This is a genomic window from Mesorhizobium sp. P2_F8, assembly GCF_056403655.1.
This window is the reverse complement of record NZ_JBFUFB010000002.1, coordinates 676,444-759,581: the sequence shown is the minus strand read 5'-3', so window position 1 is coordinate 759,581 and position 83,138 is coordinate 676,444. Positions and strand designations below refer to the sequence as shown.

74 protein-coding genes and 1 pseudogene (1 of these 75 running past the window's edge) are annotated in these 83,138 nt (G+C 62.4%); 45 read left to right on the top strand and 30 right to left on the bottom strand.

Features of this window, described 5'->3' with window-relative positions; genetic code table 11:
* The 4 genes from AC1DZP_RS07230 to AC1DZP_RS07215 all read left to right on the top strand — a co-directional run.
* The coding region (locus tag AC1DZP_RS07230; RefSeq protein WP_477301138.1) for a beta strand repeat-containing protein at positions 1–3,497 on the top strand (3,497 nt) is incomplete at its 5' end.
* Positions 3,498–3,712: 215 nt separating this feature from the next.
* Positions 3,713–6,019, top strand: coding sequence for a peptidase domain-containing ABC transporter (locus tag AC1DZP_RS07225; RefSeq protein ID WP_477301136.1), 2,307 nt, complete (start codon positions 3,713–3,715; stop codon positions 6,017–6,019).
* 21 nt (positions 6,020–6,040) lie between these two features.
* A complete protein-coding gene (locus tag AC1DZP_RS07220; RefSeq protein WP_477301134.1) occupies positions 6,041–7,453 on the top strand; it encodes an HlyD family type I secretion periplasmic adaptor subunit in 1,413 nt (470 codons plus the stop codon).
* 47 nt (positions 7,454–7,500) lie between these two features.
* Complete coding sequence (locus AC1DZP_RS07215) at positions 7,501–9,240, top strand: tetratricopeptide repeat protein (protein WP_477301132.1); 1,740 nt, start codon at positions 7,501–7,503, stop codon at positions 9,238–9,240.
* A 40-nt stretch (positions 9,241–9,280) separates the two neighbouring features.
* Here AC1DZP_RS07215 and AC1DZP_RS07210 read toward each other — a convergent pair whose 3' ends face one another.
* Positions 9,281–10,150 (bottom strand): LysR family transcriptional regulator, encoded by an 870-nt coding sequence (locus tag AC1DZP_RS07210; RefSeq protein ID WP_477301130.1) that lies wholly within the window; start codon positions 10,148–10,150, stop codon positions 9,281–9,283.
* A gap of 234 nt (positions 10,151–10,384) precedes the next feature.
* Here AC1DZP_RS07210 and AC1DZP_RS07205 point away from each other — a divergent pair, with 234 nt between their 5' ends.
* Positions 10,385–10,540 carry a YjiS-like domain-containing protein gene (locus AC1DZP_RS07205; RefSeq protein WP_143748634.1) on the top strand — a complete coding sequence of 52 codons (156 nt, stop codon included), beginning with the start codon at positions 10,385–10,387 and terminating at the stop codon, positions 10,538–10,540.
* 92 nt (positions 10,541–10,632) lie between these two features.
* Here AC1DZP_RS07205 and AC1DZP_RS07200 read toward each other — a convergent pair whose 3' ends face one another.
* Positions 10,633–11,661 carry an aldo/keto reductase gene (locus tag AC1DZP_RS07200; RefSeq protein ID WP_477301128.1) on the bottom strand — a complete coding sequence of 343 codons (1,029 nt, stop codon included), beginning with the start codon at positions 11,659–11,661 and terminating at the stop codon, positions 10,633–10,635.
* A gap of 184 nt (positions 11,662–11,845) precedes the next feature.
* Between AC1DZP_RS07200 and AC1DZP_RS07195 the strand changes: the two genes are divergently transcribed.
* The 4 genes from AC1DZP_RS07195 to kdgD all read left to right on the top strand — a co-directional run bounded on the left by AC1DZP_RS07195 (position 11,846) and on the right by kdgD (position 15,975).
* The gene (locus AC1DZP_RS07195; protein ID WP_477301126.1) at positions 11,846–12,937 is read left to right on the top strand and encodes a substrate-binding domain-containing protein; all 1,092 of its coding nucleotides are present in this window, start codon (positions 11,846–11,848) and stop codon (positions 12,935–12,937) included.
* 131 nt (positions 12,938–13,068) lie between these two features.
* Positions 13,069–14,142, top strand: a complete 1,074-nt coding sequence (locus AC1DZP_RS07190) for an ABC transporter permease (protein WP_477301124.1) — start codon at positions 13,069–13,071, stop codon at positions 14,140–14,142.
* Positions 14,139–14,966 carry an ATP-binding cassette domain-containing protein gene (locus AC1DZP_RS07185; protein WP_477301122.1) on the top strand — a complete coding sequence of 276 codons (828 nt, stop codon included), beginning with the start codon at positions 14,139–14,141 and terminating at the stop codon, positions 14,964–14,966. Before AC1DZP_RS07190 ends, AC1DZP_RS07185 begins: the two co-directional genes overlap by 4 nt.
* A gap of 76 nt (positions 14,967–15,042) precedes the next feature.
* Positions 15,043–15,975 (top strand): 5-dehydro-4-deoxyglucarate dehydratase, encoded by a 933-nt coding sequence (kdgD, locus tag AC1DZP_RS07180; RefSeq protein ID WP_477301120.1) that lies wholly within the window; start codon positions 15,043–15,045, stop codon positions 15,973–15,975.
* Positions 15,976–16,008: 33 nt separating this feature from the next.
* Here kdgD and AC1DZP_RS07175 read toward each other — a convergent pair whose 3' ends face one another.
* A complete protein-coding gene (locus AC1DZP_RS07175; RefSeq protein ID WP_095080558.1) occupies positions 16,009–16,740 on the bottom strand; it encodes a FadR/GntR family transcriptional regulator in 732 nt (243 codons plus the stop codon).
* A 158-nt stretch (positions 16,741–16,898) separates the two neighbouring features.
* Here AC1DZP_RS07175 and AC1DZP_RS07170 point away from each other — a divergent pair, with 158 nt between their 5' ends.
* Entirely contained in the window at positions 16,899–17,729 is an 831-nt protein-coding gene (locus AC1DZP_RS07170; protein WP_477301118.1) for an NAD-dependent epimerase/dehydratase family protein, read from the top strand.
* On the opposite strand, the gene AC1DZP_RS07165 is transcribed toward AC1DZP_RS07170, so the two are convergent.
* Complete coding sequence (locus tag AC1DZP_RS07165) at positions 17,681–19,330, bottom strand: GMC family oxidoreductase (protein ID WP_477301116.1); 1,650 nt, start codon at positions 19,328–19,330, stop codon at positions 17,681–17,683. The genes AC1DZP_RS07170 and AC1DZP_RS07165 overlap by 49 nt on opposite strands.
* Before the next feature lie 211 nt (positions 19,331–19,541).
* On the opposite strand from AC1DZP_RS07165, the gene AC1DZP_RS07160 reads away from it, so the two are divergent.
* From AC1DZP_RS07160 to AC1DZP_RS07145, 4 genes are all read left to right on the top strand, one after another.
* A complete protein-coding gene (locus AC1DZP_RS07160) occupies positions 19,542–20,624 on the top strand; it encodes a sugar ABC transporter substrate-binding protein (protein ID WP_095080563.1) in 1,083 nt (360 codons plus the stop codon).
* 154 nt (positions 20,625–20,778) lie between these two features.
* Positions 20,779–21,762, top strand: coding sequence for an ABC transporter permease (locus AC1DZP_RS07155; RefSeq protein WP_477301114.1), 984 nt, complete (start codon positions 20,779–20,781; stop codon positions 21,760–21,762).
* A 5-nt stretch (positions 21,763–21,767) separates the two neighbouring features.
* A complete protein-coding gene (locus AC1DZP_RS07150) occupies positions 21,768–23,270 on the top strand; it encodes a sugar ABC transporter ATP-binding protein (protein WP_477301182.1) in 1,503 nt (500 codons plus the stop codon).
* A gap of 153 nt (positions 23,271–23,423) precedes the next feature.
* A complete protein-coding gene (locus AC1DZP_RS07145) occupies positions 23,424–24,392 on the top strand; it encodes an ABC transporter permease (protein ID WP_477301112.1) in 969 nt (322 codons plus the stop codon).
* An 83-nt stretch (positions 24,393–24,475) separates the two neighbouring features.
* Here AC1DZP_RS07145 and gloA read toward each other — a convergent pair whose 3' ends face one another.
* Entirely contained in the window at positions 24,476–24,889 is a 414-nt protein-coding gene (gloA, locus tag AC1DZP_RS07140; protein WP_095080570.1) for a lactoylglutathione lyase, read from the bottom strand.
* 161 nt (positions 24,890–25,050) lie between these two features.
* Here gloA and AC1DZP_RS07135 point away from each other — a divergent pair, with 161 nt between their 5' ends.
* The 4 genes from AC1DZP_RS07135 (at position 25,051) to AC1DZP_RS07120 (ending at position 28,821) form a co-directional block, all read left to right on the top strand.
* Positions 25,051–26,490, top strand: coding sequence for an FAD-binding oxidoreductase (locus AC1DZP_RS07135; protein ID WP_477301110.1), 1,440 nt, complete (start codon positions 25,051–25,053; stop codon positions 26,488–26,490).
* A 7-nt stretch (positions 26,491–26,497) separates the two neighbouring features.
* Complete coding sequence (locus AC1DZP_RS07130) at positions 26,498–27,283, top strand: FadR/GntR family transcriptional regulator (RefSeq protein ID WP_477301108.1); 786 nt, start codon at positions 26,498–26,500, stop codon at positions 27,281–27,283.
* 315 nt (positions 27,284–27,598) lie between these two features.
* The gene (locus AC1DZP_RS07125) at positions 27,599–27,817 is read left to right on the top strand and encodes a hypothetical protein (protein WP_457151242.1); all 219 of its coding nucleotides are present in this window, start codon (positions 27,599–27,601) and stop codon (positions 27,815–27,817) included.
* A gap of 290 nt (positions 27,818–28,107) precedes the next feature.
* Positions 28,108–28,821, top strand: coding sequence for an SOS response-associated peptidase (locus AC1DZP_RS07120; RefSeq protein WP_477301105.1), 714 nt, complete (start codon positions 28,108–28,110; stop codon positions 28,819–28,821).
* Between the two features lie 268 nt (positions 28,822–29,089).
* Here AC1DZP_RS07120 and AC1DZP_RS07115 read toward each other — a convergent pair whose 3' ends face one another.
* Both AC1DZP_RS07115 and AC1DZP_RS07110 read right to left on the bottom strand, forming a co-directional pair.
* Positions 29,090–29,908: an alpha/beta fold hydrolase gene (locus tag AC1DZP_RS07115; RefSeq protein WP_271576301.1), complete on the bottom strand. Its 819-nt coding sequence runs from the start codon at positions 29,906–29,908 to the stop codon at positions 29,090–29,092.
* 113 nt (positions 29,909–30,021) lie between these two features.
* Entirely contained in the window at positions 30,022–30,552 is a 531-nt protein-coding gene (locus AC1DZP_RS07110; RefSeq protein ID WP_477301103.1) for a TetR/AcrR family transcriptional regulator, read from the bottom strand.
* A 226-nt stretch (positions 30,553–30,778) separates the two neighbouring features.
* On the opposite strand from AC1DZP_RS07110, the pseudogene AC1DZP_RS07105 reads away from it, so the two are divergent.
* A pseudogene (locus AC1DZP_RS07105) lies at positions 30,779–31,024 on the top strand (transposase); the annotation flags it as partial.
* Entirely contained in the window at positions 31,014–31,178 is a 165-nt protein-coding gene (locus AC1DZP_RS07100; RefSeq protein WP_477301101.1) for a transposase, read from the top strand. The pseudogene AC1DZP_RS07105 and the gene AC1DZP_RS07100, both read left to right, overlap by 11 nt.
* Before the next feature lies 1 nt (position 31,179).
* Here AC1DZP_RS07100 and AC1DZP_RS07095 read toward each other — a convergent pair whose 3' ends face one another.
* The gene (locus tag AC1DZP_RS07095; RefSeq protein WP_184871738.1) at positions 31,180–31,494 is read right to left on the bottom strand and encodes a hypothetical protein; all 315 of its coding nucleotides are present in this window, start codon (positions 31,492–31,494) and stop codon (positions 31,180–31,182) included.
* Positions 31,495–31,594: 100 nt separating this feature from the next.
* Between AC1DZP_RS07095 and AC1DZP_RS07090 the strand changes: the two genes are divergently transcribed.
* From AC1DZP_RS07090 to AC1DZP_RS07080, 3 genes are all read left to right on the top strand, one after another.
* Positions 31,595–31,774 (top strand): hypothetical protein, encoded by a 180-nt coding sequence (locus AC1DZP_RS07090; RefSeq protein ID WP_477225763.1) that lies wholly within the window; start codon positions 31,595–31,597, stop codon positions 31,772–31,774.
* Positions 31,775–31,788: 14 nt separating this feature from the next.
* Positions 31,789–31,998, top strand: a complete 210-nt coding sequence (locus AC1DZP_RS07085; RefSeq protein WP_457152745.1) for a hypothetical protein — start codon at positions 31,789–31,791, stop codon at positions 31,996–31,998.
* A gap of 223 nt (positions 31,999–32,221) precedes the next feature.
* Positions 32,222–33,103, top strand: a complete 882-nt coding sequence (locus AC1DZP_RS07080) for an AraC family transcriptional regulator (protein WP_477301180.1) — start codon at positions 32,222–32,224, stop codon at positions 33,101–33,103.
* Between the two features lie 15 nt (positions 33,104–33,118).
* Here the strand turns inward: AC1DZP_RS07080 and AC1DZP_RS07075 are convergent, their stop codons facing one another.
* Positions 33,119–34,024: an NAD(P)-dependent oxidoreductase gene (locus tag AC1DZP_RS07075; RefSeq protein ID WP_477301099.1), complete on the bottom strand. Its 906-nt coding sequence runs from the start codon at positions 34,022–34,024 to the stop codon at positions 33,119–33,121.
* 127 nt (positions 34,025–34,151) lie between these two features.
* On the opposite strand from AC1DZP_RS07075, the gene AC1DZP_RS07070 reads away from it, so the two are divergent.
* Complete coding sequence (locus tag AC1DZP_RS07070) at positions 34,152–34,892, top strand: FadR/GntR family transcriptional regulator (protein WP_477301097.1); 741 nt, start codon at positions 34,152–34,154, stop codon at positions 34,890–34,892.
* 11 nt (positions 34,893–34,903) lie between these two features.
* Here AC1DZP_RS07070 and AC1DZP_RS07065 read toward each other — a convergent pair whose 3' ends face one another.
* The 5 genes from AC1DZP_RS07065 to AC1DZP_RS07045 form a co-directional block, all read right to left on the bottom strand.
* A complete protein-coding gene (locus tag AC1DZP_RS07065; protein ID WP_477301095.1) occupies positions 34,904–35,626 on the bottom strand; it encodes an ABC transporter ATP-binding protein in 723 nt (240 codons plus the stop codon).
* Entirely contained in the window at positions 35,623–36,345 is a 723-nt protein-coding gene (locus AC1DZP_RS07060; RefSeq protein WP_477301093.1) for an ABC transporter ATP-binding protein, read from the bottom strand. The genes AC1DZP_RS07065 and AC1DZP_RS07060 overlap by 4 nt, the downstream gene beginning before the upstream one ends.
* Positions 36,342–37,373, bottom strand: a complete 1,032-nt coding sequence (locus AC1DZP_RS07055) for a branched-chain amino acid ABC transporter permease (protein WP_477301091.1) — start codon at positions 37,371–37,373, stop codon at positions 36,342–36,344. The genes AC1DZP_RS07060 and AC1DZP_RS07055 overlap by 4 nt, the downstream gene beginning before the upstream one ends.
* The gene (locus tag AC1DZP_RS07050) at positions 37,370–38,242 is read right to left on the bottom strand and encodes a branched-chain amino acid ABC transporter permease (RefSeq protein ID WP_477301089.1); all 873 of its coding nucleotides are present in this window, start codon (positions 38,240–38,242) and stop codon (positions 37,370–37,372) included. The genes AC1DZP_RS07055 and AC1DZP_RS07050 overlap by 4 nt, the downstream gene beginning before the upstream one ends.
* Positions 38,243–38,377: 135 nt before the next feature.
* Complete coding sequence (locus tag AC1DZP_RS07045) at positions 38,378–39,592, bottom strand: ABC transporter substrate-binding protein (protein ID WP_477225770.1); 1,215 nt, start codon at positions 39,590–39,592, stop codon at positions 38,378–38,380.
* Positions 39,593–39,755: 163 nt separating this feature from the next.
* On the opposite strand from AC1DZP_RS07045, the gene AC1DZP_RS07040 reads away from it, so the two are divergent.
* Positions 39,756–40,742, top strand: coding sequence for an aldo/keto reductase (locus AC1DZP_RS07040; protein WP_477301087.1), 987 nt, complete (start codon positions 39,756–39,758; stop codon positions 40,740–40,742).
* A gap of 110 nt (positions 40,743–40,852) precedes the next feature.
* Here the strand turns inward: AC1DZP_RS07040 and AC1DZP_RS07035 are convergent, their stop codons facing one another.
* A complete protein-coding gene (locus tag AC1DZP_RS07035) occupies positions 40,853–41,623 on the bottom strand; it encodes an alpha/beta fold hydrolase (RefSeq protein ID WP_477301178.1) in 771 nt (256 codons plus the stop codon).
* Positions 41,624–41,926: 303 nt separating this feature from the next.
* On the opposite strand from AC1DZP_RS07035, the gene AC1DZP_RS07030 reads away from it, so the two are divergent.
* Positions 41,927–42,424, top strand: coding sequence for a hypothetical protein (locus tag AC1DZP_RS07030; protein ID WP_477225772.1), 498 nt, complete (start codon positions 41,927–41,929; stop codon positions 42,422–42,424).
* A 715-nt stretch (positions 42,425–43,139) separates the two neighbouring features.
* On the opposite strand, the gene AC1DZP_RS07025 is transcribed toward AC1DZP_RS07030, so the two are convergent.
* From AC1DZP_RS07025 to AC1DZP_RS07010, 4 genes are all read right to left on the bottom strand, one after another.
* Positions 43,140–43,859 (bottom strand): Crp/Fnr family transcriptional regulator, encoded by a 720-nt coding sequence (locus AC1DZP_RS07025; protein WP_095080601.1) that lies wholly within the window; start codon positions 43,857–43,859, stop codon positions 43,140–43,142.
* Between the two features lie 183 nt (positions 43,860–44,042).
* Positions 44,043–44,324: a hypothetical protein gene (locus AC1DZP_RS07020; protein WP_143748636.1), complete on the bottom strand. Its 282-nt coding sequence runs from the start codon at positions 44,322–44,324 to the stop codon at positions 44,043–44,045.
* A 321-nt stretch (positions 44,325–44,645) separates the two neighbouring features.
* Positions 44,646–46,952 carry an AGE family epimerase/isomerase gene (locus AC1DZP_RS07015; protein ID WP_477301085.1) on the bottom strand — a complete coding sequence of 769 codons (2,307 nt, stop codon included), beginning with the start codon at positions 46,950–46,952 and terminating at the stop codon, positions 44,646–44,648.
* A 27-nt stretch (positions 46,953–46,979) separates the two neighbouring features.
* Positions 46,980–48,500: a phosphomannomutase/phosphoglucomutase gene (locus tag AC1DZP_RS07010; protein WP_477301083.1), complete on the bottom strand. Its 1,521-nt coding sequence runs from the start codon at positions 48,498–48,500 to the stop codon at positions 46,980–46,982.
* Between the two features lie 217 nt (positions 48,501–48,717).
* Here AC1DZP_RS07010 and AC1DZP_RS07005 point away from each other — a divergent pair, with 217 nt between their 5' ends.
* The 3 genes from AC1DZP_RS07005 to AC1DZP_RS06995 all read left to right on the top strand — a co-directional run bounded on the left by AC1DZP_RS07005 (position 48,718) and on the right by AC1DZP_RS06995 (position 52,059).
* A complete protein-coding gene (locus AC1DZP_RS07005; RefSeq protein WP_457154860.1) occupies positions 48,718–49,053 on the top strand; it encodes a hypothetical protein in 336 nt (111 codons plus the stop codon).
* A 206-nt stretch (positions 49,054–49,259) separates the two neighbouring features.
* Positions 49,260–51,143, top strand: coding sequence for a GumC family protein (locus AC1DZP_RS07000; RefSeq protein WP_477301081.1), 1,884 nt, complete (start codon positions 49,260–49,262; stop codon positions 51,141–51,143).
* Positions 51,144–51,264: 121 nt separating this feature from the next.
* Positions 51,265–52,059 carry a sugar transferase gene (locus AC1DZP_RS06995; protein WP_477301079.1) on the top strand — a complete coding sequence of 265 codons (795 nt, stop codon included), beginning with the start codon at positions 51,265–51,267 and terminating at the stop codon, positions 52,057–52,059.
* A gap of 12 nt (positions 52,060–52,071) precedes the next feature.
* On the opposite strand, the gene AC1DZP_RS06990 is transcribed toward AC1DZP_RS06995, so the two are convergent.
* The 3 genes from AC1DZP_RS06990 to AC1DZP_RS06980 all read right to left on the bottom strand — a co-directional run bounded on the left by AC1DZP_RS06990 (position 52,072) and on the right by AC1DZP_RS06980 (position 54,754).
* Positions 52,072–52,308: a hypothetical protein gene (locus tag AC1DZP_RS06990; RefSeq protein ID WP_477225777.1), complete on the bottom strand. Its 237-nt coding sequence runs from the start codon at positions 52,306–52,308 to the stop codon at positions 52,072–52,074.
* 248 nt (positions 52,309–52,556) lie between these two features.
* A complete protein-coding gene (locus AC1DZP_RS06985; protein ID WP_095080625.1) occupies positions 52,557–53,867 on the bottom strand; it encodes a polysaccharide biosynthesis/export family protein in 1,311 nt (436 codons plus the stop codon).
* A 14-nt stretch (positions 53,868–53,881) separates the two neighbouring features.
* The gene (locus AC1DZP_RS06980) at positions 53,882–54,754 is read right to left on the bottom strand and encodes a glycosyltransferase family 2 protein (RefSeq protein ID WP_477226412.1); all 873 of its coding nucleotides are present in this window, start codon (positions 54,752–54,754) and stop codon (positions 53,882–53,884) included.
* Between the two features lie 245 nt (positions 54,755–54,999).
* On the opposite strand from AC1DZP_RS06980, the gene AC1DZP_RS06975 reads away from it, so the two are divergent.
* Positions 55,000–56,232 (top strand): glycosyltransferase, encoded by a 1,233-nt coding sequence (locus AC1DZP_RS06975; protein ID WP_477301077.1) that lies wholly within the window; start codon positions 55,000–55,002, stop codon positions 56,230–56,232.
* Here the strand turns inward: AC1DZP_RS06975 and AC1DZP_RS06970 are convergent.
* Positions 56,225–57,415, bottom strand: coding sequence for a glycosyltransferase family 4 protein (locus AC1DZP_RS06970; protein ID WP_477301075.1), 1,191 nt, complete (start codon positions 57,413–57,415; stop codon positions 56,225–56,227). The two genes, AC1DZP_RS06975 and AC1DZP_RS06970, sit on opposite strands and share 8 nt — an antisense overlap.
* A gap of 136 nt (positions 57,416–57,551) precedes the next feature.
* Between AC1DZP_RS06970 and AC1DZP_RS06965 the strand changes: the two genes are divergently transcribed.
* From AC1DZP_RS06965 to AC1DZP_RS06945, 5 genes are all read left to right on the top strand, one after another.
* Entirely contained in the window at positions 57,552–58,829 is a 1,278-nt protein-coding gene (locus AC1DZP_RS06965; protein ID WP_477301073.1) for a glycosyltransferase family 4 protein, read from the top strand.
* A gap of 39 nt (positions 58,830–58,868) precedes the next feature.
* A complete protein-coding gene (locus AC1DZP_RS06960) occupies positions 58,869–60,026 on the top strand; it encodes a glycosyltransferase (RefSeq protein ID WP_477301071.1) in 1,158 nt (385 codons plus the stop codon).
* 302 nt (positions 60,027–60,328) lie between these two features.
* Complete coding sequence (locus tag AC1DZP_RS06955; protein WP_477301069.1) at positions 60,329–61,645, top strand: polysaccharide pyruvyl transferase family protein; 1,317 nt, start codon at positions 60,329–60,331, stop codon at positions 61,643–61,645.
* 125 nt (positions 61,646–61,770) lie between these two features.
* On the top strand, positions 61,771–62,748 hold the full coding sequence (locus AC1DZP_RS06950; protein WP_477301067.1) for a glycosyltransferase family 2 protein: 978 nt from the start codon (positions 61,771–61,773) through the stop codon (positions 62,746–62,748).
* Between the two features lie 80 nt (positions 62,749–62,828).
* A complete protein-coding gene (locus tag AC1DZP_RS06945; protein WP_095080638.1) occupies positions 62,829–63,764 on the top strand; it encodes a glycosyltransferase family 8 protein in 936 nt (311 codons plus the stop codon).
* 60 nt (positions 63,765–63,824) lie between these two features.
* Here AC1DZP_RS06945 and AC1DZP_RS06940 read toward each other — a convergent pair whose 3' ends face one another.
* Positions 63,825–65,282 (bottom strand): oligosaccharide flippase family protein, encoded by a 1,458-nt coding sequence (locus AC1DZP_RS06940; protein ID WP_477301065.1) that lies wholly within the window; start codon positions 65,280–65,282, stop codon positions 63,825–63,827.
* A 328-nt stretch (positions 65,283–65,610) separates the two neighbouring features.
* On the opposite strand from AC1DZP_RS06940, the gene AC1DZP_RS06935 reads away from it, so the two are divergent.
* From AC1DZP_RS06935 to AC1DZP_RS06915, 5 genes are all read left to right on the top strand, one after another.
* Positions 65,611–66,678 (top strand): acyltransferase family protein, encoded by a 1,068-nt coding sequence (locus tag AC1DZP_RS06935; RefSeq protein ID WP_477225786.1) that lies wholly within the window; start codon positions 65,611–65,613, stop codon positions 66,676–66,678.
* Between the two features lie 159 nt (positions 66,679–66,837).
* Positions 66,838–68,271, top strand: a complete 1,434-nt coding sequence (locus AC1DZP_RS06930) for a DUF4214 domain-containing protein (protein WP_477301063.1) — start codon at positions 66,838–66,840, stop codon at positions 68,269–68,271.
* Between the two features lie 116 nt (positions 68,272–68,387).
* The gene (locus AC1DZP_RS06925) at positions 68,388–69,623 is read left to right on the top strand and encodes a glycoside hydrolase family 140 protein (RefSeq protein WP_457154229.1); all 1,236 of its coding nucleotides are present in this window, start codon (positions 68,388–68,390) and stop codon (positions 69,621–69,623) included.
* A 282-nt stretch (positions 69,624–69,905) separates the two neighbouring features.
* Entirely contained in the window at positions 69,906–70,967 is a 1,062-nt protein-coding gene (locus AC1DZP_RS06920; RefSeq protein WP_477301060.1) for an NAD-dependent epimerase/dehydratase family protein, read from the top strand.
* Positions 70,968–70,972: 5 nt separating this feature from the next.
* Positions 70,973–72,292 (top strand): DUF4910 domain-containing protein, encoded by a 1,320-nt coding sequence (locus AC1DZP_RS06915; protein ID WP_477301058.1) that lies wholly within the window; start codon positions 70,973–70,975, stop codon positions 72,290–72,292.
* On the opposite strand, the gene rfbC is transcribed toward AC1DZP_RS06915, so the two are convergent.
* A complete protein-coding gene (rfbC, locus tag AC1DZP_RS06910) occupies positions 72,287–72,838 on the bottom strand; it encodes a dTDP-4-dehydrorhamnose 3,5-epimerase (protein ID WP_477301056.1) in 552 nt (183 codons plus the stop codon). The two genes, AC1DZP_RS06915 and rfbC, sit on opposite strands and share 6 nt — an antisense overlap.
* 353 nt (positions 72,839–73,191) lie before the next feature.
* On the opposite strand from rfbC, the gene AC1DZP_RS06905 reads away from it, so the two are divergent.
* The 4 genes from AC1DZP_RS06905 (at position 73,192) to AC1DZP_RS06890 (ending at position 76,434) form a co-directional block, all read left to right on the top strand.
* Positions 73,192–74,487 carry a methyltransferase domain-containing protein gene (locus AC1DZP_RS06905; RefSeq protein ID WP_477301054.1) on the top strand — a complete coding sequence of 432 codons (1,296 nt, stop codon included), beginning with the start codon at positions 73,192–73,194 and terminating at the stop codon, positions 74,485–74,487.
* Positions 74,484–75,299 carry a sugar phosphate nucleotidyltransferase gene (locus AC1DZP_RS06900; protein WP_477301052.1) on the top strand — a complete coding sequence of 272 codons (816 nt, stop codon included), beginning with the start codon at positions 74,484–74,486 and terminating at the stop codon, positions 75,297–75,299. Before AC1DZP_RS06905 ends, AC1DZP_RS06900 begins: the two co-directional genes overlap by 4 nt.
* Entirely contained in the window at positions 75,296–75,949 is a 654-nt protein-coding gene (locus tag AC1DZP_RS06895; RefSeq protein WP_095080666.1) for a PIG-L deacetylase family protein, read from the top strand. Before AC1DZP_RS06900 ends, AC1DZP_RS06895 begins: the two co-directional genes overlap by 4 nt.
* A 146-nt stretch (positions 75,950–76,095) precedes the next feature.
* Positions 76,096–76,434 (top strand): hypothetical protein, encoded by a 339-nt coding sequence (locus tag AC1DZP_RS06890; RefSeq protein WP_477301049.1) that lies wholly within the window; start codon positions 76,096–76,098, stop codon positions 76,432–76,434.
* Positions 76,435–76,654: 220 nt separating this feature from the next.
* Here the strand turns inward: AC1DZP_RS06890 and AC1DZP_RS06885 are convergent, their stop codons facing one another.
* The 3 genes from AC1DZP_RS06885 to AC1DZP_RS06875 form a co-directional block, all read right to left on the bottom strand.
* Positions 76,655–78,076: a glutamate-1-semialdehyde 2,1-aminomutase gene (locus tag AC1DZP_RS06885; protein ID WP_477301047.1), complete on the bottom strand. Its 1,422-nt coding sequence runs from the start codon at positions 78,074–78,076 to the stop codon at positions 76,655–76,657.
* Positions 78,077–78,458: 382 nt separating this feature from the next.
* Positions 78,459–79,217 (bottom strand): LuxR C-terminal-related transcriptional regulator, encoded by a 759-nt coding sequence (locus AC1DZP_RS06880; RefSeq protein WP_477225795.1) that lies wholly within the window; start codon positions 79,215–79,217, stop codon positions 78,459–78,461.
* A gap of 453 nt (positions 79,218–79,670) precedes the next feature.
* The gene (locus AC1DZP_RS06875; protein ID WP_095080680.1) at positions 79,671–79,895 is read right to left on the bottom strand and encodes a hypothetical protein; all 225 of its coding nucleotides are present in this window, start codon (positions 79,893–79,895) and stop codon (positions 79,671–79,673) included.
* A gap of 550 nt (positions 79,896–80,445) precedes the next feature.
* On the opposite strand from AC1DZP_RS06875, the gene AC1DZP_RS06870 reads away from it, so the two are divergent.
* Complete coding sequence (locus AC1DZP_RS06870) at positions 80,446–81,873, top strand: hypothetical protein (protein ID WP_477225796.1); 1,428 nt, start codon at positions 80,446–80,448, stop codon at positions 81,871–81,873.
* Positions 81,874–81,975: 102 nt separating this feature from the next.
* Here AC1DZP_RS06870 and AC1DZP_RS06865 read toward each other — a convergent pair whose 3' ends face one another.
* Both AC1DZP_RS06865 and AC1DZP_RS06860 read right to left on the bottom strand, forming a co-directional pair.
* A complete protein-coding gene (locus AC1DZP_RS06865; RefSeq protein ID WP_167458684.1) occupies positions 81,976–82,149 on the bottom strand; it encodes a hypothetical protein in 174 nt (57 codons plus the stop codon).
* A 32-nt stretch (positions 82,150–82,181) separates the two neighbouring features.
* On the bottom strand, positions 82,182–83,138 hold the 3' portion of the coding sequence (locus AC1DZP_RS06860) for a WD40 repeat domain-containing protein (protein WP_477225797.1). Its footprint extends 168 nt past the window's final position; 957 of the gene's 1,125 nt are visible here — the last part of the coding sequence; its start codon lies beyond the right edge, outside the window — the gene reads right to left on this strand; its stop codon occupies positions 82,182–82,184.

The window sequence follows — 83,138 nt, the reverse complement described above, 5'->3', positions numbered from 1 at the left end:
GAGCAACTGGCTCGACTGGCGCCACTGGCGATACCGGAGCCACAGGTTCGACTGGAGCAACCGGCTCGACAGGCGCCACTGGCGATACTGGAGCCACAGGTTCGACTGGAGCAACCGGCGCCACAGGTGCGACCGGCGATACCGGGGCTACTGGCTCGACCGGTGCAACCGGCGATACCGGGGCGACTGGTTCGACCGGTGCAACCGGAGCCACAGGCTCGACCGGAGCGACTGGAGCCACTGGCTCTACAGGCGCCACGGGTTCAACCGGCGCGACGGGAGCAACGGGTGATACCGGAGCCACTGGAGCCACCGGCGCGACGGGAGATCCAGGCGCTACGGGTTCGACTGGTGCGACCGGCCCTACCGGCGCTGCGGGCTCGACCGGTGCAACTGGCTCTACAGGCGCCACGGGTGCAACGGGTCATACTGGCGCTACGGGTTCGACGGGCGCGACCGGCCATACCGGCGCGACGGGCTCGACTGGAGCAACGGGTCATACCGGTGCGACCGGCGCCACGGGTTCGACGGGCGCCACCGGCCATACCGGCGCGACGGGCTCGACTGGAGCAACGGGTCATACCGGTGCGACCGGCGCCACGGGTTCGACGGGCGCCACCGGCCATACCGGCGCGACGGGTTCGACTGGTGCGACTGGTCATACCGGCTCTACCGGCTCAACCGGCTCGACTGGAGCAACGGGTCATACCGGTTCGACGGGCGCCACGGGTTCGACGGGCGCGACCGGCGCAACTGGCTCGACCGGAGCCACCGGCTCGACTGGTGCGACTGGCTCGACTGGCTCGACCGGAGCAACTGGTGCGACTGGCTCGACAGGTGCAACTGGCGATACCGGCTCGACTGGCGCCACCGGTTCGACCGGAGCGACTGGCTCGACCGGCTCGACTGGAGCAACCGGCTCGACAGGTGCAACTGGTGATACCGGCTCGACCGGAGCGACGGGCTCGACTGGTGCGACTGGCTCGACCGGTTCGACCGGAGCCACCGGCTCGACTGGTGCGACTGGCTCGACTGGTTCGACCGGCGCAACTGGCTCGACGGGTGCGACTGGCGACACTGGTGCAACGGGTTCGACCGGCTCGACTGGCGACACCGGTTCGACCGGAGCGACGGGCTCAACCGGCTCGACTGGAGCAACCGGCTCGACCGGAGCGACAGGCTCGACGGGTGCCACGGGCGATACCGGAGCGACCGGTTCGACCGGCGATACGGGTGCCACGGGTTCGACCGGGGCAACTGGAGCCACAGGTGCTACGGGTGCCACAGGCGCAACTGGCGATACCGGAGCAACCGGCTCGACTGGAGCGACTGGCTCTACAGGCGCCACGGGTTCAACCGGCGATACCGGCGCAACGGGAGCTACAGGTGCGACCGGCGATACCGGCGCCACAGGTGCGACTGGCGCAACCGGCGATACCGGAGCTACTGGCTCGACCGGTGCAACCGGAGCCACAGGTGCTACGGGTTCCACCGGCGCAACTGGTGATACCGGAGCAACCGGCTCGACTGGAGCTACTGGCTCCACAGGCGCCACGGGTTCGACTGGTGCCACAGGTGCGACTGGCGATACCGGAGCGACGGGCTCGACTGGAGCAACTGGCTCTACCGGTGCCACGGGTTCGACTGGCGCAACAGGTTCGACCGGGGCAACTGGAGCCACAGGTGCTACGGGTTCGACCGGAGCAACCGGCTCGACCGGAGCAACGGGTTCGACGGGCGCGACCGGCCATACCGGCTCGACAGGCTCTACCGGTGCGACTGGCTCTACCGGGGCAACCGGAGCAACGGGTCATACTGGTTCGACCGGCGTCACGGGTGCGACTGGTGCGACTGGTCATACCGGCTCGACAGGCTCTACCGGGGCAACCGGAGCAACGGGTCATACTGGTTCGACCGGCGCCACTGGTGCGACCGGCCATACCGGCTCGACAGGCTCTACCGGCGCGACGGGCTCTACCGGGGCAACCGGAGCAACGGGTCATACTGGTTCCACTGGCGCCACCGGTTCGACTGGTGCGACTGGGCATACCGGCTCTACCGGGGCAACCGGAGCAACGGGTCATACTGGTTCGACCGGCGCCACTGGTTCGACTGGTGCGACTGGTCATACCGGCTCTACCGGAGCAACCGGCTCTACTGGTGCAACCGGCTCGACCGGAGCAACGGGTTCGACGGGCGCGACCGGCCATACCGGCTCGACAGGCTCGACCGGTGCGACTGGCGCTACCGGGGCAACCGGAGCAACGGGTCATACTGGTTCGACCGGCGCCACTGGTTCGACTGGTGCGACTGGTCATACTGGCTCTACCGGAGCAACCGGCTCTACCGGAGCAACGGGTTCGACGGGTGCGACCGGCCATACCGGCTCGACAGGCTCTACCGGTGCGACTGGCTCTACCGGGGCAACCGGAGCAACGGGTCATACTGGTACCACTGGTGCGACTGGTCATACCGGCTCGACCGGAGCCACGGGTTCGACGGGTGCGACTGGTCATACCGGCTCTACCGGGGCAACGGGTCATACTGGTTCGACCGGCGCCACGGGTTCGACTGGTGCGACTGGTCATACCGGTGCAACCGGCTCGACTGGAGCAACGGGTTCGACGGGTGCGACCGGCCATACCGGCTCGACAGGCTCTACCGGTGCGACTGGCTCTACCGGGGCAACCGGTGCAACCGGCTCGACTGGAGCAACGGGTTCGACTGGTGCGACTGGTCATACCGGCTCGACCGGAGCAACCGGCTCGACCGGCGCCACTGGTTCGACGGGCGCGACCGGCCATACAGGCTCGACAGGATCGACCGGTGCGACTGGCTCTACCGGGGCAACCGGCTCGACCGGGGCAACCGGCGCAACTGGAGCAACGGGAGATCCAGGCGCCACGGGTTCGACGGGTGCGACCGGCCATACAGGGGCAACCGGCTCGACCGGAGCGGCGGGCTCGACCGGTTCCACAGGTGCGCCTGGTCCGACTGGTGCGACCGGTTGGGGCGGTGATCATGACAAGTACGACCAGCATGGTCACCATGGCCATCATGGCAACAACGGCAACGGCAACAACGGCAATGGCAACGGCCACGGCCACGACAACGACCACAAGAACAGCAGCAATTCAGGGAAGGGACACAAGCATGACCACGATGGCAAGCCGGGTAACGGTCACGCCGGCAAGGTCACGTTCGAGTCGCTCGGGCTCAAGGACGCTGCGAAATTCCTGCAGTCGGGCTCGACACATGGCAACAGTGATCACGGCAGCCATGCGTCGTTCCGCAACCTGATCGGCCTGGCGTCCACATCTGTGACGACAGACCTGCTCAATGTCCTCAAGACGATTAGCGGATTTGGCCAGAACCAGAACAAGCCGTCGGGGGCGAGCACGGATCTCAGCTCGGACCAGACAAAGCATGGCGCCGGCTTCGCCAGCAACGACCACACCGCCAAGACCCTGAAGGACCTCTTGAAGCCGCACGAGTGAGCAAGAACCTTGAAGAGAGACGACCGACAGAAAAACGTGCGCGCGGATCTCGCGGGAGAGCGGATTCGCGCGTTCATCATCTCAAGACAAGGAGTGGCATGAGAGTCGCGCGGCCGATCAGTTCGGAGTACAGTGGGGCATTGCGGGAAACCGAGGCTGAAACGCCTCGGCCCGGGCATTGTTGAACCTCGCCCTGCGTACCGGATGAGAAGTCCATGGTGAACGTCCCTGTGAATGCCGAAAACCAGCCGGTCCCGATCCGTGCCGGCACCGAAGCCGAAGTCGCGACGGGCAGGGCGGACGGCGAAAACGCGGCCAGGAGTCCCGGCGGACCCGCCGAGTTCGACCGGATCCAGCCGCGCCTCAAGGCGATGCTGCGGGTCGCGCGCTATCATGGCGTCGAACTCGACCCCAACGAGTTCAGGGCGGCGGTCCCAAGCCCGGTCCCGAACGCGGCTGACCTCTCGCAATGGGCCCAGAACGGCGGCATGTGGTCGCGCGCGCTTCGCATCCGCTGGTCGCATCTCCTGCGCTTCGAGCACACGGGGCCGGTCGTCCTGCTGTTCAATGACGGTGGCGCGGGTCTGCTCACCGGGGCCAGCCCGGAGCGAAAGGTCGTCTTCCTCAAGAGCGCGGGCGCGCCAGACGATGACGAAGCCATCGCCATCGACGAGTTGCGCCTGTCGCAGGTGTGGACGGGTGAGGCGGTGTTGTTGCGTCCGGCGCGATCCTACATCGCTGCCGATGCGCCTTTCACACTGCGCTGGTTGATCGACCTGGTACGGTTAGAAAGCCGTTCCATGCGTGACATCGGTATAGCCTCGTTCACGCTCAGCATCCTTACCGTTCTGCCGCCGCTCATCGTCATGACGCTGGTCAACAAGGTGCTGCAGTTCAACAGCGTTTCGACCCTCGTGCTGCTGTCGGCCATAATCGCCGTCCTGTTCGTTTACGAGACGCTCCTCGGCCACGCCCGAAGGCTGATCATCAACGTTGTCGGCGCCCGGCTGGACACCAAACTGAACTTGCATGTCTTCAGCAGGCTCCTGCGTCTGCCACTTGACTATTTCGAGCGTCATCCGGCCGGCCAGACGATGTACCACCTCGCGCAGATCTATCGCATCCGCGAGTTCCTGACCGGAAAACTCCTCAGCACGTTCCTCGATCTCATCACGCTCTGCGTGCTGATCCCGGTGATGTTCTACATCAACGCCACGCTCGGCTGGATCGTGCTTGCCTGCGCGGGCGTGATCATGCTGATCATCTTCGCCTTTCTCGCGCCACTGCGCCGCAGCTACCAGCAGGTGGTTGAAGCGGAGACCTGGAAGTCGGCGGCGCTCGGCGAAACCGTCGTCGGCATCAAGACGGTGAAGGCGCTCGGTCTGGAGCCGCAACGCAAGGCGCTTTGGGATGAGCGGGTGGCGGACGCGGGCAGGGCCCGCCTTGCCTTCGGGCAGCTTGCCAACTGGCCGCAGACGCTTGTCACGCCAATCGAGCGTGTGATGGTCCTCGGAACCATGTTGATCGGCGCTTATCTCGCGATGAGCGACACCTCTGGCTACATGATCGGCAGCCTGTTCGCATTCATGATGATCGCCCAACGCGTCGCGCAGCCTCTCGTCGGCCTTGCTCGACTGGTCGAGGACTTCGAGGAGGTAGGGGCGGCAATCGGCGAAGCAGGATCCGTCCTCAACCGACCCCTGGAAAGCAGTTCGAATTCCACCGGCCTAAGGCCGAAGCTCGTTGGCGAGATCAGTTTCCGTGACCTGACCTTCTCCTACCTCGGCACCAAGACGCCGGCGCTCGACCGGGTCAGCTTCGACATTCCGGCAGGGACGATGTTCGGCATCGTCGGGCGCAGCGGTTCGGGAAAATCGACGGTTGCGCGGCTGCTGCAGGGGATCAATCGCGATTACAGCGGTTTTCTCAAGCTGGATGGCGTCGACCTCAAGGAAATCAACCTGCGTCACCTTCGCCAGGGGCTCGGTGTGGTCCTCCAGGACAATTTCCTTTTCCGTGGGTCGATTCGCGACAACATCATCGCCGGGCGCCCCGGCCTGACCCTCTCTGATGCCATGCGAGCCGCCCATCTTGCTGGCGCCGAAKAGTTCATCGAACGCATGCCGAACGGCTATGACACCTATATCGAGGAAGGGTCGCCCAACCTGTCGGGCGGTCAAAAGCAGCGGCTGGCGATCGCGCGCGCGCTCATCCACAATCCGACCGTCCTGATCCTCGACGAGGCGACCAGCGCGCTTGACCCGGAGAGCGAGGCGGTGGTCAGCGCCAATCTCATGCGCATCGCCAGGGGCCGCACGATGATTATTGTCTCGCACCGGCTTGCCTCACTGACCGAGTGCGACCAGATCATGGTTATGGATCAAGGCAAGGTCCTCGATGTCGCGCCGCACGCGACCCTGCTCGAACGATGCGCGCTCTACCGCCAGCTTTGGTTGCAGCAGAACCGACATCTCGACAGCCGTCACGGTCGTTTGGCCGCCGTGCCGCCGCGACTTGTTTGAGCATCGGCTTCGGGGCGCCCCATGAGCAGCATCAGCATCACCCAATCCAGCCTTCCCGCCCGCCGGCGCCGGACAGAACCGAGCGATCCGACGATGCCCGCCATCCTGGAATTCCAGTGGCCGTCGACGGCTATCGCCAATGCGCCTGTTCCGCGAATGGCGCGCAGCATCGTCTACATCATCTTGAGCATGGTCATCGCCCTGATAACACTTGCAGGGATCATACCGGTCGATCAGGTCGTCACCACCAGAGGGCTCGTGGTCTCGCAATCGCCAAACATCGTGGTGCAGCCGCTCGAGACGGCGATCGTGCGCTCGATCGAGGTGCGCGAAGGACAGCGCGTGCGAGCCGGTCAAACGCTTGCGCGCCTCGATGCAACCTTCGCCTCAGCTGACCTCACCGCGCTGGCGACACAGGTTTCGACGCTTGAGGCCGAAGTGGCGCGGTTGAAAGCGGAGGCCGACGGCAAGCCCTTCAACTATGACGGCCTGGACCCGAGTTGGACCTTGCAGGCGTCGATCTATGATCGCCGCAAAGCCGTCTACGACGCCAAGCTGGCGAGTTTCGACCGGCAGAGCGATGAACTCAGTTCCGTGATCTCGCGTTCCCAGTCCGATGCTGACGGCTACCGCCAGCGGCTGTCCGTCGCGGCCTCGATCGAACAGATGCGCAAGCAACTGGAAGAAAGACAGGTGGGGAGCCGCCTCAACACGCTTCTGGCCGAGGACAACTCGGCGGAAATGTCCCGGGCGCTCGGCAACGCCTTGCAGACATCGGAAGCCGCCAAGCGACAGCAGGCGACGGTGTCCGCCGACCGCGATGGCTACATCCAGAGCTGGCGCGCGGAAGTCTCGCAGGGCCTGTCTGAGGCGGGATCGCGCATGTCCGACGCCCGCGAGCTTCTCAACAAGGCGAAACTGCGCAAGCAGCTRGTCGAGCTGAAGAGCGAGGCGGATGCCATCGTCCAGTCGGTAGCCAAGGTCTCCGTCGGCTCGATCCTGCAGTCCGGCGACCGATTGATCACGCTGGTGCCGGACGACGCGGTGCTGGAGATCGAGACGAACATTGTCGGTCGCACCAGTGGGTTCGTCCACGTCGGCGATCCCGTGGCCATCAAGTTCGACACCTTTCCTTATTCGCAATATGGCCTGGCACATGGCACTGTGCGCGCGGTCAGCCCGGATTCCTTCTCGGCTCGCGAACAAGCGCGCGACCCGAACAGCTCGTTGGCCATGCTGCCATCGGACACTGACCTGTTCTATCGCACGCAGATTTCCATCGACCAGGTCGCCCTCCATGGCGTGCCCGCCAGTTTCACGATCAGCCCCGGCATGCCGGTGACCGCCGACGTCAAGGTCGGCCGTCGCACCGTGCTCAAGTACATTCTCGGCGCCGTGCTCCCCGTAGGCCAGGAAGCGATGCGGGAGCCATAGGCTTGGGTGCCGAGCCGCGACAAACGGAGGTATGAGTTCTCGCATCGATGGCAATCCTTGACCGGCTGACTGCCCTTGCCCCGCCGGCGCTGGTGTTGCGCCGGGCGATAAAGCTTTCTGACAGCGGCAAGCCTTCAGAAGCCTTTCCGCTGATGGCAATTGCCGCACGCGCCGGCATCACCGAGGCCGAATACCGGGTCGCTCGTTGCTATCTCGAAGGTTCGGGTGTGCCACCGAGCCGGTCGGAAGGCGCGCGCTGGCTGCGGCGGGCGGCCGATCACGGCAGCCCCGATGCGCAGTCGCTTCTCGCCGCGCTCTACGTGGCTGGACTGGCGACACAGGAGCCCGACGGCAATCGCATCGGATCGGAAAGCCTGTTCGAACGGGATTCCTCGCGGCAGCCGGAATTCGCGCCAGCGCTCGGTCTCGCGAAAAAAGCAGCCGAAGCCGGCTCCGCGACCGGGCAGGCAATCCTCGGCTATATCCTCAGCAGAGGCCCCGAAGCGATGCGCGATCTCGATGCGGCGCATGGCTGGTATGAGAAGTCCGCGGCCGCAGGCTGCCCCGAGGGATGCCTGGGCCTTGCTCTTTCGCTCGCCCGGCGCAGGCAACCTGGGCAGGCGGACAAGATTGCCGCCGAGGTTCGACGCGCTGCCGACGCCGGCCTGCCCACCGCAATCTACCTCCTTGGGGTGCTGACCGAGCATGGGCGCGGCGTGCCGGTCGATCGAGCGGCAGCGGCGCGACTGTATCAGCTCGCTGCCGAGAAAGGCCTTCCCTCGGCCCAGTTCCGGTTGGGATTGGGGCTCATCGATGGTGGCCTTGCGGATCAGGATATCGCGGCCGGCGAGGCGTGGCTGCGGCGCGCCGCATTGGCGGGAAATATCGAGGCTGCCTACCGTCTCGGCGATCGCTATGTGAAGAGTTCGCAGCCGGACTATGCGGAGGCCGCGACGTGGTATCGACGGGCGGCCGATGCAGGCCATCAGGCCGCCGCCCGCGCCTTGGCATCGCTCTATCTCTCGGGAAACGGTGTCGCCCAGGACGTCGAGGAGGGAGCCCGCTGGCTGCGCACGTCCGCAAATGCGGGAAATCAGGAAGCGCAGGTCGACTTTGCCAATCTGGTCCTCGAAGGCGCAGGCGAGCCTGACGACCGCGACCGCGCCAGCATTGCCGGATGGTTCGAGGCGACCGCCTCGTCGGGCGATCTGGTTGCAGCCTTCAACCTCGGGCTCTGCTTTGCCCAGGGCGTCGGCGTGCGAAAGGACGAGGAGCAGGCAGCGCAATGGGTGAGACGCGCGGCCGAAGGCGTGGCCGAGGCGCAATATGCGTATGCGCGCATGCTTCAGGATGGGCGCGGCGTGGCGGCCGACCAGAAACAGGCCCGTCTCTGGTTTGAGCGGGCGGCCAATGGCGGCATGGTCGACGCGCAGGTGGCGCTTGCCGAAATGCTCCTCAATGGGCGCGGCGGCGCATCCTTGCCCGTGGCTGCGGCGCAGTTGTTCAAGCGGGCAGCCGCAGCCGACCACGTCGGGGCGATGTTTGCGATCGGCGCCCTGTACGGGAGCGGCCAGGGTCTGTCACTCGACCCGGCGGCAGCGCAGAAATGGTTCACGGCCGCCGCCGAGCGGGGACATGGCCAGGCCCAACTCATGCTCGGGCGCTATCTTTCCAATGGCCTTGCCGGGGACCAGGACCCGGCGGCCGGTCGCCTGTGGTTCGAGCGAGCGGCTGCACAAGGTGTTCAGGAAGCCGTCGACGAACTCGCCGAGTTCGCCTCGAGTTGAGGATGGTGCGGCGGTCGCCGCACGTTGCCGAACGACGCGCTTACCGGATCGGCGTCTCGCCGCGAAACAGCGGCTGGTGCGCGCGCATCAACCTGGCGATCCGGTCGGCGACTTTTCGCACCGGCGGGGCGTGACGTTCCTCGTGATGGGTGACGATCCACTGGTCGGTTTCGAGTTCGGGGATAGGCTGGGCGACGCGAACCAGCCGCGGATCGCTGTCACCGACGAAGCACGGGAAGACCGAAAGGCCGGCGCCGGCGGCCACCAGTTCGCGCACCGAATGGGTGTTGTTGCCGCGCACCGCGATGCGGTCGCCATGATGGGCTTGCAGCCAGCGCGCCGAAGCAATGTTTGCCCCTTCGCCGGTGACGCCGACGAACAGCCCGGCGGCGATGCCGTTGATCAGGTGGCGTCCGGAATAGATGGCGTGGGCGACCTTGCCGCTTAGACGGCTGGCCAGCCACTGTTCGGTCGGGCGCTCGCTTCGGATGCCGATGTCGGCGGCACGGCGTCCGATATCGACCCTGTCGGTGGTGGTGACGAGTTCCACCCTGATGCCGTCATCGACCGTCCAGATCTCGCCGATATGGGCGGAAACGAAGGCCGAGGTCCACGGTCCGGCTGAGACGCGGACAATACGGTCGGGCAGGCTTCCCTCGCGCCAGCGGGTCAGCGACTGCATTGCCGCCTCGACGTCCTCGGCGCGCCGCAGCAGTTCTTCGCCGACCGGGGTCAGCCGGTAGCCGGTCTGCTGACGCACGAACAGCGGTTCGCCGATCTGCTTCTCAAGCGCGGTGACGCGTCGTCCGAGGGTGGCCGCGCTGAGCCGCGTGGTTCTTGTCGCCGCGCTCAGGCCACCCAGCCGCGCAACGTCGAGAAACAACCTTAGATCGTCCCAGCCGATATCCATTTTGCAGAAATGAAAAACTCCTTGCGACCCTGGCTGTAGCGCGAAGCGGGCATCATACGCAAGCATGCAGGCCTTGGAGGCGTTGGACAATCCTGCCGGCGGGACCGTGCCCAAGCACCTCGGCTGGCCAGCAAGCCAGTGCAACCCCTTCGATCGCGCATGCGCTTGGCACGGATGCTTTGCGCTTTCGACCAACCATGCGCACTGGCCATCCGTGCGCCAGAGGAGACAATCATGTTGGATGAACTTCGACGCCGTTTCGCCCGCTGGCGGGCCTATCGCCAGACGCTTGCGCGCTTGAGGCATGTGTCGGACAGCACGCTGGCGGATGCCGGCATTTCCCGCCAGGAGATCCGCAAGCGCGCCCGCCAAGCCAGCCAGCGTCTTTAAGATCGTGGAGGCGGGCATTCGTCGAGACCGTCTGGTGCGGTTCCGCCGTTTCAAGCAGACGCAGAACCGCTCTATTGGCTACCGAGCGGCGCTCAAGGTACCGGTGCGCCGGCTTCGATCAGCCGGGCCTGCTTGAGATCGGCCCACAAAGCCGGCGGAATATCCTCGCGCAGATAGGCCAGGTTCTGTTTCAGCTCGTCGGCTGATCGCGCGCCCGGAATGACGCTTGATACGAGGGGATGGCCGAGCGGGAACTGAAGCGCGGCCGCCGGCAGCGACACCTTGTGACTGATGCAGATAGCCTCGATGCGGCGGACGCGCTCGAGCACCGGCTCAGGCGCCGACCTGGTGTTGAAGGTTGCGCCCTTGACGGCGCCGGTGGCCAGGATGCCGGAATTGTAGGGCCCGCCGATGATGATCCTGGTGCCGCGTTGCTCGCACAGCGGCAGCAAGGTCGCCAGCGGCTCCTGCTCGAGCAAGGTGTAGCGGCCGGCGAGCAGGAAATAGTCGAACGCACCCGCCACGACGAAGTCGGACAGCATCTGCCATTGGTTGATGCCGACGCCGACGGCCTTGATGACGCCTTGCGAACGCAATTCGTCGAGCGCCGGATAGGCGCCGTCCATCGCTTCCCTGAAACGGCTTCTGGCATAGGGATCCTCGCCGGGGCCGAAATGAATGGCTTCGTCCGGATCATGGATCGAGACCATGTCGACATAGTCGGTGTCGAGGCGCTTCAGCGTTCCTTCGAGCGAACGCATCACGGCGTCGCGCGAATAGTCGAACTCGGCGCGGAATGAGCCGGGCTGGTCCCACAGCGCCGGCTGAAGGTCCTCGGGCGGGATCGGCACAAGGTCGTAGCCGATCTTCGACGAGATGACGATGTCCGCGCGGGGTAAGGATCTGACCGCCAGCCCAAGCCGGGTCTCGCTCACGCCAAAGCCATAGACGGGTGCTGTGTCGAAATAGCGAATGCCATTGTCATAGGCCGCGTGCACGGTCTGGACCGCGGCGTCGGTGTCGACGGCGCGATACATATTGCCCAGCCCGGTGCCGCCGAGTCCGATCGTCGTCACCTTCAGGCCGTTCTTCGCGACAGCCCTGAATTCGATTTCAGCCATTTTCTCTTCCTGTGATCGCTGCTGTTCTTCGTGCCGGCCAAGCGGCTTCCCGCACCGCGCTCGGGCCGCGAAAGGCCGGTCGTGAATCCGGTGTCGAAAAAGCATTGACACAAAAGTTGTCATATAACAATGTAACCAGACGACAAATGTGGGCAAGCCCGCAAAACGAAGAGGGAGGAACCAAGTGGACGACGAAGCGAAAAATCAGATGGAGACGGTCAATGCCGCCATCAGCCGACGCAGTGCCTTTGCGCTGGCCGGCAAACTCGGCCTCGGTGCCGCCGGCCTGGCCAGCGGATTGGCGGGTGGCGGACTTGCCGGCGGTGTCAGCGCCGCCAAGGCAGCGGATTCATCGGCTGGCCTGCCGAGGAAGCCCTACAAGTTCCACTTCGTCTGCCATGTGACGCTCGACCAGTTCTTCACCCCGACCGTCTATGGCATCCAGGACGCCTGCGCGGCCTTTGGCTGCAGCTACCAATGGACGGGTTCGCAGAAGAACGTCGTCTCCGAGATGGTCAGCGCCATGCAGACCGCGATCGCGCAGAAATCGGACGGCATTGCCGTCTGCCTGGTCGATCCGACTGCCTTCGATGCCGCCACCGACATGGCCGCGCAGGCCGGCATTCCGGTCGTCGCCTTCAACGCCGACGTGCCGGTCGGCAGCCCCAACAAGCGACTGTCCTATGTCGGCCAGCCGCTCTACCAGTCCGGATACAACTCGGCGCTGAAGTGGCTGAAGCTGATCCCCAAGGGCGGCCACGTCATGCTGTCGATCGGCGTGCCCGGCTCGCTCAACACACAGCCGCGCCTCGACGGCTACATCCAGGCGATCAAGGACAGCGGCAGCGGCGTCACTTACGATGTCGTCAACACCGGGCCCGATCCGGCAACCGAAATCTCGCGCGTCGAGAGCTACTATCTCAGCCACAAGGACGTGAAGGGCATGTTCGGCACCGGTGGTTCCGACACCTATGCCTGCGGTTTCATCTCCAACAAGTATGGCCTGGTGAAAGCCGGCGGCGCCGTGGCCGGCTTCGACCTCTTCCCGCAGACGCTGGACTTCATCAAATCCGGCGACGTCAACTTCACCACCGACCAGCAGGCCTATCTGCAGGGCTTCCTGCCGGTCCAGCAGATGTATCTCTACAAGCTGTCGGGCGGTCTCGTCGGTCCGGCCAACAGCGACACCAGCCAGGCCTATGTGACCAAGGACAATGTCGACGCCTACGTCGGCAAGTCCCGCTTCGAGGGGCGCAGCGACGTCGAGCCGACCTGACGCAGTTCAGCCAAGCGAAAACTCCTGCCCTCGCCACGTCATTGTCCGATGACGTGGCGAGGGCGCCGCTGACTGCCGCCGGCTTGCCCGTCGCCGATCCCCGCCCAGAATTCGAAACCAGGAAGACAAGAGTGCCGCCAATCGCAATCGCAAAAGCCGGGAAGGGCGCCGTTGGCGTCAAGGTTCCGCAGACGACGACGGAGAGGCTGCTCATCCTGCTTTCCCGTTATCGCGAGGCCAGCATCGCCGTCGTCGCCATCGTTCTGGTGGTCTATTTCCAGGTCGGCAGCGATGGCGGGTTCCTGTCGCCGCAATTCATGAGTGTCGTGCTGCGCGACACCGGCCGGCTCGGCCTGATCGCGGCTGCCGAAGTCATGCTGATGATCACTGGCGAGATCGACCTTTCGCTGAGCGCCATCTTCTCGATCGCGCCCTATGTCATGGCGCTGATGTCGGTCACCTGGGGCGTGCCGCTGGCCGTCGGCGCCGTTGTCGGCGTCTTGATCGGCTTGCTGGTCGGCGCCATCAACGGCATCATCACGGTGCGTTTCCGCGTGCCGTCGCTGATCACCACGGTCGGCATGCTGTTCTTCCTGCAGGGCATCGTCGTCTCGATCTACAACAGCCAGCCGATCGTGGCGCCGGTCGAGCAGCCCTTCAACGCGATCTTCGGGCAGAGCCTCTACCAGCCGTCGGATGCGCTCCTTTCCTGGCATGGCGTGACGGCCTTCACGCCCTTCCTGTGGGCGGTGCTGATCGTGCTGGCGCTGGCACTGGCGCTCAACCGCACCACCTTCGGTCTGCACACGATTGCCACCGGCAGCAACATCATCGGCGCGCGCGAAATCGGTGTGCGGACCGATCGCATGAAGATCTACAATTTCATGATCGCCGGCGGCTGCGCGGCCTTCGCCGGCATCATCAACACCGCCCAGTTTACCTCGGCCGACCCGCAGGCCGGCAGCCCGTTCCTCACCTTGCAGGCGATCGCCGCGGCGGTCATCGGCGGCACCTCGCTGCTGGGTGGTTCCGGCACCGTCATCGGCGCGCTGATCGGCGCGTTCGTGGTCGCTTCGCTCAACAACGGCCTGGTGATGATCGGTGCCCAGGCCACCGTTTCCGACATCTATCTGGGCGCGGCCATCATCGCGGCGATGATCCTGAGCATCCAGGTCGACCGGCTGCGCACACGGAGACGCCTATGAACATGCAGACAATTCCGCCGCTCGCACCCGACGCGCCCGTCGTCCTGGAAATGTCCAACATCTCCAAGAGTTTCGGCGCCGTGACGGCACTTGTCGACGTCTCGATCAAGCTGCGCCGGGGCGAGGTCCTGGCCCTGGTCGGCGACAATGGCGCGGGCAAGTCGACGCTGATCAAGATCCTGTCAGGCTTCCACCAGCCGGATACCGGCACGATCGTCTCGCAAGGCAAGGAAGTGCGTTTCGCCTCGCCGCGCGACGCGCGCGCCCAGGGCATCGAAACCGTCTACCAGGACCTGGCGCTGATCGGCGACCTCAGCGTCTTCCACAACATGTTCCTCGGTCGCGAATACCATAAGCGCATCCTGGGGCTGAACCTGCTCGACAACAGGAAGATGCGCGAACAGGCGCAGATCTACCTGGATACGCTGGGCATCTCGATCCCCAGCGTCAACAGCACCGTCGACCTCCTGTCGGGTGGACAGCGCCAGTGCATCGCCGTTGCCCGCTCGATCTATTCGTCGCCCAGGATCCTGGTGCTGGACGAGCCGCTGGCGGCACTCGGCGTGCGCGAGAGCGCGCATGTCCTGGGCCTGATCCAGAACCTGCGCCGGCAGCGTCAGGTCTCGGTGATCCTGATCGTCCACAACTACAACCAGATCTTCGAAGTCTGCGACCGCATCAACTTCCTGCATTCGGGCGAAGTCGCGCTGGACGCCTCCACGGCCGACACCAGCGAGGAGGAATTGATCCGCATAGTCAAGTCGGGCCTCGGCCGCAAGGCGATCGACGCCGCCGCGGCCGAAGTCCGGCCCGGCATCGTATGAACCCACCCAACGCCACGGCTGCCAAAATCCCTGCCGTCCAAGCCGATTTGCCGGCCCCACACACGGAGTACTCGTTTTGACGTTCTCACCGACCGAGCTGACCAAATCCCTTGGCCGCGGGCTGCTGTCCTTTCCGCTGACCTTTTTCGACGATGCCGGCGCCTTCAACGAAGCGGGCTATCGCGCCCATGTCGCGCAGCAGGGCGCTGCCGGAGCGAGCGGGCTTTTCGCCGCCGGCGGCACGGGGGAGTTCTTCTCGCTGACGCTCGAGGAATACAAGCGTGTCGTGCGGGCGGCATCGGATGAGGTTCCCGACCACCTGCCGCTGCTGGCGGGCGTCGGCTACGGCACGCATATGGCGGTCGAGTTTGCCAAGGCAGCCGAGGCCAACGGCGCCGACGGCCTGCTGGTGCTGCCGCCCTATCTGGTCAAGTCCGAGCAGGAAGGCCTACGCCGGCATCTGACCGCCATCTGCCGCTCGGTCGGTATCGGCGTGATCGCCTACAACAGGGACAATGCGGTGCTGACGCCCGAGACCCTCGACCGGTTGGCGCAGGATTGCCCGAACCTGATCGGGCTCAAGGACGGCGTTGGCGATATCGAGCTTCTCACCGCCTTGCGCTACCGGATGGACGACCGCCTGATCTTCATCGGCGGCATGCCGACGGCCGAAGTCCATGCCAGTGCGGCCGCGGCAATAGGCATGACGACCTATTCGTCGGCGATCTATAATTTCGCTCCCGAGATGGCGCTGCGTTTCTTCAACGCCTTGCGCGCCGGCCGCATGGCCGAGGTCGGCGAGCTCATCCGCAGCTTCTTCCTGCCCTATCTCGCCATCCGCAACCGGCGCGCCGGCTATGCCGTCTCGATCGTCAAAGCCGGCGCGCGCATTGCCGGGATCGACTGTGGACCGGTCCGGTCGCCGCTGCTTGACCTCACAGTGGATGAAGAACGGCAGCTCGGGGCGCTCATGCAGTCCTGCCGCATGCCGGTTGGAGAGCTGGCGTGAGATCAGGGAATGAAGGTCAGGCGCGACGCCGTGCTACGAGCTGACCGAACCGTCGACCATGCGGCGATAGCGCTCGCGGCCCGCCTCCAGATGCTCGCGCAAGGTGAAGCGGGCGGCTTCGACATTGTGCCGCTCGATGGCTTGGTAGATGCGTCGATGCTCCGTCTGGACCTGCTCGAGATAAAGCCGCCGCTGCTCCGGCGTCTCAGTCCGCGGGCGGATCGACTGGCGCGGAATGATGACGGGTCCCAGAAAATGCATGAAGCGCTCGAAATAGGGATTGCCGGTGGCCGAGGCGATCGCCCGGTGGAAAGCAAAATCCGGCTCGATGGCGCTGTCGCCGGCCGCGATCGAAGCGTCGATGGCGACAAGGCAATCGCGCATGCGGGCAAGGTCGTCGTCGCTGCGCTTCTCCGCGGCGATGCCGGCGGCTTCGAGTTCCACGGCGAGCCGCAGCTGCAACACGTTCTGGACTTCCGTCAGCGAACGAAGCTCGTCGGAGACGATGCGAAATGTGGTGTTGGCCTCGTGGTCGGCGACGAACACGCCCGAACCTTGGCGGCTGACGACCAGCCCTTCCGAGCGCAGCGAGGCCATCGCCTCGCGTATCACAGTGCGGCTCACTCCGAATTGCGCGATCAGTTCCTGCTCGGTCGGCAGTTTCTCGCCACTGGTCAGATGACCGGCGCGTATTTCGCGCGCGAACCAGTCGGCCACCTGCGCCGTGCGGCTGATCTGAGGGGGAAGGCCAAAGGAACGTTTCATCGTCACCAAGCAATAAACGAACCGCTGTTCTTGGCAACCAATTATTTATATGGTGATATGATGACATTGCTGGGGCGCTTCAAGCGCCCAACAGCCGTTCGCCTTGCCGGGCCGGCACGAACATCTCTCCCGATTTCCCTATCATGAAAGGACAGGGATTGGCTCTCTCCGACAAACCGGTGCTGCTGACCGGGGCATCCGGCACGATTGGACGCCTGCTTTCGGTCAGGTTGGCAGAACTGGGCTGGACCTTGCGGCTGACCGATGTCGCGCCCTTGCCAATCCCGCTGCCGAAAAACGCAAGTTTCGATCGCGTCGATCTCGAGGACCAGCAGGCGGTGAACGATCTTGCCCAAGGCTGCGGGCTGATCCTGCATTTCGGCGGCATATCCACCGAACAAGCCTTCGAGACGGTGCTCGGCCCCAATCTGCGCGGCAGCTACCACATCTACGAGGCGGCGCGCAGCCAGAAGGCACGCGTGGTGTTCCCGTCCTCCGTGCACGCGGTCGGCCTCTATGAGCGGACCGAGATTCTCGACCAGGACTGCCTGTTGCGCCCGGACGGCTATTACGGTCTGTCGAAGGCCTATGGCGAAATGCTGGCGCGGCTCTACTGGGACAAGCATGCGGTCGAAAGCGTGCTGATCCGCATCGGCTCGGTGCTGCCGGAAGTTCCCGACGAACGGATCCTGTCGACCTGGATATCCCACCGCGATTTTATCAGCCTGATCGAGCGCTGCGCCGAGGCTGAGCATGTCGGCTGCTCGGTGATCTGGGGACAGTCCAACAACAGCCGCGGTTTCTGGCGGCATGATGCCAGGCAAAAGATCGGCTGGACGCCGCTGGACAGTTCCGACAGCCAGGCCGAGCGCGTGCGTGGCAAGGTGACGGACAATCCGGTCGTGGAACGATACCAGGGCGGCAAGTTCATCGTTGTCGACTACAGCCGCGCCGACTTCCCGCCGCGCTCGATGTTCCCGGAGGAGTGAGCTCCTTGCGCCGGCAACCGGCACCGCCCGGCGATCATGTCGGCGGCCTTTTCGGCGATCATGATCACCGCGGCGTTGGTGTTTGACGACACGATGCTTGGCATCACCGAGCTGTCGCAGACGCGCAGGCCCTGAAGCCCGCGCACGCGAAGCTCGGGATCGACGACGCTTTGCGCATCGCCGCCCATCCGGCAGGAGCCGACCGGATGGTAGGCGCTGCGGCCGTGTTCGCGGGCGAAGGCTTCCAGCGCCGCGCGTCCCTTCGTTGCCGCACCGGGAAGGTGCTCCCGGCTGATGTATTTGGCGAAGGCAGGCTGGGACAGGATCTCGCGGCTGATCTCGATGCCGTCGACGGCGCGCTCCAGGTCGTAGCGTTCGGCAAAAGGGTTGGGATCGATGATTGGCGGATCGCGCGGATCCGCTGATCTGAGCGTGACGCTGCCGCGCGAGCGGGGGCGGACGTGGTAGGAATTCAGCGTGCAGCCATTGCCGCCGGGAACCGAGCCGATGCCTTCCTCGACGCCGGCGCCAGGCAGGAAATGGAACTGGATGTCAGGCGTCTTCTCCGCACGGTCGCCCCACCAGAAGCCGCCGGCTTCGACGATGTTGGACGCCACCGGGCCCTTGCCGAACAGCGCGTATTCTAGGCCGGCGACCGCCTGCCAGCGCTTCTTCTTGTAGCGGTCGATACCATGCGGTCCGTTGAGTTCGGCGACGGCGTCGACATCCATGTGATCATGCAGGTTCTGGCCGACCCCGGCGAGGTCGTGGATCACCTCGATGCCATGCGCCCCGAGATGCTCGGCCGGGCCGATGCCGGACAACATCAGAAGTTTGGGCGAGCCGATGGCGCCGGCGGTGACGATCACCTCGCGCCCGGCGCGCAACAGCTCGGTTCTGCCGTTGACGACGATCTCGACGCCGATGGCGCGGCCGTTCTCGACAACGATCCGGCCGACCGTGGCGTCGGTGCGCAAGGTCAGGTTCCTGCGGCCAAGCGCCGGCCTGAGATAGGCGACTGCCGTGCTGCTGCGTTTCCCCTGACGCGTCGTCGTCTGGTAGAAGCCGGTGCCTTCCTGCTGCCCGGCATTGAAATCGGCCCTGAAGGGAAGGCCGGCCTGCTGCGCCGCCCTGACGAAGACCCGGGTCAGCGGATGCGGCGCGCCGCTGGAGACGCCGAGCGGGCCGTCGGTGCCGTGCTGCGGACCGGCGAAGGTGTCGTTGCCCTCGGAGCGCCGGAAGTAGGGCAGCACGTCGGCATAGCTCCAGCCGGCGCAGCCATCGTCGACTGCCCATCCGTCGTAATCCTGCGGGCAACCGCGGGTGAACACCTGGGCGTTGATCGAAGAGCCGCCGCCGAGCACGCGCGCCTGCGGATAGACCATGGTGCGGCCGTCGATCGCCTTGCCGGGCGCCGTGTCATAGCCCCAGATCAGCGGTCCGGCCGTCATCTTGAAGAAGCCGACCGGCAGATGGATGTAGCGATCGGTGTCCGGCGGGCCGGCCTCTAGCAGGACGACGGACAGGTCGGGATCCTCGCTCAGCCTGGCAGCCAGAATGCAACCGGCCGAGCCGCCGCCGACGATGATGTAATCCGGCATTCTCGCTCCCTCATGTGGGCACAATCGGCGCCCCCTCGTGTGCGCGACGATCTCAAGTCCCTTGTGCCGCGTCAAGAGAAAGGGTATGGTTGCCGTGTTGAAGGGTTGTCGTACAAGTGAGGAGCTTGGCAACCCGTCGATCGGAGGCCCGGCCGCGCTCCCCGCGCATGCCGCCGGGCGGGAAACAGAATTCAATCGGGAGGTTCGATACATGAAGGACAGGACAGGTTTAACGCTTTCGGGCGCGGTCAGCCGCCGGACGCTGATGATGGGCGCCACCGCCGGAATGGCGGCACTCGCCATGCCAAAAGTTTTGCGCGCGCAGGAAAAACCGACTTTGGTGACGTCGATCCGCTCGTTGTCCAATCCCTACCACGCGGTGTGGAAGACCGGCGCCGAGGCCTACGCCAAATGGGCCGGTCTCGAACACGTCACGCTGGTTTCGGAAGGCAACAGCGAGAAAGGCATCGCCGACATCAAGGCGATGCTGGCCAAGACCGGCGGCAACATGGTGCTCAATTCCGATCCCAACGACACGCCCGATGCCCGCCCGATCGTCGAGGCCTGCGCCAAGGCCGGCGCCTATGTCGTGACGCAATGGAACAAGCCGGCGGATTTGCATCCCAAGGACTTCAACCCGAACTATGTTTCCCACATCGAGTTCGACGGCATCGCAAGCGGCAAGACCATCGCCGAGATCCTGTTCAAGACCATCGGCGGCAAGGGCGGCATCGTCGCCCTCGGCGGCCTGATCTCGACCACGGCGGCGATCGAGCGCAAGAAGGGTCTCGACGCCGCGCTCGCCGCCAATCCCGACATCAAGCTGCTCGACTTCCAGGTCGCCAACTGGAAATCGACCGAGGCCTTCGACCTCATGGGCAATCTGCTCACCCGCTTCGGCGACGACATCAAGGGCATCTGGGCCGCCAATGACGACATGGGCTCCGGCGCACTCGAGGCGCTGCGCGCCGAAAACCTTGCCGGCAAGGTGCCGATCGTCGGTGTCGACGGCATCAAGACGGCGGTCGACGCGGTGCGCACCGGCGAGTTCGCCTGCACCGTCACCTCGGATCCGTTCTGGCAGGGCGGCATGGGGCTGGCCATCGGCTACAACGCCAAGATCGGCAAGTTCGACCCGGTCAAGGAACCGCCGGAACACCGCGAATTCTACGGCAAGGCGGTGCTGATCTCGCACGACAATGTCGAGGAATATTACAAGACCAATGTCGACGCCAAGCCGGAGATCGACTGGAACGATCTTTGGGGTCGGGTGACCGGAGCCATCCGGACCTGACCACCGGGGCGGGCTGCTGCTCCCTGGCGGCCCGCTCCCCTTTAAAGTCGTCGTGCATCGCACCGGCGACGGTCATCAGCAGACGGGAAGCGGTTTCTTGACAATCCATACAGAACCCCTGAAGTCCGTTTCGGACATCGAGCGGACGACGCTTATGACATTTCTCCCCGGCCGCATCGCCACCATGTTCGGTGGCAGGCGCTGGCGCAGCCTGGCGCCGCTGGCGGTGCTGGTCGTGCTCTGCCTGCTGATCGCCGTCGCCAATCCCAATTTCATCGAGCTGCGCAACCTGGTGCGCCTCGCCAACTCGGCCGCCGTGCCGCTGACGCTGGCGATGGGACTGACCTTCATCATCCTGATGGGCAGCATCGACCTCTCGGTCGAGGGCACGCTGTCGGTGTCGGCGATGGTGGTGGTGCTGCTCGCCGCCAATGACAGCAATGGCAACGACTATGGCTGGTGGGCGGTGCTGGCCGCGATCGTCGCCGGCACCGCCATGGGTTTCGTCAGCGGTCTCGTCCAGACCATGCTGCGCATCCCGTCCTTCATGGCGACGCTCGGCATGTGGTTCATCGGCCTTGGCCTGTCGGTCTATATGCTCGGCGGCTCGGCGATCCGTCTCAACGATGCCTCGATCCGCGAGCTGGCATTGGCCCGTTTCCTCGGCCTGCCGCTGGCGGTGTGGGTCGCGACCGGGGCGTTCCTGCTCGCCGCCGTCATCCAGTATCACACCAAGCTCGGACGCCACATCCTGGCCATCGGCGGTGACGAGGACGTCGCCAAGCTCTCCGGCGTCAACGTGGTGCGCGTGCGCATCACCGCCTTCGCGCTGGCCGGTTTCTTCTTCGGCATCGCCGGAGTGCTTGCCGCGGCACAGCTCGGCCAGTCGCATGCCGTCATCGGCGACGGCCGGCTGTTTGCCGCGGTCACCGCCGTCGTCGTCGGCGGCACGGCGCTGACCGGCGGCGAAGGCGGCGTCGTCAACACGCTGATCGGCGTGCTGATCGTCACTGTGCTTGCCAACGGCATGATCCTGCTCGGCATTTCGCCCTACATCCAGCAGACGGTGCAGGGCCTGATGATCATCGCCGCGGTGGCGCTCTCGCTCGACCGCGTCCGCCTCAGGATAGTCAAGTGACCGCCATGCTGAGCGCTTCCGGCATCATCAAGAATTTCCCTGGCGTCCAGGCTCTGCGCGACGTTTCGATCGAGGTCCGGCCGAACGAGGTGGTCGGGCTGATCGGCGAGAACGGCGCCGGCAAGTCGACGTTGATGCGGGTGCTGGCCGGCAGCTACCGGCCGGATGGCGGCAGCCTCACCCTCGACGGCGACCAGCTGCGCATGCGCAGCCCGCGCGACGCGGCACGGCATGGCATCGGCATGGTGTTCCAGGAACAGTCGCTGGTGCTCAATCTGACGGTCGCCGAAAACATCTATCTCGGCGAGGAAGATCGCTTCACCCGCTTCGGCATCGTCAACTGGCGCGCCATGAACGCGGCGGCGCGCCGGCAACTGGCCAAGATCGGCATCGACATCGACGTCACGGCGCGCACCTCCGAGCTGACCTTCGCCGCGCGCCAGATGGTCGAGCTGGCCAAGGCGCTGACGCTCGAGGAAGTGGTCGAGCGGCAGCTGCTCATCCTGCTCGACGAGCCGACCTCGGTGCTCAACGCCGCCGACATCGAGGTGCTGTTCGCGCGCGTACGCTCGCTCAAATCCCGCGCCAGCTTCGTCTTCGTCTCGCACCGTCTCGACGAGGTGCTTGCGATCTCCGACCGCGTCTACACGATGAAGGACGGTGCCGTCGTCGCCGAGCATCGCGCCGCCGATGTCACCGCGCCGGAACTGCACGAGATCATGGTCGGGCGCGGGCTGCAGGCGGAATATTACCGCGAGGCCCGCCAGCAGGCGCCGCGCGAGACGGTCATGGTCGAGGCAAAGGGTTTGGGCGCAAACGGCGCCTATCACGGCGTCGATCTCAAGATCAGGGYCGGCGAGATCGTCGGCATTGCCGGCGTCGTCGGCTCCGGCCGCGAGGAGGTGACGCGCACCATAGGCGGCTTCCTCCAGCACGATGCCGGTGAAATGAAAATCGCTGGCGACGCGGTGCGTTTCGCTTCACCCGAGCCCGCGGTGCGCAGGGGTATCGGCTATGTGCCGCGCGAGCGCAGGCTCGAAGGGCTGGTGATGTTCCTGTCGATCGCGGAGAACATTTCGCTGGCCGACCTGTCGAGCGTCATGCGCCATGGTGCGATCGACTATGGCAAGGAGCGCCGGCTCGCCGCCGACTGGATCAAGCGGCTGCGCATCAAGGCGCCCGGGCCCGACGCCGCCTGCCGCAAGCTCAGCGGCGGCAACCAGCAGAAGGTGGTGCTGGCGCGCTGGATGACGGCGGGCTCGCGCATCCTCGTGCTCGACCATCCGACCCGCGGCCTCGATGTCGGCGCCAAGGAGGAGGTCTACGAACTGGTCCGCGACCTCTCCGCGCAAGGCGTGGCGATCCTTTTGATTTCCGACACGCTTGAGGAGACCATCGGCCTGTCGCACCAGGTGCTGGTGATGCGCGACGGCGAGATCACCGCGCGTTTCGACGCCAGCCCGGGCAACAAGCCGAACCAGGTGGAACTGTTGCGGGCGATGGTATGAGAGACCGTTTGGAAACTCTGCTCCCGCGGCCATCTGAAGGCGTTTTCTGCGCTTCCGGTGCTCACGGACCAACGTCCGCTGCGCTCCGGTTCTCGAAACCACCATCATATGACTCGCCAGAGCGACTTTCGAAACGGTCTTGGGAGCCCTGCGATGAATGACGCTTTCTCGCTTCGGCGCATCTTCGAAGGCAAGTGGACGCAAGGCGCCATTCCGCTGGTCCTGCTTGTCGCCCTGCTTCTGATCATCGAGATCGCCGCGCCCGGCTTTCTCACCGGCGAGACCGTGGCGCTTTTGTTCGCCAACACCGCCGTGCTGTTCATCCTGGCGACCGGCGTCACCTTCGCCATCCTGCTTGGCGGCATCGACCTGTCGATCCAGGCGGTCGCCTCGCTGGCCAGCGTCATCCTGGCGCAGCTGCTGCCTTCGCTCGGCCTTGCCGCCTTTCCGGTGGCGATCCTGTCCGGGTTCGCCTTCGGCACCTTGAGCGGCATCGTCCATGTCAAGCTGCGCGTCCCCTCCTTCGTGGCGACGCTCGCCACCGGCGGCGTGGTCACCGGCATCGCGTTGTGGGTGTCCGACGGCCGCGCCATCACCATCGAGGAAGGCGGCCGCGAAAACACCGCCTGGATCAACGCCACCGTCGCCGGCCTGCCGGTGGTGGTGCTGATTTCGGCGGTCATCGGCATCGCCAGCTTCCTGGCGCTGCGCTACACGCGCTTTGGCCGCCAGGCGATCGCCGTCGGCGCCGGCGAGCCGGCCKCCTGGGCGGCGGGCATCAATGTCGACCGCACCAAGATCATCGCCTTCGCCGCCTCCGGCATGCTGGCCGCCGTCGCCGGCGTGGTCTTGGCGGCGCGACTGTCGAGCGGCTCGCCGGTCCTCGCCAACCAGCTGCTGCTGCCGGCCATTGCCGCCGTCATCGTCGGTGGGACCGCCATCACCGGCGGGCTGGGCGGCGTCGCCCGCACGGCGGTCGGTGCGCTGATCATCTCGATCGTGCGCATCGGCATGACCTTCGTCGGCGTCAACATCTTCCTGGAAAACATGGTGTTCGGCGCGGTGCTCATCGCTGCCGTCGCCATCACCATCGACCGCAGCAAGATCGCGGTCATCAAGTGACAGATCCATCCGCACCGCCTCCCAAGCAAGCGCGGACCGGACGGGGTCGCATCAAAGGCGCGATGCGGCCCCGCCTGCTCAGGTCATTGCATGGTGTCGAGACCGATCAGCTCGATCTTGTAGCCGTCCGGATCCTCGACGAAAGCGATATGGGTGGTGCCGTGCTGCATCGGCCCGGGCTTGCGCGGAATCTTGGCGCCGCGCTTTTCCAGTTCGGCGCAGACGGCGTAGATGTCGTTGACGCCGAGCGCCAGGTGGCCGAAGCCGGTGCCGATCTCGTAGGGCTCCTCGCGGCCCCAGTTCAGCGTCAGCTCGACGACGGCTTCCTTGTCCTCCGGCCCATAGCCGACAAAGGCGTTGGTGAACTTGCCGCCGGGATAGTCCTCCCGGCGCAGCAGGGTCATGCCGAGGACCTCGGTGTAGAAGGCGATCGACTTGTCGAGGTCGAGCACCCTGATCATGGTGTGCATATAGCGAAAGCCCGGGGCGTCGCTCATTGGGAAAGTCCTCCGTGTCGGGTGATTGGCTGGTCTGACCGTCCGCATCAAACAGCTGGCGGGAGCATGGCCTCGCTTGATGTTCTAAATCAGGGTTGTATGATAACACGACAAGCAAGGTGGTTGTCTAGTCGTTTTCCCAGAGGGTCCAGAGCCAGGTCATGAATGTCGTGCCGCCCATTTCCGCATCGCTGCTATCGGCCCTGGCCGGCGTGCTGCCGGATGGCGGCTTGCTGACCAGCGACGAAGACCTGGCGCGCTACAGCCGCGACTGGTCGGGCGATCATTTCGGCCGCCCGCTGGCGGTCGCTCGTCCGGCCTCGGTCGAGGAGATGTCGGCGCTGATGCGGAACTGCCATGCGGAGCGCATTCCGGTCGTACCGCAAGGCGGCCTGACCGGCCTCGTTGGTGCGGCGGTGGCCGCCGATGGCGGCGAGATCGTCATCTCGCTGGAGCGCATGAACCGGATCCGCTCGATCAGCCCGATCGACTTCGCCATGGTGGTCGAGGCCGGCTGCATCCTCGAGGATGCCAAGCGCGCCGCCGCAGAGTGCGACTGCCTGCTGCCGATCACCTTCGGGGCGCAGGGAAGCTGCCGCATCGGCGGCAACGTCGCCACCAATGCGGGCGGCTTCAACGTGCTGCGCTATGGCATGACGCGTGACCTGGTGCTCGGCCTCGAAGTGGTGCTGGCCGACGGCCGGATCTGGAACGGGCTGAAGGTGCTGCGCAAGGACAATCGCGGCTATGACCTCAAGCAGATCTTCGTCGGCTCGGAAGGCACGCTCGGCATCGTCACCGCAGCCGCGCTGAAACTCTTTCCCAAGCCGACGCAGATCGAGACGGCGCTGGTCGGCCTGCGCTCGGTCGAGGACGCCATGGCGCTCTATGCGCGGGCGCGGCGCGACTGCAGCGATCTGCTCACCGCCTTCGAACTGATCCTGCGCCAGGGCATCGAGATCACCATGCGCGAGGGCGCGGATTTTGCCGATCCGCTGGCAAAGGCCTACCCTGCCTATGTGCTGATCGAGGTTTCCTCCGGCGGGCTGATCGACCTGTCCGCCATGCTCATGGGGTTTCTCGGCGGCGTCGCCGATATCGTCGAGGACGGCATCGTCGCATCGACCCGGGCGCAGGCCGAGCGGCTGTGGCTCTATCGCGAGATCATGGTCGAGCGGCAGGGCAGGGGCGGCCGCTATCTGCGCACCGACGTCTCGGTGCCGATCTCCAAACTCGCCGATTTCGTCACCGACGCGCTCTTCGAATTGCAGCGCGCCCGACCCGACGCGCTCGCCGTCACCTACGGCCATGTCGGCGACGGCAACATCCATTTGAACGTCGTGCCGCCGGAAGGCATGGATCCGCAAGCGGTGGAGCAACTGTTCGAGGAGGCGGAAGCCGAGATCTTTGCCGTCGTCGACCGCTATGGCGGCTCGATCAGCGCCGAGCACGGCATCGGCCGGGTCAAGCAGAAGGCGTTCCTCGATCGCATCGATCCGGTGACACTTGATCTGGCGGCAGGCATCAAGCAAGCCTTCGATCCGCGCCATATCCTGAGCAATGGCCGCATTCTGGCAAGCAAGGCCAATCATGGTCTATAGGTGAGCGATGACGCTGAAGCTCGACAAGGTCAATCGCGGTCCGCACCTCTCAACCCTGGTTGCGAGTTCCATCTCGCGCGAGATCGCGCAGGGGCGGCTGAAGCCCGGCGACCAGCTGCCGACCGAGCAGGCGCTGGCGACCACCTTCGGCGTCAGCCGCAACGTCGTGCGCGAGGCGATCGCCCGCCTGCGCTCGGAAGGCCGCATCTGGTCGCAGCAGGGGCGCGGCGCCTTCGTGGTGGAGAGCACCAACCCGACGGTGCTGACCATCGACTACGAGGCGCTGCAGCGCGCCGACTCCTTCCGCAACCTGTTCGAGCTGCGCGGCATCCTCGAGGTGCAGGCGGCAGCCCTTGCTGCAAGGCGGCGCACCGAAGCCGATCTCACCGCGATGGGCGATGCGCTGGCCGGCATGCGCGCGGCCCCCTATGGCAGCGTCGCCTGGCTGCGCAGCGACCTCGAATTCCACCGCACCGTCGCCGAGGCGACGCGCAACGCCTATATGGGTCAGTTCCTGGTCTTTGTGTCCGAGCGGGTTCGCGAGAGCATCCTTGCCGCCGGCAACCAGCAGAAATCGGACGACATGGCGCGCATCACGCTCGGCGAGCACGAGCGCATCCTGGCCGCCATCCGCGCCGGCGACGCCGAGGCGGCGCAGACGGCGATGCGCGACCATCTGGCGGGCGCGGCTCTGCGGGTGGGGTTGCATGATGGGGGTGAGGTTGCCGAGGCACCAGCTCCGGTGCGGCACTCAAGGTTGAGGAAGGCTATCCGCGGGCAAGCAGCGGGATGAGGTCGCCCTCCTGCACCTTGGAGAGCTATGGCGGCTCTATCGGATTGTTCCACGTCTAGCCATTTAACGAAAACATGGTGTGCGACATCTGCGGGATCGAAGCGGCGTTTGCTGCTTCGACGCGGCGGGCTCACGTGCTTCGGAGCTTTGCCTTGCCTCGCGACTGATGATGTCGGTGACCTGACTGGATGCGATGACATTGACGGGATGACAGATCAGGAGCAACTTGGGCGCACCGACCGAGCCCCGGGCGGGCCCGGCCACCGCGTGTGCGGTGAAAACCTTGAGCAGCACGGAGACTGACGGGAGGAAGAAATGATCCGGGTCAAGGACGTTTGCGATCGAGCACAATCGCTATGGCTGCGGGTGGTGCGATCGACCCACCCTGTCGACGATGTCGAGAACGAGGAGCTGTATCGGCTGATCGACGGCAAAAACAAGGATAACACCGGCACCAACTTCGAGGCGTCCCGCTTCGACATCGAGACCCGTCTATCGCGATGGGAGAGCTACAAGCCGCCGAACCGTAACTGAAAACTATTCCGGTTCGGAGTACTTTGGACAGCCAGCCACCGCGCTGGGCTTTTCCATTTCAGTGAACAATGCGATCGGCTATCTCGGCTCGAAGCCGGGTTACGAGCGCGAGTGGCCCGACCGCGACCCGGCGAGCACTGCGAGGGCGCAGCAAGATGCTGATGGCGAAAGCGGTCAGTTGGCTTTCGGCGCGAACCTTGCCGTCCACTCTTCCATCGACATTTGCTGCCGGTCGCTGGGTTCGAATTTTTCGACTGGTCGGCAGAGTGCTCTCACGGCAGAGTGCGGCCATGTGCAACCTCTACAACATCACCACGTCGCAAGAAGCTGTCCGCCAATGGACCCGGACCTTGCGGGACATCTTGGGCAACCTTGAGCCGTCCATCGACATCTATCCCAACCAACCCGGTCCGGTGGTGCGCAACGCACTGGACGGGCAGCGCGAGCTTGCCAACCTGCTGTGGGGCATGCCGACACCCGCCGAGCGGATGAAGGGCAAGGCCGACTACGGCACCACCAACATACGCAATCCACAGTATGGCCATTGGCAACAGTACGTCGGTGTCGAGAACCGCTGCGTGGTGCCGGTGACGAGCTTTGCGGAGCCGAGCCCGACGCCCGGCGACAAGGACCCCGAGACGGGCATCCAGCGGAACTATTGGTTCGCGCTCAATGAGGACCGCCCGCTGTTCTTCTTCGCGGGCCTATGGACGCCATGGCAGGGGGTGCGCAAGGTCAAGGACGGTCCCGGCGACTTCGAGCTTTACGGTTTCATGACGACCGCGCCGAACGCCCTCATCAAGCCCATCCACGAAAAGGCCATGCCGGTGATCCTGAGGACGCAGGAGGAAACCGAAACCTGGCTTACTGCGCCTTGGTCGGAAGCGAGGCGGCTGCAGCGCACGGCGCCGAATGATGCCCTGGTGATTGTCGAGAAGCCGGCCACGCAGATCAAGTTTCCGCAGCAGGCACCGCAGGCTCCGGCTCAGGGCTCACTGTTCTAGGCGGTGTGGACAAATTCCGCATACCACGGTAGCCCCCCAAGCGCCCCCTGGGGCCGGCAGGGAGCGAGGCGCGAGGCCGACGACGGAGTGGACCTCAAGGCCGAGCAACGCTGCCAAGGCCGCCGCTTCGATCGGGACCTTGGCCGATGAATTTTCGAGGAGGGTTTGAGCTTCTTGTTCGTTCCTTCGTCACTACGGCGAAACCCGAACCCTCCTCAATATACACCCCTAAATGTCTACCATAGGCGATAATGGATGAGAGATGTCGTCAAGACCTGATGAACGAGAGCAGGTCGGGGTTGAGGACATCCGCATGCGTGGTGAGCATGCCATGGGGATAGCCGGGATAAGTCTTCAGCGACCCGTTCTTAAGCAGGTCGACCGCACGCGGCACGGAACTTGCGAACGGGACGACTTGATCAGCCTCGCCATGCATCACCAGCACCGGCACGGTGATCTTCTTGAGGTCTTCGGTATAATCTTCGAGCCAAGAGTCGACAGTCGCGTAATGAGCGAGGGCACCGCCGGCCATGCCTTGGCGCCACCAGTTCGCAATGATCGCCTCCGAAGGCTTCGCCCCATCCAGGTTGTAGCCGTAGAACGGATTCTCAGGGACGAAACGGTAGAACTCCGACCGGTTGCCCAGCACGCCTGCCCGGATCGCTTCGAACCACTCCGGCGGTTGACCGGACGGGTTGTCCTCGCTCCGGTACATGTTCGGCGTCAATGAAGCGACCAGCGCCGCCTTCGCGACGCGTTCCTGGTGGCGAGCGACATAGCGCGCCACCTCACCGCCACCTGTGGAGTGGCCGATGTGGATCGCGTCGCGCAGGTTGAGGTGTTCAGTCAGGGCCGCGAGGTCGGCAACCCAGTGGTCCATGTCGTTGCCAGTGCTGGGCTGGTCGGACCGGCCGTGGCCGCGCCGGTCGTGGGCGATCACCCGATAGCCGTGGCGAAGGAAGAAGGTCATCTGGGCGTCCCAGTCGTCCGCTGTCAGCGGCCAGCCGTGGCTGAAAACGATCGGCTGGCCTGAGCCCCAGTCCTTGTAGAAGATGTTTACGCCGTCTGTAGTAGTGATCGTGGGCATTGTTCAGCTCCTTTAGATTAGCCGCGGATGAGAGTCATCGCTCGCTGGCGCGGCGTTCCAGCGATGATCCGGTAAACTAAGACGACCAGTCGTCTATTAATTGGTCAAAATGTTTAACTCAGCAGAGAGGGCAAAACAAAGCGCTCGAAGCTGTCGAAGGGCGCCCGGCTACGTTCGACCTTGGCCCGCATGACCGCCCCTTCGAACGTGTCAATCAGCGCGACGGCAAGCTGCCCTGGATCCTTTCCGGCCGATAATTCCCCTTTCTCCTGCGCTTCCCGCAAGCATGAGGCGAGCGCGGCCGACCACTCGCGATAGATCGCCGCAAGCTTGATCCGCACATCCTCGCTCGTCGGCGTGACCTCCAGTGCCATGTTCCCGATCAGGCAGCCGACCGCGTAACGGCGGCGCTCGTGAAACTCGGCAAGCCCGACGAAATAGCGCGCGATGCGCGACAAGGGCGGCGTCTGGCGTTGATTCAAAATGGCCCCATACTCAGCGACAACCGCCTCCCAATATTCGGTCAATACGGCGACGGCGAAGGCTTCCTTGCTGTCGAAGTAATTATAGAACGAACCCTTGGGCACGCCGGCTGCCGCGGTGATCTCCTGGACGCCCGTGGCGTTGAAGCCACGGGTGCTCACAAGGTCTCCCCCTTTTTCCAGGAGGCGCGATCGCGTTTCAGGATTGGCTGGTCTAGGCATGGGTTAATATATGACCGGTCGTCTTATTATCGTCAAGCAGTTTTTTGGTGTGGGCATCGGTTCGTCCGGTTGAACTGCGTTTCCAGCAGCTGAAACTACCGGATAGACGAGGCATGCCGTTGACGCCGTCCAACGCGCTCTTGGCCGCTCGCGGGGCGGGTTCACCATTAAGCTTCACTGCCTGGCCGACGCCCTCGGACGACCGTTCGCTTTCATCCTAACCGGCAGCGAAGCGGCAGACTGCAAGGCGTATGATGCATTAATCGGCTTGCCCGAGCGCACGCCCGACGCCCTGCTCGCAGACAAGGGATACGATGCCGACGCCATTCGTGCCGACCTTGCCGATCGGAAGATCGAGGCCGTCATTCCAGGTCGCTCAAATCGTCGCGTAAAAATCGAGCATGACCGCGCTCTACAAGCAGCGCAATCGCATCGAACGCATGTTCGGTCAGCTGAAGGTCAACCGCGCCATCGCCACCCGCTACGACCAACTGGCCAGCAGTTTCCTCGGAATGGTCCATCTCGCCACCGCCAGATACTGGCTCAAATTTGTCCACGCCGCCTAGGCTAGCTGTCATCCCGCCAGATCACGCGGCGCACCATGCGGATTTCGACAAGCCGCCTCACGCGTATCTTCATGCCCTCCAATGCGCTTGGCAACAGGATGTCCACGTCGAGCTCGCGGCGTTTGCACCGCTCGCAACGCATGTGCCGGGCCACGTCCCAAAACGGAATGTCCCCGACGAGCTTGGCGAGGTCCCCCGGCAGGTAGTGGCGGGTGATGTTGCAGTTGATGCAGCGGACGCGGATCAGCTGCCCGACCTCATGCGCTCGGCACAAGGTCTGCACAAGGCGGCGCGGTCGTCTGCTCTGTTCCGGCATGGCCAAAAATAGGAACCTATTCCTCGCCGAGTCAATTCGCTCTTGACATTTTCGTTCCCTTTTTGTTCACTGCGGCCATGCAGCGTTTGGAGGAATTGCCGTGGATCGCATTGTCACACTCAACAGCCGTCAGGAGGCCGCCCTCCAGGCCCATGCCGAGGACTTCATCGCAGTCTACAAGGGCGACGTGATGAAGGCGCTCAAGGAAATGATCGTGCTCAACGGGCACCTTCAAGAGCGGCTCGACGCGCTCTCGGCCCCGCGCAGAGCAAGCCGCTAGGGGAGGGACCGCAAATGGCCACGATGCACCTGGACGCTGAATCCAAAGCCGAGTTGCACGCCGAAGCGGAGAAGCTCATAGCCCGCTACGAAAGCCCGCTTGAAACCGTGAAGGCGCTGATGGCCTACAACTGCGAGCTTGAGACCCAAATCCTCGCTCTCGCCCATAGGTATCCGGGGCTGGTGGCGATCAGCTACGACCCTACGCCACCCATAGTCGTGTGATTGCCATGACCTGCCTGGCAGGGTGAATGCCGCTCATTTGAATTGGGACGAGTCCGAAGCCGGCGATCGCAGCGCTCTTCCGCTTGGCGCCGTTCAACTGCAGAGCGGGTTTGCCTGTAAGCCGTTGCCGGCAGGCGCGTGTTGGTCCATGCCAAATCGCAAGATCGGTCGAGCGCGCCATGTCCCGGAGGGCGTAGCTGGTGTCGCCACGGAGGACGAGACGGTGAAGGCGGCACTTGAAAACTACCATGCCCGGATGCAGCGGGTGCTGGACCACATAGACCGGCATCTCGACGACGATCTGGGTCTGGAAGCACTGAGCGGCGTCGCGGCGTTCTCGAAATACCATTTCCACCGGCAGTTCATGTCCACCTTCGGCTTGTCCGTGCATCGCTATGTTCAGCTTGCCCGCATGAAGCGGGCTTCGTACCGGCTCGCCTACACGGATGCCCAAAGCGTCACGGACATAGCGATGGATGCCGGTTACGACGCACCGGATGCCTTCGCCCGCGCCTTTCGGCAAAGGTTCGGGCAATCGCCGTCGTCGTTCCGGAGGTCTCCCGAATGGGAGCCGTGGCTTGCGGCCTTCGGGCCTCTCGACAACGCCAGGAGCAAGCTCATGCAGAAGACTTTTACCACCGACGACGTGACGATCCGCGATGTGGCCCCGACGCCGGTGGCGATCATGGAGCATCGGGGCGACCCGGCGATGCTCGGCGCCACCATCCAGCGGTTCATCGCCTGGCGCAAGGCCGCCGGCCTGCACCCCAGGACAAGTCCGACCTTCAATGTCTGGCGTTCCGAGCGGCGTCCTGCGTCGCTTGCCGATTATAGCGTGGACCTTTGTGTCGGGACCGGCCAACCGATCGAGGCGAACGACGAACACATGAAGGCGGGCGTGATCCCCGGCGGACGCTGCGCGGTGCTGCGTGTCGTCGGCAACACCCACAACCTGGAGCCTGCCGCGCTCTACCTCTATCGCGACTGGCTGCCGGCCAGCGGCGAGGAAGCACGCGACTTCCCGATCTATTGCCAGCGGCTGAGCTTCGTCCCGGAAGTGCCGGAGCATGAGGCGGTCGCGGAACTGTTCCTGCCGCTGAAATAGCACCGGTGGGCTCCCTCACGTCGCCGGCGTCTCGACCAGCGAGACACCGTTCAGGCCGGCGATGATATCCGACAGCGCCGGCACGAACTTCTCGCCATGGCCGGTCGCGACGGCGGTGGCAAAGCCGTTGCGCACCGCCGCACCGATCGGGTTGGCGACATTGGCGGCCTGAGCGAAAGAGGCGAGGTAGGTCATGTCCTTGAGCGCATTGACGATGGCGAAACGCTGGGCGTTCTCGTTGCGGGTCAGCACGAAATCGAAGAACGCCTGGTAGAAGCCGCAATCCATGCGGCTGCCGGAGATCACGCTGTTGAAGACCTGCGGCGTCAGCCCGGCCTTGGCGCCGAGCGTCAGCGCCTCCGAATAGATCGCCGAATAGCCCATCGAGACGAAATTGTTGAGCAGCTTCATCGTGTGGCCGCTGCCGGTCGGCCCGGTGTGGACGACGCGCGCCGCAAACGCCTCGAGCACCGGCCGTGCGCGGGCAACGGCGTCGGCTGGGCCGCCGACCATGACGTCGAGCTTGCCCTCGGTCGCTTCCTTGGGCGTGCGCGCCAGCGGCGCATCGATCAGCGTCATGCCAAGTGCCGCGAGGTCAGCGGCAAGCGCTGTCGTCGAGGACGGGTTGGAGGTCGAGCAGTCGATGACCAGCAGCGGCTTGCCTGCCGCGGCCAGTCCATCCTGTCCCTTGACCAGCATTTCCACCTCGCGCGAACCGGTGACGCACAGGATGACGACATCGCAGGCGGTGGCGAGCGCGCGCGGGCTTGCCGCTTCGGTGGCGCCGGCTGCGATCAGCCGGTCGGCGGCGGTGCGGCTGCGATGCACGCACACCGCCAGCGGCCAACCCTTGCGCAGCAGATTGTCGGCCATGCCGGCGCCCATGCTGCCCAGACCAATGAAGCCTATGCGTTCTTTCATGCAATCCTCCAAATGGCCCACGTTGGCGGGCCGCATTTCGTCACCTTGCGGCGGGCACCTGTCGATGCAATCCTTTGAAGAAGAATCGGCCGTTGCCGAAGAATCGGACCGGGGGCCGTATCCTCCGATGGCAGAGCCCATGCTTTTCGATGCCATACCGCAAGCGCCCAATCTGCGGACCGGGCTGGTCAACACGCTGATCGCGCAAATCGAATCCGGCGATCTGGCGCCGGGCCAGCGCCTGCCGACCGAGCAGGAGATCGTCGCCGCCACCGGCGTCAGCCGCACCGTCGTGCGCGAGGCGCTCGCTGCACTGCGCGCCCGTGGCCTGATCACCACGCGCCAGGGCCTCGGCGCCTTCGTCGCCAAGGATCCGCTGCCGAGGACCTTTTCCATCCTGCCGGACGATCTTGAATCGATCGACGAGGTGCTGCGCGTGCTCGAACTGCGCATGGGCATCGAGGTCGAGGCGACCGGGCTTGCCGCCGAGCGGCGAAGCGATGCGGCGCTCGAGCAGATGGGTTCGCGGCTGGACGCGCTGGAGGCGGTGGTGCGTGCCGGCGGGTCGGGCTCGGAAGAGGATTTCGGCTTTCATCGCGCCATTCTCGCGGCGACGCAGAACGCCAATTTCACCCGGCTGTTCGACACCTTCGGCAGCGCCATGATCCCACGCCAATGGATACGGCTCGACCGGATGACCCTGCCCGAGCGGGAGAAATACCTGGCACGCATGCAGCGCGAGCACCGCGCCATTCTCGTCGCAATTGAGGCCAGGGATGCCAACGCGGCACGGCGCGCCATGCGCAGCCATCTGACCAAGAGCTATGCCCGCTTCGAGGAGTTGCGCGACAGGGCAAGCCACGACTGAGCGCTTGCCGCTCATCCCGCCACGCCGCCGAGATAGAGTTCGCGCATCAGCGACATGTCGCGCAATTCGGCAATCGGCCCGGAGACGACGATGCGGCCGTTCTGCATGAGATAGCCGCGCGACGCGACGGAGAGCGCCAGGCCGGCATTCTGCTCGACCAGCAGCACCGAAGCGCCGAAGCGCTCGCCGATGCCGAGGATGATCGCCTTGATCTCCTTGACCAGCAGCGGCGACAGGCCGAGCGACGGCTCGTCGAGCAACAGCACGCGCGGCCGCGTCATCAGCCCGCGCGCGATGGCCAGCATCTGCTGCTGGCCGCCGCTCAGCGAGCCGCCCTTGTCGCGCCGCTTGGTGGCAAGGATCGGGAAGAAGGCCAGCATGGTTGCGAAATCGGCCTCCACGGCGGCGTCGTCGCGGCGCGAATAGGCGCCGAGGCGCAAATTCTCCTCGACGCTCATCTCGACGAAGATCTTGCGCCCCTCCGGCACCAGCACGACGCCGCGCCTGGCCATGACATCGGCGGCAAGCCCGGTCACGTCGGTGCCGTCGAAGGAGATGCTGCCGGCGCGCGGCCGGATCAGCCCGGCGATGGCCTTGAGCAGCGTCGACTTGCCGGCGCCGTTTGGGCCGAGGATGGTGACGATCTCGCCCGCCCCGAGCGTCAGCGAGACGCCGCGGTTGACGATCGTCGGCCCGTAGCCGGTGACGACATCGGAAACGGCGAGCAGGTTCACAGATCGCCTCCCAGATAGACTTCCAGCACCTTGGGATCGGCAAGCACCGCCTCGGTCGGCCCATCGGCGATCTTGGAGCCGAAGTCGAGCACGGCGAGGCGCCGGCACAGCATCTGCATCAGCTTCATGTCGTGGTCGATGACGCAGACGGATATGCCGTGGCCGGGAAGCTGGCGGACGAGTCCAACCAAGGCAGTGGTCTCGCGGTCGTTGAGCCCGGCGGCGGGTTCGTCGAGCAGGAGCAGCGACGGCCGCGTGGCGAGCGCCAGCGCAAGGCCAAGCAGGCGCAGGGAGCCGAACGGCAGCACGCCGGCCTTCTCATTGGCAACCGCGCTCAGCCCGACGAAATCGAGCAGCGCCTGCGGCGTCGGCCAAGGGTTGGCGGTGCCGCCGGTCCCCACATGCTCGCCGGCGATGCGGACATTCTCCAGCACGCCAAGGCCGGCAAAGGCCATCGCCTGCTGGAAGGTGTAGCCGATACCGGCCCGCGATATCGCATGTGGCTTGAGACCGGTGATGTCCTGCCCGCGAAACAGCACGGTGCCGCCGCTCGGCCGGTGCACGCCGGTGACGACATTGAACAGCGTGGTCTTGCCCGAACCGTTCGGACCGACGACACCAAGGATTTCACCCTCTTCGATGGCGAGGTCGACGCCTGCCAGGGCGGTGACGCCGCCGAACTGCTTGCTCAGGCCGCTGATCGCCAGGATCGGGCTCATCGCCGCGCCTCCGCCGCGTTGCGCTGTTCCGTCTCCTGTTTCGGCTTGCCTGACAACGCTGCACGAAGCGCGCGCACGATGCCGCCGATCAGGCCGTCGGGCAAAAGCATGATCACCGCGATCAGGCAGACGCCGTAGACGATGCGCGACTGGACCGGGTCGAGGTTGAGCACTTCGGGGAGGAAGGCGACCAGGATGCCGCCGGCGAGCGGTCCCTCGATCAGGCGGGCGCCGCCGATCATGACCATCAGCGCCAGGTAGATGCTGGGGAAGGAGGAGAACTGCGACGGCGAGATGTGGCCGAGGAAATAGGCGAGCAGCACGCCGGAGATGCCGGCAAAGACGCCGCTGACGACGAAGGCGCCGATCTTGTGCCGGCCGACATTGATGCCGAGCGAGGCGGCAAGCTTCTCGTTCTCCCGGATGGCCCGCAGCGTGCGGCCATAGGACGAGTTGATGATCGCCCAGCTCGCAACCRCCGCGGCCGTCACGAAGGCCACCACCATCAGGTAATAGCGCGTCAAGTCGCTCATATCGGCGCCGAACAGTGTGACCGGGCCGGCGAGGTCAAGTCCTGTCGCCGCACCCGTATAGTCGCCGCCATTGGTGAGCACGATGGCCAGCAACTGCCCGAAGGCAAAGGTCATGATGACGAAGTGATGGCCGCCGACGCGCAGCGACGGAATGCCGACGATCATCGCGAACGCAGCACTTGCCAGGGCCGCCGCCGGCAGTGCTGCCCAAAACCCGACGCCAAAGTCCCGCGCCAGGATCGCCGCCGCATAGGCGCCGACGCCGACCAGCGCCGCGTGCCCCATCGACAGGATGCCGGTCTGGCCGAACAGAACCGACAGGCCGTAGAGTGCGATCACATTGATGCCGGCCGAGATCGCCAGCGACAGGAAGCGGTTGCTAGCCGAGAACAACGGCACCAGCGCGATCAATGCCAGGATGACCAGCACCGGCAGCAGCGATCGCAACGCCTTGAGGCCGGAACCGGCGCGATCCTGGTGGAGGCCTGCCGTCATGACGCCATCCGGGGTCCGCTGGTGCCGCCGAACAGGCCGTGCGGGCGAACGATCAGCACCAGGATCATCAGGGCGAAGGAATAGGCATCGGTCCATTGCGAAAAGCCGTAGCCGGCGCTGAAGCCTTCGACGATGCCGAGGATGAGCCCGGCGGCGACGGCGCCATAGATGTTGCCGAGCCCGCCGATCAGCGCCACGGCAAAGCCCTTCATCACCATGGTGCCACCGGTGAACGGCGTGATCGGAAACAGCGCGATCAGCAGCGCCCCGCCGAGCCCGGCCAATGCACTGCCGAGCACGAACACGCCGGTGATGTAGCGGCGCACCGGAATGCCCATCAGGGCCGCCGTATCGCGGTCCTCGACGCTCGCCCGCAAGGCGCGGCCGTAGCGGCTGGCGGTGATCATGCGGAAGCTGAGCGCCACCACGGCAATGGTGATCGCGATGACCATGACCCGCACCGAGGCGATGCGCACGCCGCCGACCTCCCAAACCGTGGTCAGCGGGCGCGGAATGCTCTTCTGGTTGGGGTTCCAGAACAGCACGACGACATGCTGCATGACGACGATGAGGCCGAGCGAAACGATGAAGCCATTGGTCGGCCGCTCCAGCGTGAAGCGGAAAAGCCCGCGCTCGAGGATGTAGCCCATCAGCCCGACCGCCAGGATCGCCAGCACCACCGCCAGCGGGAAGCCGAGGCCGGCGCTGACCGCAAGCCAGGTGACGATGCCGCCGATCATCAGGAATTCGCCATGGGCGAAGTTGATGATGCCGGTCAGGCCGAAGATCAGGGTGACGCCAATCGCGATCAGCGTGATGACGCTGGCGATCGAAAGCCCGTTGAGGATCTGCTGGATGAAAATGTCCACGGCTCGCTTCCGCTGTTTGACGTGGTGGTGGGCGCTGTTGCCGTGGAGGCCAGCGATCCGGACCTGCCTATGTTCCGAGAAGGATGAGTTGGCGGCGCGCGTGACGTCGCCAACTCAAGGGTGCGGTTCGCCAGATCAGCTCTTCGGCGCTTCAGCCGGCGGCTGTTGCATCGAGCAGGAGATGGCGCCGCCGGGTGCTGCGGCGCAGACCTCGGTGGCATGGGTGACCTGGTGGGTTGGATTGAAGGTCAAGTCATCCGAGACCACGCCTTGATGGTGAAGGGTCAGCAACGCCTCGACCGTCTTGTCCGGATCGAAGCTGCCGGCCTTCTCCCAGGCTTCGGCGAGGAAGTGGACATAGTCGTGGTAGAGCAGCGACACCGACGAGGTCACGCCGTGCGGCGCGCCGGCGGCGAAGTAGGCGTCGAAATAGGCCTTGGCTTTCGGATTGGACGACTCGCCCCAGCACACCGGAACGCAGCTCATCGCCACCGGCACGTCGGCCGAAAGCTGCTTTTCCTTCCAGATGCCGGGGTCGACGCCGAACAGGAAGTAGCTCTTGGCGGCTCCCAGTTCGAGCGCCTGCGGCAGCGCCGTCAGCGTTGAATCGCCATTGTACCAGAAATGGATGATATCCGGATTGAGGCTCTTGGCGCGAGTCAGGAACGGCGAGAAGTCGGTCGTGTCAGGCGGATAGAAGATGATGTCGGGGACGTCCTGCCCCTCGGCCTTCAGCGCCTTGAAATAGTAGGACGACAGGAACTGGCCGGTGGCGTCGTTGCCGACGATCATGACCGATTTCTTCGGCTTATAGCCAAGCAGCGGCTCGAGCAGCGTGAGCACGCCGCGCGCGGTCGATCCGGACCGCTGGAATTCCTGCGGCTCGGACTGGAAGAGATAATGATCCTCGCCGCCCGGCTTGACCGAGTCCGGTGTCAGGATTTTCGCCAGCGTCGAATTGCCGGCGAAATGGATGATCTTGGCCGGCTGCGTGATCTTGGCCATGGCCAGCGTGAAGTCATGCGTTTCCGATCCGAAGATCGCCTGCACCTTGACGTCGCGCACCAGTTCCTGGGTGGCGGCGATTGCGGTCGCGATATCCGTGCGGTCGTCGCGTTTGACCATTTCCAGCTTGTAGTTCTTGCCGCCGACATTGATGCCGCCCGCGTCGTTGATCTGTTTCACGGCCAGTCCGACGCCTGCCGGCAAGGTATGGCCGGCGGAAACGAACGAGCCCGACTCCGCCGCGACGACGCCGATCTTGACGATGTTGTCCTCGGCCAATGCCGGATGAGCAAGCACGCCAAGGCACAAGGCCGCCGACGCGCCCATTTTCAGAACGGTTTTCAACTTGAGATCCTCCCGACTCCAAAATCATTGCAGTCTTACCGGGTTGTCATACAACCCTGTTATCTGGTAAATCTAACGAACGGGGATGTCAATCGCGTTGCCATGCGATAAAAGGCGGCCCGCAGATCAGCAATCACCACCAAGCCGCAGTTAGGAACAGGACATGCAGTCACGGAAATTCGGCCGTACCGGCCGCGACGTCAGCGAGATCGGCTTTGGCTCATGGGCGATCGGCGCCGCCTGGGGCGAGGTCAATGACGACGATGCGGTGGCCGCCCTGCATGCCGCCCTCGACGCCGGCGTCACCTTCATCGACACCGCCGACGTCTATGGCGACGGCCGTTCCGAAAAACTCATTGCCAGGGTGATGAAGGAGCGCGGCGGCGAGCGGCCGTTCATCGCCACCAAGGCCGGAAAGCGCCTGCCGCAGCAAACTGTCGAGGGGTTCAGCCAGAAGAACCTGACCGACTGGATCGACCGCAGCCTGAGATATCTCGAGGCCGACACGCTCGATCTGGTGCAACTGCATTGCCCGCTGACCGACCTCTACTACCACCCGGAAGTTTTCGAGCGGCTCGACCGGCTCGTCGAGCAAGGCAAGATCCGCAACTATGGCGTCAGCGTCGAGCGCGTCGAGGAGGCGTTGAAGGCGATGCAGTATCCCGGCGTCGTCAGCGTCCAGATCATCTTCAACGCATTCCGCCAGCGGCCGGCGGAACTGTTCTTCGACCTGGCGAAAAAGAACGATGTGGCGATCATTGCCCGCGTCCCGCTGGCCAGCGGTTTGCTGTCGGGCAAGTTCAAGGCCGATACCAAATTCGAGGACAGCGACCACCGCAAATTCAACCGCCATGGCGAGGCCTTCGACGTCGGCGAGACCTTCTCGGGCGTGCCCTATGAGGTCGGGCTGGCGGCGGTCGAGCGCATCCGGCCGCTGGTTTCCGGCGACACGACGATGGCAAAATTCGCCCTGCGCTGGATCCTGATGTTCGACGCGGTCACGGTGGTCATCCCGGGCGCCCGCAATCCGGCGCAGGCGATATCCAATGCCGAAGCGGCGGACCTTCCCCCGCTGTCGGATGAACTCATGGGCAAGATCCGGGATATCTACGACCAGGACATCAAGCCCCATGTGCACCAGCGCTGGTGATCGAAGGCCCGCAAGCCCTCGTCAGTTCACGGCGCGGCGAACCTGATGGCTGGGGCAAGCGTGTTTGCCCTCCATCAGTTTCCCTGGCCCAGCCTACTTCACTAGCTGAGCTATCCGGCGGCTTGCGAGATGAGCTGGGCGATCTCGTGCGGGTGAGAGATCAGCGACAAATGGCTTGCCTTCACCTCGATGGTCTTTGCGTTCATGCGCTTTGCCATGAAGCGCTCGAGATCCGGGTTGATCGTGCGATCCTCGGTCGAAACCGCATACCAGCTTGGCTTCGAGCGCCATGCCGCTTGCGTCGTCTTTCCGGTGAAAAGCTTGTCCGAGATCGGCCCCTGGACGGCATAGAGGATGCGCGCCTTCTCGTGAGCAATGTCGCCGGCGAAATCCCGCAGGAAGGCCTCCTCGCTGAGCTTGCCATAGCCTTCGGACCAGACAAGGCCGGCGGAGGCAGGCGGYGCCGCAAAGGTCTTGGCGAGCGCCGTGTAGTCTTCGCCCGCGTCCGGAGCGCGCGCCGCGACATAGACGAGCGAGGAAACCTTGGGATCCACGCCCGCCTCGGTGATGATCATGCCGGCAAAGGAATGTGCGACAAGTATCGTCGGTCCATCCTGGAGCGCGATCGCTCGCCGCGTTGCATCGACGCCCGCCTCCAGCGTGGTCAGCGGGTGCTGGACGACGGTTGCCCTGAAGCCGGCCTGCTGCAGGATGCCAACCACTTCCGACCAGCACGAGCCATCCGCATAAGCGCCATGGACCAGCACGACATTGCGGGCCTTGGGGCCTGTCTGCGCTTGCGTCTTGTGGGAGCCGGCCAACAAGCCCGTCGCCACCCCGGCGACAAGTGCGGTGGAGAAAGTACGCCGATTTATCATGATCGTGAATTCCTTGGGCGGTTGGCAGATGGGGATCTGGTTTGTGCCGAGACTTCGGCCGAGACGAGTCGAAAGCGCTTTGTGCGGCGCTCACGTCCAATCTTCGCAGCCCACTGCGCCTTCATTACAGACGTCACCGCTTCGTGATCGCCTGCCACGGGCTGCCTCCTTCAGGAATGCATTGTCCCCGCGACTATCCACAGGTTCGCCCGGCTATTTCGATGCGTGGGGCGGTGGCGTAGAATGACATACAATTCGGCGGGTCTGTAGCCCGCCGATGGCTTGGGAACGAGGCGGAGAGCTTGAATGCGGAACACGATGCTGGGCTTCACGGCACTTATCCTGGCCGCGTGCCAATCGGCTCCTGAAGCGCCGCAATCGGCCGCTCCCGAACCTGCGGCCATTGCTCCCCTATCTACCTTGGATCCGGCCGCTGCTGCTCCTGGTTCGGCCACAATGGATCAATCTACAACGATCACCCCACCAGCGAAGGGCGTTCCCGCAAAGTACGCCGCGTTCTCCGGCATGTGGGCTGGACGGTTGGAAGGGACGTCCGAAGCCAAAGTCGCTGTGCAGACGATTTCTCCTAGAGGCGATGTGACGGCCACGGTTGCGTGGGGGAATCTGGGCGACAACAGTCCCGGAGAGGCAGCCGGCGCTGGAAGAATTGCGGGGAACACATTGAAGCTCAAGCGCCTCCCGAATGGCGCGGACGTCAGTCTTGTGATGCTGCCCGAAGGAACCTTGGCCGGAACCGTTGCGCTTGCCGGCCAGACCTACACCGGCCCGTTCATCAAGCAATGATCACTGAACCATCCAACCGGCCGCATTGATTGCGCATCGCCTTCCGGTTCCTCGCGGACTGTTCAAGCGCTCCGATGGCCACCGTGAAGGGCGCAACAGACGCCATCGTCGTGTCACATGCCTTCTTCCCGCGGCTTGATGAGAGCGGCCCGGCATCCCTTCTGTTGGGATGAGCTAGGACACCGGGCCTAACCGACAGGATGCCTGTGAGGAACAATGCCGCCGGCTGGATAATTTATGCGCCTCCGCTAATGTAAAGTGAAGCCATCCGAACGAGGGAACGCAACGGTCCGGTGATAACCGGCAAACCCGGTGACGACCTGCATCGTGAGCGTGTTCGAGAAGCCTCGCTGGCCTACCGTTTTGACGACGAAGGACAAGGCGAAGGCTTTTTATCTCGCCAGGGAGATCGGAGACGAGATGCGGACCGAAGAGATCACGCCAAGAAGCGAAAACTGAAAATGGCCGGCACCTGTTGGGCGGGGGGCCTGGTTGGGGTAAAGGCGCCGGCCAGGCGGAACAGGTCCGCCACCCGAACAATCTAACAGACGGACCGCTGGCGCCTATGGTGTTATCGCGGAAGCAGGGCCGGACACCGGTGGACCCCTCAATGGGGTGCCGGCGACGCACATGGCGGCTTGGTGCCCGCTATCCCTGACACTTGATTTCTCGACGGGAGACTTCGAGGGACCAGGCGTCGTATTACCGATACGACCTAGCTTTCGATATATTCGTGCTCGAATCCAGCAAACTTCGTCAGGCCCGGTTGATCGAGTACGCGCACCTGGCCTTGGCGGAATTCGAGAAACTTGCGCTCGCGCAATTCCCGCAGCATTCGATTGACATGAATTGGAGTGAGGCCGAGAGCGTCCGCGAGATCGTACTGGGTGAGAGGGCATTCAAAGCTGTTCTGGGTAACAGAGCCGGTCCGTTCCAGACGCGCCTTCAGTTCGAGGAAGAGATGCGCTGTCCGCGCCAAGGCGCTGCGTCGTCCTACATTGGTGAGATGTTGAGCGATAACCGCTCCGTTGTGCACGAGGGTTTCGAGAACAAGGGAGAAGAGATGGGGCGATTGCATGGCAGCAAGGGTAAATGTCTTGGTCGAAGCCACCAGCACCGTAAGTTCAGTTTGAGCCACGAACGTTTCAAGAGCGCTGCCCGAGTACGATTGAGGCAGGACGATATCGCCTCTCAGTGCAAAATCCAGGATCTGTCGCTGCCCGCCGGCGAGTTCATGGGATCTACAGCCCCAGCCCGACTCGACTATGAACATGCGATCGCTGTCCTCGCCCTGATTGACGATGACCGTCTCCGCCAGATAGCGCTTCGGCGTGAATCCCAACGTCTTGATAAGCGCCGCATCGTCGTCGTTAAGTCCGACATACGATGGACGATTTTCATTCCCGCGCGAAAAAGGATGTGAAGCGTACGTCATCTATAGCCCCGCCCAATGCCCCAAAGTACCTCCCTCTGATGGAATGTACATCAAATTTGATGTGATGAGTATCCGTTGATGGCAAACTATCGATCGGTGTAGCGACGGCGCTTTTCGATGAAAATGCGCAGGTTCCACCGGCTCGCCATCGGCACGCTTCGAAATTGGCACGTGGCGGCAGGACTAGGTTTTGTTTCTCTTGAAACTTTCCCGCATGGAGTCGACGATTTCGCTGGCAATGAGGCAGCTGCGATTGTCGACCTGATCGGCGGCATTTCGTAACGTCGTCGACGCGTCCTTCAGCAATCCCCTGATCTCGGCCGCTGACAACAGCTCGGATGCTTCGAGTTCCAGCAGCACGGATTCACTCACGTGCAGCGCGGCAAGCGCCACCGCTCTCGGCCTGGTAGCAAGCAGTTTTAGGAGGTCACCGCTGGCCCTGGCACGCGCTTTTTTTTTTGCCATAGTTGCGTCTCAACCGTTCGGACATGAAGGTTCATAGGCTCAAAATTACAACGCCTCGACGAGTTTGCCGCAACTCCAAGATCGGAAGAGGTCGCCCAATGCCTCTCTTTGAGGCATCCTGTAAGCATACTATCCCGGTTTGCAGCCACGACACAGAGGCACGGGATACCGAATTAGCCGTAGTTACCACCTCCCTACCACCTCTGGGCTACCGTGGTTACAAGCCGACGCAGGAGAAAGCATAGCTGCTCGTAGCCTCTTTGGATTGGCGTCGCTCAGGTTCGCCGTATACGACGAACATCGTACCCCAGGATCGGCGCATTAGCGGCGGCTGAGGACCTGCTTCAGACCTGGCTTGCCCACGTCCAAAGCTGGACGCGGGAAAGGCTCGACCTGTCCACCGGTCTTGTCCAGATACTGCATCAACGCCGTCACCAGATGGTAGAAGATGCTTGCCGGGACTTCCGTCGCCACGGACCTTCCGCGCTCGTCGATCCTGTCGACCCACAAGCCAAGCGGTGCGGGATCGATATGCCATCTGAACAGGCGCGCGACGCGAGCTTCGATCTCGGGTTTCAGATCAGGCCCGCCAATGCCGTCCAGGGCGGCGGCTGCCTTGACGGCTTCGCATTGCGGCCAGCTGCGGGAGAACCGGTCGAGAGGCATTCCCTGCCGCGATACGGCTGCGTAAGCCAGACCTGTGGCTCGGTTCAATCCACTGGCGACCGCCGATGAATAGAGCTTCCTGGCGTAGGCGACCAGGTCTTTTTGCCCGCTCGCCCGCGCGAACTCGACAAGGAGCGAGGCCCATTCGAAATGATGCCCTGGTTCGGTCCATTGTCCTTTGTCTCCCGGCAAGGGCAGCCAATCGACGTCGAAATATTCCCCAAGCGTCCAGCTTTCCTGGTCGAAGAAATGGCACCGGAAGAGATCGATGACGCGTGCCGCCCGTCGCAGATAGGCACGGTCGCCGGTGACGCCGTACCAGGCAAGAAAGGATTCCAGCATGTGCATGTGCGGGTTCGAAGACCGAGCCCCGTTGGAGCCGGGGCTCTCGAGGAACCCGGTCAGGCTTTCGTCCTCGAGATGGGTGTCGACGAAATGAAATGTCTGTTGTGCAAGCCTCAGGGCGTCCTGATGGCCGCATCGATGAGCATGAGCCAGCGCCAGGAGCACGCAGGAATGATCGTAGGCGTCCTCGGTCGGGTCAGCGACGCTGCCGTTGGCATTGAGCGTGCGCACCCAGCCGCCACGGTCGGTGCGGCCGTATTTTGCGATGAAGTCGATACCGTGGTCGATGAGTTTGTCGGCCGGTCCAGTCCAGCCGCGTTCCTTGGCCACCGCGAAAGCATAGATCTGGCGAGCCATCGTCCGCATGCGCTTGGGTTTGCCCAATGGCCTTGCATCGAAGCCGAGAGCCTCGTGGAAGCCGCCATATACATCGTCGACACCGGCAGTGGACCACAATGGCAGGGTTTCTTCGAAGAGCCAGTGTTCGACACGCTTGCGCCATGAGCCGCTGATGATGACCCGGTCTTCCGATGCGGTGAATTTCGTTTCGAGGCGTCCGCTCTTCTCCAGCTGTTCGACGACCTTCTTCACGTGCTGGCTGTGGCTGACGGGGGCGACGAACACCGCGTCCGGCGTCGCAACTATCGCTACATCCTTCATTCCGACTACGGTCAGCAGCCTGCCCTGGCTTCTGAGGTAGGAGTTGCCACAATCCATGGCGACGATGTCACCCATGACGACGTTGCCGTCGCCGTCGGTTGGGCTGGCTTCCAGCAGCGATTGCCAAGATCCAAGGTCGTTCCAGCGGAAGGAAGCCGTGACCATCGCGATGTCGCCCGCATGCTCCATGATCGCGTAGTCGATCGATGTCGAGGGGACAGCGAGGTAGAAGCCCTGTGGCAGGTACAGACCCGAGACCTCGGTCCGCGCTGTCTTGTAGGCCCGTTCCGCAGTCTCCCAGATGTCCGGCTGGAAATCGAGAAAGGCCTTGCGCATGGTGTCGGCACGGAAAAGGAAGATGCCGGCGTTCCAGTAGAATCGTCCCGAAGCCAGGTATTGGCGGGCCGTCTCGGCGTCTGGCTTTTCGACAAAGCGTGAAACCAAGGCTACTCGGTCACCATTTGCCGTGGCCTCGATGTAGCCATATCCGGTTTCGGGATGCGTCGGCTTGATGCCGAACACGATGATACTTCCTGCATCGGCGGCAGGCACGCCCGCCTCGACGGTTTCCCAGAATTGCGCTTCGGTCGATATCTGATGGTCGGACGGGACCACGAGCACAAGCGCGTCGGCGCCATGTTCGGAGATCGTCTGCAGGGTGGCTATGGCGACCGCGGCGGCGGTATTGCGGCCGACCGGCTCGAAGATCGGTCTGCCGCCGTTAAGGCCGAGCGGAGCAATGTCCGAGATGACGCGGTCGGCATGCCGTTCGGACGCTATCAGGTAGATCGGCGTCTGACCGTCCGGCCGCGCCTTGAGGCGTCGAACAGTCTTCGCAAGCATGGAGCCGTCGCCCGAAAGGTCGTGGAATTGCTTGGGATTGTCTTCGCGCGAAAGCGGCCACAGCCGTGAGCCGACGCCCCCGCTCATGACGAAACTTACGATCCGGTCCGGCATGGTCCAATTCCTCTCAGCCAATACCCATCAGAATGTCTGGTTGTAGGCTCCGACCTCTGGATTGCGGCGCAGCACGGCATCGAGAGCCTCGAACATCTCGCGGCGTCGTTCCGACGAGACGGGGCTTTCCACCACGACGACAATCTCCGGTTTGTTCGACGAAGCCCTGACCAGACCCCATGTGCCGTCCTGGGCAACCACGCGCACCCCATTCACGGTGACGAGATTGGCCAGCGGCTGGCCGGCGAACTCGATCCCGTCCCCCTTCATTTTCGTGAATTCCCCGACAACTTTCGCGACCACGCCGTATTTCACCTCGTCCGGACAGTGGGGCGACATGGTCGGGGTGCCGAAGGTCAGCGGCAGATCGCGGTAAAGGTCGGCGAGTGTCTTACCCGGGTTGCGGTCGAGCATCTCGCAGACGGCGATCGCGGTCAGGAGCCCGTCGTCGTAGCCGCGTCCAATCGGCGGGTTGAAGAAGAAATGCCCCGACTTCTCGAAACCAGCGATGGCATGGAGTTCGGCAACGCGCCTCTTAATGTAGGAGTGCCCGGTCTTCCAGTAATCCGTCCTTGCACCGTTCTGCAGGAGGACGGGATCTGTCATAAAAAGGCCCGTCGACTTGACGTCCACGACGAAGGCGGATTTCGGGTGCAGGCCGGAGATGTCTCGCGCCAGCATGACGCCGACCTTGTCCGCGAAAATCTCGTTGCCTTCGTTGTCGACCACGCCGCAGCGGTCGCCGTCGCCGTCGAAGCCGAGCCCGACATCGGCACCTGTCTCCAGAACCTTGTCCCGGATCGCGTGCAGCATCTGCATGTCTTCGGGATTGGGGTTGTAATGCGGAAAGGTGTGGTCGAGCTCAACGTCCAGCGGGATGACTTCGCAGCCGATGCCTTCCAGCACCTGCGGTGCAAAAGCGCCGGCGGTTCCGTTGCCGCAGGCCGCCACCACCTTCAGCTTTCGGCCGAGGTTCCTTCCGGCAGTCAGGTCTTCGATGTATCTCTCGCGAAATCCGGACACGAATTCATAGCTTCCCCCGCCTATGAGATCGAAATCGCCGTCCAGCACGAGCGCTTTCAAAGCGGTCATCTCGTCGGGCCCGAATGTCAGAGGCCTTTGCGCTCCCATCTTCACGCCGGTCCAGCCGTTCTCGTTGTGGGAGGCCGTCACCATGGCCACCGACGGAGCGTCGAGCGCGAACTGGGCGAAATAAGCGGTGGGAGAAAGTGCCAGGCCGATGTCCTTGACGCGCGCGCCGGCCGCCATCAGGCCGGAGACCAGCGCCATCTTGATCGCCATGGAATAGCTGCGGAAATCATGGCCAGTGACGATGTCCGGGCCAACGCCCATTCGGCGGATCAGGGTGCCGAGCCCCATGCCGATCGCCTGCACGCCCATCAGATTGAGTTCGGGTTCTTTGTCCGAACCTGGCTGCCCGAACCACCAGCGCGCGTCGTATTCCCGGAAGCCAGTGGCTTTGACCAGGGCGCTGGTTTCGAAGGCGAATGTGTTTGGCCTGGCTTGGCCGACTATGGTCACGGTCACGGTTTCCGCTCAGCAGTTACAGGCGAATAGTCCTAGCACGCTGCCGGACGCAGCCCCCTTCATGAATTCGAGTAGCCCTAACGCGCTGGTTTGCACCCCCTCATCCAATAGGAGCATGACCGCCGATGGCCGAAAGGATGTCTCGTCCAGGCAATGGGGTCTTGTATTCTATAAGGTGCGTCCTGCTCGGGCGCCGACGAGAAAGGTGGGCTGCAAGATGCCGCTGACCGCATTCAAGTACCCGTTCCGCGAGGATGTCGACGAAAGGCGGTTCGGTCGCCTGGCTCGGCTTCTCGAGCTCATTCAAGTGGAAATCGAAAGGGAATCCGCGGCACTGCGTCCGTCCGTGGAAAGGATGACGGACTGCGCCGCGTTCGCTTTGGAGGCCATGGAAAATGGCGAGAGCCCCGAATGCATATCCGAGCGGATCGATTCCCTTGCGCGCGACCTGGCACTCAGCCGCGGACGGCAGGCCTTGCTGGAACAGCAGAAGTCCTTTGTCGACAGGACCAGAGCAGGGCTGCCGGGCATTCTCCCTTCCCATAGGGCGTAGGTCCCTACGCCAATTGGCGGCGTTTAACCTTCCCTGACGCAGGCGTAATCTTTTCGCGGCAAGTCTGGGATCGAGGGGCCTCAGCTTTCAATGAAAACATCGGCTGAATGTCATCGACCGCCAGCATGGGGACCGCCTGCATGGGAACCGCCTGCATGGGGACGGCGTGCGCGCAGGATTTCCCGCACGCCTGCAGGAGAATTTGAATGAACCGCATGTTTCCCAATCAATGGCCTCCGGCAGCGGACCAGCAGGCTTCCGTCAGTCAGGAGTTTATTGGCCTCTCCGACATAACCGAATTTCTGCGGCACTACGTTGGAACCATCTTCGCCTGCCTTGCTGCGGCTCTCTTGGTGGCCGGGTTCTACAATTCGACCACCGACCCAACTTTCATCGCCAGCGCGCAGATTCTGATCGAGCCGAAATTGCCACAACACTTGCAGGAGGGTGGCGAAGTAGATCTGTCGTTGGACACCGCCCAGGTGGAAAGCCAGATAGCAGTGATGCAGTCGGAAAAGATCGCCGCGATGGTCCTCGACCAGTTGAAACTCGTCGACGACCCCCAGTTCAACCGTCCGCAGACTCCGACTTTGCGGGAGAGATTCAAGAAGATAGGATCAGTCCTGCTCGATGCTTCCGAGCTTAGGAAGAGCGTCTGGCTGACGTCGCTTGCGCAGCATTTTGGCCAAGGCGTGCCTGAAACACCCGTGACGCTGACCGATTACCAAAAGTCCCGGCGCAGCATGTTGATTTTCCGCAACGGCCTCGACGTCCGCAGAGTCGGCGTTTCCTACGCGATAGACATATCCTTCACCTCTCTCGATGCCGAAGGTGCAGCCAAGGTTGCGAACGCCACGGCCGATGCCTTCGTGCGTGAGCAGATCGAAACCAAGGCCGACGCGGCAAGGGAAGGCGGCGCGTGGCTCGAGATGCGCCTTAAGCAACTGCGCACCCAGATGAACGAGGCCATGGCGAAGGCGCAAGAGTTCCGGTCACGGCACGACTACAGCGTCGGCGGTGAAGCCACGGACGAAGGTGGGGCGAACGCAGTGCCGACGCTCGAAGAACTCGAGGTGACTGCTGAAACCTACCAGAAGATGTACGAGAGCTTCCTGCAGGCCTACACCAACTCGGTAAGCCAGCAGTCGTACCCGGTCGCCGACGCAAGGGTGATCACAGCTGCGACGGCGCCGCTCTATCCGAGCACTCCAAGGCCGAAGCTGATGCTGGCCTTCGCGGCGGTTGCCGGCCTCATTTTCGGCATCGGACTTTCGTTTGTGAGGCATACGTTCGACTGGACCATCAGGTCAGCACGACTCATCCGGGAGAATTTGGGTGTCGAATGCGTCGGAGAGCTGCCGCCCACCACCAAGAGAAGGGAATCCGGCCACCTCGACGAAGTCGCAAGATATCCGCACTCCAGATACAGCCACAGTCTCAGGAAAGTGCGAACCGAAATCAGCCTTGCGGAAACCAGCCGCCCGATCAAGTTGCTTGGGCTGACGGCTGTATCCAACGACAGTTCGAAGAGCTCAGTCGCCAGCAATCTTGCCACGCTGTATTCGATGTCCGGGCTGAAGACGCTGGTAATTGACGCCGACATCAGGCGACCGACACTGACTACGCGGCTGCTCGGCCCGTCGGGCGCCCTCGACAAACCGTGCCAGGACCCCGTCCGGCTTAATATCGTCCGCGCTCCTGGGCGGCCGTTCGACTTGCTTCCAAGTTCGGTGGTGGATGCCAGGCACCTGCTGTCACCAAGCAACATGGAGGCGTTCCTCCTGGATCTGACCGCTCGCGACCTTGCCGCCTACGAACTTGCTGCCTACGACATTGTCATCCTGGACCTGCCGACGCTTGCCTCGGGAGCCGACGAATTGATTGTCGGATCCGTCCTGGATGGCGTCGTCGTCGTTGCCCAGTGGGGCAAGACACATGTCCAAACGTTGCGGGAACTCGTCAGGACGCTGCAGGCCAGCAGGACGCCCATCCTGGGCGTGCTCCTGACGAAGGCCCGCGCGATGAAGTCCAAGCCCCGCATGAAACTGGTGGCGAGACATTCCTCCCTCGGAGGTCGCAAAAGCGTGTAGGGGGATCATTCCTTGGGATTAGGGGGTAGCCCTGGAGCGTCACGCTACCTCCTTTGCCTTTCTTGCCGACAAGCCCCGACCTTGGAAGAGTGATCGGAACAATTCGAACAGCAACCGTCCCATGTCAACAAACACCTTCGAGTCGCATCAGGGAACCCCGATCTGGGTTCAGCCGCCTCTTCCCGTGGCGGCTGACAGCCGAACGGCAGTCCTGCACGTTGTTCCTGCGCCCGACCACAACAGTGCCGGGGCAGTATTGACAGACCTGTCGCCCGCCATCAGGACGGGAACGACGAACCCTCCCATCGGAGGTCTCCTGAAGCGGCTCATGGATCTGGTCATAGCGGGCACGGCGCTTGTCATGGCTGCGCCTGTGATGATCGTCGTTGCCCTGCTGATCAAGATGACGGCAGGAGGCCCGGCAGTGTTCTCGCACAGCCGTATCGGGTTCGGGGGAAAGCCATTCGATTGCTATAAGTTCCGCTCGATGGTTGCCAATTCGGAAGAAGTTCTGAAAGCATATCTCGAAGCCAACCCGCATGTCTGCAAGGAGTGGGAAGAGACCCACAAGATCAGGAACGACCCTCGCGTCACGCTGCTTGGGTGGATGCTGCGCAAGTCGAGCCTCGACGAACTCCCCCAGCTCTTCAACATCATCCGTGGCGACATGAGCTGCGTGGGCCCAAGGCCCATCGTAAAGGACGAACTCATACGCTACGGCGACCACCTGGGGGAATACCTTCGGACAAGGCCGGGACTCACCGGTCTCTGGCAGGTGAGCGGAAGAAGCAGCATGGACTACGCCAACCGCGTGGCGCTCGACAGCCAGTATGTGCGGAACTGGTCGATCTGGCTCGACATCGTGATCTTGTTCAGGACGATTTTCGCAGTGATGCGCTTCGACAGGGCTGCCTGAAGTCCCGACCGCTCACCCTTCCGTCCGCTTCCAGTGGACGGACAGCGACAGGCCGACGATGTAGGCGCAAGCCAATACGAATGCCAGGATCAGGAATTTGGTGACGGTCACATGGCCGGGCAACCCAAGGCCATTCCAGGCAAAGCTTCCGATCACAAGCAGTGCGGTAGCCGCGATCAGGGCGGGAGCCTTGAACCGCAGTCCCAACAGAACGCCCCCCGCCGATACAGCCACGACACTCATGAGCACCGAAATCTCCAGTGATACCCGCAGCACTGATCGACTCACTGCGGCAGGGAAGGTTTCGTCAGCGTGTGCTCACTGATATGCGGCCTCAAAGTGCATGGCAAGTGCCAGGGTATTGCGCAGACGATCCGGTTAGGCATAGCCCCCAGTTTTCTTGCTCCCTTGTTCTTCGTGCTTCCAGGCGGCTTCCAGCCGAAGCGCACGCCAATGGGTGCGACGGGTGAGGACCTCACTGAACCATGCAAGTTTGATCAGTTGGTGCCCTGAATCGGGAGCGTCTCTGCCTGCACGCTGCCGCCTGCAGGGAGGGCGGCCAAGCCGGACGGCGGCGGGGGGATATCGATCTTCACGGTATCGCCTGGCTCGATCGGCGTGGTTTCCTCAGCCGTGAGCTCTTGCGAGCCGCTGTCCGTCATCCTCACGATCTTGAAGATCGGCTTGGCCCGTTCGCCGCGCTCTCTAAGGGCGAGCAGAGCAGGTGCCGTGACCTCGGTATCGTGCAGCAACTGCACCGCGGTGTTGGCCTTGCTGGTCACTTCGTTGAGCTGCAACTGCGTCTCGCGCAAGGAAGCGGCGACTTCGCTGGCTTGGCTATTGGCGAGGTTGAGGATCTCGATGTCGGTCTTGCTTATCTCCTGCCTGACTCGCAAAAGCGAGGTCTCGGCAACCAACCTGTCGCTCTGCATCTGTGCGACCGTTCCCTGTAGAGAGAGTTCCCGCGGTGCAACCGCCAACCCCTTCTGGACAAGGGCCGAAACACCCGCGAGTTCCTTCTGGATGAGTTCGATCTGTTGGTCGTGGAAGGCCATCTGCTGGCCGAGCGAGGTCAGTTCCTTTTCGAGGAAATCCTTGAGTTCGCGGAGCGCACGGAGTTGTGTCGCCATGGCGTCCTTGCGGACAGCGAAGATCTTGCGCTCCTGCTCCATCGCAACCGCGACCGTCTCGTTCGAAGCTCTGTCCATCAGTTGCGCAGGGAAGGCGATGTCGTCGCTGCCAGCCAGTTCCGATTCCAGCCGCGCTTTGCGGGCGAGCAGACTGACGTTGCTCAGCGCCAACAGACCCACGTCGCCCTGGCCCGCGATGACTTCACGCTCGAGCCTCGACATGTCCTCCTCGCGTGTTCGCAGGCCGCCGGCGATTCCCATCGCCTGCAAGACCGTCAGTCCGGGCCTGAAGGGAAACTCGCCGGGCTGCGTGACGTAGCCGACGATGTAGAACGGCCTGTACTGGACAATCTCGACGGCGACATCCGGCTGGCGGCCGAGTCCCATCTGCTGCATCAGGCGGTCGCCGATCGCACGGGCGAGGTCGCCGGGGGCGGTGCCTTGCGCTCGTATCTGGCCGACGAATGGAAGGAAGAGCGTGCCGTCGGCACCGACAACGAAGCTGTCGTTGAGAGCGGTCCATTCGAAGATCACGTCGCGTGATGCGCGCCATTCGTAAACCTTGAGCCTGACCTTGTCCTGGGGTCCGAGGAGATACTCGGCAGCCATCGTCGGCAAGGGGCAGGCAGCTGCTGCCGCCAATGAAGCCGCCGCCACCGTCAAGAGCCATTTCCGCATTGTCTTTCCCGCCGTCAGATTTTCAGGATGTATTCGGGTTCGATTCGTCCCATGGCGATGTGCAGGATCGCCAGCATGTTGCCCCTGAGCCTGCCCCTGCGATCGATATACGGCTCGGGCCGCAGGCTCTTTGCGAGGTTGGCTGCAATATTCCTGAACATCAGGGGAAGCGCGAAAGAGGCCGGAACGGAGCCCTTCCTGATCAGGTAGATCGCATTCGCAACCTGCGAATAGCCGAACCGCTTTCCGCTGACCCGGCCTGACTTGATACCGAGGTGGACGCCCGTGATTTCAGTGACGCAGACCACGCGACCTTTGGATCTCATTTGGCTGGTGAAGTCGATGTCTTCCTGCCAGCCGTACAGGACCAGGCGCTCGTCGAAGCGCAAATCTCCGACAAACGAGGACCGGAAGGACATGTTGCATCCGTACGCACCGACATGATCGACCACCGGTGGCCCATCATGTTTTTTGCCCCGGGCTTCCCGCAAGGCGGCTTCGGCATCTTCCCAGGTGAGGCCGGCATTCGTGGCCCCGTCCCTGACGACCATGCCCATCACCACCGCCCATCCGTCATTTTCCACGAAAGCTTTCTCGACCTGCGCCAGGTATTCGGTGGACGGAACGAAATCGTCGTCGAAGAATGTGATGATGTCGAAGCGCGCCAGGGAAGGTACGAGAGCCGTGTTCCGCTGGGCAGACGATCCCATCGGTCCGAAAACGAGCGACAAGGGGAAAGGACAATCTTCCGGCAGTTCGACATGCGTGGCGTCGGGCGCCGACACGATGACCTCGTCAGGAAGTCTCGTCTGGTCACCCAAATACCGAAGCAGACGCGCGACCTGTCCGCGGCGGCCAAGGGTCGGGATGATCACTGCGAGTCTCATGCTCGATCCAGTTTCGGTTCCCGCCGAACCTAGACCGACGAGGGGACCGAAACAGCCTGCATAAAAGGTGACGGAAGCAGCTTGGCCTACCCCCGGACACAGGCTTTCGGAGTATCCCTGTAAACGACCCACAGCCATAAGTATTAGATAGGCATGCGTCCGGAACAGCCTGTAACCGATCGTACAACTTGCCGGGGCAACAAGATGGAATGGAGACTGCTGGCCTGACGAGGCTAGGGGGAACCATGCTCCACGAACGCTCTTCCGATTTGGCGGTCGCGGCCAAGGTCGATGTGCCCATCGAGGAGTTCCCGGCCGCACCGGGGCCTGCCGTCGACAGGTATGCGAAGATAGCGGTCGTTCATGACTGGTGTCCGAATTTCCGGGGAGGGGAACGGGTTCTGGCGCAAATCTGCAAGCAGTTCCCCAATGCCGAAGTCTTCACGCTTTTCGATTTCCTGCCGCCCGAGGTGAAGGAGCAATATTTCCACGACGTGGAATTCCATACCTCCGCGGCCAACCGGATCCCGATGGTCCAGAAATTCTATCGATCACTCTTCTTCTTTTGTCCCTTCCTGATCGAACAGTTCGACGTGACAGGCTACGATGCGGTGATCTCGTCTTCGGCCGCATTTTCGCGCGGCGTGATCACCAGGCCGGACCAGCCGCATCTATGCTATGTGCACAGCCCCGTCCGCTACGCCTGGGACGAGCAGTTTTCGTATCTTCAGCAAGGGCGGCTTGGTTTCGGGCCCAAGGGAATGCTCTATCGGTACATGCTGCATCGCCTGAGGACGTGGGACACGAGAACCGCGCACGGTCCGGACCTGATGCTGGCGAATTCGAACTATGTCCGCTCCCGAATCCAGCATATTTACGGGCGCGCGGCGCGCGTCGTTTTCCCGCCGGTCTCACTGGGGGAACTGCCCTGTGTGGAGGACAAGGACGATTACTATGTTTCGGCGTCCTTCCTCGCCCCTTACAAGCGCACCGACCTCGTCATCCGGGCCTTCAACGAGATGCCATCGCGGCGACTGGTCATCGTTGGCGAAGGACAGCAATCAGCCAGCTTGCGGGCGCTTGCTGGTCCCAACATCACCTTCTCGGGTTACCTGCCCCGGAAAGACTATGTGGACACCCTGGCGCGGGCGAAGGCGATGGTCTTTGCGGGCTGCGAGGATTTCGGCATAGCGCTGGCCGAGGCGCAGGCCTGTGGGACGCCGCTGGTCGCCTTCGGCCGCGGCGGGGCCGTCGACATCGTACAGCGCCTGGGATCATCCCCCGAGCCGACAGGGGTCCTGTTCAAGGCTCAGACCGTCGAGCACCTCAAGGAGGCCGTCGAACGGTTCGAAGCGAACAGCTATGCCATCACACCCCGCGCTTGCGCCAGGAATGCCGGACGCTTTTCCGAGGAGAACTTCGACCGCGCGATCCTGGAATCACTCGGGGCCGTCCAGGCACTTCACGAGATCATGTGAATTCGCGAGCCCTGACGATCTTCGCTTCCGCATCGACGCCGTCCGCGGCCGCCATCGCCTTGAGATAACGCAAGGCCGTCGCCCTCCAGCTGTATGCCGAGGCTCTCGCCCTTCCCTTGCCTATCATCTGCAGTCGCAAGGCCTGGGAACCGCGAAGCTGCGCGAAACTGTCGAACCATGCGTTCGGGTCGTCGGGAGGTGCAAACAGGGCTGCGCCGCCGCAGACTTCAGGCAGGCTGGCGCGGTCGGAAACCACCACGGGGCAGCCGACGGCCATCGCCTCAAGGGCCGGGAGACCGAAGCCCTCCGTGAGCGAGGGGAAAGCCAGGCATAGCGAGTCCCTGAGCAGGGCCGCCAATTCGCCATCGGAAACGCGACCGAGCCAGTGGATGTTTCGAGCTTCGGTCCTGGCCGTCCCTGACCTGAAGACGCGCGAATCCGACATGCCGACGATCGCTATTCTGAGGCCGGCCTCGCCAAGACGATCAGCCATGTTCAGGAGGAGATCCACATTCTTGTGGGGCGCGGCACTGCCGATCAGAACAACGGTTTCCCGCGAGGCCGCCAGCCGTGTCTGTGCCGAGTGTTCAGGCTTCCATCGCAAGGCATGCTCATGGCCGTTCGGCGCGACGAAAGCCCGTTCTGCCGGGATGACGCCGCGGCGAACCAGTTCATCCAGGGAGTAGTTGGAAACGGTAGAAATTCCGCACGCCGTCTTGCCGAGGCCGGGCAACAGGTTCCTGTAGAGTAGCTTGAAGGCAAGGGAGTAGCTCTGCGGGGCGTTCCAGACATTTGCATCATGGATGCAGACGATGTGCTTGCGGGAAAGCAGCGGCCCGGTGTTGCAGAGGCTGAGCAGTCCGCTGCCATCGAGGGATGAGGCGAGTTGCACCTGCTCCCAGACATGTCCGCTCGTGCGGCCGATCTCGCGACGTTCGATGAAAGCCAGCGGGATGTCCCCGGACCCGGGCGGACAGTGCAGACTGAGTTCCAGGCCGCGGGCGAGCGGCTCCTGTTCCGCGATCAAGGCGTCGAGAGAGTGGACGACCTCGCGCGCATAACGCTGGACACCTGTTGTCGGCTGGGAAAGAAAACGCCCATTGATGGTCCAACGCCGCGCCATGTCGTCCCCCTTTCGAACCATCAATGTGGAGCCGGAAAGACGCCAGGTCACCATGGCCATCGGGTCATCCGGCTAAGCGGCAATCATCCGGATAGGCGAGGTCGGACAGCGTGCCTACCTCAAACGTTTGAGGGCCTTGGTGCCCCCGGGGATGCTAGTCTGGCCCAAGGTGCGGGAAGGACCGGGGAAGGGGGACATGGGCAAACTCGAGTTCGACACGACGGAGTCGCCGCCACCAAGACGGGCCAGACGGGTGAATGGACACCGAGCCGACGCACCCCTGGCCAGATCTGCTGCCGACGGCGCCGAATTCCTGATCGGGCATTCGGCTGCGGTGTGCGTGGACCCGGAAGCGCCGAGACGACGCTGGACGATAAACGGAGACTTCACGACGCTTCGGCCGACTGGAGTGGCCCGTTACGCCCGCGAGGTCACCTTGGCTCTCGACGCCCTCATTTCGGAAGGGCATCCCCTCGGTCGCGACCTGGAAATCGATCTCGTGGTGCCGCGCCCGCTTTCCGAACCTCTCCGCCTCGATGCCATCTCCGTGCGTGTCGTTCCCGAATTCAACAGGCCGCGACTTCCCCAATTCTGGGTGCAGGCGCAGTTGCCCTGGCATGTGCCCGGAGGATTGCTGAGCTTCTGCAACCTCGCTCCGGTCGTGCTGAGGCGCCAGATCGCGTGCATCCACGACATGCACACCAGGCTCATGCCGTCGAGCTACGCGCGGGGGTTCCGGTGGGCGCACCGCCTGATCCTGCCGGCACTCGGCAGGCGGGCCGCCCGCATCACCACGGTCTCGCAACTCTCGCGCAGCCATCTGGTCGATTTCGGGATCGCGCCACAGCAAAACATCGTCGTCACCTACAACGGCAGCGACCATGCGAAGAGATGGGATGCAGCGAGATCGTCTCTGGTCGTCGACCGGGGCAGGCCGTATGTCCTTTGCCTTGGCAGGCGGGACCAGGAATACAAGAACATGGGGCTGCTCGCCAGGCTGGCCCCACTCCTCGACGGGATGGGTCTCGACCTCTGGATGCCAGGCGATGTCGACGAGACCACGGTCCTGAGGTACGTCCCGGAAATGCCCGGAAACATCGTCCTCCCTGGCCGCATAGGGGATGACGACTTCAAGAAGGCGCTCGAAGGCGCCCTGTGCTTCCTGTTCCCATCACGGATCGAGGGCTTCGGGCTGCCCGCTGTCGAGGCGATGGCTTCGGGCTGCCCGGTCGTGGCCTCGACCTCGCCGTGTCTTCCCGAAATCTGCGGGGATTCGGCCCTCTATGCCGATCCCGACGACGTCCAGTCATGGGCCGAAGCCATCCGCCTGCTGATGCTTTCCCCGGACTTGCGGCAACGGCTGGTCACCAAGGGGCACGCGAGGGCGAGCAGTTATTCCTGGCGGTGGATAGCGTGGAAATACCTCGAACTCATGGTTCAGGTCGACGCCGATTTCGGGGAGTACGGCAGTTGACCGGCAGCCAGTGCAAGGATTGATCTCCAGGAGAGCACGATGAACGAGCGGCCCGACCCGCACGACCTACGCGCCGCAAGCAGGCAGGCATCCGCCAGCACTCTGCTTTTCGACAACTCCCTGTCGATCCTGAACAGGACTGGCGCCTACCACATTGCCAAGGACCTCACCGGGGAATTTGTCCCGGGCCAGGCCAGGGTCCGCTACTGGCGGCTCGGTTCGTTTGCGCCCGAGGGTCTTGCCCGCAAGATAGTCGCCCGGCTGATGATGCTTGAAATCAACTGGCTCCGCGACAGCGAGTTTCTCCTCATCCGTGACGGCGTCGAAGAGCGTGGCTTCCGGCTGTTTCTGGATCCGCTCTACGTCCTGAGGTCACGCCTGACCGAGAATGATATCGTCCTGTGCCATGATGTCGGTCCGCTGACGCACAAAGAACTCTACAGCGAACGGACTTGCGCCAACTACCACCTCGCTTACGAGAAGATCCGGCGCATCAAGCCGGGGGTCGTCTTCGTCAGCAATTTCTCTGCCCAGCAATTCAAGTCTCTTTTTGGCTCTGGTTTCCGGTTCCTGACGACAATCCCGCTGTATCTGCGCACCGAACTGTTTGACGGCCCGGCGGAAGCAATCTCCGGCTTGAGCGGTCGGTATTTTCTTACCGTGGGCGCGTTCGAAACCCGCAAGAACCAGATCGCCGCCCTGAAGGCTTATCGGGACGGTGGATTCCATCGTGAGGGAATAGAATACGTCTTGTGTGGGTCGCGTGGCGATGGTCATGCAGAGACCGCGGAGCTCGCGGGATCCATCGCCGGAGTAAGGCTCATGGGCTACGTGCCCGATGCACAGCTGCGCTGGCTCTATGCAAACGCCGAGGCATTCGTGCTGCCGAGCCTTCTCGAGGGTTTCGGTATGCCTGCACTGGAGGCCGCTTACATGGGATTGCTGCCGATAGTGTCCGCGGACAGTGCGCTCGTGGAGGCGGTGGGAGGCCAATGCTTGCAGGTGCCGCCGAACGATCCCGCGGCGATCACAGACGCGATGCGAAAGGCACTTTGCCGAAGCCCTGCGGAGAAAGCGGAAACAAGCCGCTCGCTGCGCAACACGGCGTCAGCTGCAACCAAGGATCGGTTTCTCCAGCAATGGAGGGATTTGCTGATCGCCGACGCAGCCAGACATGCGGGTTTGAGCAACCTGTAGGCAACAAAGCCCATTGGCTGAAATGCCCGGCGAGCCCGTTACCTGCATGCGCTCGCACCGAGCTGACGGATTTTTGCGGCGACGGTATCCCGCAGCGGTCAGGTCAACCGGCTTTTCGGCGCAGATCAGCCTCATAAGATGCGCCGCCGGACAAGGCTTCGATTGCCGGACGCCCGGCCACCCGCAGGCGCTGACACACCCAAAAAGAGGTGTTCTTCAGCCCATAGGTTGAGGCGAAGAAACGGACAGGTGGTTCTATAGTGCACTGCACTCACTCACTCACTTGAAAGCCACGGGTTCTTATGCAGTCCCAAAAAACGCAAACTGAAACCGTGCTTGAGCCTCAGCTCCCATCGCATCGATGGATCAATGGCTACGACCACGCGCATGCAGTGCCAAGCACAAAGCGAATTCGGATTGGCCTGTTAGGGCAGTTTGGCGTCGGCAACTTCGGCAATGACGGCTCACTCGAGGCGATGATCGACACGCTCAGGCGGATTTGCCCCGAGGCCGAACTTTCCGTGATCTGCACATGGCCCGAATCCGTCGAGCAAGCCTTCGGCGTGGAGACCATCAGATTGACGCGGCCGGCCATCAAGTCGCGTTGGCTCGACTTGGCGAACCGCATGCTCGGTCGAGTGCCCTACAAAATGTGGGGACCGATCCGCGCCTTCCGCAAACTTCGTGGCTTTGATGCTGTCATACTGCCCGGAACTGGCGCTTTCGATGATTTTGGCGACACTCCGTTTGGAATGCCCTACGTTTTCCTTAAGTGGTTCCTGATGGCGCGGCTAAGGGGCTGTGTCGTCGCATTTGCGAGCATCGGCGCCGGGCCTGCTTACCACCCCCTCAGTCGCGTGTTCTTCGCCTGGACTGCCCGCTGCGCGTCATATCGTTCGTTTCGCGATAGGATTTCACGCGAATTCGTCGGAAGCCTCGGGGTTGATGTTGCGAACGACCGGGTTTTTCCCGATCTTGCTTTCGGACTACCAATCCTGAACGTCGAGCGTGAAGTCTCCGAGACCACTGTTGTTGGTGTGGGCGTGATGAACTACCGCGGTCGCACGGGTGGAAATGACTCAATCTATCAGACGTACATTGCCAAGCTCGCGGAGTTTGTCGCACGCACTGTGACGCGAGGCTTCGACATTCGACTTATCCTGGGCCAGGACAATGACGAGGTTGCGGTGGTCGATCTCATCGAGCGACTCCGCGGCCGGCTTTCCGACGCTGATTTGGCCCGGGTCGTTTTCAGTCGGTCTGCATCGCTGCACGACGTCATGGCGCAAATGCAGACGACTGACGTCGTGGTCGCCACCCGATTTCACAATGTTGTTTGCGCCCTGCGGGTCGGGCTCCCTGTCATATCTCTCGGATACCTCGAAAAGCACGACGCACTTGCTGCCGACACAGGTCTATCGGCCTTTTGCACCAGCGTCGAAACCTTCAGCGTCGAATGGCTGGAGTCGCGGCTGGATGCACTCCTTGCCGAGCGGGAATTGCGAGCGCAGGAAGTTCGCGAAACGGTTTCGCGATACCGGCAACAACTTTTGGACCAGGAGGTTCTTCTTCGAACCCAAGTTTTCGCCCATGCGGTGTCTCGTCCGATCTTGTCGTGAAGCTGAGAGCGGCGGGCATGGACGACGCAAGAATCCATGAAAGCGACACCGAAGGTCGGATCGCCGTCTTGGTGAAACAGATGAGCAGATGCTCCCACGTTCAACAAATTCGTGAAGGTTGATCAATGCCACTAATCGACGTTGTGATTCCAAATTACTGCTACGGGCGCTACTTGCCTCAGTCCGTCCAGAGCATCGTGCGCCAGAAAGTAGAAGACATCAGGATTCTGATCGTTGACAATGCGTCAACCGACGACAGTGTCGATGTTGCAAATGAACTGGCAAGCCATGACAGGCGGGTAACGGTTATCGCACGCGAAAAAAATCTCGGGTTGCACGCATCCTGCAATGAGGGCATCGATTGGGCCGTCTCGAAGTATTTTGTGATACTTTGTGCCGACGATCTACTCGTCGAGGGTTGTTTTAAACGTGCCCTGTCGGTTCTTGAGCGGGAACCCGATGTTTCCTTTGCGTGTGGAGGCGAACTGGTTTGGCATGAGGACCGGCCCTTCCCGGCCGTGGAGAATTCAGACGCACATGACTGGCGATTTCTGTCCATGGAATCGTTCGCCCTGGAACGGTCGCTTCCCAGCAAGGTGTTGTTTGGAGGCGGCGCAGCGGTGATGAGAACCGCCGACCTCAAACGGGTTGGCCATTTCAGGCCGGAGATATCGTTCAGCGAGGACTTGGAAATGTTCCTGCGGCTCTCGCTGGGCCGGAGAGCAGCGCTGACAAAGGCGATTCACGGAATACGGCGCGTGCACGGCGCGAATCTATCCGCCATATTCTGGCAGGACTTCAAGCGGGACATGATCGAGAAGAAACTCACCTTCGATAGTTTTTTCTCGCACGAGGCAGCCTCCGTGCCCGGGGTGGAACGGTTGCGCAGGGGCGTTTACCGAAACCTCGGAAAGCGCGCATACTGGTCCGGCCTTTCACACATCGCGCGCGGTGAGCGAGCAGCTGGTTTTGATCTGCTTAAATTTGCGGCTCAGCTCTCGCCAAGCTTGGCCTACATTCCGCCTGTAGACTACCTGGCCCATATGCCCAATCCGCTAGGCCACATCCGCACGCGCCTAGCGGAGGCCTGGAGCCGGCATTGAGAAACGATGTGACCGGCCATGTGGCTGCCATCACGCTGGCTCAGCCTCGGATCGGATGCCGTCCGCGTAGAGGATAACGCATGACCGAAAAGCGCATCGGGGTCGTTTACCTGACCGACGGCAAGCGTGATGACCTCACCTATGCCAGCGCGGTGGCGTTGGGATTAAATCATGCACGGGGGATAGACATCCACATCGTCCAATCGGGGTTCAGCTCGGCCCCTCCGCCGACGGTGCTCAGGATCCTCCAGGCGAAGGGTCATCGGCTGGCGACCCACAGCCTTCCGACGGTCGACCGGGGTTTACCCGGTCATGGCCACATAACATCGACTGCCTATGAAAAAACCGCAGCGATCGCCGCCGTCTCGGGCGATCACGATGTCGTCTGTTACCTCGACAATGATACACTGGCCGTGCGGCCTCTTGATCTGGCAGCTGCCGCCCCGACGACGCGACCTCTGGCGGCCGTGCCCGACCTTTCCATCTGCACAGGTCTCGACAACCGCGCATTCTTTGAGAACTGCGACAAGCATGGCCTCGAACGGCGTTACTTCAATTCGGGCTTTATGGCTATCGATGTGTCTCGATGGATTGGGTCGGGAATTCCCGAACGGTTCTCGTCCGCTCTAAAGTCGCACGCGTACTTCTGTCCCTATTGGGACGGCTCATGCACCCATATCGACCAATGCGCCTTCAACATCGCGGCCCAAGGTGCATGGGAGACGCTTCCCGTGGAGTTCAACGTGCAGAAGTCGGCATTCCAGACAAGCTATTGGGATCGGGCGTTGATCCGCCACTATACGGGGCCGGAGAAATTCCTGCCGGCGGTGGCACATCGCATCGACAGCCAGGAACGGTCTGTACTCGGCCGTATATCTTGCAACTGCGGGGAACTCGGTCTGAATATTCCCCCTGCGTATCTGGGGTTAACCTACAAGGTCAACAGATTGCGCAGGAGAGCGTATCGGATCAGAATTTCCAGGCTCATTGGACAGCTTCCGGGGCCCTCCGTCTGAGCAGTCCTCCCGTCGACTTGCCGCGAGTTGGTGGCGCGGGATCTCGGATAAGTTTCGGTATCAACCTACCGAAACCCGTGCCCGCCGGAGTCCCGGGAAAATCTTGATGATCTCATCGAGCAGGGGATGCCGGGTGATGATCAATCCAGCCGACCATCCCCCGAACGCCAACAGTCCCGCCACAATGGCTTCCATATTGGAGAGGTCGAAGCCGGAACCGGAAATCCCCACGGCTGCGAGGGGAGGGACAGCGCTCGCGAAGGCAACGACAGCACTTTTGCCTAGCGCCGCGGCGATCTCCATGCGTCCAAGTCCAAGGCTGCGCCGGACGAAGCTCAGGGCAATATATGCCTGGAAGGGAACAGTCACTAGCATGCACCAGGCGGCTGCCTGCAATCCGCCGAAGACAATGGCTGCGGAGAGGAGAATGCCCRAAATTGGGAAGGCGATCAGCGCGCGGATGTACAAGTCGCGGATCGCCCCCATCGCAACCATTACGGGGTAGTTGAGTTCGAAACTGAAGGAGAACAGCAACGCGATTGCGACGATTTGCACGAGCGGCGCGACCTCGGTCCACTGGTGACCAAGCGCGATGTTCACGGTCGGGTACGCCAAAACCGACAGCACGAGGAGGGCCGGCCAGTGGAGTGCGGTGATGAGGGAAAGGGCGGATAGATAGGGACGTTTCAAATCCCTGCCTTGCCTGACCTCCGCCGAGAAGGCGGGCAGCACGACCGCCATGGCGCCTCCGATAACCAGCTTGTCGGGGATCTGGCCGATCCAGAGCGTCCTGCTGAACAAGGCTGCAGCATTCGGCGATACGAAGCGGCCGAGCAGGAGTAGGGGCAACGCGTCAAAGATGCGGAAAAGAATGGCGATGGCGCCGTTGTATCCGCCGAACAAAACCATTCCTCGCCAGTTGGCGAGGGATGGTTTGAACATCCAGAAATGCGGCCATAGGGCGAAAGCGAGGCCTGCGGCAAGACCGCTGCCGATCAACCACGCCCAGACGAAACTCATGTAGCTGAAGCCCGCCAGTGCCAGGATGATCGTGGCTGCGGAATTCGTCACCGCTGCCACTATGTCGATGGCCGCGACCTTGCCGAAGGACATTTCCCTCCGCAGCAGAGCGGTTATCAGGGTCAAAGAGGTGTCGAGAAAGAGACAGGCCGCGACAACCCTGAAGTAGGGGATGAGGGTCGGCTCGCTGTAGAACGAGGCCAGAAGAGGGGAAACGACGACGAGAGCGACGGCGATGACCCCGGTGAGGATGAACATTACCGTAGAGGCGCCGCGGATATCTTCACGGCTGAGTTCCTCGCGCTGGATGAGGAAGCTCGCACTGGAGAACTCCCTTAGCGACAGGGCCATCGCCATGATGGCCATGGCGATCACCGACACCCCGATCTCCTTGGGCGTCAGTATCCGGGAAATCAAAGCTGCTGTGGCAAAATTCGTCACGAGCAGCACGTAGCGTTCGCCCACGCTCATCAGGAGTGCGCGTTTCACCGAAAGCATGCGTGTACCTTCCCGACCGAGGCGACCCGCCGCCTGCGTCCCGAGGGATAGTCGGACAAACCCAGTTGAAAGTCATGGCGTCCAATAGGCGAGGAATACAGCCGCCTAAAGCGGTAGCGCAAACCCAAGTGCTCCGTCCGCGCCTGAGCCGGCCCGCCGGCGGCTGAAGTCGTCGGGGCGGTCGGTTGGCGGAATATTTGCCCAACGAGCAAGCAGGGATCATTCGTCGGACGTAGGAGGGCCACGTCGGAGGGATGCCTTGTATTAAGGCCGGTTAGACGTAGGGTCAGTGACCCCTTTGCCCCTCTTTCTCACAGGACCGGATGGGATGGACCAGCAGGATCGCGAACTGTATGGACTGCAGATACTGCGTGCGATCGCAGCCTCGGGCGTCGTCATTCGCCACACCCTCGACATGTCCGATGGATCGGAAGCTGGGCGGTTCAGCCCGGTTTGGATGGCGACTTTCGGTGCGGCAGGCGTAGATCTCTTCTTCGTAATCAGCGGTTTCATCATGGTGTATGTGAGCTTTCCGCCTGGTCGAGCTGCGGATACACCTGGGCGTTTCATGATCAAACGGGCAAGAAGAATATTTCCGCTGTATTGGATCTGCAGCGCTGGGATACTGGCAATATCGCTGGTTGGGTTTTTGAAGCACAAAAACATAGGCGAGTTTTCAATTTTTAATTCTATATTTTTGCTTCCAGGGGACAAATTGATATTTGTCGCATGGACGCTTTCATATGAGATGTATTTTTATGTCGCCTTCGCGATATGTCTCATTTTCGGCAAGCTCGTTCAGACATCCATCTTGACAGTTTTGCTTATGATCTGCGGAATTGTGTTGGGGCGTTGGATTCAGGATTCAAGTTTTTCTGAATTTATCTCTAGCCCTATCGTGCTTGAGTTTTGCTTTGGTATTGCCATAGCGCTATTGTTTATCTCAAGAAGTAAATGGGAATATCCGCCGGCACTCGGCGCGCTCGGGTTTTTCTTGATAATTGTTTCTCCAGTCTTCGTTAGTCATCCCGGCGATACAGCCATATTGCGAGTCATCGCATGGGGCCTTCCAGCAACTTTGATAGTGGGGGCCTTCCTCAAGACCAAGCGACCGCGATCGAAGGCCGGCCGGGGAGTGATCCTGCTTGGGGATGCATCTTATGCCATCTACCTGACCCACATCTTTGTGATGCTGGGGTATGGTTGGCTAATCAAGGCGACATTCGTTGGGGGAGTATCACAGGTTTCCTTCGCTCCCATGATCATATGCTTGTGCCTTGTTGTCGGTGTTCTGACGCATCTCTTCGTGGAAAAGCCAATTCTGGAGCTGCTACGGAAGGTCACAATCCTTCAGCGGAGGCCGCCGCCGCTGGAGGCTGGCAGTCTGCCAAGGTAATCCAACCGGCGGCCGTCCATTGACGACGCGGGCCTAAGGAGCAGTCTCCGAAAGGGGTAGTGCAAGTACCCTGTTCACCCGTATGAGCAAATTGCTACCCCCGATCACATGCCCGACAATCCGGGCTGAATTTGAAATCGGGCAGCGGAGGCTGTTGCCATGTCCTTTCGTTTCGCAACCGCTGCGGCCTGCCTGCTGGTGACCGTTGCGCCTGCTTCCGCAGATGTCCTCTGGGGCGTCAACGGCCATCCGATAACCGCCTATCCGGGCATCCCGGTTGAGTTGCAGCTCGACTTCGTCAAGAATCTCGGCCTGAAATCATACAGGGTCAACATAACCAGCGAAGACAACGCTGATACGCTTGCCGCCCTTGTCGACGCCGGAAAGACCAGAGGGATCGAGATCCTGCCTTTGATCACCCCCGCGGGCATCGACCTGGACAAGGATAGCCCGGAAGAGCTCTACGGGAAGACCCGGAAACTGGCGATCGCCCTTGGCACCAGGTTCAAGAGCGATATCCGCGTTTGGGAACTTGGCAACGAGATGGAGAACTACGCCATCATCAAGCCCTGCGAGAAACGCGACGACGGCTCGCAATATCCATGTGAATGGGGACCTGCAGGAGGAACCGGAGCGCTCGATTACTACGGCCCGCGCTGGGTGAAGGTGAGCGCCGTCCTCAAAGGTCTGTCCGACGGCATGACAGAGGTCGATCCGGGCATCAGGAAGGCGATTGGCACCGCCGGATGGGGTCACACCGGCGCTTTCGCGCGGATGAAGCAGGACGGGATCGCCTGGGACATCTCGGTCTGGCACATGTATGGCGAGGACCCGGAATGGGCTTTCCGCGAAATCTCGGCATACGGCAAGCCGATCTGGGTCACCGAATTCAACAGTGCCAATGGAAGTCAGCGCGGCGAGCGGCAGCAGGCCGATGGTATCAAGCAGACAATGACGCGGCTTCGCGAGCTCAACGAGAAGTACAAGGTCGAGGCCGCGCAAATCTACGAACTGTTCGATGAGACCTACTGGGCCCCCGGCTTCGAAGCCAACATGGGGCTGGTGAGGCTCACCGCTGCATCCGAGGGCAAATGGAGGGTCGGCGAACCGAAGCCCGCCTACAAGACGGTGCGTGACTTCACCCGCGGCCCGCAGCCGCTGCCCAAGCCGCATCGGGAGTGCGACCCAGAGGCGACGGCCGCGAACAAGTCCGTATATGTGAGGCAGGCGAGCCTCGCCTACTGCCTCGTGCTTGGGCGTGAGGGCGACACCCAAAGCGTGGATCAGTGGTCGGCTGCTCTTGAAAGCGGGGACAGGACGATCGGTGGAATGGCCGTGGAACTCATGCGCTCGGACGAGTTCCAGACCAGCTATGCTACGATCGGCCTTACGGACCGCGCCTACATCGGTTTCCTTTACATGCTGTTTCTCAACCGTCCCGCTGACGATTACGGGATAGAAACCTATTCTCGGCAGCTGCGCGCGGGGACCATGACGCGAGAGGACCTGGCCTTCGGCATCATCGATTCATCGGAATTCAGATCCCAACACGCTGCCACCCGCGACGTGTCCGCAGCGCCGCCCCCCGGGTGAGCAAGAGGAGCGTCAAGGCAGTGCGCCTCGCATCTGTTCTGATGGCCAGCGCCCTTTTGGCGGCTATGGCGACCGGAAGCTTGGCCTGTGAGCGTTCTGGCGGGACAAAGTTCCCTTTGCGGATCGAATCCGGAAAAAACTACCCGGTCGACAGGGAAGGCCATCCGTTCTTCATGCACGGAGACTCGCCCTGGTCGCTGATCGGCGACCTGACGGACGAGGACGCTTACCTCTACCTTGAGGACCGCAAGGCTCGCGGGTTCAACACCGTTCTGGTCAACCTCATCGAGCACCGATTTTCCCGCAACGCGCCTGCAGACGCGTATGGCGACAGGCCATTCGCCGACAACCAAGATTTCGTTGTTCCCAACGAGGCATATTTCGCCCATGCCGATCGCATCCTGCAGAGGGCTTGCGATCTTGGTTTCCTGGTGCTGCTCGCTCCGGCATATCTCGGATATGGCGGTGGCGGTGACGGTTGGTATCAGGAAATGGCGGCTGCAGGGGCAGGGGAGCTTGCGGCCTATGGCCATTTTGTTGGACGTCGCTACCGACGCTTCGACAACATCATGTGGGTCAACGGCGGCGACTACAATCCTGCGGACAAAGATCTGGTCAGGGCTCTCGCCAAAGGCATCATGGACGAGGACCCCGATGCTCTCAGCACTTTCCACGGCCATTCCGATACGGCGCCGCTCGATTTCTGGGGCCCGGAAACCTGGCTGAAGGTGAACAACGTCTTCACCTATGGCCCGGTCTATACGACAGCGATCAGGGAGTACGATCTCGCCAGGGGTATGCCTTTCTTCCTGATCGAGACTGCCTACGAATTCGAATACGATGCCGACGAGTACCGGATCCGCGTCCAGGCTTACCAGGCGATCCTCTCGGGCGCATTCGGGCATCTCTATGGCAACAACCCGATCTGGCATTTCGACGGGCCCGGCCTCCATCAGCAGACCATGGAGTGGAAGGAGGCCCTCGACAGTCCCGGCGCAAAGAGCATGGAGGTGCTTATAGCCTTCATCTCGTCGATAAAATGGTGGCTGCTGGAACCCGACAGCAAGAACAGATTTCTTGTCGATGGCATGGGCAAGGACATGGGGAGGGCGGTCGCCGCGATGGCCAAGGACGGCTCCTACGCCGTCGTCTACATGCCCAGCAACGAGGCCGTCACCGTCGACCTCGCGCAGCTTTCGGAGACTATCGTCCACGCCCGCTGGCGCGATCCCACCAGCGGGGAATTGACGGATGTCGAAGGTTCCCCTTTCAAGGCGGAGCGCACAACTTTCAAGCCGCCAGAGCTCAACAGCCGCGGCTACCCGGACTGGATTCTGGAACTCACGCCTTAGGGTCCTATGGAGCAAGGCCAACGCCATGCACAAGCTGCGCGCAGTCAGCGAAGGCCAGGTGTGCGCCCAAGACAGCAAGGCGAGGCAGCGGCGTCCGCCAACTGGGGTGTGGATCCGGCTCACGCCGATCGCCGAAAGGATTAGCCGCGCACCACCCGAAAGAGGTAGCGGGCGGCGAGGCTTCGTCCAACGGGCCATCCTGATCGCCTATTGGCGTTCTCCCTCACTGTTTTCAGCCCAAGTAGCCTCTGCGCGATCATATCCGTTGGGGAAAGGTGTGCGATGAAAGTCATGGTAACGGGCCATCAAGGCTATATCGGCTCGGTGATGGTGCCTATGCTGCTCCGCGCGGGGCATTCGGTGACGGGTTACGACAGCGATCTCTACCGGCGCTGCACCTTTGCTTCGGGCGGAGAGCAGGCTTCCGTTCCCTCCATCCAAAAGGACGTCAGGGACGTGCAAGCGCGCGACCTCGAGGGTTTCGATGCCGTCATCCACCTGGCGGCTCTTTCCAACGACCCGCTGTCCGACCTCGATCCGGATATCACCTATGAGATCAACCACAAGGGCAGCGTTCGTTTCGCGAAGGCGGCCAAGGAGGCCGGCGTGTCGCGCTTCCTCTTCGCCTCGTCGTGCAGCAATTACGGCCAGGCGGGCGAGGGGATGGTCGATGAAACGGGCGAGCTGAACCCGGTCACGCCCTACGGCTGGTCCAAGGTGCTTTCGGAGCGGGATATCTCGGAATTGGCCGACAGCAGCTTCTCTCCGACCTATTTCCGGCCGGCCACCGCCTACGGCTTGTCACCCCGGCTCCGCTTCGACATCGTGCTGAACAATCTGGTCGCCTGGGCCGTCACCAAAGGTGTGATCCTCCTGAAGTCGGACGGGACACCGTGGCGACCGATCGTCCACATCGAGGACATTTCCAGGGCGTTCATCGCCGGACTGGAAGCGCCGCGCGAGGTCGTCCATAACGAGGCCTTCAATGTGGGACAGACGGACCACAATTACAGGATCCGCGACATAGCCGAGATTGTCGCCAAAGTCGTGCCGGGCTGCCGGCTTGAATTCGCGTCGGATGCTGGACCCGATAAGCGGTCCTACCGCGTCGACTTCGGCAAGATCGCGCGCTCCCTTCCTGCCTTCAAGCCGCAGTGGGATGCGCGCAAGGGCGCCGAGCAGCTTTACAAGGCCTACGGCAAGTCCAATGTCACTCTCGAGGAATTCGAAGGACCGCGCTTCCAACGTATCGGCCACATCCGGTATCTTCTGGCAAACCGGCTTCTGGATGACCGGATGCGGGTCACCGAACCTTCGCGAATGCTGGAGGCCGCGGCGGGTTAACTGGAATGGAACACATAACCCCGGAGGGACTCGGCCCGCCGCCGTCTTCCATCGACCTCGGCCAGGAAATCTATGACTTAGCCGAACGTCTCTTTCCGATTTGCAGGAGCATCACCGGGGACGGTGTGCGGCAGACGCTGGATATCCTGTCGGGGCACGTCGGCCTGGACCGGCATGAGGTGCCCACCGGCACGCAGGTGTTCGACTGGACTGTTCCAAAGGAATGGAACGTCCGCTCGGCCAGCATCATTGGCCCGGACGGGCAAACGGTCGTGGATTTTGCCGACTCCAACCTGCACGTCGTCAACTACAGCGTACCCTTCAAGGGGATCCTGCCGCTCAACGAGTTGATGTCGCATATCCATACGCTGCCGGACCAGCCGGGAGTGATCCCCTACCGCACCAGCTACTACGCCCCGACATGGGGCTTCTGCGTGGCTTACGACCGTGTCGCCAAAATGCCCGACGGTCTCTACCGGGTGGAGATCGATGCCGAGCTCAAGGATGGCAGCCTCACTTACGGCGAATACCTGCATCGCGGGCAGACCGAACGGGAATTCCTTCTTTCGGCGCACATCTGCCATCCCTCATTGGCCAACGACAACTGTTCGGGCCTCGCCCTGCTGGCAACCCTTGCGAAAAGCATGAAGGCAAGAAAGACACGATACAGCTACCGCTTCCTGTTCGCTCCAGGCACGATCGGGTCGATCACGTGGCTGTCTCGCAACGAGGGCCGGACACATCTCATCGACCATGGTCTGGTGCTGTCATGCGTGGGGGACGCGGGACGCCCTGCATACAAACGCAGCCGTCGTGGCGATGCCGTCATCGATCGTGCCATGGCTCACGTGCTGGGGCGTGAAGCCGGGGCAAAGTTGATGGATTTCTCACCCTACGGCTATGACGAGAGGCAATATTGTTCGCCGGGCTTCAATCTTCCGGTCGGCATGTTCCAGCGGAGCGTCCACGGCACCTTCCCCGAATATCACACCTCGGCGGACAATCTCGACTTCATCAAGCCCGAGTACCTGGAGGATTCCTTCCGCATCCTGGCGGACGTGATCGACATCGTTGAAGGGGATTGGACGCCGTTGAACCTCTGTCCCAAGGGCGAACCACAACTCGGCAAGCGCGGCCTCTACGCCGCCCTGGGCGGGCAGGCGTCTTCGGGAGCAACCTCGATGTCCCTGCTTTGGGTGCTCAATCTCGCCGACGGCCAGCATTCGCTTCTCGCGATGGCGGAGCGCTCGGGTCTGCCGTTCAGGGAACTGGCCGCCGCCGCGAGATTGCTGTCGGATCACGGTCTGCTGGCCGCGGCTTCATAGGGCTCCAGCGGCCGTTCTTTGCTTGAGCAACGGCCACGCCTTATCCCTTTCCGACATCGCCGTCGGCATCAACGGCCAGGCTATCGAAAAGGCAGGGTCGTTGTAGCGCACGCCCGTCGACGCATGGGGTGTATAGAATTGCGATATAAGATACGAGACCTCGGCATCGTCCGTAAGGGTCTGCAGCCCGTGAGCGAAGCCGGCAGGGATGTAGACCTGCCTCATGTTCTGGGGCGTCAGCTCGAAGCCCAGCCAATTGTACCGTGTCGGCGAGTTCGGGCGCAGATCCACCACGACATCGAAAATCGCGCCGCGGACACAGGAGACGAGCTTCACCTCGGCGTACGGGTCGTCCTGGAAATGCAGCCCCCGCAGTGTTCCTTTTTTTACCGAATGTGCGCGGCTGTGTTGGACAAAGCGCGTCGCCAGCCCGCAATCAGCCATCTCCTTTTCACAGAATGTGCGGGTGAAGGAACCGCGATCGTCAACCACCGGTGTCGGCTCGATCAGCCAGACACCCTTCAGCTCCGTTTCGGTAAACCGCATGTCTGCCTAAATCCCTAGTAGCCGGGCTCAGTTAGCCGGGCTAGCACCGCGGTCGGATTGTCGGCACCGCCTGCCTGGGCTGGAAGAGCTACCTAAGCCTTAGGTGGCTTCTCCGATCGCGGTATGCCGGGCCGACCGCATTACCCCGTTCGGAGGTCCTTGCGCAGTCATTGCCCCCGCGGTTTCCCTATAAGGATTAAGGCACCCAACGGATTGGCAAATCGAACTCGCGGGGCGCCCCGTCCTAACCTGCGTTGAAAAGATGCACTCCCTGCGGAGCGCGGCGGGCACAGGTTCATTGTCAGGCCACCGCGTCTCCGTTTTTTCAAACCAGGGCGACAGAGGGGTACGGAATGAATATTCAGGCTGTCGAAATTGCTCGCGACCAGAACACGGCACGCCGCAATGTCAGCTGCAGGCTGTGCGGATCGCGCCTGCGCCACAGTCTGGTCGACCTGGGCATGTCGCCACCTTGCGAGAGCTTCCTGCAGGCCGACCAGCTTGACCAGATGGAACTGTATTATCCACTCAATGTCCTGGTCTGTGAGCGCTGCTACCTGGTGCAGCTCAAGGAGTATGTGAGCCCCGAGACCATTTTCAACGAATATGCCTACTTCTCTTCCTTCTCGACAAGTTGGGTGGCCCACTCGAAAGCTTATTGCGAAGCGATCACGAAGCGACTTGGGCTTGGCGCCGACAGCTTCGCGGTAGAACTCGCAAGCAATGACGGCTACCTGCTGCAGCACTTCCTGCCGCTCGGCGTTCCCGTGCTTGGCATCGAGCCCGCGGCCAACGTTGCGCGCGCGGCGGTCGAGAAGGGCGTGCCCACCCGGGTCGACTTCTTCGGGGTGCGGCTGGCACTTCAGATGGTGGCCGAGGGACTCCGCGCCGATCTGATCATCGGCAACAACGTCCTGGCGCAGGTGCCCGATCTCAACGACTTCGTCGCGGGAATAAAAATCCTGCTCAAACCGGAGGGCGTGGTCACTCTCGAGTTCCCGCACATCGAGCGGCTGATGATGGAGAACCAGTTCGACACCATCTATCACGAGCATTTTTCATATTTCTCACTGCTGACGATCGACCTGATGGCGGCCCGCCACGGGCTGCGGTTGATCGACGTCGAGGAACTGCCCACCCATGGCGGCTCGTTGCGTGTTTATCTCGCCAACGAGGACAGCAGCCGGGCCACGAATGACAGTGTCGCCGAACTCCTCGAGCGCGAAAAAAGGCATGGGCTTACGGAAATGACGACCTACGCCTCTTTCGGCTACAAGGCGCAGCGCGCGAAGCGCGATCTCCTGGCGTTCCTGGTTTCGGTCAAAAACGAGGGCAAGACGATTTGCGGTTACGGCGCGCCTGGCAAGGGCAACACGCTGCTCAACTACTGCGCCATCGGCACCGACTTCCTCGACTTCACGGTGGACCGCAATCCTTACAAGCACGGCCGCTTCACGCCGGGCATGCACATCCCGATCAAGCCCATCGACGCGATCGACGAGGCCAAGCCAGACTACATCCTGATCCTTCCCTGGAACCTGAAGGACGAGATCATTCAGCAGATGCACCATGTCGCCGCCTGGGGCGCGAAATTCGTGGTGCCAATTCCTTTTGTGACAGTGATCGATCTATCGGAGTTACGGAGATGAAAGTCGTCCTTTTCTGCGGCGGCCGCGGGACCCGGATCCGCGACTATTCCGAAAGCATACCAAAGCCGATGATTCCGCTCGGCCACCAGCCGATCCTGCGCCACGTCATGCAGTGGTACAGCGATTACGGGCATGACGATTTCGTGCTGTGCCTGGGCTACAAGGCCAACGTCATCAAGGATTTCTTCCTGAACACCCGGCCACAGACCTTTTCCGATTGCGTGGTTACGCACGGAGGCCAGGACGTGAAGCTGCTGGGTGACACGGTCAAGGACTGGAGCATCACCCTGCTCGATACGGGCATCTGGCGCAACATCGGAGAACGCCTCTGGGCTGCGAAGGATCACGTCAAGAACGAGAAGATGTTTCTGGCCAACTACTCAGATGGCCTGACCAATGTAGACCTCGACGATGTGATCGCGAAGTTCGAGGCCAGCGGCAAGATCGCCTGCTTCCTCGCCGTGCGGGCGCCGCTGACATACCATTTGGCCGACATAGCTGAAGACGGTCGCGTGCGCGAGTTCCGCACGACGGAGACGTCCGAGATCTGGATCAATGGCGGCTACTTCGTATTCCGTCCCGAAATCTTCGACTACATGCGTGACGGCGAGGAACTCGTTATCGAACCTTTCAAGCGATTGATCGATGACAACATGCTGATGGCGTACAAGCACGACGGGTTCTGGCGTTCGATGGACACGCTGCGTGATTGGCAATCGCTCGAAGACATGGTCGAAAAGGGGGACATGCCTTGGAATAGGAGGGTCACCGCGGAGAAAATCAGGCGCAGCATGGTGATGGCTGCATCATGAGGGGACTTGGCCTCGCACGTCGCGGGGAGAAACTCTCGATCCTCTGCCTTGGTGCCCATTCCGACGACATAGAGATCGGTGCGGGAGGTACGATCCTCGGGCTGATCGCGTCGGGGGTCGAACTGGATGTCGATTGGTGCGTGCTGAGCGCCGGCGGCCAGCGGTCTGCCGAAGCCAGGGCTTCGGCCGAGGCCTTTCTCCAGGGATCGCACTCGTCCACAGTCCACGTCGCCGATTTCGAAGACAGCTACTTTCCGACCCATAGTCGATCCATCAAGCAGTGGTTGGTGGATCTAAGATCGCGGGTTCATCCCGACGTGGTGTTGACCCACGCCAGGTTCGACGCCCATCAGGACCACCGGGAGGTCAACCAACTGACCTGGAACGTCTTCCGCGACCATCTGGTACTCGAATACGAGATTCCGAAATGGGACGGTGATCTTTGCCAGCCCAACGCCTACGTGCCGCTTACGGCCGACGTGCTGGAACGCAAGATCGAACTCCTTCACGAGCACTTCGGGACGCAGCGCTCCAAGGACTGGTTCGACCGCGAAACATTCGCCGGCCTTGCCAGGTTGCGCGGGATGGAATGTCGGGCACCCGAGCATTTCGCCGAGGCGTTCACGCTTCGAAAGGTCAAGATTTTTTAGCGGCTTTTCACACATATTTTCGCCGAGAAGAGAATGGTGGATGACCGAATGAAACGGGTGAAAAGGGGGTTGAACTGACCGGACGATCTGTTACTTAAATCGCTACCACTGGGTTAAAAATACAACAGAAGCTGGCCATCGGTCCTATGGCTTACCTTCTGTCTTTTTCTGCCTTCCATTTTGAAATTGAAGGGATTTTTATCAAAATGGGCAATGCAATCATTGCGCCGGGATTCTCTTTCAGCGAAGCTCGCATCGGAACGGTCGAGGGCGGAGAATCCGGGGTTCTGGTGTGGAAATCCGACCAACTGGTCGCCGTCCTTACCCAGATCGACGAGGAAGCCTACTGCACGAAAGGCAAGTGGTTCCTAGAGACAGGCTTCGGCCTGCTGAGCGGGCTGCACAAGAACTTCGATACGATCGAGGAAGCCGTTAAATGGGTAGGGATATACACCTTCCCCGAGCCAGTTCCTGCTGTAGATTGATCGGCGGATTCCGCGGCAGCAAGGCGCCTGTGCAAGCCAGCGATGGCTTCGGCCCGTCCTGTGCCGACCTCGCCTGAAGGGCCTTGACAAGCCCGCACCTTGCTGCTTCCGCAATGGAAGTGAGATCCTGTCCCATCCTCTCATGCGGAAACAATGCGGGATTGCCGCATAAGGGTCCGTCCTTGCTCCAAGAGAACGAGAAAGCAACGCCTTCGTGGCGTCAGGATGTTACCGCGAGCCGGGCTTCGGATTGCCCCATGGTCGCATTGTTCGCGGCTGGAGGGCTCTCTGGAGCGGTCATTTCAGCTCGGCTGTCACCATTGTTATAACGGCGGAAGACAACCTGCGTGGGGCGACCTACCAAGAAACGGCTCGTTCCCGATTCCAGGGCCTGCGCATAGACCGCCAGGGCGCCGTCGACGGCCTCTATCGTCTGCATGACGGCCGCGTCGTCGTGGGTGTAGCTGACGACGAGAGACGGCATGAGCACGCCACGCCTGATCGTCTCCTGCAGGAACAGCGAGCGGTATGCCTGTGACGGCTTGCCGTTTGGGTCGAGCGTGGCATAGGCCAGGCAGCAGGGACGGCCGACAACCTTGAAGTGGCCATCCACCCCATGCCGTCTGGCAGCCTCTGCGATCCCGGCCCTCAGTTTCGTCCCCTGACGGTGCAGGTGTTCGATCACGGACTCGTTCTGGTAAGTCCGCATGGTCGCGATCGCCGCCGCAAGCGCATGGGTCTCGGCGCCATGCGTGGTCGACAGCAGAAACACCCTTGGGCGGTCCGTATGCTCGAGGCCGCCGAGCCGCATGTATTCGCGTTTGCCCGCCAGGGCCGAGACCGAAAACCCATTGCCAAGCGCCTTGCCGAATGTCGACAAGTCCGGCTCTATGCCATAGAGCTTCTGCGCCCCGGACGCATGCCATCTGAACCCGGTGATCATCTCGTCGAGAATGAGCAGTGCGCCCTTTTCCCTGCAGAGACGCTGGACTTCATGCAGGAATCCGTCCACCGGATCGTCGCCGCGGGAAGGTTCGAGGATCAGGGCGGCCAGCTTGCCGGGGTGCCTGTCGAACAAATCCTTTACGCTGGCGATATCGTTGTACCGGAAAGTGACGGTGAGCTTTCGGACCGCCTCCGGAATTCCGGCATTCATCGGTGTGGTCCCGATGAACCAATCGTCTGTCGAAAAGAAGGGATGGTCGGCGCAGCAGGCAACGAGATCGCGACCCGTGTAGGCGCGGGCAAGGCGAACGGCTCCCGAAGTCGCATCCGATCCGTCCTTGCAGAACTTCACCATCTGCGCGCCGATGAGCTCAAGGAACGTCTCGGCGCAGTCGACCTCGATCCTGGCCGGCCGCGTGAAATTGGATCCACCTTGGAGGGCTGCCTCCACGGCTCTGACCACGGTCGGGTAGGCGTGTCCCAGCCCGACGGAACGGTTGCCCATGCCGTATTCGATGTACTCGTTCCCGTCGACGTCCCAGACATGGCATCCCAAACCACGCTCGATGAAGCCCGGTGCGAGGACGGGATACTGGTCTTCGCCTTTTGCGTAGGTGTGGCTACCGCCCGGGATCAGTTCACGACCGCGTTCCTGCAGGCGGACGGATTTGCGAAAACGAAGGCTTTGCTCAGACATGCCGACCACTCCATTCCGGCAGCAAGTCTACATGCTGGGCTCAGGATTTCGCGTTCTCCATAAGGTCAGCGGTTAGCACTTATGGTGGATACACAGGCGGGCACCGACTGATACCGAGCAAATGGAACAGCTTTTCAGGGTGCTACGGAACCAGATCATCGCTAGGGATGCAGGCGTTTCGGAGCACTCCGCAAATGTCCACCTCCGGCACACTGCCGGGAGTTAGGGGCATCCGCGTCGGAGCGCGACCGTATATCTCGGACGGCTCCCGACGCCATTCAAGGCAACGGAAATCCATCGGCCGTCATTGAATGAATCTGTAGTGCGGTACAAATACGACCCGCCAGGGTTCACCCAAGGCGGGTCGTCTTGTTGTTTGCAATCACTCTTCGGCCAGAGCTCCCTCTGCGAAGAGATCATTGACCTTGTAGGCCACTTCCGTGCGGTTGCTGGCCTTCAATTTCTTCATGATGTTTCGGATGTGGACCTTCACGGTGCTTTCGCGCAGGTTCAGCTCGTAGGCGATGATCTTGTTCGCCTTGCCGCGCCGAAGCGCCTGGGCAACCTCTGCCTGCCTGAGCGTGAACATGCCCGTCAAAGGCTGCGTGTCGCGGCTACCTGTACCTATAAGGTGCCGCATGGAAAGGACACTGCTCGCCGGGACGAAGATGCCTCCCGCTGCCGCAAGGTTGATCGCCTCGACACAGACGTCGATCCCGACCGAGGTCGGAATGTAGCCGCGTGCGCCGCATTCGAGAGCCGTCAGTATCTGTCCAAGGTCTTCGGTGTCAGCCAGGATGACCACGGGGACCGACTTGAACTCGGACGAAATATGCCTGATCTCGTCGGCGATGCCATGATCGGTGACCTTCCGGCCGCCAAGGTTGAAGAGTATAGCTGCAAGTGGAGGGGCTGCCCCCTTCTTCATGCGCCATTCTTCGATCGAACCCATGGCGACGACCGCCATGCCGAGTTCGTGATCCTCAAGGGCCGATGCAAGACACTCGCGGTCTAGTGCCCTTCCGTCCAGCATGAGAAGGTATTGCTTGCCTGCCTGCTCGTGGACATTTTCTATTCCGCTAGACGGAACTCCCGATTGATTTGTCGAAGTGTAGTTGTGCAGTCCTACTGTTGAACCCATACTTATACCCACCCTTTCCCCAACGAAAGCCGCTTAGCGGCGCCCAACAAAGCCCCTCATCTCTTGAATTGAAAGTTTGATACCCAACCCATTTTAAAGCTTCAGGCCGTTACCCCAACCTGGAGCCTTGAGCAGTTCTTGGCTGCCGACATGTACAGCAGCTTGGGCAGTCTATGGGCTATCCATAAGCAGTCTCTAACTTAGGTTAATTTTCGGTAAAATTTTTAAGTCTGTGTATGAAACGTACACAGTGGGTCCCGAGCGCTGCGAGACCTTGGATGGGACGGCCCGGCCATTCCCATGGCGCAGCTCCACGCGGCGAACCCGCCGTCGAGCCAGGTCCCAAGAGGTTGATTTGGAACGGCAAGCAGGATCCGCCTGCGGGCAGGCTGACGTGGGAGAAATGAAGTCCTTCACTATATAGCTTTACAGACCCCAAGACGGGGCCTGGTCTCAGGCGTTTCCCTGGGGATTGGCCTCGCTGAGCCACTTCACATCCAGAACCGTCCCGTCAACGTGGATCACGGTTTCGAAGGCCTCTATAAGCCTTTTGGCGGCTTTGCTGGCAATGTGGGACTCGGGATAATTTGCCTCCACTACCCGCGCCCGCTCGTAAACTTCCTTGAGTTTCGTGACCTGCTTGGGACCGAATACGCTCTGTACAACCTGAGTGGTCATACCGCTTCTCCTCCTGGTGCTGGAACTCAAACAACCCGCCCTTTGCCCAGCGCTCCCACAATTTCATCATTAACACAGGATTTTGCAACTGAAAGCAAAAACAAGCCTGCAACCGTACTGTAAGATTACTATTTTCTTTGGTCGAGGCGTTCTTTAGTAGGCGTTCGCGGACCGAGGGTTAGCCGTTTGCAGGAGGCGTAGGCCGGACTGCCATCGCGAAACAAAGAAGCCCACCGACCTGCTGGTCACCCCTCGCTCGAAAACGAAAAGGCACTCCTTTCATATCCTCCGATCTGCCGCCGTGAATTTTACAACGCAGCAGCCGTGACCGGGACATTCAGCTATTCAACCTTTGAGCGTACGCCGGGCGGACGATCACGCTTCGGCACCCACCCGGGGAGGAGCACTTGCACGTCCTGCGGATGCGGGTGTCAGGCTACGTCCTTTGGCTCTCTTGCCCGCGATATCCATCTGCCGAAAGATGGGTGGTCGGACGGCTTCCTGCGTCCGCAGAGTCTAGGGCCAAACCAAGCGGGAGGCTCGATCAACAATGCAGGTCTCTTTGGTCGGGCTGCTGGTGTGCGCGGCGATTTTGGCCGTTGCCCGCTATTCCAGGGGAATGCTGATCATCGGCCTGATCGCGTCCCAGGCGTTTGGTGCGACCGCCATCGTGACGCTAACCTTTCTAGGAGGGTCGTCTCCGCTGATCTACACCATGTTTGCGGCCCTGCTCGTCATGGCCGTGACAGTCAGGCGGCGCATCTGGCTCGACCTTGGAAGTGTGTTCGGGAGCATCCGCCCGGTCTGGGTTCTCACAAGCCTCATGGCTTACGCAATCATCGGGGCATGGCTGTTTCCAAGATTCTTCGCAGGACAGACCGCCGTCTTCGTGCAGTCGAAAACCCGGGGCGCTGTCGTCGAAGCGTCCTTGGCCCCCGTTTCGGCCAACACTTCACAGACGGGCTACTTCATTCTTGGCGGGCTCACCGCCATCGCGCTTTGTGTGCTGCTGCTCCACTCTCAAAGGATCGACCAGGTCCGCCGCGGCTTCTTCTTGTGGTGCGGTCTGCACACGGGCATGGGGCTGGTCGATTTTATCGGCAAGAATGCAGGAGCGGGAGACCTGCTGGCCCCGATCAGAACCGCCAATTACGCACTCATAACCGAAGCGGTCGAGCAAGGATTCGTGCGGATCACGGGACCATTTGCGGAGGCCTCTTCGTTCGCCAGCGTTTCCCTCGCCTGCCTGGCATTCTGCTACACCTACTGGCGAAAGACCAAGTCACGCCTTGCCCAGTGGCTGGCGGGCGTCCTGCTCTTCCTGACCATTCTGTCGACCTCATCGACCGCTTACGTCGGTCTTACTCTCCTGTGCCTTCCGGTCGCCTTCTCGATGTTGGTTTCGGTCCTCAGGGGGCGGGTCGAGCGCGAGGACATAATGGTAACCGCTCTGATGGCGATAGGCGTGGTCGCCATCATGGGCATCAGCCTCTACCATGCCGGAGCCTTGGAGCCTTTCGTCAGGCTGATCAACAGCACCATCATCAACAAAGCGGATTCTGCCTCAGGCCATGAGCGCACCTATTGGAACATGAAGAGCCTGCAGTCCTTCCTGGACACCAGCGGCCTTGGTGTCGGTTTCGGCAGTTCCAGGGCATCGAGCTGGCCGATCGCAGTCCTTTCCCAACTTGGCCTGTTCGGATCGCTGATGATGGCGATCCTGCTCGGCGTCCTGGTCAGCGGATTGGGACGGATGCGGGAATGGGTGGATCCGGAAACCGAAGCGGTCGTGACGAGCGTCAGGAATGCTTCCATCGCCGGCATAATTGCCAGCTCACTGTCGGGTGGCAGCGCCGATCCGGGCATCCTCTTCTTCATCGCACTTGCCGTGGTTTGCGCCACGAAGGTCCATGCTCGGCGCACGTTGACAGCGTTTGAGCGAACCGCCTGGCATCAGACAGCGGCAGAGGCAGCATGAACGGTCTCGCCGTCTGGCACGCTGCAATCATGACGTGGCAACGGCGGCGGCTCCGCTCCACGGGATCGCCTCGTCACCCGAGGAACGGACAGTCCCGCCAGCCTAGTTGGTCTTCAGCTTGCCGACCCGGTTTTCGGCGATCCAGCGGGCGGCCAGCACAAGCGCGCCCATGCTGAAATCCTTGCCATGCCTGGCCACCATCTCTTCCGACAGCTTGGCCAGCCGTTCGAAGAATTCGTCCTTGCTCTCGTCCTCTGCGGTGAGTTCGGTCTGCATGTCATCCTCCTGTTTCATGTGGACTGCGTCCGCTATTTGAACATCTGCGCGGGAAAGGTGACGATCGCGGCGGTGCCGTCGACAGATCCCATCGCCAGGTGTCGTCCGTCACTGGACCAGGCGAGAGCGGTGACAGCGCTGCCCAGGGGTCTGACGAGAAGCTCGCCGCGCGACCCGATCTGGGCGACGATGATGCGGCCGTTGGCGTAGCCCGCCGCAATCAGCATTTTCTCGGGGTGCGCCGCCACCGCTTCGACCAGAACCAGCCCGGCGCGACCCGTCTCCAATGCGCCCGAGGTTTCACCGCCAAATGGCGGGGCGGTCATCGACCAGCCGGCGATCCGGAACGCGCCCGAGGCAAACAGCGCATTTGCCGGCGCGCTCCAGCACACCGTCCGAACGGGCGATGGAAATCCCGCGACGATATCGGCTCGGCCATCGGCCAGGCTGATCAGCGCAAAGCCGCCGGTCTCAAGCCCGCAGGCCAACCAACGCCCGTCGCCGCTCCAGCGGATCGATACCGGGCGCGATGAAAGAGAAATGTCTCGTATCAAGGCAGCGTCGCCTTCGACCGACCAGATCGACAGCCCCTCATCAAGGCCGCAGGCGAGGTGTCTCCCGCCAGGCGAGAACGCAAGGGCGTCGATGGACGATGTCGTGGCATGTTTCAGCTTCACCGCGCCCTGGCCGCTCGACAGGAAGACATCCTTTCCGTTGCTGACGGCCGTCAGCGTCGCCCGGGCGCAGTGATCCATGGCCACGATCGGCCCGTCGATCCTGGCCAGGGGTTCCGCGACTTCACCGCCGGCGGTCAAAGGCAACGCTTCGCCGCTGGCCGCGCCGACCAGAAAGCCGGAATGCGCATGGGCGGCGAGGGGGACGTCGCCATCGCCGAACGCCGCCGTGGCGATCAATGGGACTGGTGGCTTTTCCCGGGGGCGGATCGTCGTCTGGCCGAGATCGTTGCTCACCCTGATCCGCGACTCCGG

Coding starts and splice junctions, on each gene's coding strand:
- AC1DZP_RS07215 (WP_477301132.1), top strand. CDS start 7,501: ATGGCAATCCTTGACCGGCTGACTGCCCTTGCCCCGCCGGCGCTGGTG.
- AC1DZP_RS07210 (WP_477301130.1), bottom strand. CDS start 10,150: ATGGATATCGGCTGGGACGATCTAAGGTTGTTTCTCGACGTTGCGCGG.
- AC1DZP_RS07205 (WP_143748634.1), top strand. CDS start 10,385: ATGTTGGATGAACTTCGACGCCGTTTCGCCCGCTGGCGGGCCTATCGC.
- AC1DZP_RS07200 (WP_477301128.1), bottom strand. CDS start 11,661: ATGGCTGAAATCGAATTCAGGGCTGTCGCGAAGAACGGCCTGAAGGTG.
- AC1DZP_RS07185 (WP_477301122.1), top strand. CDS start 14,139: ATGAACATGCAGACAATTCCGCCGCTCGCACCCGACGCGCCCGTCGTC.
- AC1DZP_RS07175 (WP_095080558.1), bottom strand. CDS start 16,740: ATGAAACGTTCCTTTGGCCTTCCCCCTCAGATCAGCCGCACGGCGCAG.
- AC1DZP_RS07165 (WP_477301116.1), bottom strand. CDS start 19,330: ATGCCGGATTACATCATCGTCGGCGGCGGCTCGGCCGGTTGCATTCTG.
- AC1DZP_RS07160 (WP_095080563.1), top strand. CDS start 19,542: ATGAAGGACAGGACAGGTTTAACGCTTTCGGGCGCGGTCAGCCGCCGG.
- AC1DZP_RS07155 (WP_477301114.1), top strand. CDS start 20,779: ATGACATTTCTCCCCGGCCGCATCGCCACCATGTTCGGTGGCAGGCGC.
- gloA (WP_095080570.1), bottom strand. CDS start 24,889: ATGAGCGACGCCCCGGGCTTTCGCTATATGCACACCATGATCAGGGTG.
- AC1DZP_RS07135 (WP_477301110.1), top strand. CDS start 25,051: ATGAATGTCGTGCCGCCCATTTCCGCATCGCTGCTATCGGCCCTGGCC.
- AC1DZP_RS07130 (WP_477301108.1), top strand. CDS start 26,498: ATGACGCTGAAGCTCGACAAGGTCAATCGCGGTCCGCACCTCTCAACC.
- AC1DZP_RS07125 (WP_457151242.1), top strand. CDS start 27,599: ATGATCCGGGTCAAGGACGTTTGCGATCGAGCACAATCGCTATGGCTG.
- AC1DZP_RS07120 (WP_477301105.1), top strand. CDS start 28,108: ATGTGCAACCTCTACAACATCACCACGTCGCAAGAAGCTGTCCGCCAA.
- AC1DZP_RS07115 (WP_271576301.1), bottom strand. CDS start 29,908: ATGCCCACGATCACTACTACAGACGGCGTAAACATCTTCTACAAGGAC.
- AC1DZP_RS07100 (WP_477301101.1), top strand. CDS start 31,014: ATGACCGCGCTCTACAAGCAGCGCAATCGCATCGAACGCATGTTCGGT.
- AC1DZP_RS07095 (WP_184871738.1), bottom strand. CDS start 31,494: ATGCCGGAACAGAGCAGACGACCGCGCCGCCTTGTGCAGACCTTGTGC.
- AC1DZP_RS07085 (WP_457152745.1), top strand. CDS start 31,789: ATGGCCACGATGCACCTGGACGCTGAATCCAAAGCCGAGTTGCACGCC.
- AC1DZP_RS07075 (WP_477301099.1), bottom strand. CDS start 34,024: ATGAAAGAACGCATAGGCTTCATTGGTCTGGGCAGCATGGGCGCCGGC.
- AC1DZP_RS07070 (WP_477301097.1), top strand. CDS start 34,152: ATGGCAGAGCCCATGCTTTTCGATGCCATACCGCAAGCGCCCAATCTG.
- AC1DZP_RS07060 (WP_477301093.1), bottom strand. CDS start 36,345: ATGAGCCCGATCCTGGCGATCAGCGGCCTGAGCAAGCAGTTCGGCGGC.
- AC1DZP_RS07040 (WP_477301087.1), top strand. CDS start 39,756: ATGCAGTCACGGAAATTCGGCCGTACCGGCCGCGACGTCAGCGAGATC.
- AC1DZP_RS07030 (WP_477225772.1), top strand. CDS start 41,927: ATGCGGAACACGATGCTGGGCTTCACGGCACTTATCCTGGCCGCGTGC.
- AC1DZP_RS07025 (WP_095080601.1), bottom strand. CDS start 43,859: ATGACGTACGCTTCACATCCTTTTTCGCGCGGGAATGAAAATCGTCCA.
- AC1DZP_RS07020 (WP_143748636.1), bottom strand. CDS start 44,324: ATGGCAAAAAAAAAAGCGCGTGCCAGGGCCAGCGGTGACCTCCTAAAA.
- AC1DZP_RS07015 (WP_477301085.1), bottom strand. CDS start 46,952: ATGCCGGACCGGATCGTAAGTTTCGTCATGAGCGGGGGCGTCGGCTCA.
- AC1DZP_RS07005 (WP_457154860.1), top strand. CDS start 48,718: ATGCCGCTGACCGCATTCAAGTACCCGTTCCGCGAGGATGTCGACGAA.
- AC1DZP_RS07000 (WP_477301081.1), top strand. CDS start 49,260: ATGAACCGCATGTTTCCCAATCAATGGCCTCCGGCAGCGGACCAGCAG.
- AC1DZP_RS06995 (WP_477301079.1), top strand. CDS start 51,265: ATGTCAACAAACACCTTCGAGTCGCATCAGGGAACCCCGATCTGGGTT.
- AC1DZP_RS06985 (WP_095080625.1), bottom strand. CDS start 53,867: ATGCGGAAATGGCTCTTGACGGTGGCGGCGGCTTCATTGGCGGCAGCA.
- AC1DZP_RS06980 (WP_477226412.1), bottom strand. CDS start 54,754: ATGAGACTCGCAGTGATCATCCCGACCCTTGGCCGCCGCGGACAGGTC.
- AC1DZP_RS06975 (WP_477301077.1), top strand. CDS start 55,000: ATGCTCCACGAACGCTCTTCCGATTTGGCGGTCGCGGCCAAGGTCGAT.
- AC1DZP_RS06970 (WP_477301075.1), bottom strand. CDS start 57,415: ATGGCCATGGTGACCTGGCGTCTTTCCGGCTCCACATTGATGGTTCGA.
- AC1DZP_RS06965 (WP_477301073.1), top strand. CDS start 57,552: ATGGGCAAACTCGAGTTCGACACGACGGAGTCGCCGCCACCAAGACGG.
- AC1DZP_RS06960 (WP_477301071.1), top strand. CDS start 58,869: ATGAACGAGCGGCCCGACCCGCACGACCTACGCGCCGCAAGCAGGCAG.
- AC1DZP_RS06955 (WP_477301069.1), top strand. CDS start 60,329: ATGCAGTCCCAAAAAACGCAAACTGAAACCGTGCTTGAGCCTCAGCTC.
- AC1DZP_RS06950 (WP_477301067.1), top strand. CDS start 61,771: ATGCCACTAATCGACGTTGTGATTCCAAATTACTGCTACGGGCGCTAC.
- AC1DZP_RS06945 (WP_095080638.1), top strand. CDS start 62,829: ATGACCGAAAAGCGCATCGGGGTCGTTTACCTGACCGACGGCAAGCGT.
- AC1DZP_RS06935 (WP_477225786.1), top strand. CDS start 65,611: ATGGACCAGCAGGATCGCGAACTGTATGGACTGCAGATACTGCGTGCG.
- AC1DZP_RS06930 (WP_477301063.1), top strand. CDS start 66,838: ATGTCCTTTCGTTTCGCAACCGCTGCGGCCTGCCTGCTGGTGACCGTT.
- AC1DZP_RS06920 (WP_477301060.1), top strand. CDS start 69,906: ATGAAAGTCATGGTAACGGGCCATCAAGGCTATATCGGCTCGGTGATG.
- AC1DZP_RS06915 (WP_477301058.1), top strand. CDS start 70,973: ATGGAACACATAACCCCGGAGGGACTCGGCCCGCCGCCGTCTTCCATC.
- rfbC (WP_477301056.1), bottom strand. CDS start 72,838: ATGCGGTTTACCGAAACGGAGCTGAAGGGTGTCTGGCTGATCGAGCCG.
- AC1DZP_RS06905 (WP_477301054.1), top strand. CDS start 73,192: ATGAATATTCAGGCTGTCGAAATTGCTCGCGACCAGAACACGGCACGC.
- AC1DZP_RS06900 (WP_477301052.1), top strand. CDS start 74,484: ATGAAAGTCGTCCTTTTCTGCGGCGGCCGCGGGACCCGGATCCGCGAC.
- AC1DZP_RS06895 (WP_095080666.1), top strand. CDS start 75,296: ATGAGGGGACTTGGCCTCGCACGTCGCGGGGAGAAACTCTCGATCCTC.
- AC1DZP_RS06890 (WP_477301049.1), top strand. CDS start 76,096: ATGGCTTACCTTCTGTCTTTTTCTGCCTTCCATTTTGAAATTGAAGGG.
- AC1DZP_RS06885 (WP_477301047.1), bottom strand. CDS start 78,076: ATGTCTGAGCAAAGCCTTCGTTTTCGCAAATCCGTCCGCCTGCAGGAA.
- AC1DZP_RS06880 (WP_477225795.1), bottom strand. CDS start 79,217: ATGGGTTCAACAGTAGGACTGCACAACTACACTTCGACAAATCAATCG.
- AC1DZP_RS06875 (WP_095080680.1), bottom strand. CDS start 79,895: ATGACCACTCAGGTTGTACAGAGCGTATTCGGTCCCAAGCAGGTCACG.
- AC1DZP_RS06870 (WP_477225796.1), top strand. CDS start 80,446: ATGCAGGTCTCTTTGGTCGGGCTGCTGGTGTGCGCGGCGATTTTGGCC.
- AC1DZP_RS06865 (WP_167458684.1), bottom strand. CDS start 82,149: ATGCAGACCGAACTCACCGCAGAGGACGAGAGCAAGGACGAATTCTTC.